Origin of the sequence: Streptomyces sp. NBC_01381 (genome assembly GCF_026340305.1) — a bacterium.
In the GTDB taxonomy this organism is placed as follows: Bacteria; Actinomycetota; Actinomycetes; order Streptomycetales; family Streptomycetaceae; genus Streptomyces.
Window position 1 is genome coordinate 3,076,949 of record NZ_JAPEPI010000001.1, and the last position, 114,006, is coordinate 3,190,954.

At 70.5% G+C, this 114,006-nt stretch carries 101 protein-coding genes, 1 tRNA gene and 3 pseudogenes (2 of these 105 only partly in view); 66 read left to right on the forward strand and 39 right to left on the reverse strand.

Annotation, left to right across the window (positions count from 1 at the left end; all coding sequences use genetic code 11):
- The 6 genes from hisH to OG453_RS14490 form a co-directional block, all read left to right on the forward strand.
- Positions 1 to 492 carry the 3' portion of an imidazole glycerol phosphate synthase subunit HisH gene (gene hisH, locus OG453_RS14465; RefSeq protein ID WP_266868033.1) on the forward strand. Its footprint begins 162 nt before the window's first position, so 492 of the gene's 654 nt are visible here — the last part of the coding sequence; the start codon falls outside the window, past its left edge; it ends in the stop codon at positions 490 to 492.
- 17 nt (positions 493 to 509) lie between these two features.
- On the forward strand, positions 510 to 1,235 hold the full coding sequence (priA, locus tag OG453_RS14470; protein ID WP_266869859.1) for a bifunctional 1-(5-phosphoribosyl)-5-((5-phosphoribosylamino)methylideneamino)imidazole-4-carboxamide isomerase/phosphoribosylanthranilate isomerase PriA: 726 nt from the start codon (positions 510 to 512) through the stop codon (positions 1,233 to 1,235).
- On the forward strand, positions 1,232 to 1,633 hold the full coding sequence (locus OG453_RS14475; RefSeq protein WP_266868035.1) for a RidA family protein: 402 nt from the start codon (positions 1,232 to 1,234) through the stop codon (positions 1,631 to 1,633). Before priA ends, OG453_RS14475 begins: the two co-directional genes overlap by 4 nt.
- A complete protein-coding gene (hisF, locus tag OG453_RS14480; RefSeq protein ID WP_266868037.1) occupies positions 1,630 to 2,385 on the forward strand; it encodes an imidazole glycerol phosphate synthase subunit HisF in 756 nt (251 codons plus the stop codon). The genes OG453_RS14475 and hisF overlap by 4 nt, the downstream gene beginning before the upstream one ends.
- Positions 2,386 to 2,503: 118 nt before the next feature.
- A complete protein-coding gene (locus tag OG453_RS14485) occupies positions 2,504 to 3,106 on the forward strand; it encodes a transcriptional regulator (protein WP_266868039.1) in 603 nt (200 codons plus the stop codon).
- A 13-nt stretch (positions 3,107 to 3,119) separates the two neighbouring features.
- Positions 3,120 to 4,364 carry an MFS transporter gene (locus tag OG453_RS14490; protein ID WP_266868041.1) on the forward strand — a complete coding sequence of 415 codons (1,245 nt, stop codon included), beginning with the start codon at positions 3,120 to 3,122 and terminating at the stop codon, positions 4,362 to 4,364.
- 25 nt (positions 4,365 to 4,389) lie between these two features.
- On the opposite strand, the gene OG453_RS14495 is transcribed toward OG453_RS14490, so the two are convergent.
- On the reverse strand, positions 4,390 to 5,025 hold the full coding sequence (locus OG453_RS14495) for a TIGR03085 family metal-binding protein (RefSeq protein ID WP_266868043.1): 636 nt from the start codon (positions 5,023 to 5,025) through the stop codon (positions 4,390 to 4,392).
- Positions 5,026 to 5,106: 81 nt separating this feature from the next.
- Here OG453_RS14495 and hisI point away from each other — a divergent pair, with 81 nt between their 5' ends.
- On the forward strand, positions 5,107 to 5,487 hold the full coding sequence (gene hisI, locus OG453_RS14500; protein ID WP_266868045.1) for a phosphoribosyl-AMP cyclohydrolase: 381 nt from the start codon (positions 5,107 to 5,109) through the stop codon (positions 5,485 to 5,487).
- A gap of 12 nt (positions 5,488 to 5,499) precedes the next feature.
- Here the strand turns inward: hisI and OG453_RS14505 are convergent, their stop codons facing one another.
- Positions 5,500 to 5,988, reverse strand: a complete 489-nt coding sequence (locus tag OG453_RS14505; RefSeq protein ID WP_266868047.1) for a hypothetical protein — start codon at positions 5,986 to 5,988, stop codon at positions 5,500 to 5,502.
- A gap of 78 nt (positions 5,989 to 6,066) precedes the next feature.
- Between OG453_RS14505 and OG453_RS14510 the strand changes: the two genes are divergently transcribed.
- The 10 genes from OG453_RS14510 (at position 6,067) to lgt (ending at position 14,383) form a co-directional block, all read left to right on the forward strand.
- Positions 6,067 to 7,569, forward strand: coding sequence for an anthranilate synthase component I (locus OG453_RS14510; protein WP_266868049.1), 1,503 nt, complete (start codon positions 6,067 to 6,069; stop codon positions 7,567 to 7,569).
- Positions 7,570 to 7,576: 7 nt separating this feature from the next.
- Positions 7,577 to 8,239 (forward strand): TIGR02234 family membrane protein, encoded by a 663-nt coding sequence (locus OG453_RS14515; RefSeq protein ID WP_266868051.1) that lies wholly within the window; start codon positions 7,577 to 7,579, stop codon positions 8,237 to 8,239.
- Positions 8,240 to 8,330: 91 nt separating this feature from the next.
- On the forward strand, positions 8,331 to 8,567 hold the full coding sequence (locus tag OG453_RS14520) for an HGxxPAAW family protein (protein ID WP_266868053.1): 237 nt from the start codon (positions 8,331 to 8,333) through the stop codon (positions 8,565 to 8,567).
- Between the two features lie 125 nt (positions 8,568 to 8,692).
- Complete coding sequence (locus OG453_RS14525) at positions 8,693 to 9,136, forward strand: DUF2752 domain-containing protein (RefSeq protein WP_266868055.1); 444 nt, start codon at positions 8,693 to 8,695, stop codon at positions 9,134 to 9,136.
- Positions 9,137 to 9,283: 147 nt separating this feature from the next.
- Entirely contained in the window at positions 9,284 to 10,093 is an 810-nt protein-coding gene (gene trpC, locus OG453_RS14530) for an indole-3-glycerol phosphate synthase TrpC (RefSeq protein WP_266868057.1), read from the forward strand.
- 8 nt (positions 10,094 to 10,101) lie between these two features.
- Positions 10,102 to 10,263: a tryptophan biosynthesis modulator TrpM gene (trpM, locus tag OG453_RS45480; RefSeq protein WP_368082027.1), complete on the forward strand. Its 162-nt coding sequence runs from the start codon at positions 10,102 to 10,104 to the stop codon at positions 10,261 to 10,263.
- A gap of 155 nt (positions 10,264 to 10,418) precedes the next feature.
- Positions 10,419 to 11,705, forward strand: coding sequence for a tryptophan synthase subunit beta (gene trpB / locus OG453_RS14535; RefSeq protein WP_266868059.1), 1,287 nt, complete (start codon positions 10,419 to 10,421; stop codon positions 11,703 to 11,705).
- A complete protein-coding gene (gene trpA / locus OG453_RS14540; RefSeq protein WP_266868061.1) occupies positions 11,702 to 12,517 on the forward strand; it encodes a tryptophan synthase subunit alpha in 816 nt (271 codons plus the stop codon). The genes trpB and trpA overlap by 4 nt, the downstream gene beginning before the upstream one ends.
- Before the next feature lie 63 nt (positions 12,518 to 12,580).
- Entirely contained in the window at positions 12,581 to 13,357 is a 777-nt protein-coding gene (locus tag OG453_RS14545) for a thioredoxin domain-containing protein (protein WP_266868063.1), read from the forward strand.
- Between the two features lie 78 nt (positions 13,358 to 13,435).
- Complete coding sequence (gene lgt / locus OG453_RS14550; RefSeq protein WP_266868065.1) at positions 13,436 to 14,383, forward strand: prolipoprotein diacylglyceryl transferase; 948 nt, start codon at positions 13,436 to 13,438, stop codon at positions 14,381 to 14,383.
- A 393-nt stretch (positions 14,384 to 14,776) separates the two neighbouring features.
- Here lgt and OG453_RS14555 read toward each other — a convergent pair whose 3' ends face one another.
- From OG453_RS14555 to OG453_RS14585, 7 genes are all read right to left on the reverse strand, one after another.
- On the reverse strand, positions 14,777 to 15,610 hold the full coding sequence (locus OG453_RS14555; RefSeq protein ID WP_266868067.1) for a CoA ester lyase: 834 nt from the start codon (positions 15,608 to 15,610) through the stop codon (positions 14,777 to 14,779).
- Positions 15,607 to 16,800, reverse strand: a complete 1,194-nt coding sequence (locus OG453_RS14560) for a CaiB/BaiF CoA-transferase family protein (RefSeq protein ID WP_266868069.1) — start codon at positions 16,798 to 16,800, stop codon at positions 15,607 to 15,609. Before OG453_RS14560 ends, OG453_RS14555 begins: the two co-directional genes overlap by 4 nt.
- On the reverse strand, positions 16,797 to 17,705 hold the full coding sequence (gene rbsK, locus OG453_RS14565) for a ribokinase (protein WP_266868071.1): 909 nt from the start codon (positions 17,703 to 17,705) through the stop codon (positions 16,797 to 16,799). Before rbsK ends, OG453_RS14560 begins: the two co-directional genes overlap by 4 nt.
- Positions 17,702 to 19,126 carry an ADP-ribosylglycohydrolase family protein gene (locus tag OG453_RS14570; RefSeq protein ID WP_266868073.1) on the reverse strand — a complete coding sequence of 475 codons (1,425 nt, stop codon included), beginning with the start codon at positions 19,124 to 19,126 and terminating at the stop codon, positions 17,702 to 17,704. The genes rbsK and OG453_RS14570 overlap by 4 nt, the downstream gene beginning before the upstream one ends.
- Positions 19,123 to 20,286, reverse strand: a complete 1,164-nt coding sequence (locus OG453_RS14575) for an ADP-ribosylglycohydrolase family protein (protein WP_266868075.1) — start codon at positions 20,284 to 20,286, stop codon at positions 19,123 to 19,125. The genes OG453_RS14570 and OG453_RS14575 overlap by 4 nt, the downstream gene beginning before the upstream one ends.
- Positions 20,246 to 21,454: an ADP-ribosylglycohydrolase family protein gene (locus OG453_RS14580; RefSeq protein WP_266869860.1), complete on the reverse strand. Its 1,209-nt coding sequence runs from the start codon at positions 21,452 to 21,454 to the stop codon at positions 20,246 to 20,248. The genes OG453_RS14575 and OG453_RS14580 overlap by 41 nt, the downstream gene beginning before the upstream one ends.
- A gap of 74 nt (positions 21,455 to 21,528) precedes the next feature.
- Complete coding sequence (locus OG453_RS14585) at positions 21,529 to 22,536, reverse strand: ADP-ribosylglycohydrolase family protein (RefSeq protein WP_266868077.1); 1,008 nt, start codon at positions 22,534 to 22,536, stop codon at positions 21,529 to 21,531.
- Between the two features lie 247 nt (positions 22,537 to 22,783).
- Here OG453_RS14585 and OG453_RS14590 point away from each other — a divergent pair, with 247 nt between their 5' ends.
- The 6 genes from OG453_RS14590 to OG453_RS14615 all read left to right on the forward strand — a co-directional run bounded on the left by OG453_RS14590 (position 22,784) and on the right by OG453_RS14615 (position 33,249).
- On the forward strand, positions 22,784 to 23,515 hold the full coding sequence (locus OG453_RS14590; protein ID WP_266868079.1) for a VIT1/CCC1 transporter family protein: 732 nt from the start codon (positions 22,784 to 22,786) through the stop codon (positions 23,513 to 23,515).
- Between the two features lie 306 nt (positions 23,516 to 23,821).
- Positions 23,822 to 28,390 carry a glutamate synthase large subunit gene (gltB, locus tag OG453_RS14595; RefSeq protein ID WP_266868081.1) on the forward strand — a complete coding sequence of 1,523 codons (4,569 nt, stop codon included), beginning with the start codon at positions 23,822 to 23,824 and terminating at the stop codon, positions 28,388 to 28,390.
- Positions 28,383 to 29,843: a glutamate synthase subunit beta gene (locus OG453_RS14600; protein ID WP_266868082.1), complete on the forward strand. Its 1,461-nt coding sequence runs from the start codon at positions 28,383 to 28,385 to the stop codon at positions 29,841 to 29,843. Before gltB ends, OG453_RS14600 begins: the two co-directional genes overlap by 8 nt.
- Positions 29,844 to 30,102: 259 nt before the next feature.
- Positions 30,103 to 31,404, forward strand: a complete 1,302-nt coding sequence (locus OG453_RS14605) for a sugar ABC transporter substrate-binding protein (protein ID WP_266868083.1) — start codon at positions 30,103 to 30,105, stop codon at positions 31,402 to 31,404.
- 19 nt (positions 31,405 to 31,423) lie between these two features.
- Positions 31,424 to 32,419 carry a carbohydrate ABC transporter permease gene (locus OG453_RS14610; protein WP_266868084.1) on the forward strand — a complete coding sequence of 332 codons (996 nt, stop codon included), beginning with the start codon at positions 31,424 to 31,426 and terminating at the stop codon, positions 32,417 to 32,419.
- The gene (locus OG453_RS14615; protein ID WP_266868085.1) at positions 32,416 to 33,249 is read left to right on the forward strand and encodes a carbohydrate ABC transporter permease; all 834 of its coding nucleotides are present in this window, start codon (positions 32,416 to 32,418) and stop codon (positions 33,247 to 33,249) included. Before OG453_RS14610 ends, OG453_RS14615 begins: the two co-directional genes overlap by 4 nt.
- A gap of 25 nt (positions 33,250 to 33,274) precedes the next feature.
- Here OG453_RS14615 and OG453_RS14620 read toward each other — a convergent pair whose 3' ends face one another.
- A complete protein-coding gene (locus tag OG453_RS14620; protein ID WP_266868086.1) occupies positions 33,275 to 34,174 on the reverse strand; it encodes a chitosanase in 900 nt (299 codons plus the stop codon).
- 113 nt (positions 34,175 to 34,287) lie between these two features.
- Here OG453_RS14620 and OG453_RS14625 point away from each other — a divergent pair, with 113 nt between their 5' ends.
- Both OG453_RS14625 and OG453_RS14630 read left to right on the forward strand, forming a co-directional pair.
- Positions 34,288 to 34,506, forward strand: coding sequence for a hypothetical protein (locus OG453_RS14625; RefSeq protein WP_266868087.1), 219 nt, complete (start codon positions 34,288 to 34,290; stop codon positions 34,504 to 34,506).
- Positions 34,507 to 34,529: 23 nt separating this feature from the next.
- Positions 34,530 to 35,630, forward strand: a complete 1,101-nt coding sequence (locus tag OG453_RS14630) for a hypothetical protein (protein ID WP_266868088.1) — start codon at positions 34,530 to 34,532, stop codon at positions 35,628 to 35,630.
- Between the two features lie 285 nt (positions 35,631 to 35,915).
- Here the strand turns inward: OG453_RS14630 and OG453_RS14635 are convergent.
- The 3 genes and pseudogenes from OG453_RS14635 to OG453_RS14645 form a co-directional block, all read right to left on the reverse strand.
- Positions 35,916 to 36,344: pseudogene (locus OG453_RS14635) on the reverse strand (alpha/beta hydrolase); the annotation flags it as partial.
- Between the two features lie 361 nt (positions 36,345 to 36,705).
- Positions 36,706 to 37,428, reverse strand: a complete 723-nt coding sequence (locus tag OG453_RS14640) for an SDR family NAD(P)-dependent oxidoreductase (RefSeq protein WP_266869861.1) — start codon at positions 37,426 to 37,428, stop codon at positions 36,706 to 36,708.
- A gap of 23 nt (positions 37,429 to 37,451) precedes the next feature.
- A pseudogene (locus tag OG453_RS14645) lies at positions 37,452 to 37,894 on the reverse strand (LLM class flavin-dependent oxidoreductase); the annotation flags it as partial.
- Between the two features lie 150 nt (positions 37,895 to 38,044).
- Between OG453_RS14645 and OG453_RS14650 the strand changes: the two are divergent.
- From OG453_RS14650 to OG453_RS14660, 3 genes are all read left to right on the forward strand, one after another.
- A complete protein-coding gene (locus OG453_RS14650) occupies positions 38,045 to 38,608 on the forward strand; it encodes a helix-turn-helix transcriptional regulator (protein WP_266869862.1) in 564 nt (187 codons plus the stop codon).
- 55 nt (positions 38,609 to 38,663) lie between these two features.
- Positions 38,664 to 38,840 (forward strand): FAD-binding protein, encoded by a 177-nt coding sequence (locus OG453_RS14655; protein ID WP_266868089.1) that lies wholly within the window; start codon positions 38,664 to 38,666, stop codon positions 38,838 to 38,840.
- A 92-nt stretch (positions 38,841 to 38,932) separates the two neighbouring features.
- Positions 38,933 to 39,658, forward strand: coding sequence for a VWA domain-containing protein (locus OG453_RS14660; protein ID WP_266868090.1), 726 nt, complete (start codon positions 38,933 to 38,935; stop codon positions 39,656 to 39,658).
- Positions 39,659 to 39,685: 27 nt separating this feature from the next.
- On the opposite strand, the gene OG453_RS14665 is transcribed toward OG453_RS14660, so the two are convergent.
- Entirely contained in the window at positions 39,686 to 40,633 is a 948-nt protein-coding gene (locus tag OG453_RS14665) for a tyrosine-protein phosphatase (RefSeq protein WP_266868091.1), read from the reverse strand.
- A 201-nt stretch (positions 40,634 to 40,834) separates the two neighbouring features.
- The gene (locus OG453_RS14670; RefSeq protein ID WP_266868092.1) at positions 40,835 to 41,353 is read right to left on the reverse strand and encodes a MarR family winged helix-turn-helix transcriptional regulator; all 519 of its coding nucleotides are present in this window, start codon (positions 41,351 to 41,353) and stop codon (positions 40,835 to 40,837) included.
- A 270-nt stretch (positions 41,354 to 41,623) separates the two neighbouring features.
- On the opposite strand from OG453_RS14670, the pseudogene OG453_RS14675 reads away from it, so the two are divergent.
- The 5 genes and pseudogenes from OG453_RS14675 to OG453_RS14695 form a co-directional block, all read left to right on the forward strand.
- Positions 41,624 to 42,331 (forward strand): annotated as a pseudogene (locus OG453_RS14675) (MFS transporter); the annotation flags it as partial.
- Between the two features lie 100 nt (positions 42,332 to 42,431).
- The gene (locus OG453_RS14680) at positions 42,432 to 42,923 is read left to right on the forward strand and encodes an MFS transporter (protein WP_266869863.1); all 492 of its coding nucleotides are present in this window, start codon (positions 42,432 to 42,434) and stop codon (positions 42,921 to 42,923) included.
- Positions 42,924 to 43,153: 230 nt separating this feature from the next.
- A complete protein-coding gene (locus tag OG453_RS14685; protein WP_055556530.1) occupies positions 43,154 to 43,357 on the forward strand; it encodes a cold-shock protein in 204 nt (67 codons plus the stop codon).
- 94 nt (positions 43,358 to 43,451) lie between these two features.
- On the forward strand, positions 43,452 to 45,035 hold the full coding sequence (locus OG453_RS14690; protein ID WP_266868093.1) for a DEAD/DEAH box helicase: 1,584 nt from the start codon (positions 43,452 to 43,454) through the stop codon (positions 45,033 to 45,035).
- Positions 45,036 to 45,477: 442 nt separating this feature from the next.
- Positions 45,478 to 46,350: a pentapeptide repeat-containing protein gene (locus OG453_RS14695; RefSeq protein WP_266868094.1), complete on the forward strand. Its 873-nt coding sequence runs from the start codon at positions 45,478 to 45,480 to the stop codon at positions 46,348 to 46,350.
- 12 nt (positions 46,351 to 46,362) lie between these two features.
- On the opposite strand, the gene OG453_RS14700 is transcribed toward OG453_RS14695, so the two are convergent.
- A complete protein-coding gene (locus tag OG453_RS14700; RefSeq protein ID WP_266868095.1) occupies positions 46,363 to 47,274 on the reverse strand; it encodes a hypothetical protein in 912 nt (303 codons plus the stop codon).
- A 283-nt stretch (positions 47,275 to 47,557) separates the two neighbouring features.
- Between OG453_RS14700 and OG453_RS14705 the strand changes: the two genes are divergently transcribed.
- Complete coding sequence (locus OG453_RS14705; protein WP_266868096.1) at positions 47,558 to 48,352, forward strand: trypsin-like serine protease; 795 nt, start codon at positions 47,558 to 47,560, stop codon at positions 48,350 to 48,352.
- A 201-nt stretch (positions 48,353 to 48,553) separates the two neighbouring features.
- Positions 48,554 to 51,637, forward strand: coding sequence for an endo-alpha-N-acetylgalactosaminidase family protein (locus OG453_RS14710; RefSeq protein ID WP_266868097.1), 3,084 nt, complete (start codon positions 48,554 to 48,556; stop codon positions 51,635 to 51,637).
- Between the two features lie 71 nt (positions 51,638 to 51,708).
- On the opposite strand, the gene OG453_RS14715 is transcribed toward OG453_RS14710, so the two are convergent.
- Positions 51,709 to 53,457, reverse strand: coding sequence for a beta-galactosidase family protein (locus tag OG453_RS14715; protein WP_266869864.1), 1,749 nt, complete (start codon positions 53,455 to 53,457; stop codon positions 51,709 to 51,711).
- Positions 53,458 to 53,603: 146 nt separating this feature from the next.
- Here OG453_RS14715 and OG453_RS14720 point away from each other — a divergent pair, with 146 nt between their 5' ends.
- The 6 genes from OG453_RS14720 (at position 53,604) to OG453_RS14745 (ending at position 61,485) form a co-directional block, all read left to right on the forward strand.
- A complete protein-coding gene (locus OG453_RS14720) occupies positions 53,604 to 54,512 on the forward strand; it encodes an AraC family transcriptional regulator (protein ID WP_266868098.1) in 909 nt (302 codons plus the stop codon).
- Between the two features lie 11 nt (positions 54,513 to 54,523).
- Positions 54,524 to 54,862, forward strand: coding sequence for a chorismate mutase (locus OG453_RS14725; protein WP_266868099.1), 339 nt, complete (start codon positions 54,524 to 54,526; stop codon positions 54,860 to 54,862).
- A 70-nt stretch (positions 54,863 to 54,932) separates the two neighbouring features.
- Positions 54,933 to 57,446, forward strand: a complete 2,514-nt coding sequence (gene pepN / locus OG453_RS14730; protein WP_266868100.1) for an aminopeptidase N — start codon at positions 54,933 to 54,935, stop codon at positions 57,444 to 57,446.
- Between the two features lie 116 nt (positions 57,447 to 57,562).
- Entirely contained in the window at positions 57,563 to 58,405 is an 843-nt protein-coding gene (locus tag OG453_RS14735) for an SDR family oxidoreductase (RefSeq protein ID WP_266868101.1), read from the forward strand.
- Between the two features lie 258 nt (positions 58,406 to 58,663).
- Positions 58,664 to 60,058 (forward strand): aminotransferase class V-fold PLP-dependent enzyme, encoded by a 1,395-nt coding sequence (locus OG453_RS14740; protein ID WP_266868102.1) that lies wholly within the window; start codon positions 58,664 to 58,666, stop codon positions 60,056 to 60,058.
- On the forward strand, positions 60,055 to 61,485 hold the full coding sequence (locus OG453_RS14745; RefSeq protein ID WP_266868103.1) for a lysine N(6)-hydroxylase/L-ornithine N(5)-oxygenase family protein: 1,431 nt from the start codon (positions 60,055 to 60,057) through the stop codon (positions 61,483 to 61,485). Before OG453_RS14740 ends, OG453_RS14745 begins: the two co-directional genes overlap by 4 nt.
- Here OG453_RS14745 and OG453_RS14750 read toward each other — a convergent pair.
- Complete coding sequence (locus OG453_RS14750) at positions 61,475 to 61,885, reverse strand: hypothetical protein (RefSeq protein ID WP_266868104.1); 411 nt, start codon at positions 61,883 to 61,885, stop codon at positions 61,475 to 61,477. The genes OG453_RS14745 and OG453_RS14750 overlap by 11 nt on opposite strands.
- Positions 61,886 to 61,989: 104 nt before the next feature.
- Between OG453_RS14750 and OG453_RS14755 the strand changes: the two genes are divergently transcribed.
- Entirely contained in the window at positions 61,990 to 63,171 is a 1,182-nt protein-coding gene (locus OG453_RS14755; RefSeq protein ID WP_266868105.1) for a GDSL-type esterase/lipase family protein, read from the forward strand.
- A gap of 12 nt (positions 63,172 to 63,183) precedes the next feature.
- Here OG453_RS14755 and OG453_RS14760 read toward each other — a convergent pair whose 3' ends face one another.
- Complete coding sequence (locus OG453_RS14760; protein WP_266868106.1) at positions 63,184 to 64,986, reverse strand: bifunctional UDP-sugar hydrolase/5'-nucleotidase; 1,803 nt, start codon at positions 64,984 to 64,986, stop codon at positions 63,184 to 63,186.
- Positions 64,987 to 65,115: 129 nt separating this feature from the next.
- Here OG453_RS14760 and OG453_RS14765 point away from each other — a divergent pair, with 129 nt between their 5' ends.
- Together OG453_RS14765 and pyk are read left to right on the forward strand one after the other, a co-directional pair.
- Positions 65,116 to 65,823, forward strand: coding sequence for an SIMPL domain-containing protein (locus OG453_RS14765; RefSeq protein ID WP_266868107.1), 708 nt, complete (start codon positions 65,116 to 65,118; stop codon positions 65,821 to 65,823).
- A gap of 157 nt (positions 65,824 to 65,980) precedes the next feature.
- Positions 65,981 to 67,417, forward strand: coding sequence for a pyruvate kinase (gene pyk / locus OG453_RS14770; RefSeq protein ID WP_266868108.1), 1,437 nt, complete (start codon positions 65,981 to 65,983; stop codon positions 67,415 to 67,417).
- A gap of 17 nt (positions 67,418 to 67,434) precedes the next feature.
- Here the strand turns inward: pyk and OG453_RS14775 are convergent, their stop codons facing one another.
- From OG453_RS14775 to OG453_RS14785, 3 genes are all read right to left on the reverse strand, one after another.
- Positions 67,435 to 69,348 (reverse strand): alkyl/aryl-sulfatase, encoded by a 1,914-nt coding sequence (locus OG453_RS14775; RefSeq protein ID WP_266868109.1) that lies wholly within the window; start codon positions 69,346 to 69,348, stop codon positions 67,435 to 67,437.
- Positions 69,349 to 69,465: 117 nt separating this feature from the next.
- Positions 69,466 to 70,230 carry a transcriptional regulator gene (locus OG453_RS14780; RefSeq protein WP_266868110.1) on the reverse strand — a complete coding sequence of 255 codons (765 nt, stop codon included), beginning with the start codon at positions 70,228 to 70,230 and terminating at the stop codon, positions 69,466 to 69,468.
- Between the two features lie 110 nt (positions 70,231 to 70,340).
- Positions 70,341 to 70,413, reverse strand: a tRNA-Leu gene (locus tag OG453_RS14785).
- 103 nt (positions 70,414 to 70,516) lie between these two features.
- On the opposite strand from OG453_RS14785, the gene OG453_RS14790 reads away from it, so the two are divergent.
- Complete coding sequence (locus OG453_RS14790; RefSeq protein ID WP_266868111.1) at positions 70,517 to 71,173, forward strand: ANTAR domain-containing response regulator; 657 nt, start codon at positions 70,517 to 70,519, stop codon at positions 71,171 to 71,173.
- An 85-nt stretch (positions 71,174 to 71,258) separates the two neighbouring features.
- On the opposite strand, the gene OG453_RS14795 is transcribed toward OG453_RS14790, so the two are convergent.
- The 8 genes from OG453_RS14795 to OG453_RS14830 form a co-directional block, all read right to left on the reverse strand.
- Entirely contained in the window at positions 71,259 to 71,975 is a 717-nt protein-coding gene (locus OG453_RS14795; protein WP_266868112.1) for an ABC transporter ATP-binding protein, read from the reverse strand.
- A complete protein-coding gene (locus OG453_RS14800) occupies positions 71,975 to 72,841 on the reverse strand; it encodes an ABC transporter ATP-binding protein (RefSeq protein WP_266868113.1) in 867 nt (288 codons plus the stop codon). Before OG453_RS14800 ends, OG453_RS14795 begins: the two co-directional genes overlap by 1 nt.
- Positions 72,842 to 72,845: 4 nt before the next feature.
- Complete coding sequence (locus OG453_RS14805) at positions 72,846 to 74,690, reverse strand: branched-chain amino acid ABC transporter permease (protein WP_266868114.1); 1,845 nt, start codon at positions 74,688 to 74,690, stop codon at positions 72,846 to 72,848.
- A 5-nt stretch (positions 74,691 to 74,695) separates the two neighbouring features.
- Positions 74,696 to 75,625 (reverse strand): branched-chain amino acid ABC transporter permease, encoded by a 930-nt coding sequence (locus tag OG453_RS14810; RefSeq protein ID WP_266868115.1) that lies wholly within the window; start codon positions 75,623 to 75,625, stop codon positions 74,696 to 74,698.
- A gap of 154 nt (positions 75,626 to 75,779) precedes the next feature.
- The gene (locus OG453_RS14815; RefSeq protein ID WP_266868116.1) at positions 75,780 to 77,027 is read right to left on the reverse strand and encodes a branched-chain amino acid ABC transporter substrate-binding protein; all 1,248 of its coding nucleotides are present in this window, start codon (positions 77,025 to 77,027) and stop codon (positions 75,780 to 75,782) included.
- An 866-nt stretch (positions 77,028 to 77,893) separates the two neighbouring features.
- Positions 77,894 to 78,298 (reverse strand): hypothetical protein, encoded by a 405-nt coding sequence (locus tag OG453_RS14820; protein ID WP_266868117.1) that lies wholly within the window; start codon positions 78,296 to 78,298, stop codon positions 77,894 to 77,896.
- A gap of 85 nt (positions 78,299 to 78,383) precedes the next feature.
- Entirely contained in the window at positions 78,384 to 78,857 is a 474-nt protein-coding gene (locus OG453_RS14825) for a PaaI family thioesterase (protein WP_266868118.1), read from the reverse strand.
- Positions 78,858 to 78,915: 58 nt separating this feature from the next.
- Positions 78,916 to 81,195: an FdhF/YdeP family oxidoreductase gene (locus OG453_RS14830; RefSeq protein WP_266868119.1), complete on the reverse strand. Its 2,280-nt coding sequence runs from the start codon at positions 81,193 to 81,195 to the stop codon at positions 78,916 to 78,918.
- A 122-nt stretch (positions 81,196 to 81,317) separates the two neighbouring features.
- On the opposite strand from OG453_RS14830, the gene polA reads away from it, so the two are divergent.
- From polA to OG453_RS14855, 5 genes are all read left to right on the forward strand, one after another.
- Positions 81,318 to 84,059, forward strand: coding sequence for a DNA polymerase I (gene polA / locus OG453_RS14835; protein WP_266868120.1), 2,742 nt, complete (start codon positions 81,318 to 81,320; stop codon positions 84,057 to 84,059).
- A gap of 202 nt (positions 84,060 to 84,261) precedes the next feature.
- Positions 84,262 to 85,281, forward strand: coding sequence for a serine hydrolase (locus OG453_RS14840; protein ID WP_266868121.1), 1,020 nt, complete (start codon positions 84,262 to 84,264; stop codon positions 85,279 to 85,281).
- A gap of 137 nt (positions 85,282 to 85,418) precedes the next feature.
- Positions 85,419 to 87,143: a lytic transglycosylase domain-containing protein gene (locus OG453_RS14845; RefSeq protein ID WP_266868122.1), complete on the forward strand. Its 1,725-nt coding sequence runs from the start codon at positions 85,419 to 85,421 to the stop codon at positions 87,141 to 87,143.
- Positions 87,144 to 87,328: 185 nt separating this feature from the next.
- Positions 87,329 to 87,463 carry an SPW_0924 family protein gene (locus OG453_RS14850; RefSeq protein ID WP_107099098.1) on the forward strand — a complete coding sequence of 45 codons (135 nt, stop codon included), beginning with the start codon at positions 87,329 to 87,331 and terminating at the stop codon, positions 87,461 to 87,463.
- Between the two features lie 19 nt (positions 87,464 to 87,482).
- Positions 87,483 to 88,475 carry a DUF3068 domain-containing protein gene (locus OG453_RS14855; protein WP_266868123.1) on the forward strand — a complete coding sequence of 331 codons (993 nt, stop codon included), beginning with the start codon at positions 87,483 to 87,485 and terminating at the stop codon, positions 88,473 to 88,475.
- Here OG453_RS14855 and OG453_RS14860 read toward each other — a convergent pair.
- Entirely contained in the window at positions 88,465 to 91,188 is a 2,724-nt protein-coding gene (locus OG453_RS14860) for an ATP-dependent RNA helicase (RefSeq protein ID WP_266868124.1), read from the reverse strand. The two genes, OG453_RS14855 and OG453_RS14860, sit on opposite strands and share 11 nt — an antisense overlap.
- A gap of 37 nt (positions 91,189 to 91,225) precedes the next feature.
- Between OG453_RS14860 and OG453_RS14865 the strand changes: the two genes are divergently transcribed.
- Complete coding sequence (locus tag OG453_RS14865) at positions 91,226 to 91,741, forward strand: GNAT family N-acetyltransferase (protein WP_266868125.1); 516 nt, start codon at positions 91,226 to 91,228, stop codon at positions 91,739 to 91,741.
- Positions 91,742 to 91,790: 49 nt separating this feature from the next.
- On the opposite strand, the gene OG453_RS14870 is transcribed toward OG453_RS14865, so the two are convergent.
- Positions 91,791 to 92,621, reverse strand: a complete 831-nt coding sequence (locus tag OG453_RS14870; RefSeq protein WP_266868126.1) for a class I SAM-dependent methyltransferase — start codon at positions 92,619 to 92,621, stop codon at positions 91,791 to 91,793.
- A gap of 388 nt (positions 92,622 to 93,009) precedes the next feature.
- Here OG453_RS14870 and rpsA point away from each other — a divergent pair, with 388 nt between their 5' ends.
- Positions 93,010 to 94,524, forward strand: a complete 1,515-nt coding sequence (gene rpsA / locus OG453_RS14875) for a 30S ribosomal protein S1 (protein WP_135336207.1) — start codon at positions 93,010 to 93,012, stop codon at positions 94,522 to 94,524.
- A 181-nt stretch (positions 94,525 to 94,705) separates the two neighbouring features.
- Here the strand turns inward: rpsA and OG453_RS14880 are convergent, their stop codons facing one another.
- Positions 94,706 to 95,677 carry a right-handed parallel beta-helix repeat-containing protein gene (locus OG453_RS14880; RefSeq protein ID WP_266868127.1) on the reverse strand — a complete coding sequence of 324 codons (972 nt, stop codon included), beginning with the start codon at positions 95,675 to 95,677 and terminating at the stop codon, positions 94,706 to 94,708.
- Positions 95,678 to 95,927: 250 nt separating this feature from the next.
- Between OG453_RS14880 and OG453_RS14885 the strand changes: the two genes are divergently transcribed.
- From OG453_RS14885 to OG453_RS14905, 5 genes are all read left to right on the forward strand, one after another.
- Positions 95,928 to 97,535 (forward strand): FAD-dependent oxidoreductase, encoded by a 1,608-nt coding sequence (locus OG453_RS14885; RefSeq protein WP_266868128.1) that lies wholly within the window; start codon positions 95,928 to 95,930, stop codon positions 97,533 to 97,535.
- A 132-nt stretch (positions 97,536 to 97,667) separates the two neighbouring features.
- Positions 97,668 to 98,606, forward strand: a complete 939-nt coding sequence (locus OG453_RS14890) for a PAC2 family protein (RefSeq protein ID WP_266868129.1) — start codon at positions 97,668 to 97,670, stop codon at positions 98,604 to 98,606.
- Positions 98,607 to 98,629: 23 nt separating this feature from the next.
- A complete protein-coding gene (coaE, locus tag OG453_RS14895) occupies positions 98,630 to 99,232 on the forward strand; it encodes a dephospho-CoA kinase (protein ID WP_266868130.1) in 603 nt (200 codons plus the stop codon).
- A 13-nt stretch (positions 99,233 to 99,245) separates the two neighbouring features.
- On the forward strand, positions 99,246 to 99,629 hold the full coding sequence (locus OG453_RS14900) for a DUF3592 domain-containing protein (protein ID WP_266868131.1): 384 nt from the start codon (positions 99,246 to 99,248) through the stop codon (positions 99,627 to 99,629).
- Positions 99,630 to 99,739: 110 nt separating this feature from the next.
- On the forward strand, positions 99,740 to 100,144 hold the full coding sequence (locus OG453_RS14905; protein ID WP_266868132.1) for a tetratricopeptide repeat protein: 405 nt from the start codon (positions 99,740 to 99,742) through the stop codon (positions 100,142 to 100,144).
- On the opposite strand, the gene OG453_RS14910 is transcribed toward OG453_RS14905, so the two are convergent.
- The gene (locus tag OG453_RS14910) at positions 100,141 to 100,413 is read right to left on the reverse strand and encodes a DUF6343 family protein (protein ID WP_266869865.1); all 273 of its coding nucleotides are present in this window, start codon (positions 100,411 to 100,413) and stop codon (positions 100,141 to 100,143) included. The two genes, OG453_RS14905 and OG453_RS14910, sit on opposite strands and share 4 nt — an antisense overlap.
- Before the next feature lie 261 nt (positions 100,414 to 100,674).
- Between OG453_RS14910 and OG453_RS14915 the strand changes: the two genes are divergently transcribed.
- Together OG453_RS14915 and OG453_RS14920 are read left to right on the forward strand one after the other, a co-directional pair.
- Positions 100,675 to 101,577 carry an acyltransferase domain-containing protein gene (locus OG453_RS14915; RefSeq protein ID WP_266869866.1) on the forward strand — a complete coding sequence of 301 codons (903 nt, stop codon included), beginning with the start codon at positions 100,675 to 100,677 and terminating at the stop codon, positions 101,575 to 101,577.
- A gap of 70 nt (positions 101,578 to 101,647) precedes the next feature.
- The gene (locus OG453_RS14920) at positions 101,648 to 102,355 is read left to right on the forward strand and encodes a bifunctional 2-polyprenyl-6-hydroxyphenol methylase/3-demethylubiquinol 3-O-methyltransferase UbiG (RefSeq protein WP_266869867.1); all 708 of its coding nucleotides are present in this window, start codon (positions 101,648 to 101,650) and stop codon (positions 102,353 to 102,355) included.
- 111 nt (positions 102,356 to 102,466) lie between these two features.
- Here the strand turns inward: OG453_RS14920 and OG453_RS14925 are convergent, their stop codons facing one another.
- A complete protein-coding gene (locus OG453_RS14925; protein ID WP_266868133.1) occupies positions 102,467 to 102,895 on the reverse strand; it encodes an RNA-binding S4 domain-containing protein in 429 nt (142 codons plus the stop codon).
- A gap of 190 nt (positions 102,896 to 103,085) precedes the next feature.
- Between OG453_RS14925 and OG453_RS14930 the strand changes: the two genes are divergently transcribed.
- On the forward strand, positions 103,086 to 104,450 hold the full coding sequence (locus OG453_RS14930; RefSeq protein WP_266868134.1) for a M20/M25/M40 family metallo-hydrolase: 1,365 nt from the start codon (positions 103,086 to 103,088) through the stop codon (positions 104,448 to 104,450).
- Positions 104,447 to 105,985 carry a YfcC family protein gene (locus tag OG453_RS14935; RefSeq protein ID WP_266868135.1) on the forward strand — a complete coding sequence of 513 codons (1,539 nt, stop codon included), beginning with the start codon at positions 104,447 to 104,449 and terminating at the stop codon, positions 105,983 to 105,985. The genes OG453_RS14930 and OG453_RS14935 overlap by 4 nt, the downstream gene beginning before the upstream one ends.
- 63 nt (positions 105,986 to 106,048) lie before the next feature.
- On the opposite strand, the gene OG453_RS14940 is transcribed toward OG453_RS14935, so the two are convergent.
- Complete coding sequence (locus OG453_RS14940; protein WP_266869868.1) at positions 106,049 to 106,720, reverse strand: GntR family transcriptional regulator; 672 nt, start codon at positions 106,718 to 106,720, stop codon at positions 106,049 to 106,051.
- A 148-nt stretch (positions 106,721 to 106,868) separates the two neighbouring features.
- Here OG453_RS14940 and OG453_RS14945 point away from each other — a divergent pair, with 148 nt between their 5' ends.
- From OG453_RS14945 to OG453_RS14960, 4 genes are all read left to right on the forward strand, one after another.
- Positions 106,869 to 108,365 (forward strand): NCS1 family nucleobase:cation symporter-1, encoded by a 1,497-nt coding sequence (locus OG453_RS14945; protein ID WP_266868136.1) that lies wholly within the window; start codon positions 106,869 to 106,871, stop codon positions 108,363 to 108,365.
- The gene (locus OG453_RS14950) at positions 108,366 to 109,085 is read left to right on the forward strand and encodes an aspartate/glutamate racemase family protein (protein ID WP_266868137.1); all 720 of its coding nucleotides are present in this window, start codon (positions 108,366 to 108,368) and stop codon (positions 109,083 to 109,085) included. It begins immediately after the preceding gene.
- Between the two features lie 118 nt (positions 109,086 to 109,203).
- Positions 109,204 to 110,256, forward strand: coding sequence for a glycoside hydrolase family 6 protein (locus tag OG453_RS14955; protein WP_266868138.1), 1,053 nt, complete (start codon positions 109,204 to 109,206; stop codon positions 110,254 to 110,256).
- Between the two features lie 34 nt (positions 110,257 to 110,290).
- Entirely contained in the window at positions 110,291 to 111,361 is a 1,071-nt protein-coding gene (locus tag OG453_RS14960) for a methyltransferase (protein ID WP_266868139.1), read from the forward strand.
- A 106-nt stretch (positions 111,362 to 111,467) separates the two neighbouring features.
- On the opposite strand, the gene OG453_RS14965 is transcribed toward OG453_RS14960, so the two are convergent.
- A complete protein-coding gene (locus OG453_RS14965) occupies positions 111,468 to 111,890 on the reverse strand; it encodes a RidA family protein (RefSeq protein ID WP_266868140.1) in 423 nt (140 codons plus the stop codon).
- Between the two features lie 135 nt (positions 111,891 to 112,025).
- On the opposite strand from OG453_RS14965, the gene OG453_RS14970 reads away from it, so the two are divergent.
- Complete coding sequence (locus tag OG453_RS14970) at positions 112,026 to 112,868, forward strand: alpha/beta fold hydrolase (RefSeq protein WP_266868141.1); 843 nt, start codon at positions 112,026 to 112,028, stop codon at positions 112,866 to 112,868.
- A 20-nt stretch (positions 112,869 to 112,888) separates the two neighbouring features.
- Here the strand turns inward: OG453_RS14970 and OG453_RS14975 are convergent, their stop codons facing one another.
- Entirely contained in the window at positions 112,889 to 113,887 is a 999-nt protein-coding gene (locus OG453_RS14975) for a hypothetical protein (RefSeq protein ID WP_266868142.1), read from the reverse strand.
- On the reverse strand, positions 113,884 to 114,006 hold the final stretch of the coding sequence (locus OG453_RS14980) for an MFS transporter (RefSeq protein WP_266868143.1). 1,215 nt of this gene lie beyond the right edge of the window; the window shows 123 of its 1,338 coding nt (coding positions 1,216–1,338); its start codon lies beyond the right edge, outside the window — the gene reads right to left on this strand; the stop codon is at positions 113,884 to 113,886. The genes OG453_RS14975 and OG453_RS14980 overlap by 4 nt, the downstream gene beginning before the upstream one ends.

Below are 114,006 nucleotides of genomic sequence, written 5' to 3' on the forward strand. Positions count from 1 at the left end.
GTCGGCGCCTTCGCCGCCTGCATGCAGGGGCTCAAGGAGGCGCGCGGCGACTGGATCGTGGGCCGTAGGCTCGCCGGCGGCCGCCCGGTGATGGGCATCTGCGTCGGCATGCAGATCCTCTTCGCGCGCGGCATCGAGCACGGCGTCGAGACCGAGGGTCTCGACGAGTGGCCCGGCACCGTCGAGCCGCTCAAGGCCGACATCGTGCCGCACATGGGCTGGAACACGGTCAAGGCGCCCGAGGACTCCCAGCTGTTCGCGGGCCTCGACGCCGACGCCCGCTACTACTTCGTGCACTCGTACGCCGTGCACGCCTGGGACTTCGAGGTCGGCAACCCCGCCTTCCGCGCCCCCAAGGTCGCCTGGACCACGCACGGCGAGCCGTTCGTGGCCGCCGTCGAGAACGGCGCGCTGTGGGCCACCCAGTTCCACCCCGAGAAGTCCGGCGACGCCGGCGCCCAGCTCCTCACCAACTGGATCGGAACCCTCTAGGGATGTCAGGGATTTCTGTGAGCAAGCTCGAACTCCTCCCCGCCGTCGACGTCCGCGACGGCCAGGCCGTACGCCTCGTGCACGGCGAGTCCGGATCGGAGACCTCCTACGGCTCCCCGCTGGAGGCCGCACTCTCCTGGCAGCGGTCGGGCGCCGAGTGGCTGCACCTGGTCGACCTGGACGCCGCGTTCGGCACCGGCGACAACCGCGCGCTGATCGCCGAGGTCGCGGGCGCCATGGACATCAAGGTCGAGCTGTCCGGCGGCATCCGCGACGACGACACGCTCGCCGCGGCCCTCGCCACCGGCTGCACCCGCGTGAACCTGGGCACCGCCGCCCTGGAGACCCCGGACTGGGTCGCCAAGGTCATCGCCGAGCACGGCGACAAGATCGCGGTCGGCCTCGACGTACGCGGCACGACCCTGCGCGGCCGCGGCTGGACCCGCGACGGCGGCGACCTGTACGAGACCCTGGAGCGCCTCAACTCCGAGGGCTGCGCCCGCTATGTCGTCACCGACATCGCCAAGGACGGCACGCTGCAGGGCCCGAACCTGGAGCTCCTGCGCAACGTCTGCGCGGCGACGGACCGTCCGGTGGTCGCGTCGGGCGGCGTCTCGTCCCTGGACGACCTGCGCGCGATCGCCGAGCTCGTCCCGCTGGGCGTCGAGGGCTCGATCGTCGGCAAGGCGCTGTACGCGAAGGCCTTCACCCTGGAAGAGGCCCTCGCAGCGGTGGCGTCATGAGCGACATCGTCCGCAGGGTGAGCTCGGGCGGACCGTGGGAGGAAGCCATCGGCTACTCCCGCGCCGTCGAGCTGCCCAACGGCCTTGTCCTGGTGTCGGGTTGTACGTCGGTGGTGAACGGCGTCATAGACGCCGGGACGCCGTACGAGCAGGCTGCCAACGCGTTCCACGTAGCCGTCGAGGCCCTCAAGAAGCTGGGCCTGGGCCGCGAACACGTCGTACGCACCCGCATGTATCTGACCCACGCGCGGGACGTGGACGAGGTCGGCCGGGCCCACAAGGAGCTCTTCGACGACGTCCGCCCCGCCGCATCCATGATCATCGTCTCCGGCTTCATCGACCCGAGCCTGGTCGTCGAGGTCGAGGTCGAGGCGTACCGGGGAGCTGAGAGCTCATGACCCTGGCCGTACGAGTGATCCCCTGCCTGGACGTGGACAACGGCCGGGTCGTCAAGGGCGTCAACTTCCAGAACCTGCGCGACGCGGGCGACCCCGTCGAGATGGCCAAGGTGTACGACGCCGAGGGCGCCGACGAGCTGACCTTCCTGGACATCACGGCGTCCTCGGGCAACCGCGAGACGACGTACGACGTGGTGCGCCGCACCGCCGAGCAGGTCTTCATCCCGCTGACGGTGGGCGGGGGTGTGCGCACGGCGGAGGACGTCGACAAGCTGCTGCGGGCGGGTGCGGACAAGGTCGGGGTCAACACGGCCGCCATCGCGCGCCCCGAGCTGATCCGCGAGATCGCGGAGCGGTTCGGCCGCCAGGTGCTCGTCCTTTCGGTGGACGCGAGGCGGACTCCGTCCGGGGGCTTCGAGGTGACGACCCACGGCGGCCGCAAGTCCGCCGGGATCGACGCCGTCGAATGGGCCCACCGGGCCGCCGAGTTGGGCGCGGGGGAGATCCTGCTGAACTCGATGGACGCGGACGGCACGAAGGACGGCTACGACATCGAGATGATCACGGCGGTGCGCCGCCACGTCACGGTGCCGGTGATCGCCTCCGGCGGCGCGGGCCGCCTCGACCACTTCCCGCCGGCCATCGCCGCGGGCGCGGACGCGGTCCTTGCCGCGTCGGTCTTCCACTTCGGGGATCTGCGGATCGGTGAGGTGAAGGAGACGTTGCGGGAGGCGGGGCACCCGGTTCGCTGAGGTGCTTTTCGCGTAAGCCCTGGTCACTGGGTGGCCAGGGCTTTGCTCTTGGCCGATAGGAAGGGAAACTTGCGCAATTTATATTGCGCAAGTTTTCTTTCGTATCTACGGTGAAGGCATGAACGACAAGCAGTTCAAGCCCTCAGAGCCCCGCCAGATCACCGATGTCGGCACGCTCAAGGCCTTCGGGCATCCGCTGCGTCTGAAGATCTACAGCACATTGCGGGTGGCGGGTCCGGCGACCGCGTCCCAGCTCGCCGACCAGGTCGACGAGGCCGTCTCGCTGGTCAGTTACCACCTCCGCAAGCTCGCCGAGCACGGCCTCATCGAGGAGGCCGAGGTCCAGAGCGAAGACGCGCGGGAGCGGTGGTGGCAGGCCGCGCAGGAGACCCTGAGCCTGAGCCACGAGGACTTCAAGGACACCCCTGAGGGGGTCGCGGCGCACGCGGTCACCGTCCGCCGGCTGATCGCGCACCGGCACGAGCTGGAACAGACCTACCTGGACCAGCAGGAGGCCTGGGGCGCCGAGTGGCGCAGGGCGGCGGACCAGTCGGACTTTCTCGCCCGCCTGAACCCCGCCGAACTCACGCGCCTCAACGCCGAGATCCACGCCCTGATCAAGACGTACGAGGAGCGGGGCAAGGCCGCCGAGGCGGCGGGCGACACCGAGGGGCGCGAGAACGTCGCCGTGCATCTGGCCAGCTTCCCGTTCCGTCTCTGAGAGGGCCGCTCCCGTGACCGCTGCAATATCCGCGCCTCCCGCGATCGAGCGTCCCGCTCACCGCGACGGCAACGTCCTGCGCTGGCTGAGCGCCTACACCGCCTCGATGATCGGCGACAGCGTCTACTTCGTGGCGCTCTCCTGGGCAGCCACCCGCAGCGGCAGCCCCGCACAGGCCGGCCTTGTGCTCGCCGTCGGCTCCTTGCCGCGCGCCGTGCTCATGCTCGGGGGCGGCGTGATCGCCGACCGCTTCGGGCCCCGCCGGGTGGTCATCGGGAGCGACGCGGTGCGCTGCGCGGTGATCCTGGCCGTGGCCGTGCTGCTCCTGGTGACAGCTCCGGGCATCTGGCTCCTGGTCCTCGTCGCCCTGGTGTTCGGTGCCGTCGACGCGCTGTTCCTGCCGAGCGTCGGTGCCCTGCCGGCACGCATCACGGCGCCGGGGCAGCTCGGCAGGGTGCAGGGCATGCGGGGTTTCGCGCAGCGTGTCGCGACGGTCACCGCCGCCCCGGTGGGCGGCCTCGCGGTGGCGATGGGCGGGCCCGCGGCCGGGTTTGGTGTGGCAGGGGTGCTCTTCGCGGTCTCACTGGCACTGCTGATGGCGGTACGTGTCCGGGAGCTTGTCCCGGACGAGGAGCCGGGGACGGACGACAGCGCCTGGCGTCAGCTCGTGGACGGGCTGCGGTACATCCGAGGGCACCGGGTGCTCGCCCCGCTGCTCCTGGTGGCCGCGGTCATGGAACTGGGCTTCGCCGGACCCGCCAACATCGGCGTCGTGCTGCTCGCCGACCAGCGGGGCTGGGGAGCCGCCGGGATGGCGTGGATCATAGGGGGCTTCGGGGTGGGCGCCGGCGCGGCGGCGCTGCTGCTCGCCGTTCGGGGGTGGCTCCCCAGGGCCGGAGCCGTGCAGTCCTGGGGAGTGGTGGCAGGCTCGATCGCTCTGGGGGCGATCGCCTTCGTCCCCTCGGTCGGCGCCGCAGCGGTGGCCGGCCTCTGCGTCGGTTTGTGCACGGGCCTTGGCGGGGCGCTGATCGGCGCCATGCTGCAGACCGTCACCGAGCCCGCCTACCTGGGCCGCGTCACCTCGGTGGCCACGCTCTTCACGGTCGGGATCGCGCCGCTCAGCTTCCCCGTGGTCGGAGCGGCGATCGGCGCCTGGGGCGTCGAGCCCGTCTTCGCGGCGAGCGCGGCAGTGAGCGCGGCGGGCGGAGTACTGGGCCTCTGCTCCGGCCCCCTGCGCCGAGCCGAACTCCCACGCTGAATTTCCCGGCAGGGAAAGCCCCGGCTCAGATCCCCAGCTGCTTCGTCTCGTGCAGCTTCGCCACCGCGTCCTTGTCGCCGTCCAGTTCCACGTTCGCCGCGTCCTGGCGGCCGTACGCGAACATCAGGAGCTCGGCCGGTTCGCCGGTCACCGTCACCACCGGGGTGCCCCGGTGCGCCACCGCCGTCTGGCCGTCCGGGCGGCGCAGGACCAGGCCGACGGGGGCCTTGCGGCCCACCAGGCGGGCCATTCGCTCCAGGCGGGACCAGAGCGCGTCGGAGAAGACGGGGTCAAGTTCGCGCGGCGTCCAGTCGGGCTGGGCGCGGCGCACGTCCTCGGTGTGGACGTAGAACTCTATGGCGTTCGACGCCTCGTCGATCTGCTTGAGGGAGAAGGGCGAGAAGCGCGGCGGCCCCGTCCTGATCAGCTGGATCAGTTCCTCGTACGGCTTCGCGGCGAACTCGGCCTGCACCCGTTCGAGCCGCGCCGCGAGCTGCTTGATCAGGAGCCCGCCCGCGGCGTCGGCGCGGCGCTCGCGCACCACCACATGGGCCGCGAGATCGCGGGCGTTCCAGCCCTCGCAGAGGGTGGGCGCGTCGGGGCCCGCCGCCTCCAACAGATCGGCGAGGAGGAGTCGTTCACGCTTTGCATGGGTCGACATACCCCCAGCCTACGACCGAGTAGCCCGTCCGCGCAGTGGACGCGGGCCGACCGGACCACACCGGCGCGGCACAATGGCCGTATGACCGTCATGCCCCCGCCCAGCAGCCTCGCCCCCGAGATCGCCGCCCGCCTCAAGCGCGGCGCCGACGGGCTCGTCCCCGCCATCGCCCAGCAGTACGACACCGGCGAAGTGCTGATGCTGGGCTGGATGGACGACGAGGCGCTGCACCGCACGCTCACCACGGGGCGCTGCACCTACTGGTCGCGCAGCCGGCAGGAGTACTGGGTCAAGGGGGACACGTCCGGCCACTTCCAGTACGTGAAGTCCGTGGCCCTGGACTGCGACGCGGACACCGTCCTGGTCCAGGTCGACCAGATCGGCGCCGCCTGTCACACGGGCACCCGCACCTGCTTCGACACCGACACCCTCACGGTCACCTTCACCGGCACCGAGGAGTGACCGAAGCCCTCGTCACCGGCACCGCAGCGTGATCGTCTCGCCGTCCTTGAGCACGATGCGGGACGGGTCGCCGGGCAGCCGGTGCCCCGCGACGTCGGCGTGGCAGTTGTCCTCCCGTACCCGATCGCGTACGCCCCACTCGGTCAGCAGCTGACCCAGCGTGAAGTCCTGCCACCGCTCCGACTCGACGTGCAGCGTGCCGCTCGTGTCGTGCGTGTGCAGCGGGCTGTAACGCGGCTTCGGGCCCGAGCGGTCGATGCCCAGGTCCGCGGGGACCGTGACGGGGTGGCCGCCGGAGTACACCTTCAGGGTCGTGTGGATGTGCATGTCCATCGCCTCGGCGTCGAGCATCTCCAGGCCCGCCGCCCGGACCCGCTCCGGTACGTCCTTGGGGGCGGGCCACACCACCTGGTCGGGCGCCGCGGCCGCGAACGCGGTCGTGGCCAGCAGCAGGGCGAGGGCAAGAGGGGAGAGGGCGCGGCGCCCGGTCGTCGTCTTCATCGTCCCCTTCTAGTGGCTCGCCTTGAACGGGAGCGGCACCAACACGGGCCCCCACCCACACGGCCGTAAGCTCCTCCCATGGATCTCGAGACCTTCCGCAAGTTCGCGAGCGACCGCCGAGTGATCCCCGTCAGCCGCAGACTTCTCGCGGACGGCGACACTCCGGTCGCGCTCTATCGCAAGCTCGCCGCCGAGCGGCCCGGCACCTTCCTCCTGGAGTCCGCGGAGAACGGCCGCTCATGGTCTCGCTACTCCTTCGTCGGCGTCCGCAGCGCCGCAACGCTCACCACGCGCGACGGCGATGCCCACTGGCTCGGCACCCCGCCCATCGGCGTCCCCACCTCCGGCGACCCGCTCGACGCCCTGCGCGCCACGGTCCAGACCCTGCACACCCCACACGACCTGGGGTCGGGGATGCCGCCGTTCACCGGCGGGATGGTCGGCTATCTCGGGTACGACATCGTGCGCCGCCTGGAGAAGATCGGCCCCGGCGAGCGGGACGACCTCCAGCTGCCGGAACTGACCATGCTGCTCACCAGCGATCTCGCCGTCCTCGACCACTGGGACGGGTCCGTGCTCCTGATCGCCAACGCGATCAACCACAACGACCTGGAGACCGGCGTCGACGAGGCGTACGCCGACGCCGTCGCCCGGCTCGACGCGATGGAGGCCGATCTGTCCCGGCCCGTCGCCCAGCCCCCGGCCGCGCTGCCGCCGTCCGAGCTCCCGGAGTACACGGCGCTGTGGGGCGGCGAGCAGTACCAGGCCGTCGTCGAGGACATCAAGGAGCGCATCCGCGCGGGCGAGGCCTTCCAGGTCGTCCCCTCGCAGCGCTTCGAAACCCCTTGTTCGGCAAGCGCGTTGGACGTCTACCGGGTGCTGCGGGCGACCAATCCGTCGCCGTACATGTATCTCTTCCGCTTCGACGGATTCGATGTCGTCGGCTCATCGCCCGAAGCCCTCGTCAAGGTGGAGGACGGGCGCGCCATGGTGCACCCCATCGCCGGGACCCGGCCGCGCGGCACCACCCCGCAGGAGGACCAGGCGCTCGCCGACGAACTGCTCGCCGACCCCAAGGAGCGCGCCGAGCATCTGATGCTCGTCGACCTGGGGCGCAACGACCTGGGGCGCGTCTGCGAACCCGGTTCGGTCGAGGTCGTCGACTTCATGTCCATCGAGAAGTACTCCCACGTCATGCACATCGTGTCGACGGTCACCGGACAGGTCGCCGAAGGCCGCACCGCCTTCGACGTCCTCACCGCCTGCTTCCCGGCGGGCACCCTCTCCGGAGCGCCCAAGCCGCGCGCGATGCAGATCATCGACGAGGTCGAACCGTCCCGGCGCGGCCTGTACGGCGGCTGTGTCGGATATCTCGACTTCGCGGGCGACTCCGACACCGCCATCGCCATCCGCACCGCGCTCCTGCGCGACGGCACGGCGTATGTGCAGGCGGGCGCGGGAGTCGTCGCCGACTCCGACCCGGTCGCCGAGGACACCGAGTGCCGCAACAAGGCGGCCGCGGTCCTGCGGGCCGTCCACACCGCGAACCGGCTGCGGCGCACGGATGGACGTGAGGGATAGTGGAGGGGTGACTTCTGCCGTACCAACGCCACGATCCGATGCCGCCCGCGCCGACGCCGAACCCGAGACCCGGGCCCGGCGCGGCGGGCGGCGCAGCATCGCCGTGGCCCTGCTGCTCGGCGCCGTCGGCGCGGCTCTCGCGCTGCTCGCGTCCCGCCGGGCCTGGGCCCACGGCACCACGTCGGTGGCGGGCGGCGACCTGCCACTGACCGCCACGGGCAGCGATGTCACGGGCGTGCCCGCGGCCCTGGCGATAGTGGGCCTGGCCGCCCTCGTCGCCGTCTTCGCGGTCCGCAAGGCGGGCCGGATGCTGGTCTCGCTGCTGCTCGCGCTGAGCGGCGCGGGCACGGTCGCCGCCGCCCTGCTCGCCGCCAACGACAGCGGCGCGCTCGACGAGAAGGCCGCCGAGGCCTCCGGCGACACGGCCGCGCGGATCGGTGATCTCAGCCACACCGGCTGGCCGTACGCGGCGGCCGCCGCGGGCGCGCTGATCCTGATCGCCGGGCTGCTCGCCCTGACGTACGGCAAGTCCTGGCCCGCGATGTCGGGGCGCTACGAACGCGACGGCGCCCCCCGCCCCCGCAAGGCGGCCCCCACGGTGGACCCCGACCGGCCCGAGGACCTGTGGAAGGCACTCGACCGCGGCGAGGACCCGACGCGCGAGGCATGACCCCCGCGCTCACGGCTTTCCCGCGAGTACGGGACAATGGAGCAGTGAGCGTTCGACTCACCACCACGCAGACAGCAACAAGGAGCAAGTAATGGCGGGCACGAGCCACGGACACACCCCGGCCGCCTGGACCGGTGCCATCATCGTCTTCATCGGTTTCTGTGTTTCGGGTGCCTTCATGGTGATGGCCAACCCGCTCGGCTTCTGGGCCGGCATGGTCATCTGCGGCGTCGGCGGCCTCGTCGGCCTCGCCATGCGCGCCGCGGGCCTGGGCCAGGCCCCCAAGCGCCAGCCGCAGGCCGCCCGGCTCGCGCCGTCCGAGGGCTGATTTTTTCTCGTACGGGTTTCTCGTACGCAGCTTTCTCCTACGCAGACGAATGAGGCGGTCCGGCAGATGCCGGGCCGCCTCATTCGTGTCTCCCCGCAGGGCGGCGGGCGCCGCCGGAGGGCAGAATGCGTCGGGTGAACGCTGAACCCGGGAGCACGGCACCGGCCGCCGGCCTCGCGCTGCGGCGCCTCGCCGTGCCCGTCGGCGTGCTCGGCTCGGTCGTGGCCGCCTTCGCCTACGTGGGGACTGTCGACCCGAACGAGCCGGGCCACTACCCGCCCTGTCCGCTGCTCCGGCTCACCGGCATCTTCTGCCCCGGCTGCGGCGGACTGCGCAGCGCCCACGCCTTCATCCACGGCGACCTCGGCGCGGCGCTCGGCGCCAACGCGCTCGCCGTCGCCGGGTACGTCGTGTTCGCCGTGGTGTGGACCCTGTGGGCGGTGCGGGCGGTGCGTGGGCGGCCGCTGCGGATCGCGTTGGGGACCGCACAGCTGTACGGCGTCGGCGCGCTGATCGCCGTTTTCACCCTCGTGCGCAATCTGCCGTTCGGGGCATGGCTGCACCCTTGATTGAACGGTGAACGCGCAGGCCCGAGGGGGTGCGGAGTGTCCAGGACGTGGGACTGGTGTCAACCGGATGCGGGGCCTTCGCTCTCCTGCGGATACCATCGCAGTGACCAACGGAATGCCTGATGAGCAGGGAAGGGGGCCGCTCGCGTGAGTGTGCTCGACGAGATCATCGACGGAGTCCGTGCCGACCTCGCGGAACGGCAGGCGCGCGTCAGCCTCGACGAGCTCAAGGAGCGCGCGGCGAAGGCTCCGGCGGCCAAGGACGGCGCCGCCGCACTGCGCGGCGACGGGGTCAAGGTCATCTGTGAGGTCAAGCGCTCCAGCCCGTCCAAGGGCGCGCTCGCCGCGATCGCCGACCCGGCGGGTCTCGCCGCCGACTATGAGGCGGGCGGCGCGGCCGTCATCTCCGTGCTGACCGAGGAGCGCCGCTTCGGCGGTTCGCTCGCCGACCTGGAGGCCGTCCGGGCCAGGGTCGACATCCCGGTGCTCCGCAAGGACTTCATCGTCACCTCGTACCAGCTGTGGGAGGCACGGGCGTACGGCGCCGACCTCGTTCTGCTGATCGTTGCCGCACTTGAACAGCCCGCCCTGGAGTCGCTCATCGAGCGCGCCGAGTCGATCGGCCTCACGCCGATCGTCGAGGTGCACGACGAGGACGAGGCCGAGCGGGCCGTCGACGCGGGGGCGCGGGTCATCGGCGTCAACAACCGCGACCTCAAGACCCTCAAGGTCGACCGCTCCACCTTCGAGCGCGTCGCCCCCGAGCTGCCGGACAGCGTCGTCAAGATCGCCGAGTCCGGTGTGCGCGGGCCGCACGACCTGATCGCCTTCGCCAACGCGGGCGCCGACGCGGTGCTCGTCGGCGAGTCCCTGGTGACCGGCCGCGACCCGAAGTCCGCCGTCTCCGACCTGGTCGCCGCGGGCGCCCACCCGGCCCTCCGCCACGGACGGAGCTGACCCCGCCGATGTCCATCGCCGCCCGCCTCGCACCTGGCTGCCGCCCCCGCGGCTGCCGGGCGCCTGCGCGACGCGTGCGCGGCAGGCGGGTCCGCTACCACATCGGATCTGAGCCCGGCCAGATCCCTGGGATGCGATGGCGACGGCGCCTTGAGCGCCGCCCGAGCTGAAACGCCCCTTCAGGGGCGCGGGGAACTGCGCGACCAGCCCAGGACGGGCCGCAGTCGCGCTCCGAACCCCAACCTGCAACGGCGTCAAGGCGTACCCACGACACCGTCAATCCCAGGACCCGGGGCGCCGGCAAGCGCCCCAGCGAGGTAACGCCATGCCCAGCAACTTCTTCATCCCCGACCCGGAGGGTCAAGTCCCCACCGCCGAGGGCTACTTCGGCGCGTTCGGCGGCAAATTCATCCCGGAGGCCCTCGTCGCCGCCGTGGACGAGGTCGCCGTCGAGTACGACAAGGCCAAGAACGACCCCGCCTTCGCCGCCGAGCTCGACGACCTCCTCGTCAACTACACGGGAAGGCCCAGCAGCCTCACGGAGGTGTCCCGCTTCGCGGAGCACGCCGGCGGCGCGCGCATCTTCCTCAAGCGCGAGGACCTGAACCACACCGGCTCGCACAAGATCAACAACGTGCTCGGCCAGGCCCTGCTCACCAAGCGCATGGGCAAGACCCGCGTCATCGCCGAGACCGGCGCGGGCCAGCACGGCGTCGCCACGGCCACCGCCTGCGCGCTCTTCGGCCTCGACTGCACCATCTACATGGGCGAGATCGACACCCAGCGCCAGGCCCTGAACGTGGCCCGCATGCGCATGCTCGGCGCCGAGGTCGTGGCCGTGAAGTCCGGCAGCCGCACCCTCAAGGACGCCATCAACGAGGCGTTCCGCGACTGGGTCGCCAACGTGGACCGCACGCACTACCTCTTCGGGACTGTCGCGGGCCCGCACCCCTTCCCCGCCATGGTCCGCGACTTCCACCGGGTCATCGGGGTGGAGGCCCGGCGGCAGATCCTGGAGCGCGCCGGACGCCTGCCCGACGCCGCCGTCGCCTGTGTGGGCGGCGGATCCAACGCCATCGGCCTCTTCCACGCCTTCATCCCGGACGCCGGCGTACGCCTCATCGGCTGCGAGCCCGCAGGGCACGGCGTCGAGACCGGCGAGCACGCGGCCACGCTGACCGCGGGCGAGCCGGGCATCCTGCACGGCTCACGGTCGTACGTCCTCCAGGACGAGGAGGGTCAGATCACCGAGCCCTACTCGATCTCCGCAGGACTCGACTACCCGGGCATCGGCCCCGAGCACGCCTTCCTCAAGGACAGCGGCCGCGGCGAGTACCGCGCGGTCACCGACGACGCGGCCATGCAGGCGCTGCGGCTCCTGTCGCGGACCGAGGGCATCATCCCGGCCATCGAGAGCGCCCACGCGCTGGCCGGGGCGATCGAGGTCGGCAAGGAGCTCGGCAAGGACGGGCTGATGATCGTCAACCTGTCCGGCCGCGGCGACAAGGACATGGACACGGCCGCGCGGTACTTCGGCCTGTACGAAACGGACGCCACCGTAGAGGCGGACGCGTCCGCCAACGGCGCTGAGATCAAGGGGGACGCCAAGTGAGCGGCAACATCCAGCTGTTGAGCGACACCCTCGCGGCAGCGAAGTCCGAGGGGCGTTCCGCCCTCATCGCCTACCTCCCGGCCGGGTTCCCGACCGTGGACGGCGGCATCGCGGCGATCAAGGCCGTCTTCGACGGCGGCGCGGACGTCGTGGAGGTCGGTCTCCCGCACAGCGACCCCGTGCTCGACGGCCCCGTCATCCAGACCGCCGACGACATCGCGCTCAAGGCGGGCCTGAAGATCGCCGACGTGATGCGCACGGTCCGCGAGGCCCACGAGGCGACCGGCAAGCCGGTGCTCGTCATGACGTACTGGAATCCGATCGACCGCTACGGCATCGAGCGCTTCACCGCCGAGCTCGCCGAAGCCGGCGGCGCGGGCTGCATCCTGCCCGACCTGCCCGTCCAGGAGTCCGCGCTCTGGAGGGAGCACGCCGAGAAGCACGGCCTGGCGACGGTCTTCGTCGTCGCGCCGAGCAGCAAGGACGAGCGCCTCGCCACCATCACGGCGGCCGGCTCGGGCTTTGTGTACGCGGCGTCCCTGATGGGTGTCACCGGCACCCGGGAGTCCGTCGGCGAGCAGGCACAGGAGCTGGTGCGGCGCACCAAGGCCACCACCGACCTGCCGGTCTGTGTCGGCCTCGGCGTCTCCAACGCCCGCCAGGCCGCCGAGGTCGCCGGCTTCGCCGACGGCGTGATCGTCGGCTCCGCGTTCGTCCAGCGCATGCTGGACGCCCCGGACGAGGCCGCCGGTCTCGCCGCGGTCCGCGCGCTCGCGGGTGATCTTGCCAAGGGTGTGCGCGGGAACGCGTAACTCGTACGGGTGGACCTGGGACCGGGGGGGCATGCTCGTGCCTCCCCGGTTCGTTGGCGGGGTGTGAGCGAGAAGAACCGTGAGGGAAAGCGCGCGGCCCGCGACCGGCTGGCGGAAGAGCGAGAGCGGCAGAAGTCGCGGGAGAAGCAGCGCAGGGTGTTGATCGTGAGCGCCGCCGTCGTCGGCGTCCTCGCGCTGGCCACCGTGGCGGGCCTGCTCGCCTCCAACGCGGGAGACGACAAGGAAAAGTCGGGTCCCGTCGCGATCCCGCAGGGGGCGAACGGCAAGGATCAGCTCGCGCTCCCCGTGGGCAAGGACAGCGCCAAGTCGGCCCTCACCATCTGGGAGGACTTCCGCTGCCCCGCCTGCAAGTCCTTCGAGGACGCGTACCGCACGACGATCCATGAGCTCACCGACAAGGGCCAGCTCAAGGTCGACTATCACCTGGCCACGCTCATCGACGGGAACATGGGCGGCAGCGGCTCGCTGCGCGCGGCCAACGCGGCGGCCTGCGCCCAGGACGCCGGGAAGTTCACCCCGTACCACGACGTGCTGTTCAAGAATCAGCCCGCGGAGACGGACGACGCCTTCGCCAAGAACAGCCGGCTGCTCGAGCTCGCGGGCCAGGTCGACGGGCTCGACACCGCCTCTTTCAAGAAGTGCGTCGAGGACGGCGAGCACGACAGCTGGGTCGACAAGTCGAACAAGGCCTTCCAGGACGCGGGCCTGCAGGGCACGCCCACCGTGCTGCTCGACGGGAAGAACATCTTCGCGGACCAGAAGAATCCGCTGACCCCGGCGAAGCTGAAGGCGATGGTGGAGAAGGCGAACGCGGCGTAGCCGGCGAGGCGTAGTTATGGAGCCGTAGCCGGGCTGGTTGCCTTGGGCACCACCCGGCACGGTAGCGTCGGACCTGCCATGGACCTTGCCTTCATTCCCAGCCCGTCGCGCGGTGTGGTCGAACTCGGACCCATTCCGCTGCGCGGCTACGCGTTCTGCATCATCATCGGCGTCTTCGTCGCCGTCTGGCTCGGCAACAAGCGGTGGATCGCTCGCGGGGGCCGCCCAGGCACCGTGGCCGACATCTCCGTCTGGGCCGTGCCGTTCGGCCTCGTCGGCGGGCGTCTCTACCACGTGATCACGGACTACCAGCTGTACTTCAGCGAGGGCCGTGACTGGGTGGACGCCTTCAAGATCTGGGAGGGCGGCCTCGGTATCTGGGGCGCGATCGCGTTCGGCGCGGTCGGCGCCTGGATCGGCTGTCGCCGGCGCGGCATCCCGCTGCCCGCCTGGGCCGACGCGCTCGCCCCCGGCATCGCCTTCGCCCAGGCGATCGGCCGCTGGGGCAACTGGTTCAACCAGGAGCTGTACGGCAAGGCCACGGATCTGCCGTGGGCGCTGAAGATCACTTCGGCGGAGGACGGGCGGGTGCCGGGCACGTACCACCCCACCTTCCTCTACGAATCCCTCTGGTGCATCGGCGTCGGCTTCCTGGTCATCTGGGCCGACCGGCGCTTCAAGCTCGGGCACGGGCGGGCGTTCGCGCTGTACGTGGCGTCGTACTGCGCCGGGCGCGGCTGGATCGAGTACATGCGCGTCGATGACGCCCACCATGTCCTGGGCCTCCGCCTGAACGTCTGGACCGCCATCGCGGTGTTCATCCTCGCGGTCGTCTACTTCGTCCTGTCGGCGAAGCTGCGGCCTGGCCGGGAGGAAGTGGTGGAGCCGGCCGCCTCCGGCGAGGGAGAGCCGTCTGAGGGCGAGGGCGAGCTGTCGCTGGAGAAGAAGGACGAGGCCGAGGCCGAGGCCGAGAGTGAAGCCGAAGCCGAGGCGGAGTCCGGGTCCGGGTCCGCCAAGAAGGGTTAGCCGCCCTTTTCGTACGTAGACGGGGCCGCCGGATCGTTTGATCCGGCGGCCCCTTCGCGTGGGCGGAGGGGCGGGGGTCCGGGATCACCGCTGCGGGCCGTCTGGGCTTCTCACTGTTACGACAGACTTTCCCGCCCACCCGCCCGATTGCCTTGCGGCGGACGTTTCGCCCCCCGCCCGATTGCCCTGCGACAGACTTTCCGCCCCCCAGCCGATTGCTCTGCGGCGGACGCTTCGCCGCCCGCCCGATTGCCCTGCGGCGGACATGACCGCCCACCCATCCCGGGCAATCGGGTGGGTGGGTGGGTGGGAAGGCTTGTTCGGTGGGGGTGTGGTGCGGGGTGATCGGGTGGGTGGGTGGGAAAGCTTGTTCGGTGGGGGTGTGCTGCGGGGTCAGAGTTGGCGGTGCGTGAGGGAGAGGGTGCGGCGGGCGCCCTCCACCACCGCCGCGTCGACGAACGTGCCGTCCGGGAGGGCCAGTGCTCCCGACTCCGTTGCCGCCGCCTTGAGGATCTGTTCGGCGTGGTCCACCTCCTCCGGGGTGGGGAGGTAGGCCCGCTCGATCACCGGGAGCTGCCGGGGATGAATCGCCGCGCGGCCCAGGAAGCCGAGCCCGCGGCCGTGGGCGCAGGACGCGGCGAGCCCCGGCAGGTCGAGGATGTCCGGGTACACCGACTGCGCCGGCGGCGCTAGCCCCGCCGCCCGCGCGGCCACCACCACGCGGGCCCGCGCCCAGTCGAGGCCCGCGTCGTCCCGTACTCCCAGATCCGCGCGGAGATCCGCCTCGCCGATGGACAGGCCGTGCAGGGCCGGGTGCGCGGTGGCGATGGCGTACGCGTGCTCAAGACCGACGGCCGATTCGAGCAGGGCGTGCAGGGCCGGGGCGCCGCCGTCCGCGGGGGCCGCCTGCTCGGCGACGCGGACGACGTCGGCGGCGCACGTCACCTTCGGCAGGCGAAGCCCGGAGACCCCGGGAAGGTGCGCGATCGCCCGGAGATCGGCCCCGGCGAGCGGGCCGTCCAGGGCGTTCACGCGGACGTGCACCGGGACGGGCGGAGGATCGGAGAGAAGGTCGGCCGTCGCCGATCTCGCGTACTCCTTGCGGTCGGGGCCGACCGCGTCCTCCAGGTCGACGATGACGGCATCGGCGCCCGCGAGCAGCGCCTTCGCCACCACGGCCGGACGGTCGCCGGGGGCGTACAGCCAGGTCAGCGGGGTGTCTCTCACAGGGCGCCCGCCTTGCGCAGCTCGGTGATCTCCCCTTCGGACAGGCCGAGTTCGGTCAGGACCGCATCCGTGTCCGCGCCGTGCGGGCGGCCCGCCCAGCCGATGCCGCCCGGTGTCTCGGAGAGCCGGAAGAGGACGTTCTGCATGCGCAGGGGCCCCAGCTCCGGGTCGGGCACGGTGGTGACGGTGTTCAGGGCCTCGTACTGCGGGTCCGTCATGACGTCGCGTACGTCCTGGATCGGGGCGACGGCGGCCTCCGCCTTCTCGAACGCCTCGATCACCTCCGCGCGGGTGTGGCGGGCGATCCAGCCGCCGACCGCCTCGTCGAGCACGTCCGCGTGGCCGGCCCGGTCCGCGCCGCTCGCGAACCAGGGCTCGGCGATCAGGTCGGGGCGGCCCACAAGCCGCAGCACGCGTTCCGCGATGGACTGCGCGGAGGTGGAGACGGCGACCCAACTCCCGTCCGCCGTGCGGTAGGTGTTGCGGGGCGCGTTGTTCGTCGAGCGGTTGCCGGTGCGGGGCTGTACGTGGCCCAGCTGGTCGTACCAGAGCGGATGCGGGCCGAGGACCGTGAGGATCGGCTCGATGATCGCCATGTCCACCACCTGGCCACGGCCCGTGCGGTCGCGTGCCGCGAGCGCCGTCATCACCGCGTACGCCGTCGCAAGACCCGCGATCGAATCGGCGAGGCCGAAGGGCGGAAGGGTCGGCGGCCCGTCCGGTTCGCCGGTGATCGCGGCGAAACCGCTCATCGCCTCGGCGAGCGTGCCGAAACCGGGGCGGCGGGCGTACGGGCCGAACTGGCCGAAGCCCGTGACGCGGGCCAGGACCAGGCGGGGATTGGTCTCGCTCAGCTCCTCCCAGCCCAGGTCCCATTTCTCCAGGGTGCCGGGACGGAAGTTCTCGATGATCACGTCGGCGGTCGCGGCGAGCCGCAGGAGCGTGGTGCGGCCGCCGGGCGTCGAGAGGTCGAGGGTCATGGTGCGCTTGTTGCGGCCGAGCAGCTTCCACCACAGGCCGACGCCGTCCTTCGACGGGCCGTGGCCGCGGGACGGGTCGGGGCGCGTGGGGTGCTCGACCTTGACGACCTCCGCGCCGAAGTCGCCGAGCATCGTCGCGGCGAGCGGTCCTGCGAAGAGGGTCGCGACATCGAGTACGCGCAGACCCGTGAGGGGTGCCTGTGCTGTCATGACGCTGCGCCGTTCGCTTCGTTGTCGATCTCCGAGCGGTACGGCATGGACGCCGAGGCCCCGGGCCGCTGGACGGAGAGCGCCGCCGCCGTCGACGCCCACGCGAGTGCCTCCGGCACCGAGCTGCCCTCGGCGAGCGCCACCGCGAGGGTGCCGACGAAGGTGTCGCCCGCGCCGGTCGTGTCGACGGCGGTGACGTGCGGGGCCTCCACGAGGACCGGCTCGGAGTCGCGGGCCGCGTACAGGCTGCCGCGCGCGCCCAGGGTGACGACGACCTCGGGGACCTGGTCGAGCAGCGCCTTGGCCGCCGCGTGCGGGTCGGTGATGCCGGTGAGGGTGGCCGCCTCGTGTTCGTTGGGCACCAACAGGTCGGTGGCTGCGAGGAGTTCGGGCGGCAGCGCCTGCGCGGGTGCGGGGGTCAGGATGGTGCGTACGCCGTGCCTGCGGGCGGCCTGCGCCGCGGCGAGCACCCCTTCCACGGGGATCTCCAGTTGGAGCAGCAGGGTGTCGGCCGATGCGATCAGGCCCTCGTCACCGGGGGCGAGCGCGGTGAGCGTGCCGTTGGCGCCGGGGATGACGACGATCGCATTGCCGCCCTCGTCGTCGACCACGATGTGGGCCGTGCCGGTGGCCGCGGTGTCGACGGTGCGCAGCAGGTCGGTGTCGACGCCGGAGTGCTCCAGTGTGCTGCGGAGCCGGGTGCCGAAGGCGTCGGCGCCGACCGCGCCGATCATCGAGACGTTGTCGGCGCCGGCGCGGGCCGCGGCGACGGCCTGGTTGGCGCCCTTGCCGCCGGGGAGCGTGCGGAACTCCCGCCCGGTGACGGTCTCGCCGCGTTGCGGCGCCTTGGCCACGTACGCGATGAGGTCCATGTTCGTGCTGCCGAGCACGGCGATGTGGGTCATGGGTGGGGGATCTCCTGGGGCGCGTGGGTCGGGTCGGCCGCGTGGGTCGTGTTGGCCGTGTTGGCCGTGTTGGTCTCGTGGGCGAGTTCGGTGGTGAGGTCCGCGAGGGTGTCGAAACCGATGCCGTCGAAGCCGGTGACGGAGGTGGCGAGACGGTTCTCGAGCGGGGACGTCCAGCGGTCCGGGAGCGCGTCCGGGTGGCCGGCGAGCAGGCCCGCGATCGAGCCCGCGGTGGCGCCGTTCGAGTCGGTGTCCCAGCCGCCGGAGACGGCGCGGGTGATGGAGCCGGTGAAGTCGCCTTCGGCGTGGGTGAGAGCCGCGGCGAGCAGGGCGGCGTTGGGGACGACGTGGACCCAGTGGTAGTGGCCGTAGGTGGCGTGGAGCTCGTCCACGACGTGGTCGAAGTGTCGCTGTTCCCGGGCCAGTTGGATGCCGTGGCGGACGGCTCGGGCGAGACGGGAGTCCTCGGGTACGACGGTGAGGCCGGTGCGCAGACAGTGGTGGACGTCGTCAGTGCCTGCCGCCGCCTCGGCGATGGTGGCCGCCGCGAACATCGCGCCGTACACGCCGTTGGCGGTGTGGGTGAGGGCCGCGTCGCGGTGGGCCTGTTCGGCGGCTTTCGCGGGGGCGCCGGGGTTGGTCCAGCCGTGGACGTCGGCGCGGATCAGGGCGCCGATCCACTCGCGGAAGGGGTTGTGGTGGGTGGCGGTGTGCGGGGGTTCGATGCCGTTGAGGAGGTTGCGGTAGGCGATGCGTTCGGCGGTGAAGGTGCGGGCCGCGGGGAGTTCGTCCAGCCAGAGCCTGGCCACGTCCGTGGTGGTGAAGGTTTTGCCGTGGCGTTGGAGGAGGCGGAGGTTGAGGAGGGGGTAGTTGAGGTCGTCGTCCTCGGGCATGCCGGTGATGTTTTCGGCGAGGGAGGTCTTTGCGGAGCGCTTGTTCCAGGGGTAGGCCTGTTTGAGGTCCTGGGGGACGCCTTCTGCCGTGAACCAGGTGTTCAGGGGCCAGTTGCCTGTTGCTTTGGCGAGGCTTCGGATGCCGGCGAGGGGGAGTTTCTCCACTGGTTTGCCCAGGAGGCAGCCTGCGGCTCTGCCGAGCCAGGCGGCGTGTAGGCGGTTTCTGGTTACGCCCTGGGCCTGTTCTGTCGGTGCTCGAAGGTTGGCGTTGTGCCCACCCGTTCCGCCCTGCGGAACGCCTGCCCACAACTGAGGCGGGGCGGTCAGTTCGGTCAACAGGTGTTCCGCCAGGGCTCGTAGGTGTGGGGAAGCCGGGGTTGGGGACGCGCCGGCTTGGGGTGGGGGGAGGGTGCCTCCTGCTGCCAACCAGCGGGTCTGGATGGTGGTGGTGTCTCGGCCCTCCTCCTCTGACTGGCGGAGTTCGTGGGCGATGAGGTCCTCCGGCTGGACCCAGGTGAGGCGGATCATGTTGTTGCCGTCAGGGCCGTGTACGCCGACTCGTGGGCGCGGCGGCGGTGTACGTCCCGGGTGAAGATCTCCTGGGTGACCTCCGTCAGGGTGGTCGCGGGGGCCTGCAGGTCCAGGCGGCTGGCCTCCGCCACCGTCTTGGCCCACTCGGGCGGCGCGCCGGAGCCCAGTGCGCCCGCGATCGCGCCGCTCATCGTCGCGATGGAGTCGCAGTCCCGGCCGTAGTTGACCGAGCCGAGGACGGTGTGGCGGTAGTCGCCGTCGCCGATCAGGAGCATGGCGAGGGCGATGGGGAGTTCCTCGATGGAGTGGAGGCGGGACGGACGGCGGGCGCCGAGGGACGGGTTGCGGTAGTCGGGGCCGACCGTGTCGAAGGGGGTGACCGCAGTGCGGAGGGGGACCAGCGCCGACTCGAACTCCCGGTGATGGGAGGCCACTTCGGCCGCCTCCTCGATCGCGGACCGGGTGCCGTCCTTCGCGAGGGAGAGGGCGGTGTCGATCACCGAGGTGGGCGTGGCGCCGGGTACGCACGCCGCCGCGACCGCCGCCGCGAAGACTCCGGCGGCCTCCCGTCCGTACGACGACTGGTGCGCGCCCGCGACGTCGAGCGCCTCGGCGTACGCGCCCGCCGGGTTGGCCGCGTTGATGAGGCCGACCGGCGCCATGTACATCGCGGCGCCGCAGTTCACGATGTTCCCGGTGCCTGCTTCGCGCGGGTCGACGTGGCCGTAGTGGATGCGGGCGACGAGCCACTTCTCGGCGAGGAAGATCCGCTGGAGGGGGAGGGCTTCGGCCTCGAGTTCCGGGATCCAGCGGGGGTTCGTCATGAGGTCGGGGACCAGGTGGTCGGCGACGGCGTAGGCGTCCAAGTGGTCGCGGACGGCGGCGTACACGCGGATCAGTGCGTGGGTCATCAAGGTGTCGTCGGTGATGTGTCCGTCGCCCTTGTGGTACGGCGCGATGGGGCGCGCGGTGCGCCAGCGCTCGGCGTTCCAGGGGCCGACGATGCCGTGTACGCGGCCGCCGTGCCGTTCGAGGATCTGCTCGGGGGAGTAGCCCTCGACGGGGCCGCCCAGGGCGTCGCCGACGGCGGCGCCGACGAGGCAGGCGGTGACGCGTTCAGGGAGCGATACCGCTGGTGGTTCCATTGCTTGCGTCATGTCGGGATTGTCCTCCTGGGGTGGTCGGTTCCGTGGCTGCCAGGTGCCCGGCGAGTTCCACCAGGTCGGTGCCGGCGAGGCGGGGGAGCGCGCAGCCGGAGAGGGTGCGGCAGGCGTCGCGCCAGGCTTCGGGGATGGCGGTCGCCGTGCCGAGCGCGCCGGTCAGCGCGCCGGCGAGGGCGGGTGCGGAGTCCGCGACGCGCGAGAGGCACGCGGCGGCGGGCACCGCGTCGCGGATCCGGCCGCGGGCGGCGGTGGTCAGGGCGAGGGCGACCGGGACGGTTTCGGCGGCGGCGATGCCGTAGCTGTAGACGTGGTCGACGATCTGGTGCTCCAGGAGGGGGACGATGCCGAACGCGCCGTCCTCCTCTGCCTGGGTGCGGGCGAGTTTGACGGCGTGCCAGGCGTTGCGGCCGATCTCGGTGTGCTCGGGGAGCAGGGCGAGGGCGGCGTCCACGGACGCGTCGACGTCGGCGCCGCCGAGCGCGGCTGCGATCGCCGCGGCCATGGCGCGGGCGCCGTGCACGCCGTCGCCGTCCTGGGTGTAGCGGGCGTCGAACTCGGCGAGGGCGGCGGCCTGTTCGGGATCGCCCGGGTGGACCAGGGCGAGGACGCAGGCGCGTACGCAGGCGGCGTCGTCGAAGAAGTGGGGGTTGTCGTGGCCGGTGGCGGGTGGGCGCAGGCCTGTGGCGAGGTTGCCGAGGCCGGCGCGGACGGAGATGCGGGCGCGGAGGGGGAGTACGGCGGACTCGACCTCGGGGGCGCGGGCCGCTGCGGCGGCGATTTCGCTGGCGAGGGCGGACCAGGCGAGGTCCAGGGCCGCGCGGACCCGGCGGTCCAGGGGTAGTTGGGGGTCGAGCGTTCCGTCCGCTGCGCGGAGCAGTGATTCGGCGGTGAAGGCGGCCCATTCGGCGTCGTCGGAGGGGCCGAGGCGGAGGGGTTCCGGGGGCTGGTTGAGGGCGATGGGGACGGGGAGGGTGGTGGTTGCGTTCTGCTCGGCGAAGGTGTCGAGTTCGCGGGTGAGTCTTCGTGTCCACTCGGGCATGCGGGCGGCGCGGTGCTTGGCCGCGGGCCAACCGGCGGCGTCGCCCGCCGCGAGGCCGAGGAGCAGCCCCTCGGTGCGACTTGCCCCACTTTCCTGGACGCCCCGTTCATCGGCACCCGGCATCGAAGGCTGTGCCCACCCGTTCCGCCGTGCGGAACGCCTGCCCACAGCGGGGGCGGCCGGTGCTTCTTCCGTTGTCACCACGCCTCCCCGTCAGGGACCAGCAGCTCCGCCACGTCCAGTACGTGATGCCCCCGCATCGAAGGCAGACAGCTGCCCCGCGCGGGAGCGATGGCCGCCCCCCACGGCAGGGGAATCGCCGAAACACCGCAGCTCGCGCCGGCCAACGCGCCGGCCACCGCGGCAGTCGTATCCGCGTCCCGCCCCATGTTCACCGCGGTCAGCACCGCCCCCCGGAAACGGCCCGCCGCCGAGGCGTACGCGCCGAAGGCGAGGCCCACCGCCTCCGGGGCGAGGTCGGTCCAGGGGTAGCCCCCGATCACCACCGCGGAGCGCACCGCCCGTTCCCCCCGGTGCGCCACCGCCACCGCCCGCCGCAGCGAGCGCGACGTCCAGCAGTCCTCCGGGATGACGGACAGCGCGGCGGCCACCACGGAGTCCACCGGTGCGCCGCCCATCGCCGCCGCGACCCCCGCCGCCACGGCCTGCCCGCCGTAGATGCCCTCGCCGTCATGGCTGACCGAGCCGTCGATCGCGACGAGGCGCGCCGCTTCGGCGGGCCGGCCCGCGGCGAAGACCCCGAAGGGCGCGGCCCGCATCGCCAGGCCGTCGCTCCAGGCGTGCCGGTGCTGGGCGGAGATGGGGGCGGCCAGACCCCGCCGCAGATTCTCCAGCGTGCCCCGCTCGCTGAACCCGGCCCCCCGAAAAGGCCCCTCGTCGAGATCCGCGATCCACTCGTGCCAGGCGGCCTCGACGTGCCCGACGGTCAGCGCCGAGCCGTGCCGGGCGAGCAGAAGCCCGGAGAAGATCGCGTACTCGGTGTCGTCCGTGCCCGCCGGCTGTTCGGCGACGTAACCGGTGATGCGGCCCCAACGGGCTCGGATCTCGGACGGTTTCATGTTCTCCGCGGGTGCGCCGAGCGCGTCGCCGACCGCCAGGCCGAGCAGCGCGCCGCGCGCCCGTTCACGGAGGTCGCCGGCGTCGCCGGGCGTCGGGACCGAGGGAACGCATGCGATGGATGCCATGCCGAGCCTCCCTGTAGCGCAGGTGGAGCGAGTACCGCTGGATGCGGTGCTTGGTTCATCCCTGCCACATGGGGTGCTCACACGAGCATCCCAGAGCTCAGATCACTCCTTCGCTCGTCTCTCCGGGGCCGTCGCCACCCCCTCCGCCGACCCGCGTTTTCGCAGGTAAGTACGGCCTTCCTTGCTGGCGGGAGTCATTTTTCGCGCGTACTTTCGAACTCGTCCAAGTATTGAGGGGGTCCACACCATGGCGATCATCGAGACCGAAGCGACGCTGCACGAGGCGCACCGCGACAACCACACCCACCGTGACGTGAACGGTGGCTGGCTGCGCCCGGCCGTGTTCGGCGCGATGGACGGCCTGGTGTCCAACCTGGCGCTGATGACCGGTGTCGCGGGCGGCTCGGTCGCACAGCAGACGATCGTCATCACCGGCCTCGCGGGGCTCGCCGCGGGTGCCTTCTCCATGGCCGCGGGCGAGTACACCTCCGTCGCCTCGCAGCGCGAGCTGGTGCAGGCCGAACTGGATGTGGAGCGCAGGGAGTTGCGCAAGCACCCGGCGGACGAGGAGAAGGAGCTCGCCGAGCTGTACGCGTCGCGCGGCGTCGAGCCGGGCCTGGCCCGCGAGGTCGCCCGGCAGCTGTCCAGGGATCCCGAGCAGGCCCTGGAGATCCACGCCCGCGAGGAGCTCGGCATCGACCCGGGCGATCTGCCCTCGCCGGCCGTCGCCGCGGTGTCGTCCTTCGGCGCCTTCGCGCTCGGCGCCCTGCTCCCCGTACTGCCGTATCTGCTCGGCGCGACCTCGCTCCTGCCTGCCGTGCTGCTCGCGCTCGTCGGGCTCTTCGCCTGCGGTGCCGTCGTTGCGAAGGTGACCGCGCGGTCCTGGTGGTTCAGCGGTCTGCGGCAGCTCGCGCTCGGCGGGGCGGCGGCGGGTGTGACGTACGCCCTGGGCAGCTTCTTCGGTACCACCGTAGGATGAGCCGATGCAGTCCTATGCGAGGTCCTGCATAAGTAGCCGTTACTCGGCGGTTTCGATTCCTTAACCACCGGGCATGAGCCGTAAGCGCTGCGGGCAATGAGGCCTGTGTCGCTCTGGGCCCACGGTCATGGATCTGTCCGCATAGGCCCCTTCCCTGCCGCTCCCCACCTTTCCGAGCGGTGTCCACATGGTGGAATGAGCTATCCGCTTTTCGAGAAGCGTTCCATCATGTAACCTGCACGAAATTTTGCCTGGGCCAACGTCGTCCCTCGCTCTGCATATGCCACGACGACGACGGGAGAGCCCATGCGTACGCACGCCTGGTCGCCCATGGACGGTCGCCCCGCCCCTCAGGGCATGTACGACCCCCGTAACGAACGCGATGCCTGTGGTGTCGGGTTCGTGGCCACCCTCACCGGTGTAGCCAGCCATGAGCTGGTCGAACAGGCGCTGACCGTACTGCGCAATCTCGAACACCGTGGCGCCACCGGCTCCGAGCCGGACTCCGGTGACGGCGCGGGCATCCTGCTGCAGGTGCCGGACGCCTTCCTGCGGGAGGCCGCCGACTTCGCGCTCCCCGAGGCCGGTGCGTACGCCGTCGGTATCGCCTTCCTGCCCGTCTCCGAAGCGGACGAGGCCGTCTCACAGATCGAGACGATCGCCTCCGAGGAGGGCCTGACCGTCCTCGGCTGGCGCGATGTCCCCGTCGCCCCCGAACTGCTCGGTGCCACCGCCCGCTCGACGATGCCGGTCTTCCGGCAGATCTTCGTGGCCGACGGCGAGAGCACCGGCCTTGAGCTCGACCGCAAGGCGTTCGTGCTGCGCAAGCGCGCCGAGCGGGAGGCCGGGACGTACTTCCCCTCGCTCTCCGCCCGCACGATCGTCTACAAGGGCATGCTGACCACGGGCCAGCTGGAGCCCTTCTTCCCGGACCTGTCCGACCGCCGTTTCGCCTCGGCCGTCGCGCTCGTCCACTCCCGCTTCTCGACGAACACGTTCCCGAGCTGGCCGCTCGCCCACCCGTACCGCTTCGTCGCGCACAACGGCGAGATCAACACGGTCAAGGGCAACCGGAACTGGATGCGGGCCCGTGAGTCGCAGCTCGCCTCGGACCTCTTCGGCGCCGAGAAGCTCGATCGCGTCTTCCCGATCTGTACGCCGGACGCCTCCGACTCCGCGTCCTTCGACGAGGTGCTCGAGCTGATCCACCTCGGTGGGCGCTCGCTGCCGCACTCCGTCCTGATGATGATCCCCGAGGCGTGGGAGAACCACGGCTCGATGGACCCGGCACGCCGAGCCTTCTACCAGTACCACTCCACGATGATGGAGCCCTGGGACGGCCCGGCCTGTGTCACCTTCACCGACGGCATCCAGGTCGGCGCCGTGCTCGACCGCAACGGTCTGCGCCCGGGCCGCTACTGGGTCACCGACGACGGTCTCGTCGTCCTCGGCTCCGAGGTCGGCGTCCTGGACATCGACCCGGCGAAGGTCGTCCGCAAGGGCCGTCTGCAGCCCGGCAAGATGTTCCTCGTCGACACGGCCGAGCACCGCATCGTCGAGGACGACGAGATCAAGGCCGCCCTCGCCGCAGAGGCCCCGTACCAGGAGTGGCTGGAAGCCGGCGAGATCGAGCTCTCCGACCTGCCCGAGCGCGAGCACATCGTGCACACGCACGCCTCCGTCACGCGCCGCCAGCAGACCTTCGGCTACACCGAGGAAGAGCTGCGCATCATCCTCGCGCCGATGGCCAAGACCGGCGGCGAGCCGCTCGGCTCCATGGGCACGGACACCCCGATCGCGGCGCTCTCCGAGCGCCCGCGGCTGATCTTCGACTACTTCACGCAGCTGTTCGCGCAGGTCACGAACCCGCCGCTTGACGCCATCCGTGAAGAGCTCGTCACCTCGCTGCACTCCTCGCTCGGCCCGCAGGGCAACATCCTGGAGCCGACCGCCGCGACCTGCCGCAGCGTCACGCTGCCCTTCCCGGTGATCGACAACGACGAGCTGGCCAAGCTCATCCACATCAACGCCGACGGCGACATGCCCGGCATGAAGGCCGCGACGCTCTCCGGCCTCTACCGCGTCGGCGGTGGCGGCGACGCGCTCGCCGCCCGCATCGACGAGATCTGCTCCGAGGCCGACGCCGCCATCGAGGCCGGCGCCCGCCTGATCGTGCTCTCCGACCGGCACTCCGACGCCGAGCACGCGCCGATCCCCTCGCTGCTGCTCACCGCGGCCGTCCACCACCACCTCATCCGTACGAAGCAGCGCACCCAGGTGGGCCTGCTCGTCGAGGCGGGCGATGTGCGCGAGGTCCACCACGTGGCCCTCCTCATCGGCTACGGCGCCGCGGCGGTCAACCCGTACCTGGCGATGGAGTCCGTCGAGGACCTCGTCCGCGCGGGTACGTTCCTGCATGCCGACGAAAATGGTGGGGCCGAGCAGGCCATCCGCAACCTGATCTACGCGCTCGGCAAGGGCGTCCTGAAGGTCATGTCCAAGATGGGCATCTCCACTGTCGCCTCCTACCGCGGCGCCCAGGTCTTCGAGGCCGTCGGTCTCGAAGCGGCCTTCGTGGAGCGGTACTTCAGCGGTACGACGACGAAGATCGGCGGCGCCGGTCTCGACGTCGTCGCCAAGGAGGTCGCCGCCCGGCACGCCAAGGCGTACCCGGCGTCCGGCGTCCCCTCGGCGCACCGCGCGCTCGACATAGGCGGCGAGTACCAGTGGCGCCGCGAGGGCGAGCCGCACCTCTTCGACCCGGAGACGGTCTTCCGCCTGCAGCACTCCACGCGCAACCGCCGCTACGACATCTTCAAGAAGTACACGGACCGCGTGAACGAGCAGTCCGAGCGCCTGATGACGCTGCGCGGCCTGTTCAACCTGAAGTCGGACCGCCCCTCGATCTCCATCGACGAGGTCGAGTCGGCCTCCGAGATCGTCAAGCGGTTCTCGACCGGCGCCATGTCGTACGGCTCGATCTCCCGCGAGGCGCACGAGACCCTCGCCATCGCCATGAACCAGCTGGGCGGCAAGTCCAACACCGGTGAGGGCGGCGAGGACCCGGACCGTCTGTACGACCCCGCGCGGCGCTCCTCGATCAAGCAGGTCGCCTCCGGCCGCTTCGGTGTGACCTCCGAGTACCTGGTCAACGCCGACGACATCCAGATCAAGATGGCCCAGGGCGCCAAGCCCGGCGAGGGCGGCCAGCTGCCCGGCCACAAGGTCTACCCGTGGGTCGCCAAGACGCGTCACTCGACGCCCGGCGTGGGCCTGATCTCGCCGCCGCCGCACCACGACATCTACTCCATCGAGGACCTGGCCCAGCTGATCCACGACCTGAAGAACGCGAACCCGCAGGCGCGGATTCACGTGAAGCTGGTCTCCGAGGTCGGCGTCGGCACGGTCGCCGCGGGTGTGTCCAAGGCCCACGCGGACGTCGTCCTGATCTCCGGCCACGACGGTGGCACGGGCGCTTCGCCGCTGACTTCTTTGAAGCACGCGGGCGGCCCCTGGGAGCTCGGCCTCGCCGAGACCCAGCAGACCCTGCTGCTCAACGGCCTGCGCGACCGCATCGTCGTACAGACCGACGGCCAGCTGAAGACCGGCCGTGACGTCGTCATCGCCGCGCTGCTCGGCGCCGAGGAGTTCGGTTTCGCGACCGCGCCGCTCGTCGTCTCCGGCTGCGTCATGATGCGCGTCTGCCACCTGGACACCTGCCCGGTCGGCATCGCCACGCAGAACCCGGCGCTGCGCGAGCGGTTCTCCGGCAAGGCCGAGTACATCGTCAACTTCTTCGAGTTCATCGCCGAAGAGGTCCGCGAGATCCTCGCCGAGCTCGGCTTCCGCACCATCGAGGAGGCCGTCGGCCACGCCGAACTCCTCGACACCGAGCGCGCCGTGAACCACTGGAAGGCGCAGGGCCTCGACCTGGAGCCGCTCTTCCACGTGCCCGCGCTGCCCGACGGCGCGGTCCGCCACCAGATCACGGCCCAGGACCACGCCCTGGAGAAGGCACTCGACAACGAGCTCATCAAGCTCGCCGCCGACGCCCTTTCCGCATCGAGCGCGACGGACGCACAGCCGGTCCGCGCTCAGGTCGCGATCCGCAACATCAACCGCACGGTCGGCACCATGCTCGGCCACGAGGTGACGAAGAAGTTCGGTGGCGCGGGCCTGCCCGACGACACCATCGACATCACCTTCACCGGCTCGGCGGGCCAGTCGTTCGGCGCGTTCGTGCCGCGCGGTGTGACCCTGCGCCTGGAGGGCGACGCCAACGACTACGTCGGCAAGGGCCTGTCCGGCGGCCGCATCGTGGTCCGCCCGGACCGCGGCGCCGACCACCTCGCCGAGTACTCGACGATCGCCGGCAACACCATCGCGTACGGCGCGACGGGCGGCGAGCTGTTCCTCCGCGGCCGCACCGGCGAGCGCTTCTGCGTCCGCAACTCCGGTGCGACGGTCGTGTCCGAGGGCGTGGGCGACCACGGCTGCGAGTACATGACCGGTGGCCACGCGGTGGTCCTCGGCGAGACGGGCCGCAACTTCGCGGCCGGCATGTCGGGTGGCGTCGCGTACGTCATCGACCTCGACCGGGACAACGTCAACTCCGGCAACGTGGGCGCCGTAGAGGCCCTGGACGACTCCGACAAGCAGTGGCTGCACGACGTCGTGCGCCGCCACGCGGAGGAGACCGGATCGACGGTCGCCGAGAAGCTCCTCGCCGAGTGGTCCGTTTCGGTGGAGCGCTTCAGCAAGATCATCCCCAGCACGTACAAGGCAGTGCTCGCCGCCAAGGACGCCGCCGAGCGAGCCGGTCTCTCCGAGACCGAGATCACCGAGAAGATGATGGAGGCGGCGACCAATGGCTGATCCCAAGGGCTTTCTGAACCATGGCCGCGAGGTCGCGCAGACCCGCCCGGTCGGCGAGCGCGTCCAGGACTGGAACGAGGTCTACGTTCCGGGCTCCCTCCTCCCGATCATCTCCAAGCAGGCGTCGCGCTGCATGGACTGCGGCATCCCGTTCTGCCACAACGGCTGTCCGCTGGGGAACCTGATCCCGGAGTGGAACGACTACGCGTACCGCGAGGACTGGCAGGCCGCGCAGGAGCGGCTGCACGCCACGAACAACTTCCCGGAGTTCACGGGCCGTCTGTGCCCGGCCCCGTGTGAGTCGGCGTGTGTCCTCGGCATCAACCAGCCCGCCGTCACCATCAAGAACGTCGAAGTCTCGATCATCGACAAGGCGTGGGACACGGGCGATGTCGTCCCGCAGGCGCCGGAGCGGCTGAGCGGGAAGACCGTCGCGGTCATCGGGTCGGGCCCCGCCGGTCTCGCGGCCGCGCAGCAGCTGACCCGGGCCGGCCACACGGTCGCCGTCTACGAGCGCGCCGACCGCATCGGCGGACTGCTCCGGTACGGCATCCCCGAGTTCAAGATGGAGAAGCGGCACATCAACCGCCGCATCGAGCAGATGCGGGCCGAGGGCACCAAGTTCCGTACGGGCGTGGAGATCGGCCGCGACCTCGACGCGGCGAAGCTGCGCAAGCGGTACGACGCCGTGGTCATCGCCGCGGGTGCCACGACCGCCCGCGACCTGCCCGTCCCCGGGCGTGAGCTCAAGGGCGTCTACCAGGCGATGGAGTACCTGCCCCTGGCCAACAAGGTCCAGGAGGGCGACTACGTCACCACGCCGGTCTCCGCCGAGGGCAAGCACGTCGTCGTCATCGGCGGCGGCGACACCGGTGCGGACTGCGTGGGTACGGCCCACCGCCAGGGCGCGGCTTCGGTCACGCAGCTGGAGATCATGCCCCGTCCGGGCGAGGACCGTCCGGCGAGCATGCCGTGGCCGACGTTCCCCATGCTCTACAAGGTCACCTCGGCGCACGAGGAGGGCGGCGAGCGGGTCTACTCCGTCTCGACCACGCACTTCGAGGGCGACGAGGACGGCAACGTCCAGTTCCTGCACCTCATCGAGGTGGAGTTCATCGACGGCAAGCTGACGCAGAAGCCGGGTACGGAGCGCAAGATCCCGGCCCAGCTGGTCACCCTTGCCATGGGCTTCACGGGCACGGACCGCGAGAACGGCCTGGTGGACCAGTTCGCCCTGGACCTCGACGAGCGGGGCAACGTCGCCCGCGACGCCGAATTCCAGACGAACGTGCCGGGTGTCTTCGTCGCCGGTGACGCCGGCCGCGGCCAGTCGCTCATCGTCTGGGCGATCGCCGAGGGCCGTTCGGCGGCTCGTGGCGTGGACCGCTTCCTCACCGGGGCGAGCGACCTGCCGGCCCCGATCCGCCCGACGGACCGTTCGCTGACGGTCTGACCCGTACGGCTTGTTCGTACGACCCCTCATACGTCCCGTACAACGGCGTACGGAACTGAGCGACGCCCGCCTTGTCCCCGACCGGACTTGGGCGGGCGTCGTGGCGTTTCAACATGTGCAACGCGCATTGCCTGCAACGCAAATCACGTTTCGGCCCCGCTAGCCGAATGGGTCTAGACCGCGTCGCGAGCCTGCGGCCACAATCGCTCCCACAAACGGATCGGCGCAGGACCAAGCACGAACCCATGAGGGGGCCGGCATGAAGCGACGGGTCATCGCGGCAGGTATCGCCATGACGCTCGGACTGACCGCGACGGCATGCGGCGGCGATGACGGGAGCGACAGCGGCGACAAGGCGACCGACGGCAAGGGCAAGACCCTCACCGTATGGATCATGGAGGGGACCAACCCCGACGCCAGGCCCTTCTTCGAGGAGGCCGAGAAGGCCTTCCAGAAGAAGACCGGCGCCAAGATCCACGTCGAGTACCAGCAGTGGGCCACCGCGCAGAAGAAGTTCACCACCGCGATCGAAGGTGGCGAGGACCAGGTCCCGGATGTCGCCGAGGTCGGTACGACCTGGGTGCCGCAGTTCGCCGAGACCGGCGCGCTCGTCGACGTGACCGATGACGTGAAGGAGTCCGGGCTCAACGACGACCTCGTCGAAGGGCTCAAGGACGCCGGCACGCTCGACGGCAAGCAGTACGGCATGCCCTGGTACGCCGGTGTGCGCTCCATCGTCTACCGCAAGGACATCTTCGAGAAGCACAAGCTGAAGGCCCCGACCACCTGGAAGGACCTTCAGGCGGCCGCCAAGACGCTGAAGGAGAAGGAGCCGGGGATGATTCCCTTCCCGGTCGCGGGTGGCGCCGAGATGTTCGCCGCTCCGTTCATCTGGGGCGCCGGCGGTGAACTCGCCACCGAGTCGGGCGGCAAGTGGAAGTCCGGGATCAACTCGCCGGAGGCCGTGAAGGGGATCGAGTTCTATACCGGGCTCGCCACCAAGGACAAGGTCTCTCCCGCCAAGGTCAACACCTGGACGGAGAAGGAGGTCGGCGACGCCTGGAACAAGGGGCAGATCTCCATGGCCGTCGGCGGCAACTGGACCCCCAAGGCGATCGTCGACGCGAACCCGGACCTCAAGGGCAAGCTCGCCGCCGTGCCGATCCCCGGCCAGACCGGCGGCATGAGCAAGTCCTTCCTCGGCGGCTCCTACCTGTCCACGTTCAACACGGACAAGAAGGACCTCGCCTGGGAGTTCGTGAAGATGCTGACCACGGGTGAGTTCGCCGCCAAGTGGGCCGCGGAGACCAACTACTTCCCGGGCCAGAACTCCGAGCTGGAGAAGATCGAGGCGAAGAAGGACCCGCTCGTCGAGCCGTTCGCCAAGCAGATGCTGGAGGCCGGCGCGACCGTCCCCAAGACCAAGGCGTACGGCGAGATCCAGGCCTCGAAGGTCATCCCCGGCATGGTGCAGTCCATCCTCACCGGCAAGTCCTCCGTCCAGGAAGCGGCGGACAAGGCGGCCAAGGACATGGACGCGATCTTCGCCAAGGACAAGTAGGCGAGGGCGAGTCGGCACCGTGAAAGACACGTTCGTCGGCGACGGGCCGAAGGAAGGCAGCACCAAGGCCCGTCGCCCCGCCCCCCGTCCCGAACACGAAGCGGCCCTCCGGAAGAAGAAGCTGGTCGGCCTCACCCGGCCGTGGCTGCTCCTGGCGCCGTCCCTTCTCGTCCTCGCCGGTCTGCTGCTCTGGCCGCTGATCCAGGTCGGCAAGCTCTCGCTGCAGGACTACGCCGTCAAGTTCGGCGGCGGAGTGGGCACGTACGTCGGCTTCGAGCACTACTCCGACCTGCTCGGCAGTGAACTCCTGTGGCAGACGGTCCTGCCCAACACGGCGTTCTTCGCGATCGCCTGCGTCGGCCTCACCGTCGCCATCGGCACCCTCGTCGCACTGCTGCTCAACCGCCTGGGTCCGGTGTGGCGGCTGATCTGCTCCATCGCGATCCTCGCCGCCTGGGCCATGCCCGCCGTCACGGGGACGTACGTCTGGATCTGGCTGTTCCAGCCGCAGGACGGCATGGTCAGCCAGATCGCAGGATCGATGGGGCTCATCGATCCCGAGACCACCAACTGGTTCACCGAGCGCGGCCCGTTCTACGCCATCGCGACCCTCAACGTCGTCCACCACGGCTTCCCGTTCGTCGCCATCACCGTCCTCGCCGGACTGATGACGATCCCCAAGGAGCTCTACGAAGCGGGGGAGTTGGACGGCGCCAACGCCTGGCAGCGGTTCTGGAAGATCACCGTGCCGACGATCAAGCCGGTCTTCCTGGTGGTGACCATCCTCTCCACCATCTGGGACTTCAAGGTCTTCACCCAGATCTATCTGATGCCGGGCGGCGACGGCTCCAACGAGGAGGTCTACAACCTGGGCGTCTTCTCGTACATCGAGGCCTTCGCCAAGAACGACTACGGGACGGGCGCGGCAGCGGCCGTGTTGCTGACGCTTCTGCTCCTCGTCATCACGATCGTCTATATCCGTACGTTGTTCCGGCAGGGGGATGAGGATCTGTGAGCGCCCGTCGCACCACTCTCGCGGGGCGCATCGGGCTTCCGGTCGCGGTCGCCGCGCTCCTCGGCTTCACGCTCTTCCCCGTGTACTGGATGGTCTCCACGTCACTCGACCCGAAGGCGATCACCCGCGGCTCGGACGTCCTGCCGAGCGGCCTCAGCTTCGAGCACTTCACCTTCGTGTTCGAGAAGGGCAACTTCGGTACGTATCTGCTGAACTCGGCGATCGTCGGGTTCGGCACGATCCTGGCGGCCGGAGTGCTCTCGCTGTTCGCCGCCATCGCCGTGGCCCGCTTCAAGTTCCGCTTCCGCACCTCCGTACTGATCATGGTGTTGATCGTGCAGATGGTGCCGCTCGAGGCGCTCGTGATCCCGCTCTTCATCCAGATGCGGGATTACGAGATGCTCAACTCGCTGCTCGGTCTGACCATCGTGTACGTCGCGCTCTCGCTGCCCTTCGCGATCTGGACCCTGCGCGGGTTCGTCCAGACCGTGCCGAAGGAGGTCGAGGAGGCGGCGTACATCGACGGGGCGTCCTGGTGGCGGATGTTCCGGTCCGTGCTGCTTCCGCTGGTCGCGCCGGGTCTTGTCGCCACCTCGATCTTCGCCTTCATCACGGCGTGGAACGAGTTCGTCTTCGCGTACACCTTCATGAAGGGCAGCGACAAGTACACCGCCGCCGTGGGGATCTACCAGTTCTTCGGTGAGAACTCCACGGCCTGGGGTCCCGTCATGGCCAGCTCCACGCTGGTCACGCTGCCGGTGATGATCTTCTTCGTGATCGTGCACCGGAAGCTGGGGTCGGGCCTCGCGGCGGGAGCCGTCAAGGGCTGAGTCCGGTGGGGGGCGGCGTTCAGGGTTACGGGACCTTGAACGTCTCCCCGTACACCTTCCACTCCAGCGGAGTCTTCAGGCTCAGGTTCCCGTCGTAGAGGAACTGCCGCTGGGCCGTCTCGACGCGGGTCGTGTCGCGGTGGGCCTTCTTCTCCTTCATCGCCTTGGTGCGGATGTCGAGGAAGATGTCCAGGTACGCCTTCTCCTTGCCGCCCTGGGCCGGCGTGTTCGCCTCCTTCAGCGCCGCCTCGCGCAGGCCGTAGAAGCCGCGGGGGCCGGTGCCGGGGCCGTGCAGCACCATCGCGTCGTAGTAGATGAACTGGCCAAGCGTGCCGAGCCCGTCGAGCTTGGCCAGGCGCACCGCGGGGTCGAAGTAGACGCGGTCGCGCGTCCTGTCCTGGGCCTTGCGGAACGCGGGCTCGGCGGCCTCCGCCTTCCAGGCCTTGGCGAAGCCGGGGTCCAGACCCTCGTGCGAGTCGCTGCCGTCGACCTTGCGCAGAGCGGGCAGATAGCGGGCCAGGCCGTTGTCCGGGTGGTCCTTCGTGTACCGCTCGACGAGCGTGAGCAGGTCGTGCGTACCGGTGCAGAAGCCGATGATCCCGGCGGTGTAGCCGTTCCCGTCGCCTATGTCCTCGACGTAGCCGTACTGGCCGCGCCAGTTCAGCGTCGAGTTCTCCGCGCTCGCCACGAGCTGCTGCGCCAGCTCCTTCTTGGCGGGCGCGGCCAGGCCGGGCGGCAGGCTCGCGATCAGCTTGGCGTCGGCCTTGCGCTCGGCCGCGGTCTTGTCCTCGTCGTACGGCTGCTGGGTGCCGGGCGCCTTTCCGCCGGCTCCGGCATCGGCGCTGTCCGAGTCGCCGCCCAGGAAGTAGACGGCGACCGTGGCGACCGGGGCGACGGCGAGAAGGAGGAGACCAGCACGTTTCATTCGGCCAAGATTACGTGCGCTTTCGCGGTAGCGCGTCTTCCGGATCCCGGTCTATTGACTAATAGTCAATGGCGCATCAGTCTCAGGAGCCGTACCCGGTCCTGGGAGGCCTGATGAGCGCCGAAGCGCTGGAGCAGCTGGGCAAGGAGCTGCGGGACGAACCACCGGAATCCTTCGGGCAGTTGGCGCCCGAGCAGCTCGCTCTGCTGGCCGACGCGCTGAAGCGGGAACGGGAGAGCCGGGCGGCCGGCCTGAACGAGGCCGCCGAGGAGGCGCTGAAACTGGTGCCGGCGCTGGCGCGGGGTCCCGTACGCCGGATTCTGTTCCGATAGTTCCGACAGGAGGGGAGCAGGCCATGGACAAGCTGCGGAGCAGGGCGGAGACCCTGAAGATCGCGCGTCTGCTGGATGCGGAGCCGGACGGGCTCGCCTTCCTGCGGACGCTGCCCGTCGAGGACGTACGCCGCTTCCGCGAGCAGTGCCTCGCGGCGCTCTTCGACCGTACGCCCGACATGCTGGACCGGATCGCGTCCGCGACGAAGCTGGTGCCGGCCGGGGTCGCGGCCGCGATCTCGCAGAAGGCGCTGGGCCCGCGGCTCGCCGCCGGGGTCGCCGGGCGGCTGGAACCGACGCGGGCCGCCGACATCATCGAGAAGCTGCCGGTGGCGTTCACCGCGGAGTCGTGCGGGCATCTCGACCCGCGCAGGATCAAGGGCATCGTCGACCGGCTCGACGAGGGCCTGGTGGTGCGGATCGCGGTGGCGCTCGCCGAGCGGGGCGACCACCTGACGATGGGGCGGTTCGTCGGCCATCTGCGGGACTCCGCGCTGCGGCGGATTCTGCCGCAGGTGGACGACGCGGCGGTGCTGCGGACGGGCTTCCTGATCGATGTGCCGGAGCGGCTCGGCGGGATCATCGAGCTGATGGGCGCGGAACGGCTCGCGTCGGTCATCGCCTCGGCGTCGGGGGAGGGGCTGTGGCCGGAGGCGCTTGCCGTGGCCGGGATGGTGACGGGGGAGCAGCGGGGCCGTATCGCCTCGCTCGCCGCGGGGCGGCCGCAGCCGGAGCTCGACTCCCTGGTCGCGACGGTGGCCGAGCAGGACCTGTGGGAGTCACTCCTTCCGCTGGTGGCGCTGCTGGGGGAGGAGGAGCGGCGGGCGGTCGCGGTGCTGCCGTCGCTGCGGGATGCGGGGGTCCTTGCCGACGTCGTCCGGGCGGTGGTGGCCACCGGTCTGTGGGCGGAATTCCTGCCGCTGGTCGGTCTGCTGCCGGACGAGTCCCGGAAGCTGGTCGCGGACGCCGCCGGGGCGTTGCCCGCGACCGACCTGGACGCGCTTGCCCTGGAGGTCGACAAGCAGGATCTGTGGGAACTGGTCATGCCTCTGGTCGAGTTGATGGACGACGAGGCCAAGACACGAATCTTTGAGCTGCCGGCGTTTCAGGAGCAGGGCGGCTGACGGGGGGGGCTCGGGCGGTTCTTTCCCCAACCCCGCCCCTTCCCGAAACTTTCCGGCTGCGCCGGCCGCGAGGTGGCCGTAGATCACCGGCTCCGCCGAGTTCGTCCTCAAACTCCCCCAAGCTCTTAAAGAGCAGGGGGGACCCCCTCGACGGGCTGAAAGAGCTGCGCACCCACCGCACCGAGAAACCCGTGGAACACCCCCGGATACAGCCGGACTTCGGCGCGGACGCCCGCCGCCCGCGAGGCGCCGCGCGTACGCGATCCCCTCGTCCCGCAGCGGATCGCAGTCCGCGAGGACGAAGAGCGCAGGGGGCAGCCCGGCGAGATCGGTCGCCAGACCGGGCGAGGCCGCTACCCGGTCGCCGCCCGGTCCGACGTACTGCTCCCAGTGCCACCGCATGTGCGCGGTGGTGTGGAAGAAGCCCGCCGCGTACGCGGACGCGGACACCGAATCGCTCTCGAAGCGATGGTCGAGGACGGGGTGGAGGAGAATCTGCGCGGCGACGGCGGGCCCCGCCCCGTCGCGGGCCCGCAGCGCGCAGGACGCCGCCAGGTTGCCCCCGCTGGAATCCCCGGCGACGACGATCCGCGCCGGATCGCAGCCCAGCTCACCGGTGTGGACGGCGGCCCACCCCAGTACCGCGTACGCGTCGTCGGCGGCGGCCGGGAAGCGGTGCTCGGGCGCCCGCCGGTAGTCGGCGGAGACCACCACCGCCCCGGTCCTGACGGCGAGTTGACGGCACAGCCCGTCATGGGGTCCAGATTGCAGAGCACCCAGCCGCCGCCGTGGAAGAAGACGATGAGTGGCCGGTCCCGGCCGCCGTCCCCATCCCCGTCGTCGTAGATCCGCACAGAAACGGGAGTGGCCCGCTCTGTCACCGAGCGGACCGGCGGCACGGGCCGCAGGCCGAGCCCCGCCCGTGCGGCCGCCCGCAGGGCAGCCGCGTCCAGCGGTCCGTCGGCCGGTTCGGGGAACCCGGACGACATCGCGTCGCAGAGCCCGCGGGCGATCGGGGTCAGCGGGTCCGGTGCCCCCGGTGCCGCCGGGCCGTCCGGCGGAAGCGCAGCTGAACTCATCCCGCCGTCGACCCCCCGTCCACGGTGAACTCCGCCCCGGTGACGTACGACGACGCGTCCGATGCGAGAAAGAGCACCAGCTCCCCGACCTCCTGCGGCCGCCCCATCCGCCCCAGCGGCAGATGCGACCAGTCCTTTCCTGCACCGGAGACGGAAGAGATCATCGGGGTGTCGATCGCCCCGGGGTGCACGGAGTTGACCCGGACCCGGTACTTCGCCAGGTCGAGCGCGGAGGACCGGGTCAGACCCCGCAGCCCGAACTTCGTCGACCCGTACGCGGCGTGCCCCGGTATCCCGACAAGGCCCGCCGTCGATGAGACGTTCACGATCGAGCCGCCGCCCGCCTCCTTCAGCGCGGGCAGCACCGCCTGGATACCCAGGAAGGGGCCGAGCAGATTGACCCGGATCAGCGTCTCGAAGTTGTCGTACGTCTCGTTCTCCACGGACGCCGTGCGCCACAGCGCGGCGTTGTTGACCAGGGCGTCAAGCCGGCCGAACGCGTCGAGGGAGCACGCCACGGCCGCCGCCCAGCTCTCCGCGTCGGTGACGTCATGACGTACGAAAAGACCTTGTTCCCCAAGGGACTTGGCGACCTCCCTGCCCTCCTCCTCGCGTACGTCCGTGACCACGACCCGCGCCCCGGCCTCGGCGAAGAGCCGGGCCTCCGCGGCGCCCTGGCCGCGTCCCGCGCCGGTGATCAGTACCGTCTTGCCGTCCATCGGGATCACGTCACGCCTCCTGCGGGACGGGCCGGGATGTTCGCCTCGTGCAGCTTGGCGACCAGCTCTTCGCGGTCCTTGGCAAGGGCCGCCACGTGGTCAGCCGCCTCCTCGGTCTCGGCGTACGAGGTCGGGGCGGGGCCGTTGCCGTACCAGTGCGCGATCGACTCCGCGAAGAAGCGCCGGCCGCGGGTGCCCAGGCGCAGGGCCAGGTCGGGGTCGTCCAGGACGATCGTCGGGCAGAGCGCGGAGAGGTGGTTGTTGACCTCGCCACCCAGGTCAGAAAGATCTCGGAGGCGCTCATGTGCACGTACTGGGTGAGGGAGTGATGCTCGACCGCCCAGACGCGGTCGAAGCCCATCTCCTCGGCGTAGACGGCCTGTTCGACGCAGTCGCGCAGCACCTGACGCTCGCGCTCGGGGGTCGGGTCGGCCAGCTGGGCCTCGAAGATCATGGAGAACTTCATGGGTCTCCTCCGTGGTCGGTCACTTCAGCTATTTCTAATAGAAATACTTCCAGCAGGCATACATGGGCTCGGGAAGAGGATCCGTAGACTGCGGGCGTGGCGGAGGAGAAGAGCAAGGCGAAAGAGGGCACGCCGGACGGCGGGGCGGAGTTGCCCGCGCTGCCCGCGACCAGCTGGGCGGTGCTCGGACTGCTCTCCTTCGGCGAGGAGTTGTCCGGCTACGACCTCAAGAAGTGGTCGGACTGGTCGCTGCGCTTCTTCTACTGGAGTCCGTCCTTCAGCCAGATCTACAGCGAGCTGAAGCGTCTTGAGAAGGCCGGGTTCGCGACGTCGCGCATGATCGCGCAGGAGACCGGGAGCCGCGACAAGCGGGTCTACCGGATCACCGGCGAGGGGATGGACGCCGTACGCAGGTGGGCACGCGAGGCTCCCGTCGATCCACCCGTGCTCAAGCACGGGCCGATGCTGCGGATCTGGCTCGGGCATCTCCTCGAGCCGGAGCAGATGCGCGAAGTCCTCGCCCGGCACCGGGAGTTCGCCGAGACGATGCGGCAGCGCGCCGAGGTGGACATCGAGGGTGCGCGGACCGAAGCGGCGTGGGCGTATCCCACGCTCACCCTCAAGTGGGCCGAGCGTTACTACCGCTCCGAGCGCGACCTCGTCGACGGCATGCTCGCGGACATCGAGGAGCTGGAGAACGGTACGCGTCCGTAGGCGCGCCGGAAGTACACCAGCGGAGTCCAGGACGTCCGCCAGGTCGCACTCGTTCGTGGACGCCATGTACGCCGCCGACAAGGACGGCACCCCCATCGCGGGCCTGTACGCATCGGGCAACTGCTCGGCCGCCGTCATGGGCGAGACGTATCCCGGACCGGGCGCGACGATCGGCCCGGCCATGACGTTCAGCTGGGCGGCGGTCAACGACATCGCGGGCACCGCGGGCTGACCGGACCCCCGCCGCCGCACTCCCGTACCCTCGGCCCCCAGAACGGGCCTGCCCACTCCTGGGGGCCGACGGACGGGTGAGCGGAGCGGCACATGGGACCTGCGATCAGTCTGCGCAAGGTGGAAGAGGCGGCACCCGCCCTGGTCAGCCTCTACAAGAGCGCCGGAATCAGCCTCCACAAGCACGGACTTGAGGGCGAGCGTGCGGCCGTCTACCTCGTCATCGACTACTCCGGCTCCATGAAGCCGTACTACAAGGACGGCACCGTCCAGGCACTCGCCGACCGCGTCCTCGGCCTGTCCGCGCACCTCGACGACGACGGCGTCGTGCCCACGGTCTTCTTCTCCACGGACGTCGACGCCGTCACGGAGATCGCCCTCGAACGCCACCACGGCCGGGTCGAAGAGATCGTCGCCGGGCTCGGTCACATGGGCAAGACCAGCTACCACCTGGCGATGGACGCCGTGATCGACCACTACGTGGACAGCGGCTCCACGGCGCCCGCCCTGGTCGTCTTCCAGACCGACGGCGGCCCCATCAACAAGCTCGCCGCCGAGCGGTACCTGTGCAAGGCGTCGAAGCTGCCGCTGTTCTGGCAGTTCATCGGCTTCGGTGACGCGAAGAGCAAGCAGTTCGACTACCTCCGCAAGCTCGACGAACTCGCCGTCCCCGCCAAGCGCACCGTCGACAACGCGGGCTTCTTCCACGCGGGCCACGATCCCCGCGCCGTCCCGGACGACCGCCTCTACGACCAGCTGGTGGGGGAGTTCCCGGCGTGGCTCGCGGCGGCGCGGACGCAGGGGATCGTGACCGCCTGACCCCTGCTCCGCGCGCGCCCGGAGCGCCTAGTCGACCATCCGCTCCCGCAGCGCGAGTATCGTCCGCGCGTCGAGCCCAAGTCCCTTGCGCAGATAGCCGTCGAGGCTCCCGTACTGCTTCTTCACCTCGTCGAGCGAGGCCTCCAGATATCCGGTGCGGACCTCCTGGAGCGGGATCAGCAGATCGGGATTCTGCATCATCCCGCTCTGCTTGAGGCTCTCGCGCACCTTCGCGTCGTACGCGGCCCGATAGGTGTTGGACGCCAGATAGTCGCCCACGGCGGTGCGCTCGGGGACGCCGATGGCGCGAAGGAGCAGATAACTCGTCCAGCCGGTACGGTCCTTGCCCGACGTGCAGTGGTAGAGCAGCGGCGCCGCGTCGCCGCCCCGCGCGATGTCGCGCAGTGTCGCCGCGAACTGCGCGCGGTTGGTGCCGTCGGTGACGAAGGTGCGGTAGACGTCGCGCATGAAGGCGTCCGCCTTGCCGTTGCCGAGCATCTCCTCCTGTTTGACGGGGTCCTTGGAGCCGATCACGGTCATCAGCATGGTGAAGAGACCGTTGTCGTTCACCGCACGGGAGGTCGCGCTGAGCCCGGCGGGCAGCCGGTCGGCGCCGTCGTATTTGACCTCGGCCGGCACCCGGAAGTCGACGACCTTCTTCAGGCCGAGCTTGGCGAGGGTGCCGACGTCGGCGTCGGTCAGCTTGGCCAGGGCGTCGGCACGGAAGACCCGGCCATAGCGCACCCGGTCCCCGTCGTAGGTCCGGTAGCCGCCCAAGTCTCTTGCGTTGACGGCTCCTTGGAGCGGGATCTGGCGTACGCCGTCGGATGCGGGGCGGGGGTGGTGCGGGGCGTGCCGGGCGGTGTCGCGCCCGGGGGCCGTGGGCTCGGCGTGAGCCGTCCAGGCGGGCAGGGTGCCCAGGGCGATCGCGGAGATCGCGACGCCGACTGCTGTGCGCGTGCGGGCGATGTGCATGTGGGGCCGCCTTCCATTCGGTAGCGGTCGCTCATGGCCACTCGTCGTTCAACCAACCAAGCGATTGTTTGGCCGAAGGTAACGGGGCGTCCGTGCAGGGGGAAGGCGTGTGCGGCGACTATCTGACGGGTCGTTGCTCTCGCGGGTGACAGGTGTCACCGCGATGTAAAGAGTGCCCCCGTATGGGCCCTTCGGTGTCCGCTACTCGGCGAGCCGTGCGGTCGCCCGGCGCTGGCGCTCGGTCGCCCCTTGGAGGAAGCGGATCACGGTCTCCAGTTCATCGACCGTGAACTCCTCGCAGAGTTCGTCCACTTCGCGCTTCCAGTCCTCGAAGATGCCGGCCAGGTCGGCGAGCTTCTCGCGGCGGATCTCGATGAGCACCCGCCGCTTGTCGGTGGGGTGCTTGACCCTGCGGACGAAGCCCTTGCCTTCCAGGCGGTCCACGAGGCCGGTCACCGAGGCCGGGGCGAGCGTGGTCCGCTCGGCAAGCTCCTTCGCGGTGAGCGGGCCGCCGCGCTCAAGCAGGTCGAGGGTCTTGTTCTCGGTGGCGCTGAGGCCCTGCCGGGCGGCGACGGCGGAGTGGAACATCACCGTCACCGCGCTGTTCTCGCGCCCGGCGGCGGTCAGACGCTCCAGGACGTGGGCGCGCCCGTCCCGACGCCTGGTCTTCGCGTCCTCGCTGCTGCTGCCGGTGTCGTCGATGCCGTCGATGCCGCTCATGGGGTGACCGTAGCAAATATTTAGTTCGGGCGAACGAAAGACTTGCGATCGCCTTCCGGCCCGTGCAAGTCTTTCGTTAGGCCGAACGAAATAAATCCGCGGCCCACCTCTGGAGCCCCTGGAGCCGACATGACAGCGACCCTCACCACCGATGCGCCCGCCCTGGGCGCGACACCCCACCCCCGACGCTGGGCGGCCGCCGCCGTGATGATGGTCGCCGCGCTGATGGACCTGCTCGACGTGACGATCGTCAACGTCGCGATCCCGTCCATGGGCCGCGACCTCGGCGCCTCCGAGAGCGCCCTGCAGTGGATCGTCTCCGCGTACCTCCTCGGTTTCGCCGCGACGCTGATCGTCGCCGGACACCTGGGCGACCGCTACGGCCGCAAGGTCCTCTTCCTGGCCGGCACGGCGGGCTTCGGCCTCGCGAGCCTGGGCTGCGGGATCGCCCAGTCGCCCGGCCAGCTGGTCGCCGCGCGTGCCGTGCAGGGCGTCATGGCCGCCCTGCTCATGCCGCAGGTGCTCGGCTCGCTGCGGACGCTCTTCCAGGGCAAGGAGCGGGGCGCCGCCTTCGGGATGTACGGCGCCGTGGCGGGGTTCGCCTCCGCCATCGGCCTGCTCCTCGGCGGCGTACTGACCGACGCCGATCTCTTCGGCCTCGGCTGGCGCTCGGTGTTCCTGGTGAACCTGCCCGTGGCGGCCGCGACGTTCGTGGCCGGGTTCTTCCTCGTGCCGGCCACGCGCGAGCGGTCCGCGGGACGCCCCGACGTCATCGGCAGCCTCGTCCTCGCCGCGGCGCTCGTCGCCGTCGTGCTGCCGCTGGTGCAGGGCCGGGCCAACGGCTGGCCGCTGTGGGGCTGGATCTGCATCGCGGCGGGCGTGCTCACCCTCATCGGCCTCGCGGTGGTCGAAGGCAGGCGCCGCTCGCACACGACCGTCCCGCTGCTGCCCTCCCGCGCCTTCCGGCTGCCCGCCTTCTCCGTCGGCGTCGTCGTACAACTGCTCTTCGCCCTCGGCATGCAGGGCTTCTTCCTGGTCTTCGCGATCTGGCTGCAGGGCAGCGAGGGCTACACCCCCGATGCAGGCGGGCGTCGTGACCGTCGCCTTCTCCGTCGGCGGCTTCCTGACCGCGCCGGTCGCGGACCGGCTCGCGGCACGGTTCGGGCGGCTGGTCCTGGTCGCGGGGTCGCTCCTGATGGCGGGCGGCTTCGCCTGGGTCTGGTCGGCGGTCGCCGCGTCGAGCGAGCGGCACACCGGGGCGTGGCCGCTGGTGCCGGGTCTTGTGGTGGCCGGTGCCGGGCTCGGATTCCTCGTCGTACCGCTGGTGAACGTGGTCCTTTCCGCGGTGCCCGCCGACATCGCGGGCGGGGCGTCCGGGATCTTCTCCACGGCCCAGCAGTTCGGCGGCGCCCTGGGTGCGGCACTGATCGGCACGGTGTTCTTCGACCACGCCTCGTCGGGCCTGACCGAAGCACTCGGTACGGCGATGCCCTGGGTGGCCGCGGGCTTCGCGCTCTGCGCGGTGCTGTGCCTGGCCCTGCCCAAGCGAGCGGTGGCACCGGCGGAGTGAGGTGAGTGGCGCAGGTCACGCGGGCGGCCCGGAACAGGGGCCGCCCGCGGACGTGTTACCGTTATGTGTTGCAGTTTTGGTACCCATGAACAGGATGTGCGCCTGACGGGAATGCTCCGAAGGCGCATTGTTTGTTTTACCGGTCTTTCCGGGATGGGGGTCATTGCAGCGCTGGGATATCCGCAAAACCGCGGGGATCCGTACTCTGCCCCTGTCTTTAGGAGATTGACATGGCAACTGGCACCGTGAAGTGGTTCAACTCGGAAAAGGGCTTCGGCTTCATCGAGCAGGACGGCGGCGGCCCCGACGTCTTCGCCCACTACTCGAACATCGCGTCCTCGGGCTTCCGTGAGCTCGTCGAGGGTCAGAAGGTTTCCTTCGAGGTCACGCAGGGCCAGAAGGGCCTGCAGGCGGAGAACATCGTTCCCGCCTGATCTTCGTAGCACGCGAACCTCTTAGCCGGGGCCCGCACCCGAAAGGTGCGGGCCCCGGCTTGTGCTGTCACCAGGTCCAGGAAGGCATTTCCGTATGAATCGCTCCGACCGCCCGGCGCGTCCTGCCCGCAGGCGCTCCACGAACGCACGCGGAAAGGCCCCGGTGGCCGGCGGCGGCCAGACAAAGGGCGCCGCGAAGAAGTCAGGCCGCCCCAAGGCGAGGCCCGTACAGGGCGAATTCGCGCTGCCCGAGAGCATCACCCCCGCGCTGCCCGCGGTCGAGCAGTTCGCCGACCTGGACATGCCGGAGGCGCTGCTCAAGACGCTGGCCGCGCAGGGCGTGACCGAGCCGTTCCCGATCCAGGCCGCCACGCTCCCCAACTCCCTCGCGGGACGCGACATCCTCGGCCGCGGCCGCACCGGCTCGGGCAAGACCCTCGCCTTCGGCCTCGCGCTGCTCGCCCGCACCGCCGGCCGGCGCGCCGAGCCGCGCTCGCCGCTCGCCCTGGTCCTGGTGCCGACGCGTGAGCTCGCCCAGCAGGTGACGGACGCGCTGACGCCGTACGCGACATCGGTGAACCTGCGCATGTCGACGGTGGTCGGCGGCCTCTCCATCACCAAGCAGGCGGGCACGCTCCGCCGCGGCGCCGAGATCATGGTGGCGACCCCCGGCCGTCTCAAGGACCTCATCGAGCGCGGCGACGCCGACCTCTCGCAGGTCCGTACGACCGTCCTCGACGAGGCCGACCAGATGGCCGACATGGGCTTCATGCCGCAGGTCACCGCGCTCCTGAAGCAGGTCGAGCAGGGCGGCCAGACGATGCTGTTCTCCGCGACGCTCGACAAGAACATCGACCGTCTGGTCCGGATGTTCCTGACGGACCCGGTCGTGCACTCGGTCGACCCGTCCGCGGGCGCGGTGACGACGATGGAGCACCACGTTCTGTACGTCGCCGACGAGACCGACAAGAAGGCGGTCGCGCTCCGTATCGCCGCCCGCGAAGGCCGCGTCATCCTCTTCCTGGACACCAAGCGTGCCGTCGACCGCTTCACCAAGCGGCTGCTCGCCAACGGGGTGCGAGCCTCCGGGCTGCACGGCGGCCGCTCGCAGCCGCAGCGCAACCGGACGCTCGACCAGTTCAAGACCGGACAGGTCACCGCGCTGGTCGCGACGAACGTGGCGGCGCGCGGCATTCACGTCGACGACCTCGACCTGGTCGTGAACGTGGACCCGCCCACCGACCACAAGGACTACCTCCACCGGGGTGGGCGTACCGCCCGCGCGGGTGAGTCCGGCAGTGTCGTCACGCTCGTACTCCCCGACGAGAAGCGGGACATGACGCGGCTCATGTCCGACGCGGACATCCGCCCGAACATGACGCGGGTGTCGTCGTCGGACGAGGAGCTCGCGCGGATCACGGGTGCGAGGGAGCCCTCCGGGGTGCCGGTGGTCATCGAGGTCCCGCAGCAGCAGGCTGCTCCGCAGCGGGGGCGGCGTCGGCCTGCCGGCGGCGGCCAGGGTGGCGGCCAGCGCCGCGCTCGCTCGGGCGGCTCCCAGTCGCCCCGGGGCGAGGGCGGCCAGGGCCAGCCCCGGTCCACCGGCGGTGGTTCCGCCGCGGGGGGCGGCGGCCGACGCGGCGGCGGCCGGGGCGGCCCCTCGCGCCGCAGCGCGGCGTAGGGCTCCGCCCGGGGTTGCGAAGCTTCTGCACCCGCAGCCCCGGGCCACCGAACAAGCCTCTCCCGCCCACCCGCCCGATTACCCCGCAGCGACGGGGCGTCTGGCTGCCGTAGGGGTGGGTGGGGGAGGTGGCGGAACCACACCACTCACCCGCACTGCGCGACGTACGCAAGGGACCGGACCACGGCCCCACCCACCGTTGGCGCGCAACGCTCGCGAGGGGACGTGGCGGTATGTCCGCACGGAGCACGGTAAGCATGTCTCGCGAGCCGAAGCAGCAAGACGCTCGGACCGAGATGGCGAGTACGGACATACCGGCGCGGCCCCGCCCCACGACCGAAGCGAGACGCCGGCCGCCGCGCCGGCAAGACGGACGGCACCGCACCAACCGCCGCGCCCCCAGGACGAACAGCACCGAGACCGAGGCCCGAAGGAGTGCGTGATGGGTCGCAGCCAGCGTGAGCACGGGACCGAGCCGAACCTCCAGACCCGGCCTCAGCTCCCCGTGGTCGACGACCTCCGTGCCGACTGCGGCAGCTGTTTCGGGCTCTGCTGTGTGGCCCTCACCTTTGCCAAGTCCTCGGACTTTCCCGTCAACAAGGCCGCCGGTACCCCCTGCACCAACCTCCAGCAGGACTTCCGCTGCGGCATCCATCAGGATCTCCGTCAGCGGGGCTACTCCGGCTGCACCGTCTACGACTGCTTCGGTGCGGGCCAGAAGGTCTCCCAGGGCACGTTCGACGGCGTCGACTGGCAGCAGGGCGGCAAGGGTGCCGCCCGCGAGATGTTCGACGTGTTCCCCGTGATGCGCCAACTCCACGAACTGCTCTGGTACTTGACCGAGGCGGCCCAGCTACCCCAGGCCCGTCCCATCAGGACGGACATCGAGCGCGCGCTCGCGGAGACCGAGCGCCTCACCCAGGGCACCCCCGCCGAAGTCGCCGCGACGGACGTCGCCGCGCACCGCGAGGGCGTCGGCGCCCTTCTCCTGCGCGTCAGTGAACTCGCGCGCGCGGACATCCGCCGGAAGAAGAAGGACCGCAGGGGAGCCGACCTGTTCGGCGCCAAGCTGAAGGGCGCCGACCTGCGCGGTGTCAGCCTCCGCGGCGCCTACCTCATCGCGGCGGACCTCCGCGGCGCGGACCTCAGGCAAGCCGACCTCATCGGCGCGGACTTCAGGGACGCCGACCTGCGCGGAGCGGACCTCACCGGCAGCATCTTCCTGACCCAGTCGCAGGTGAACGCGGCGAAGGGCGACGCGGCCACCAAGCTGCCGCCGGCGTTGAACCGGCCCTCGCACTGGGACGGGAAGTAGCGGGCGCGGTCCCTACGCGTCGCACTCCACCACCGTCCGGCACAACCCGCACCGCGCCCGGATCCGCCTCCCCGCAGGCACCCGGATCCGCTGCCGGCACGTGGGACACGGGAACGAGACCCGCAGCACGCCGCCGCCGCTCCCGCCCCCGTCACGGGAGAACGCGTACGAGCCGCCGCGGGGCGCACCGCCCGCCGAGCCATGATCCTGCGCGTACCGCCGGTCCTTCGCGTACCGCCGCCGCCCCGCCCACCCCGCGGCCGTCAGCGGCGGCTCCTGCTCGTCGCGCCGCGCCTGGGCAAGGCCCTTCGTGTACGCCGTGTACGCCTGCGCGCTGGTGAACCACGTCTCCGGCGCCTCACCGAAGGCGATGGCCCGCTTGGCGAGGACGTACCCGAACTCCTCAGGAGTGAGATAGCCGAGCTTCTGCGACGAGGCCCCGTCCTCGCGGTAGGCGTCGAGGAGCAGCCAGCCCGCGCCCAGGTAGGTCGTGGCGGTGTCGGTGAGGATCTCGTTGTCGCGGGTGCCGGGGAACTCCAGGTCGAGCCGGTGCAGATAGACGTGCATGACCTCGTGGGCGAGTGCCGCGCCGATGTCCCGGCGGTGGGTACGGAACCGGTCGTTGAGCTCGATGAAGTACTCGGGTCCCGCGGCGAGTTCGACGTACGCCGCGTGCTCCATCTCGCGGAAGCTGACGATCATGCGGGCGTCGGGGAGGCGCAGATGCCGCACCATTTCGCGGGCGACCCGCTGCACGCCCAGATACAGATCGTCGTCGTCGCAGAAGGCGACATCGGCGGGGGAGACGCTGGTCTCGAAGGTGTGGACGGTGTCGTACGAAAGGCGCTTGTACAGCGCGGTGATCGCGGAACGCACCGTCTCCAGGTGGGGATAGCCGTGCTGCACCGGCCCGCCGTCCGCCACGTGCGCACCCCCTGAAGACGGTTTGACCGACTGGTCCTGTCGCGTATCAGTTCGCCTCGACTTCGCCTCAACTCGACTCCACTGTAAGGCGGATCCCCTCCCCCGGAACCAGCCCACGCGGAGCCCTGTGGCTGAAAACCGCCCCTTGCTCTATGCGGACACCGATCTCCATAATCCGCAACAACGCTTTGGCGGGCTCATGCCATCCACGCGCACCCTGTGGGGACGGCAAGGGCCCGTCATGCGTGCAACCCCCCACGAACCCCCCACGAAGGGAAGCCCGTTGAACACCAAGCTGCGTGGAGTGACAAGAGCCGCCACCCTCGGTGCCATCGCCCTTGCGACCGCCGTAAGCCTCCAGCCCGCCGCCCAGGCGGCCCCGCACCCCGGCCCCAACCCGGGTGAGCGTGTAGTCGGCGGAACCCCCGCCGAGCAGGGTGAATTCCCGTTCATGGTCCGTCTGTCGATGGGCTGTGGCGGCGCGCTGTACGCCCAGGACATCGTGCTGACCGCCGCCCACTGTGTGGACGGCTCCGGCGACAACACCAGCATCACCGCCACCGGTGGCGTCGTGGACCTCGAGAGCCCCGACGCGATCAACGTGAAGTCCACCAAGGTCCTGCAGGCGCCCGGCTACAACGGCAAGGGCAAGGACTGGGCGCTCATCAAGCTCGAGAAGCCGATCGACCAGCCCACCCTGAAGATCGCCAAGGACGACAAGCTCAACAACGGCGACTTCGACATCGCCGGCTGGGGCGCCGACAAGGAGGGCGGCGAGCAGCAGCGTTACCTGCTCAAGGCCAAGGTGCCGTTCGTCAGCGACGACGACTGCAAGGCCGCGTACGGCGACCAGCTCACGCCCGGCGAGGAGCTCTGCGCCGGCCTCCCCGAGGGCGGCACGGACACCTGCCAGGGTGACTCGGGCGGCCCCATGTTCCGCAAGGACGAGGCGGGCGAGTACATCCAGGTGGGCATCGTCAGCTGGGGCGAAGGCTGCGCGCGGCCCAAGTTCCCCGGTGTCTACACCGAGGTGTCGACCTTCGCCGCGGACATAGAGAAGGCGGCGTCGGAGCTCTGAGGCGCTAGCAGGGCGCAACGCACAACGCACCACACCATGCGCGGGGCCGGACCAGTCGGTGGTCCGGCCCCGCGTCGTGTGTCCCCCCGGCACGCCCCCGCGCACCGTTAGTCCAACACCTGTCCCCCCTTTGTCCATGGGCGCACAAGTCCCGTCCGGCGCAAGGTGATCGACACCGAGAACCGTCCCAGGAGGGGTGCCATGGTGTCGTCAGAAACGTCCGGGCCGAGCCGCAGAACCGTCGTCGCCACGGGAGCGCTGGCCGGTGTCGGCGTCGCCGTGGGCCTCGGCGGCACCGCGTTCGCCGGGCCCGCGGCGGGCGAGACCGTCATCCGCTCCAGCACGCTGGAGGTGCGCGTCGCCACCGACTTCCCGCGCATCGTGTCGTACAGGGACCGGGCCACGAACGCGGTCCTGTACGCCCAGTCGGACACCGTCACTACGCTCCTGATCGACGAGAAGGAGCACACTCCGAAGGTCACCCACACCGCCGGTGACGACCGTGTCGCGTACGTCCTCACGCTCACCGGCGGCACCACCGTCGCCGTCGAGATCGCCGTCGAGGGCCGGCAGGTGCACTGGCGGGTGACGGAGATCGCCGACACCGACGGGCTGCGCGTGGGCACCCTCCGCGTCCCCGGCCTCGCCCTGCTCTCCGTACGCAGCGACCAGGCGGGCGCCACGCTGCTCGCCGCCAAGGTCCAGCTGGACAAGGCCAAGAGCGGCGACACCGAGGTCAGGCCGGCGCCGGACGGCGCCGCGGAGGCGGCCACCGGATGCGCGTACGCGGTGGTCGCGCACGACAGGCTCGGCGGCGCGGTCGAGACCAACACCGTCTGGGACAAGCCCACCACCGAGGCCGGCACGACCTGGGAGAACGGCCGCCTCTGGCGGGAGACCGTCAAGCGGGACGGGTATGTGGAGGCCCGGCTCACGCCCGGCCAGTGGACGCACCGCGCGGCGACCGCGCCCGCCGGGGACACCGAGCCCCTTCCGTACGCCACCGTCGTCGTCACCGGCGACCGCAACGGCGACGGCAAGGTCGACTGGCAGGACGCCGCCATCGCCTTCCGCGACATCATGGTGAACCCGCTGGGCGCCGACGAGCAGCACCTGAGGGTCGTCCCGCACATCCCCTTCAACTTCGCATCGCAGGCGACGAACCCGTTCCTGATGACCCTGGACAACGTCAAACGGATCAGTCTCGCCACGGACGGCCTGCGGCAGTACACGCTGCTCAAGGGCTACCAGTCCGAGGGCCACGACTCGGCGCACCCCGACTACGCGGACAACTACAACACCCGCGCGGGCGGCCTGGACGACCTCAACACCCTGGTCCGCGAGGGCAAGAAGTGGAACAGCGACTTCAGCGTGCACGTCAACGCCACCGAGTCGTACCCCGTGGCGAACGCCTTCTCGGACACGCTCGTCGACAAGGCCAACGAGCAGTGGGACTGGCTCGACCAGAGCTACCGCATCGACCAGCGCCGCGACCTGGTCTCCGGCGACATCATCAAGCGCTTCGCCGATCTGCGCGCCCAGACCGACAAGGCCCTCAACACCCTCTACATCGACGTGTTCCGGGAGTCCGGCTGGACCTCCGACCGGCTCCAGCGGGCCTTCCGCGAGCAGGGCTGGATCGTCACGTCGGAGTGGGGCCACGGCTTCGAGCGCTCGTCGGTCTGGTCGCACTGGGCCACCGAGCCCGACTACGGCGGCGACACGTCGCGCGGCATCAACTCCCGCCTGATCCGCTTCATCCGCAACCACCAGAAGGACGTCTTCGCCGACAAGTGGCCCACGCTGCTCGGCATCGCCCGCATGGGCAACTTCGAGGGCTGGGTCGGCAAGACGGACTGGACGTACTTCTACGACCTGATCTGGACCGAATCACTGCCCGCCAAGTACCTCCAGGCGCACCCCATCAAGTCCTGGGGCGAGCACGAGATCACCTTCTTCGGAGAGGCCGGGACGACCGTCTCCGACACCGGCGGCACCCGGCGCATCACGACCGACGGCCGTGTCGTCTACGACGGGGGCAGCTATCTGCTCCCCTGGGAGCCGCGCAAGGCGACGGATCCCGCCAAGTTGTACCACTACAACCCCAAGGGCGGCAGCGGCAGTTGGCGGCTGCCGAAGGGCTGGGCGGGTCTGTCCAAGGTCGCCCTGTACCGGCTCACCGACCAGGGGCGGGTCTTCGTCGCGGACGTCCCGGTGCGCGGGGGCGGTGAGGTGACGCTCGACGCCGAGGCAAAGCAGCCCTACGTCCTCTACCGCTCGCGCGCCGAGGCCGTGCCCGACCCGGAGTGGGGGCAGGGGACGCCACTGCACGACCCGGGCTTCAACTCCGGTTCCCTGGACGGCTGGAAGGTGTCCGGACCCGCGTCCGTCGAGCTCAGCGACCTTGGCGACCACGAGCTGGTGATCGCATCGGGCGGCGCGGCGGCCGTCGCCCGGCGGCTGAGCCGGCTGAAGGCGGGGACGTACGTCGCGTCCGTGCAGGTGGAGGTGGGCGCGAAGGCGGGTGAGGAACGCAGGGCGAGCCTGGAGGTGCGCACGGCGGACGGGGTCTCGGCGGCGAACTGGACGCGGACGTCCACGGCGGGGAACTTCGTGGCCGCCGATCGCAAGCACGGGACGCGCTTCCAGCGCATGTTCACTTACTTCACCGTGCCCGATGGCGGTGGGGCGGCGGAGTTGACGCTGCGGGCCGAGGCGGGGAAGGCGCGCGTGCGGTTCGACAACGTACGGGTCGTCGCGAGCGGCCGTCCGGCGAAGCTGCCCCGCGGTGTCCTCGCCCACGAGGACTTCGAGCATGTCCCGCAGGGGTGGGGGCCGTTCGTGAAGGGCGACGCGGGCGATGTCACCGATCCGCGTACGCATATCGCGCAGCGGCACGCGCCGTACACGCAGCGGGGCTGGAACGGGAAGGCGATCGACGACGTCGTCGACGGCGCGAACTCCCTGAAGTCGCGGGGGGAGAACGCGGGTCTTGTGTACCGGACGGTGCCGCATACCGTCCGCTTCGCGGCGGGGCGGCGCTACCGGGTCTCTTTCCGGTACGAGAACGAGAAGGCGGGGCAGTACGTGTGGGTGACGGGGGTGGACGCGCCGGGCCCGCGTGAGACGGACCGGAAGGAACTTCCGGTGGCCACGGAGCCGACGACCCTCACGTACGAGTTCACGGCTCCCGCCAAGGGGGAGGCGTGGGTGGGCCTTCGCAAGACGGGGGACGACAGCAAGGCGGAGTTCGTCCTGGACGGCTTCGAGGTGCGGGAGGTGTAGGGCAGGGGGGGGAGGGTCCGGGGTGCTGCCCCGGACCCCGCTCAAGACCGCCGCTTCGCGGCGGATCTGCCTCAGCCCAGCTCCACCTCGCCCCCCGCCCTCTCCAGCTCCAGCACCCACACCTCATTGGCCCCCTCCCGCAGCACCGGCCCGGGGACGTACAGCGAGGCCTGTGGGCCCACTGTCCAGTACCGGCCCAAGTTGAAGCCGTTCAGCCATACGAACCCCCTTGTCCAGCCCGGGAGTTCGAGGGAGGCGTCCCCGGGGGAGCGGAGGTCAAGGGTGCCCCGGTACAGGCCGGGGCGCCCGGCCCCCGCTGCCCCCGTTGCCGGAACGCCCCGCACGGCCGACGCCACCTCGAACGCGTCAAGCCGCAACCCCTGCGCCCGCACCCCGTGCAGATACTGCCGCTCGTGCAGAATCCCCCCGGTGATCCCCTTCGTCTCGCCCGTCCGCGGCCCGTAGTTGACCCTCCCCAGAGACTCCACCCACAGCTCCACGCGCGCGTGCCCCGCAACAGGCTCGGGGAGCGTCGGGGCGTCCTCCGTGAGGACACCGGTCCGCGTCCCGTCCACGTACACGACGGCCAGGTCCCGAAGGCCCCGCACGCTCAGCGGCAGCGGCCGCCGGGGACCCGGCACGGTCAGCGCGTAGCCGACAAGGCCGCGGTCGATGTCGAGTTCTTCGAAGGTGGGCGGCACGGCGCGCTCCACGACGGGGCCGCCCAGTGACTCCATGACGGCGGACAGCGGGGACCACTCGCCGAGCTCCGTCGCGACCGGCGCAGCCAGCGCCGGCGGCTGGGGAGGGAGATCCGGCAGCGGGCCGTCCGCGTACGGCGCGAGGACCTCCCGGAAGGCCCAGAACTTGGCCGTGGGGCGGCCGAACTCGTCGATGGGCGCGTCGTAGTCGTAGGACGTGACGTCCGGTTCGAGGACGCCGTCGTGCAGCGCGCCCCCGCCCCGGTTCGCCCCCGCCCAGCCCGCGAAGTTCGTACCCCCGTGCGCCATGTAGAGGTTCACCGAGGCTCCGCACTCCAGGATTTCGCGCAGGGCGCGAGCCGCGTCCGCCGCGTCCCGTACGACGTGCTCCGCGCCCCAGTGGTCGAACCAGCCGCACCAGAACTCCATGCACATCAGCGGCCCCTTGGGGCGGTGCCTGCGCAGGGTCTCGAAGGCGGCCCGCGCCCCCGAGCCGAAGTTGGCCGTCGCCAGGACACCGGGGACCGAGCCGCCGGTGAGCATGTGGTCCTCGGGGCCGTCGGAGGTGAACAGGGGGACGGTCACGCCCGCCGCGTGGAGCAGGTCGGTGAGGTGGCGCAAGTAGAGGGCGTCCGAGCCGTAGCTGCCGTACTCGTTCTCCACCTGCACCATGATCACGGGGCCGCCCCGGTCGTGCTGGCGGGGCACGACCTCCTCCAGAAGGCGGTCGAACCAGCGGTCCACGTACTCCAGGTACTCCTCGTCGCGGGTACGCGCGCGTGCCCCCACGGCCCCGGTCACCCAGTGCGGAAGGCCGCCGTTCTCCCACTCGGCGCAGATGTACGGGCCCGGCCGGACGATCGCCCACAGGCCCGCCTCCGCGGCGGCGTCCAGGAAGCGGCCGAGTGCCTGGACGTCGTGGTACTCGCCGGGGTGCGGCTCGTGCAGGTTCCACGGGACGTACGTCTCCACGCAGTTGAGCCCCATCGCGCGCAGCATCGCGAGCCGATGCCCCCACTGTGCCTCGTGCACCCGGAAGTAGTGCAGCGCCCCGGAGAGCAGCCGTACGGGCCGCCCGTCCAGCTCGAAATCGTCCTCGCCCACCCTGAACTCGGCCATCACTTCCCTCTCGCTCACTTACTGCTCGCCACGATCACCTCTGGCGGGCGGCAGGGTCCATGGACAAAGATCTAGGCGGGTTGGACGCAGCGGACGCGGCAGACGCGGCGAGTGCGCCAGAGCGTGGACGAAAGGGGCATACGCGCATGTATCACACATGGATGCGGTATTTCACGCCGAGCCCGGCCCACCACAAACTCGGCCTGGCCTGCCTGGGCGTCGGCCTGCAGCACGGCCTGCTGCCGACCGTGGGCCCGCGCACCCTCGACCACCATGTCGCCGTCGTCGTGAGCGCGGGCGGCGGCTGGTTCCAGGGCGTCGACGGCCGGCGTACGACGGTGACGGCGCCGGCGCTGATCTGGCTCACCCCGGGGGTGCGCCACCACTACGGGCCCGACCCGGACAGCGGCTGGGACGAGTGCTTCGTCGATTTCACGGGCCCCGCGACGGCGACGTACACCGAACTCGGCTACATCGAGCCGACCCGCCCCGTGGTGCCGCTGTCCGACGCCGCCGGAGCGCGCGCCGCCGTCGGGCGCATCGCGCGCGCGGCACGGCGCGGCAATCCGCTCCTGGAGGTCGAGACGGGCGCCGCCGTCCATGAACTGCTCGTCGCCCTGCGCCGGGCCCGCGCCGACATCGCCCCCGACGGTGATCCGGTGCTTCAGGCGCTGGCCCGCGACGCCTTCCAGCCACTTTCCGTCGCCGAGCACGCGGCACGGCACGGCATGACCCCCGCGGAGCTGCGCACGGCCGTCCGCCGCGGGGCCGGCTGCAGCCCCAAGGACTACCTCCTCGGCATCCGCCTCGGCCGCGCCAAGGAGCTGCTCGCCGCCACGGAGCTGCCGGTCGCGGCCGTCGCACGCCGTGTCGGCTACGACGACCCGGCGTACTTCTCGCGGCTCTTCACGCGCCGTGTGGGCATGGCTCCGGTCCGCTTCCGTGAGCAGCAGGGACGCGCCGTCCCCGGCGGCTGGTCGCAGCAGATACCGGACCCTGACGACCCACCCATTTTGCGCTCTTCCGGCGTCGGCGGCGCAGGAGCGGCAACGTAGGCTCGTGAACCATGACCACCAGCCACAACACGACCGACGGATACGGATCCGGGGCGACGGACGAGGCCGTGCGCGCCGAACTGTCCCGTCTGCGCGACAGCATCGACAACATCGACGCGGCCGTCGTCCACATGCTCGCCGAGCGTTTCAAATGCACCCAGCAGGTCGGCCATCTCAAGGCCAACCACCAGCTTCCGCCCGCCGACCCGGCCCGTGAGGCCCGGCAGATCGAGCGCCTGCGCGAACTCGCGGAGAACGCGAAGCTGGATCCGGCGTTCGCCGAGAAGCTGCTGAATTTTATTATCGCCGAGGTCATTCGCCACCACGAGACCATCGCCAAGTCCTCGTAACGGCGGGGCGGCCGGCACCGATCTTCGGGTGGCCCGCACCGTTGTCGGCGGCATCGGGCAGCATGGACCCATGTCCGTACTGACGCGCGACGAAGCGCAGACCCGAGCCCAGCTCATCGACGTCCACCGGTACACGGTCGAGCTCGATCTGACCGTGGGGGACGAGACCTTCGACTCCCGCACGGTCATCCGCTTCAGCGCGCTCGCGGACGACGGGGCCACCGTGGACACCTTCGTCGAGCTCAAGCCCGCCGAGCTGCGCTCCGTCACCCTCGACGGGCGGCCCCTCGACCCGGCGGGCCTGGACGAGAACCGTCTGGCGCTGACCGGGCTCACCCGGGGCGAGCACGAACTGCGCGTCGACGCGGCCATGCGCTACTCCCGCACCGGCGAGGGCATGCACCGCTTCACCGACCCCACGGACGGCGAGACATACACGTACACACAGCTGTTCATGGAGGACGTGCAGCGCGTCTTCGCCGCCTTCGACCAGCCCGACCTGAAGTCCGTGTTCGAGCTGACCGTCACCGCCCCCGAGGGCTGGACGGTCCTCGCCAACGGCGTCACCGAGCATGTGGGCGGCGGCACCTGGCGGGCCGCGGCCACCCCGCTGATCTCCACGTATCTCGTCGCCGTCGCGGCAGGACCCTGGCACTCGGTGCGCACCGAGCACCGCGGGCTGCCCTTCGGCATCCACTGCCGCCGCTCGCTCGCGCCCTTCATGGACGCCGACGCCGACGAGCTCTTCGACATCACGCGCGCGTGCTACGACCGTTACCACGAGAAGTTCGAGGAGCCCTACCCCTTCGACTCCTACGACCAGGCGTTCGTCCCCGAGTTCAACGCGGGCGCGATGGAGAACCCCGGACTCGTCACCTTCCGCGACGAGTTCATCTACCGCTCCGCCGTCACCGACACCGAGCGGCAGACCCGCGCCATGGTCATCGCCCACGAGATGGCCCACATGTGGTTCGGCGACCTCGTCACCCTGCGCTGGTGGGACGACATCTGGCTCAACGAGTCCTTCGCCGAGTACATGGGCTTCCAGACCACCGCCGAGGCGACCCGCTTCACGGACACCTGGACCGACTTCGGGGTCACCCGCAAGGCCTGGGGGTACGACGCCGACCAGCGCCCCTCCACGCACCCCGTCGCGCCCGACCCGGACGCCGTCCCCGACACCGCGTCCGCGATGCTCAACTTCGACGGCATCTCGTACGCCAAGGGCGCATCCGCCCTGCGCCAGCTCGTCGCCTGGCTCGGCGAGAAGGACTTCCTGGCCGGCATCAACACCCACATCGCACGGCACAAGTTCGGCAACGCGACGCTCAAGGACTTCATCGACTCCCTGGCCCACAACACCGACCGTGACGTGCACGGCTGGGCCGACGCCTGGCTGCGCACCACCGGCGTCGACACGCTCACCTCGACGGTCGGGCACGACGCCCGCGAGTGGACCCTCACCGTCGACCGCGACGGCAGCCGCCCGCACCGCATCGCCGTCGGGGTGTACGACCGTGACCTCACCGACGGACGCGGCCTCGTGCTGCGCGAGCGGTACGAGACGGACGTCCCGCACTCCGGGTCCCAGCAGCCGCGCGACGGCGGGCGCCCCGTCCTGATCGTCCCCAACGACCAGGACCTCAGCTACGCCAAGATCCGCCTCGACGAGGTCTCCCAGGAGACGGCGCTGCGCGGCCTGTCCAGTGTTCCCGACGCCCTCACCCGCGCCGTCCTGTGGAACAGCCTGCGCGACCTGGTCCGCGACGGTGAACTCGCGGGCGCCGCCTATGTGCGGGCCGCCCGCGAGCATCTGCCCGAGGAGACCGACCTCGCCGTCGTCCAGGGCGTCCTCACCTTCGCCACCGCCCAGATCGCGGGCCGTTACCTCCCGGCGGAGGAGCGGTCCAGCGCGCTCACCACCCTCACCGAGCTCTGCCGCGACCTGATCCGGCGCACCGAGGACGGCTCGCACGCGGGGCTGCGGCTCACCGCCGTACGCGGCTTCATCGACGTGGCGACGCGGCCCGACCCGCTCCAGGAGTGGCTCGCCGAGGGCACCGTGCCCGGCGGCCCCGAACTCGACCCCGAGCTGCGCTGGCGCGCCCTGACCCGCCTCGCCGTCCTCGGCGCCGTCGACGAGTCCGCGATCGCCGCCGAGCTGGAGCGCGACCCCAGCGCCGCCGGGCAGGAAGGCGCGGCCCGGGCTCGCGCGGCGCTGCCGGACCCGGAGGCCAAGCGGCGGGCGTGGGAGGCGATGTTCACCACCGACGACCTCTCCAACTACCTCCTGACCGCCACCGCCCAGGGCTTCTGGCACCCCGAACAGGCCGATCTCGTACGGGAGTACGTCCCGCGCTACTTCGAGGACGCGGTCGCCGTCGCCGCCCGCCGCGGCCCCGCCATCGCCGACGTCGCGGGACGCTGGGCCTTCCCCGCCTCCGCGGTGGACCCCGAGACCCTCCGCCTGGGCGAGGCATGCCTGCGCGACGCCGCCCCGATCCCGGCCCTTCGCCGCAAGCTGGCCGACCAACTGGACGATCTGGCACGGGCGTTGAAGGTCCGGCAGGTCACGACGTCCTGAACGGGCCGCGGGGACTAGGTCCGCGGACCTACGCGGACTGGTCCCCGCCGCCGATCCGGCGTCCCGGTGCGTCCCCCTAGGGTCGAAATCCCAGTACAAGATCCCTAGGAGCCTCCGTGATCGTCGTCACCGGTGCCACCGGAAACGTGGGCCGCGCCCTCGTCACCCAGCTCACCGCCGGCGGGACCCCGGTCCGCGCCCTCACCCGTGACCCGGCGCGGGCCGGGCTCCCGCCGTCCGCCGACGTGGCGCGCTTCGACCCCGCCGCCGACCCCGCCGTGCTCGCCCCGCTGTTCGAGGGCGCGTCCTCGCTGTTCCTGCACCTGTCGGCCGTCGGCGAGCACGCCGAAGAGGTGCTCGCGGCGGCCCGCAAGGGCGGCGTAGAACACGTCGTCATGCTGTCGTCGGGCATCATCGAGGACGGCGCCGACACGTCCCACCCCATCTACGTCGCCCACGCGGACCTGGAGGATCAGGTCCGCGCGAGCGGCCTCGCCGGGACCTTCCTGCGGCCCAACGCCTTCGCCACCAACAGCTTCCAGTGGGCGCCGCAGATCCGCTCCGGCGACACCGTCCGCGGCCCCTTCGCCGGAGCCGTGACCGCGCCGATCCACGAGGCCGACATCGCCGCCGTCGCCGCCCGTGCCTTCGCCGACAACAGCCACCGGGGCGCCGTCCACCGCCTCACGGGACCCGCGGCGGTGACGACCGAGGAACAGATCGACAGCATCGGCCGTGCCGTCGGCCGCGACCTGCGCTTCGTCGAGGTACCGCCGGAGGAGGTGGGCCAGGACCTGTTCCCACACGTCCCACCGGAGATACTCCCGGCCCTCCTGACATCCTTCGCCGCGTCAGTCGGAGCCGAGGCGGAGGTGACCACGACGGTCGAGACGGTGACGGGTAGGGCGGCGCGAACGTTCGACGAGTGGGCACAGGACCACAAGTACGACTTCAGCTAGGCCGCCCGGGGGGGGGCGCCCCGAAGGGGCGCGGGGCTGTGACATTTGCGGCTCCGCCGCGTGGGCGCGAGCAACCACGAAGCACCCGCAGACGAATACCGCACACCCCGCGGAGCACCTAGCACCCCGTCCAGCCCCAACACCCTTTCTCCGCACGGCAGTACCACTTTCGGGTTCGTCTCGTCCGCTCTCCGGGCGTGCCGCGCCCACGGCGTACAGGCTGGTTGCCCCGCCCGCGCGCACCCGAAGGACGTCCCCATGAGCACTCCGCCGCCCCTCGCCGGAGGCGTCCAGGGTCCCGCCGCGCTGCGGCCGCTGCTCGCCGTCACCCTGGACGCCCTGCGCGACGGGGCGCTCGCACGCGGCGGTCCGATGCCGGCCGGCGGACCCACCGCCGTCGCCCTGCGGGTGCGCGAGGCCACCGGCGACGTGCTGCCCGCGCGCGGCGAAGGCGCCGAAGCGGCCCTGCGGGCCCTGGTGCAGGCCGTCGCCGCGGGGGCCGCCGACCCCGCCGACGCACTGTGCGCCGCCCATCTGCACTGCCCGCCGCTCGCGCTCGCCGTCGCCGCCGACCTCGCCGCGTCCGCGCTCAACCCGTCCATGGACTCCTGGGACCAGGCCCCCGCGGCCTCCGCGATCGAGGTCCAGGTCACCCGCGCCCTCGCGGCAGAGGTGTACGGCACAGATCCCGCGGGCGACGCCCTGGTCACCACCGGCGGCACCGAGTCCAACCAGCTCGCGCTGCTCCTCGCCCGCGAACACACCATCGCCCACGGCCCCGTGCACCTCCTCGTCGGCGAGAACGCCCACCACTCGCTGCCCCGCGCCGCCTGGCTCCTCGGCATGCCCGAACCGTCCGTCGTCCCGGCGCCATCGGGCACCCTCGACCCCGTCGCGCTCGACGAGGCGCTCAGCCAGCTCACCGGCCCGCCGGGATCGGTCCTCGTCGCCGCCACCGCGGGCACCACCGACGCCGGGCTCATCGACCCCATCGACCAGATCGCCGACCTCTGTGCCGCCCACGGCGCCCGGCTGCACATCGACGCCGCGTACGGCGGCGGGCTCCTCTTCAGCGACGTACGAAAAGAACTCCTGCGCGGCATCGAGCGGGCCGACAGTGTCACCCTCGACCTGCACAAGCTCGGCTGGCAGCCCGTCGCCGCCGGGCTGCTCCTGGTCCGCGACCCGCGCGACCTCGGCATCCTCGGCCACCATGCCGACTACCTGAACGCCGACGACGACACCGAAGCCGGCCTCCCCGACCTCCTCGGCCGCTCCCTGCGCACCACCCGCAGGCCCGACGTGCTCAAGATCGCCGTCACCCTGAAGGCCCTCGGGCGGGACGGCATCGGCGCTCTCGTCGACCAAGTGTGCGCGCGGGCCGATGAGTTCGCGGATCTTGTCGCCGCGCACCCCGGCTTCGAGCTCTACGACCGGCCCGCCATCAGCACCGTCCTCTTCCGGCCCGCCGGCGCCGACGACCAGCAGATCGCGCACGCCCGGCGGCATCTGCTCGGCGAAGGCAGCGCCGTGCTCGGCCGGGCCCGGCTCGAAGGACGCCGCTGGCTCAAGGCCACCCTGCTCAACCCGTACACCCGGCCCGGCGAACTCGCCGAGATCCTGAAGCTCGTGGAAGGAACCACCCCCCGATGACCGGCCAGAACGCGCAGCCCACCCCACCGCTCACCACACCCGACGAACCCCGGGACCTGGTCGGCATCGGCATCGGCCCCTTCAACCTCTCCCTCGCCGCCCTCGCCCAGCCGCTGGCAGGTTTCGACGCCGCCTTCTACGAACAGCGGCCCGGCTTCCACTGGCACCCGGGGCTCCTCATCGACGGCGCAAGCCTCCAAGTCCCCTTCCTGGCCGACCTGGTGACCCTCGCCGACCCGGCGAACCCCTGGTCCTTCCTCAGCTACCTCAAGACCCGTGAGCGGCTCTTCCCGTTCTACTTCGCCGAGCGGTTCCACATCCAGCGCGCCGAGTACGACGCCTACTGCCGCTGGGTCAGCGAGAACCTGCCGGGGCTGCACTTCGGCCACCAGGTCGACGCGGTGCGCTGGAACGCCGAACGGGCCGTCTTCGAGGTCGACTTCACCCAGCTGGACGCGGAGGGAGAGGCCGAGGCGCTCGGCCGGACGTACACGAGGAACGTCGTCGTCGGCGTCGGCACCGCGCCGCACGTCCCCGAGCCCCTCAAGCCCCTCGCGGACGCCCCCGCCGTGCCGGTGATCCACTCCTCGGACTATCTCCTGCACCGCGACCGGCTGCTCGACGCCGAGCACATCACCGTCATCGGCTCGGGCCAGTCCGGCGCCGAGGTCTTCCTCGACCTGCTCAAGCACCGCCCCGTGGGCGCCGAGAAGCTCCACTGGCTGGCCCGCACCGAGGCTTTCGCGCCCATGGAGTACTCCAAGCTCGGCCTGGAACACTTCACGCCCGACTACACCCGCTACTTCCACGCGCTGCCCGAATCCGTCCGCGACGGCCTCGTCCCGCACCAGTGGCAGCTGCACAAGGGCATCGACGCCGACACCATCGCCGCCATCCACGACGAGCTCTACCAGCGCACCCTGCACGGCGGCTGGCCCGACGCCGTCCTCACCCCCGGGGTCAGCGTGCGCACCGCGGGCCGCGTCGCCACCACCCGCGTCGAGCTCCATCTGGAGCATCTCCAGCAGGGCACCCGCTCCCGCCTCACCACCGACGCCGTCGTCCTGGCCACCGGCTACCGCGAGCGGCCCCTCGACCAACTCCTGGGCGGGCTCAACGCGTTCATGCGCAGGGACGCATCCCAACGCCCCCGCATCGACGAGCGGTACCGCCTCGTCCTCGACCCGTCCGTCACCGGCCACGTCTACGTCCAGAACGCCGAGCGCCACACCCACGGCGTCGGCGCCCCCGACCTCGGTCTCGCCGCCTGGCGCAGCGCCACCATCCTCAACTCCGTCACGGGCAAGGACCCTTACCCGCTGCCCGGGCGCACGGCGTTCACCAGCTTCGGGCTCCAGGAGCCGCAGGGCCGCGACGGGGTCGCGATCGGGGAGCAGCGGGGCAATCTCGTACGCCTCAAGAACTGAGCTCTCCCACCGGCGCCACGGCCTTGCGCGTCCTCGGGCAGGACCACACCGCCACGCCCTTCACCACACCGGCCTCCAGCGGATGGGAGTCGGGGTGAGTGGGGCACTCGGGCCAGGTCGCGGGCCTCAGGGCCGCGCACAGCTCCTCGACGGCCCATCCCTGGACCTGGTCCGCGAGATCCGCCACCTGCTCGGCGGGGCTCTGCCACTCGGCGACGGAGACGCCCTGGCCCGAGCCACCGGGCGCGTAGAGCATGATCACGTCCTCGCCGAGCCTCATGAAGTCCCGCTCCTCATGGACGACCGGCCGCACGGCGCACGTGGCCCTCACGTCCCGGAGCACGACGTCGAGCGCCGCCGCGAGTGCCCTGTCCTTGAGATGTACGAGCTGGTCATCCATGCACGCGATTGTGCGCCGCCGGCCGCCGTCACGTCGCGTAAATATTCCCCGAAATCGGGCCGTTGTCGCGAAATACCCGGCTCCACCCGGAGGTTGTGGCGATCATGATCACAAACTCCACCGCATCCTGGACCGCCGCCTTCCGCTCCGCCGTCGTCAGCCCCCACGAGAGCATCGACCTCTTCGAACTCCGCGGCTTCGCCGGCCAGACCGTACGCCAGATACTCCGCCTCGACGGCGGAGGCGGCGCCGTACGCGTCCGGCTGACCAACCGCTACGGCAAGGAGCCCCTCCACATCGGCGGCGCACGCCTCGCCATCCGGACCGAAGGCAGCGGCATCGATGCCGGCAGCGATACGCCACTACGCGTCGGCGGGGCCGAGGACTTCACCGTCCCCGTGGGCGAAGAAGTCATCAGTGACCCGGTCGAGCGTGCCGTGGCCGCCGGTGACGAACTGGCCCTCAGCCTCTGGCTGCCGGACGACACCGGGCTCTCCACCTACTCGGCGGTGCCCCTCAGGACCGGCTACGCGGTCCCCGGCAACGCCCTCTCGGCGACGAGCTTCGCCGGCATCGACGGCCTCGAAGAGCTGGCGACCCGTCACTTCATCACGGGCGCCGACGTCCTCGCTCCCGCCGGTACCGCCATAGCCGTCGCCTTCGGCGACTCCTGGTTCGAGGGCGCAGGCAGCACCCCGGACACCGACCGCCGCTTCCCCGACCTGCTCAACCAGCGCCTGCGCGACAGCGGAAGCACCGGCTGGGTGGTGAACCAGGGGCTCTCGGGGAACCGGCTGCTGACCGACGAGATCGGGGAGCGCGCCCTGGCCCGCCTCGAATGCGACGCCCTGGACGTGCCGGGCGTCACCCACGTCCTGGTCCACTTCGGGCTGAACGACCTCGGCATACCCGGCCAGGAGGCCTACCCCGCCACCGCACCCGTGCCCACGGCCGAGGAGCTCATCGCGGGCTTCACCGCCCTCGCCGAGCGGCTGCACGCGGCGGGTCTGACCGCCATTGCGACCACCGTGGGCCCCTACAAGGACACGATCTTCGAGGGTTTCTCCACCCCCGAGGGCGTGGCCGTCGCCCGCGAGGTCAACGACTGGATCCGCGGCGCCGACAGCCCCTTCGACGCCTATGCCGACTTCGCCGCCGCCGTCGCGGACCCGGCCGACCCCGACCGGATCCACGACGACTACGACAGCGGCGACGGCCTGCACGTCAACGACGCCGGGGCGCGGGCGCTCGCCGACGCCGTCGACCTGGCGCACCTGAGGCTGTAACGGCTCAGAGCATCAGAACACCGGGGTCCCGTCCCGGGTCAGCTTCCAGTCCACCGACGCGAACCGGCCCGGGTCGACCGTCCCCTTCGCCCGCACCCACTGGATGATCGTGTTGCGGATCTCGTCCGAGTTCGCCCACAGCTGCTTGGCGCCCGCGATGTGCGGGAAGTTCCCGCCGCCGCTCGCACGGTAGTTGTTCACCGCGAGCACGAACTCAGCCTTGGGGTCGAGCTCCTTGCCGTCGAAGCTCAGCTTCACGATGCGGGAGCCCGCCGCCTTGGCGATGTCGATCTCGTACGTCACGCCGTACAGCGCGTCGTAGTTGTAGTCCGGGATGTTGTCCGCGTTGGTGAGCTTCGCCGGGTCGACCGGGGCGCCGGCCGCCGTCTGGACGTAATAACGGGCGGAGAACTCCAGGTACTCCTTCAGCTGCGCGCCCGTGACGAGCCGCGCCTCCAGGGTGTTCTCGAACGGGTAGAGGCCCGCCGCGTCCTTGATGGTGATCTCGCCCTGCGGGATCTTCGCCGTACGCGAGAAGCACGAGGCCTGGGAGAGCACGGGCAGCGCCGCGTACTGGCCGCCCTTGAGCGCCTCCCCGACCGTCTCCGCCTGGACGTGGTTGATCAGGTCGATGATCGCGACATCCTTGTACGGGCCTTCGGCCGTGCTCATCGCCTGCGTCGACGTGCCGATGACCTGGTTGACGTACGCGACGACCTTCTTGTGCTCGTCCGCGAGCAGCTTGGTGACCTTTGAATCCTCCGCCGCCGTATTGGAGTTGAGGACCTGCGCGCCCACCTTCTCGACCGTCCAGCGGCCCTTCGACCACACCAGGTCGAAGTCGAAGAGGGTGAGCCGCTGGCCCCACTTCAGGGGCTCGGAGAGGACGACCTTCTTGCCGGTCTCCTTGTTCTCCACGAAGTACTCGGGGATCTCCGTGTGCGCGTGCCCGACCAGGATCGCGTCGATCCCGGGCACCTGCTCGGCGACCAGACCGGCCGAGTTCTCGATGTACGGCAGCTGGTCACCGTACGAAGAGGTGCCGCTGGAGCCGGAGTGCGCCGAGACGATGACGACGTCCGCGCCCATCGAGCGCAGCTTCGGCACCCACTTCGCCGCCTGCTCCTCCAGGCCCGGGAACGTCATCTTGCCCTGGACGTTCGCCTTGTCCCAGATCGCGATGCCGGGGTTGGTCAGACCGAGGACGGCGACTTTCACGTCCCGGCCGTGCGGGGTGCGCAGGCGCTTCATGAAGTACGGCGGGAAAGCGGGCTTCTGCGTCTTCGCGTCGAGCGCGTTCGCGCCCAGCAGGGGGAAGTCGCACTGCTCCTCGAACTTCCGGAGGACGGGAATGCCGTAATTGAATTCGTGATTGCCGAGCGCCGCCGCGTCGTAGCCGATGCTGTTCATCGCCTGCGCCATCGGATGGACCGGGCCGCGCTCGGCGGTGATCGGGTCGATCTTGGCGTAGTAGTACGAGAGCTGGGTGCCCTGAATGGTGTCGCCCGCGTCGATCAGAAGCGTGTTGCGGCGGCCTCTCTCCTCGCGGATCTCGTTCACGAGGGTGGAGATCTTCGCCAGGCCCACGTCGTTGTGGTCCTTGTCGTCGAACTCCTTGTCCGTGAAGTAGTCCCAGTTGAAGACGTTGCCGTGCAGGTCCGTGGTGCCCATGACGGTGAACGAGTACCGCTTCGTCCGCTTGGCGGGCTTCCCGGGTGCCTGGGCCGTCGCGGACGGCGCTGCGGCCACGCCTCCGGCGAGCGCCACCCCCGTGGCTGCGGACTTCCCCAGGAACTTCCGGCGGTTCAGCGGCATTTCGTGCTCCCCTTGGTCGACCGATGTAACGCGCGTAGATTCTGTCCCCGACCACACCACCGGCAACAGACCCCGCAGGTTTCGATCCGGTGACTGTCCGGTGCCGTGCCCCAGTGCGAGAGTGGCCGCATGGATGACACGACCACCCCCACTCCGTATGGCACCCCCGACGCCCCGCGCCTTGCCGTCAAGGGCGAGGCGCACCTGGAAGTCGACCCCGAGATCGCTCGCATCGGCATCACCGTGAGCGCGCGCGGCAGCGACCGGCGTGACGCCCTGAACGACCTGACGCGGCGCAACGCCGCCGTCCTCGACCTCATCAAGTCGTACGGCGACGCGGTGGAGAAGCTGGAGACCGGGGCCTTCTCCATCACCCCCGAACTCACCAAGCGGGGCAAGGGCGAACGCGTCCGCACCTACCACGGGCGGGTCACCGTCACCGCCGAGCTCACCGACTTCACCGCGCTCGGTGAACTCACCACGCGCATCGCCGACTTGGAGCTGACCCGCGTTGACGGGCCGTGGTGGTCGCTGCGGCCCGGCTCGCCCGCCCACCGCGAGGCCCGCCAGCAGGCGGTCAGGGAGGCGGTGCAGCGGGGCCGGGAGTACGCCCAGGCGCTGGGGGCGGGGCTCGCCGCCCTGGTGGAGCTCGCCGACATCGGCGCGGAGAACGCGGCGCCGTACGGCTACGGGGGTGCGCCGGCCATGCGCTCGGTCGCGTACGGCGGCGCCGCCGACATGGCCCAGGAGGCGGCACCCCTGGACCTCGAACCCCAGCGGCAGCGCGTCTACGCACAGGTCAACGCGCGCTTCACCATGACGCCTCCGCAGCTGTAGCCACAGGCGTGCTTGACAGTGCGGGGCGCTCGGTAAATCGCTCATCAGAGCAGCGCCCCGCACAATTCAACACTTGTCAATAACCCTTCACGCAAAGGTTGTTGAGTAGTCATGCCCAGCCAATTCTCTACCCGTCGGTAAGGCCTAGGGTCGAACCATGCGCCGAGCAAAAATCGTTTGTACCCTGGGCCCCGCCACGGACTCGTACGACCAGATCAAGGCACTGGTCGAAGCCGGAATGGACGTGGCCCGCTTCAACCTCAGCCACGGCTCGTACGCCGATCACGAGGAGCGCTACCAGCGCGTACGCAAGGCCTCCGACGAGAGCGGCCGCAGCGTCGGCGTCCTCGCCGACCTTCAAGGCCCGAAGATCCGCCTCGGCCGCTTCAGCGAAGGTCCCGTACTTCTCGAACGGGGCGACGAGTTCACCATCACCGTCGAAGAGGGCGTCCAGGGCGACCGCCAGACCTGTGGGACGACCTACGGCGGCCTCGCCGAGGACGTCACCCCGGGCGAGCGCATCCTTGTGGACGACGGCAAAGTGACCCTGGAGGTCACCGCGGTCGACGGGCCCCGCGTCACGACCACGGTCGTCGAGGGCGGCATGGTCTCCGACAACAAGGGCCTCAACCTCCCCGGCGTCGCGGTCTCCGTGCCCGCCCTCTCCGAGAAGGACGAGGCGGACCTGCGCTGGGCCCTGCGTTCAGGATTCGACGTCATCGCCCTGTCCTTCGTACGCAGCGGACGCGACATCGAGGACGTCCACCGGATCATGGACGAGGAGGGCCGCAGGCTCCCCGTGATCGCCAAGGTGGAGAAGCCGCAGGCGGTCGAGAACATCGAGGACATCGTCGCCGCCTTCGACGGCATCATGGTCGCCCGCGGCGACCTGGGCGTCGAAATGCCCCTGGAGCAGGTGCCGATCGTCCAGAAGCGCGCCATCAAACTCGCCAAGCGCAACGCCAAGCCGGTCATCGTCGCCACCCAGATGCTCGACTCGATGATCGACAACTCCCGCCCGACGCGCGCCGAGGCGTCCGACGTCGCCAACGCCGTGATCGACGGCACGGACGCGGTGATGCTCTCCGGCGAGACCAGCGTCGGCAAGTACCCCATCGAGACGGTCCGCACGATGGGCCGCATCGTCGAGGCCGCCGAAGAGGACATCCTCGCCAAGGGTCTGCCGCCGCTGACCGAGCGGAGCAAGCCGCGCACGCAGGGCGGTGCGGTGGCCCGCGCGGCCGCCGAGATGGGCGACTTCCTCGGCGCCAAGTTCCTCGTCGCCTTCACCCAGTCCGGCGACACGGTCCGCCGCCTCTCGCGCTACCGCTCGCCGATCCCGCTCCTCGCCTTCACCCCGGACCGGGCGACGCGCTCGCAACTGAACCTCACCTGGGGCGTGGAGACCTTCCTCGGCCCGCACGTCGAGTCCACCGACGCGATGGTCGACCAGGTCGACGAACTGCTCCTCAAGATCGGCCGCTGCGAGCGCGGCGACATCGTGGTCATCACGGCGGGCTCCCCGCCCGGCGTCCCCGGCTCGACGAACCTCGTCCGCATCCACCGCATCGGCGAGGACGACAACCCCAAGTAGCCGCGTTCGCCATCGCCCTACGGCGTGACGATGGCGAAGGCCGGATCCGGCTTGTCCACCACGCCGAGCAGATCGGACAGCAGCGAGGCGTCACCCTCCACCTCGATGTCCCCGAGCCCCTTGCCGCCCAGCATGGCGAGCAGCTGGGGCTTGGTCATGGTGAGGGTGACGCCCGCGTCCGGGTTCTTCTCCGCGTCGCTGCGATACGTCAACACACCGTTCCGCAGCGTCAGATGCCAGACCTTCCCGAGCGCCGGAAGACTCCAGTCCATCCGCAGCTTCAGCTCCCACGCCCTGGGGCCGTTGATCCGGACCGCCACGGAGTCGATCAACTGGTCCACCGACAGAGCCATCAGCATGTCCGCGCTCGTCACGGACGTCGGGGAGTCCCGCACACCCTCACGCAGCTCCTGGGCGCCCACCAGATAGAAGTTCCGCCACACGGCGTTCTCCGAAGCCTGCCCCAACTTCGTGTACAGCTTGGCGAGTTCACTCTTGGCCGCCTTGTGGCCCGGGTCGGCGAACACCACATGATTGAGCAGCGTCACCGCGAACCGCAGATCGCCGCTCCCCGCGAACGCCTTCGCCTTGGCGACCGTCGCCGTGCGGCCCCCCATCGCCTTGACGTACCGCTTGGCCTCCTCGACCGGCGGATGCTCCCACAGGTGCGCGGGATTCCCGTCGAACCACCCCATGTACCGCTGATAGATGCCCTTCACGTTATGACTGAGCGAGCCGTAGTACCCCCGGTTCGCCCACACCCCGGCGAGCGCGGGCGGCAACTCGATCTCCTCGGCGATCTCGCGCCCCGTCATCCCCGCGTTGATCATCCGCAGCGTCTGGTCATGCATGTACGCGTACAGATCCCGCTGCTGCTCGAGCAGCTCGACGATCGTGTCGCCACCCCACGTCGGCCAGTGATGCGAGGCGAAGGCGACATCGACCCGACCGCCGAACAGCACCACCGACTCGTCGAGGTAACGCGCCCACTGCCGGGCATCCCGCACCTGCGCGCCACGCAACGTGATGATGTTGTGCATCGTGTGCGTCGCGTTCTCCGCCATGCAGACGGCACGCAGCTCCGGGAGCACGAAGTTCATCTCCGCGGGCGCCTCGGTCCCCGGCGTCATCTGGAACTCGAACCGCACCCCGTCGACGGTCTCGACCTGCCCGGTCTCCGTGATGTCCTTGGTCGGCGGTATCAGCCCGATCGACCCGACGGAAACGGTCTGCCCGAGCCCACAACCGATCTGCCCCACAGGGGACTTGGCCAGCAGGGCGCCGTACATGTACCCGGAACGCCGCTGCATCGCCGTACCCGCGTACACGTTCTCGGAGACCGCGTGTTCCATGAACCCGTCGGGCGCCAGGATCGGAACGCCGTCCTCGGATCCTGCCGGCAGCACACCGCGACAGCCGCCGAAGTGGTCGACGTGGGGGTGGGTGTAGATGACCCCGGTGACCTTCTTCTCGCCCCGGTGCCCGCGGTACAGCTTGAGCGCGGCGGCCGCGGTCTCCGCCGAGATCAGCGGGTCGACGACGATGATGCCGGTGTCGCCCTCGATGATCGTCATGTTCGACAGATCGAGGCCGCGCACCTGGTAGATGCGGTCGGTGACCTTGTAGAGGCCCTGCTTCGACACGAGCTGGGACTGCCGCCACAGGCTCTTGTTCGCGGTCTTGGGGGCGTCCTTCTTCAGGAAGGCGTACGCGTCGTTGTCCCAGACGACATCGCCCTTGGCGTTCTTGACGACACCGGGTACGAGGGCGGCGATGAACCCCCTGTCGGCGTCGGCGAAGTCGTCTCCGCCCTTGTCCGTGCCTTCGCGGTCGATCGCGGAAGCGGTGTGAGGGTTCAGGGCCATGGCTGCCGCGGCGGCACCCGCGGCGGCTACGACGAAGCTGCGCCGGTTCAGGGGAGGGGGAGTCATGGGGGCGAAGATCGCAGTGGGGTGCGGGGCTGGGCAAGGGTTTGGCGGGGAATTGGGACAGGTCCCAGGCTGGGTGGAGGAGAGGGGTGACGGGTCCTATTGCGGAGGGTGCGGGGGTCAGTATTTGGGGCCGATGTGGGTGTCCATGAGGGCTACAGAATCCTTGCGGGCGACGGAAATGTTGCGGGGGTTGGCCGGTCTCCAACTGACGCCAAGTCTGTCGAGAGTGTCGGTGTAGAGCCGGATGATGTCGCCCGACAGGTTGGTGAAGAAGTACCGGGGGTACTCGTAGCGCTTGCGCTCGCCGTCGACGAGGCGGGTCGTCCAGTTGGTGATGCGGCAGCCGTCGGAGTGGATGAGGCCGCGGATGAACTCCCAGGGGTGGGAGTCGACGATCTCCTGTTGCCAGGGTTCGAGGGCGATGGTGCGGTTGTGTTTCTTTCCGGGGCCGTGCTGGGGAAAGAGGCACGGCCAGTGCTTGCTGGAGCAGGTGACCGCGACGCAGCCCTGTTTCTTGACACGGCATACGCGGTTGTCCGGGCGCGCGGCGCGGATGGCCGCTTCACACGCCTCGATCAAGCCGGGCCAGGCGTCGGCGCACACGATGCGCATGAAGTAGACACCTCGTCGGCCCGCGCTGATGCAGCCGTCGCCAAGGTAGAGGCCGAGCAAGTAGGAGTACGCGGCGGGGTCTTGAGGCTTCGAGGGGGCGTCACCGCAACGTGGACATGGGGCCGCCCGATTCCAGGGGAGCGGCTCGATACGGGTTTGCCAGGAGCGGATCGCGGCCCGCGATATGCCGGTTTCCTTGCTGACGGAGTTCAGGCTGCGACCTTGGCTGACGAGCGTGAGGGCCCGCTTGCGTGTGCCGATGTCGTACATGTGGCCGAGCCTGGCCGGATCTTGTGGGCTGCACAGGGATCTGAGGGTGCATTCACCATGGCGAGTGAAGATCGCCAATTCGATCCGTGACCTTCGAAATGAAGGTTAAGTGCCCCGGGTGGGATTCGAACCCACGCTGGATGGTGTTTGAGACCACTGCCTCTACCGCTGGGCTACCGGGGCATCCTTCAGAACGAAGGTTAGCGGAGACCCGCCGTGCCTCAAAGATACAGGAGCTAGGTAGGCTCAGGGCAAGCAGTAACGTGCCCCGCCCCTAGGAGCCCCCGTGACTTCCCCCGAGTCGCCCCAGCCCGTAGCCGATGACGACGACAAGTCGCACGTGCCTCCGCTGACGACCCGTGTCGTCATCGCCGAGGACGAGGCTCTTATCCGGCTCGACCTCAAGGAAATGCTCGAGGAGGAGGGCTACAGCGTCGTCGGCGAGGCCGGAGACGGCCAGAAAGCCGTCGAGCTGGCCCGGGAGCACAAGCCCGACCTGGTGATCCTGGACGTGAAGATGCCCGTCCTCGACGGCATCTCGGCGGCCGAGAAGATCGCCGAGGAGAGCATCGCCCCGGTCCTCATGCTCACCGCCTTCTCGCAGCGTGACCTCGTCGAGCGGGCCAGGGACGCGGGCGCGATGGCGTACCTGGTGAAGCCGTTCAGCAAGAGCGACGTCGTCCCGGCCATCGAGATGGCCGTCTCGCGCTTCACGGAGCTGAAGACGCTGGAGAAGGAGGTCGCCGACCTCACCCAGCGCCTGGAGACCCGCAAGCTGGTGGACCGCGCCAAGTCGATCCTGCAGACCGAGTACGGCCTCACCGAGCCCGCCGCGTTCCGCTGGATCCAGAAGACGTCGATGGACCGCCGGCTTTCCATGCAGCAGGTCGCGGAGGCCGTCATCGAGGACGCCGACGAGAAGAAGGCGTCCAAGGGGCAGTAGCCCCCGGCCCGCCCTTCCTACGCGTACGGAGAAGGCCCGCACCCCGAAGCCGGGGTGCGGGCCTTCGTCGTACGCGAAGTGCTGCTCAGTCCTCGCCGAGGTACGCCTTGCGCACCGACTCGTCGTGCAGCAGATCGTTCCCCGAGCCCGACAGGACGATCTTGCCGACCTCCATGACATGGCCGTGGTCGGCGAGGGAGAGCGCCGCCTGGGCGTTCTGCTCGACGAGCAGGATGGTCGTGCCCTGGGATTTGAGCTCGGCGATCGTCGCCATGATCCGCTGCATCATGATCGGCGAAAGGCCCATGGAGGGCTCGTCGAGCATGAGCAGTTTCGGCTGGGACATCAGGGCGCGCCCCATGGCGAGCATTTGCTGCTCACCGCCGGAGAGAGTGCCCGCGGCCTGCTTGCTGCGCTCCCCGAGAATGGGGAAGAGCTCGTAGGCGCGCTTGATGTCCTTTTCGATGCCCGCTTTGTCGCCGCGGAGATACGCGCCGAGCCGGAGATTGTTCTCGATCGTCATGCGCGGAAAAATGTGCCGCCCCTCGGGGGAGTGGGCGAGACCGAGCGCGACGATCTGGTCGGCGCGGTATTTCCGCAGCGGTTTCCCGTTGAATTTGATGGAGCCGCCGACCGGCTTGAGAAGGCCGGAGAGCGTGCGCAGGGTGGTGGTCTTTCCCGCGCCGTTGGTGCCGATCAGAGTGACGACCTCGCCGGCTTCGACCTTGAAAGAGATGCCTTTGACGGCTTCGATCTTGCCGTAGGCGACTTTGAGGTCTTCGACTTCGAGCAGTGTGGTCATCAGTGGTTCTCCTCGTCGCCCGAGCCGCCGGTCTCCGTGCTGCCGGGGTCTCCTTCGAAGGGCTCGCCCAGATACGCGGCGATGACGCGGTCGTCCTGCTGGACGGTCTCGCTGTCACCCTCGACGAGCTTCTCGCCCTGGACGAGCACGGCGACGCGGTCGCACAGGTTGAAGATGAAGCGCATGTCGTGCTCGATGACGAGGACGGCGATGCCCATGTCCCGGATGGCGAAGACGAGTTCCTCGGTGGCCCGGGTCTCCTGCGGGTTCATGCCCGCGGTCGGCTCGTCCAGGAGGAGCAGGCCCGGCTCGCTGGCCAGCGCGCGGGCGATCTCCAGCTTGCGCTGCTCGCCGTAGGGCAGGTTGCGCGAGAGGTGCTCCGCCTTGTCGGCGAGGCCGACGAACTCCAGGAGCTCCATGGCGCGGGCCTTGGACGTGGCCTCCGCCTTGTGGAAGCCGGGGCCGCGCAGGAGGGCCGACCAGAGGCCTTCCTTCGTCCGCGTGTGGCGGCCGACCAGGACGTTCTCCAGGACCGACATGTTGGCGAAGAGACGGATGTTCTGGAAGGTGCGGGCCACGCCGGCCGCGGTGACCTTGAAGGACTTGCTGGGCAGGACGTTGCCCTTGTACCGGACCTCGCCCTCGGAGGGGATGTAGAGGCCGGTGAGGCAGTTGAAGAAGGTCGTCTTGCCCGCGCCGTTCGGGCCGATCAGGCCGACGATCTCGCCGCTGTTGACCTGGAGGTCGACCGAGCGCACGGCGGTCAGGCCGCCGAAGCGCATGGTGACGCCCCGGGCGTCCAGGACGGTCTCGCCGGCCGGCGCCGCGGCGGCGCTGCCCTTGCTGGTGGTGGTGTCGGTGGTCATTGGCTCAGGCCCCTGTCTTGCTGAGGACTGTGGGAGGCGGCGTCTCGCCGGGGGCCAGTTCGGCCTCGTGGAACTCGAGCTGGCGGCGGCGGTTGGGGATCAGGCCCTCGGGGCGGAAGCGCATGAGGAGCACGAGCGCGAGGCCGAAGGCGAACAGCTGGTAGTCGCCGAGGAACGACAGCTTGCTCGGGATCAGGTAGAGCAGTGCCGCACCGACCAGCGGTCCGCTGATGGTGCCCATGCCGCCGAGGACGACGGCGGCGAGCAGGAACGCCGAGTTCGGCGGGACCGTGTTGGCGAACTGGTACTGCTCGGGCGTGACGGTGTAGGTGACGTGCGCCTGCACCGTTCCCGCGAGCCCGGCGAGCGAGGCGCCGAGCGCGAAGGCGATGAGCTTCACGCGGAAGCCGTTGATGCCCATGGCGAGCGCCGCGGTCTCGTCCTCGCGGATGGCGACCCAGGCGCGCCCGATGCGGGAGTTCTCGCTGCGCCGGAAGACCAGGACGACAACGAAGGTGATGAGCAGCATCAGGAAGAAGTAGTTCGCGAAGCGGCCGATGGTGAAGCCGCCGATGCTGTGCTCGATGCCGAGGTCGAACCCGAGGATGTTGAGGTTCGGGATCGAGGAGATGCCGTTCGAGCCGTTGGTGATGTCCGGGCCCGACGTGCCGTCGGAGTTCATGGCGACGAGCCGGAAGATCTCACCGAAGCCGAGCGTCACGATGGCCAGGTAGTCGCCGCGAAGCCGCAGCGTAGGCGCGCCGATCAGCACACCGAAGACCAGCGATGCGCCCGCGCCGACGAGGATGGCTCCCCAGAACGGCAGGTGCACGTCGAAGGGCGACGAGGGCGATCCGGACACCATGGACGCTGCGTACGCGCCGACGCCGAGGAAGGCGACGTATCCGAGGTCGAGGAGCCCAGCGAGGCCGACGACGATGTTCAGGCCGAGGGCCACGGTCGCAAAGATCAGGATGTACACGCCGATGGTGGCGTACTGGTCGTCGCTCTGGGTGAACGGGAAGGCCGCCGCGGCGGCGAACGCACCGGCGAGCGTGACGTTGCGGTGCCGCCCGGTGTACGTGGAGACCTGGGCGACGAGCCCCGCCTTGGAGAGCGCGGCGAAGCCGAACCCGACGGTGACCAGGAAGCCGATGAAGAGCTCGTCGTACTCGGTCCCGATGCCGTAGGTGAAGACCAGCAGGCCCACGGCGAGCGCCGCGATGATGATCAGGATCTCGATGTACGAGGAGAGCTTGCGCGGCGTGGGCGGCGCCTCGGCGGCGAACGCGCCCTTGAAGACGGTCATCGCGTTGCGCATGCGGTGCTTGAACTGCTCGCTGCCGCTGTCCTCGGGGTCGACCGGGTAGATGTGCGGCCGCTTGAAGGGCAGGCCGAGGGCGCCGAGCAGGGCGGTGAGCGTGGCGACGCCGGCCACCCAGCCGCCGACCTCGAGGTTGGCGAGCCCGCCGAGCTGGTAGCTGATCGCGATGAGCGTGTACCAGGTGGTGGCGAAGGCGGCGAGCGCCGCGTACTTGAGCGCCGCGTCGGCTCCGCCGGGAGCGATGGCGCGTACGCCCTTGACTCCGTACGAGGCGAGGCCGAGGAGCGCGGTCAGGGCGCCGACGATGAGGACGAGCACCTGGAGGCCACCGGGGTAGCCGTAGACGGTGAGGTCGCCGGGGAACGCCGAGGTCCAGGTCCAGGCGAGGAACGTGGAGATGACGGTGAGGATGCCGCCGCCGGTCGCCATCGCGCGGGCGGTGCCCGCGGGGATGGCTATGAGGCCGGTGGGGGTGTCGTCCTGCTTCGGGCTTGGCGCGTCGGCCGCAGTGGTCTGTGTGGTCATGGATCTCACGCCCTGTCCGCGACGCGCTCGCCAAGGAGACCTTGTGGCCTGACGAGGAGTACGACGATGAGGAGTACGAAGGCCCAGACGTCGGCCCAGGACTGCCCGCCGAGCTGGCTCATGCCGGGGATGTCGTTCATGTAGGCGGTGGCCATGGCTTCGGCGACGCCGAGGACGAGGCCGCCGAGCATGGCGCCGTAGATGTTGCCGATGCCGCCGAGGACGGCCGCGGTGAACGCCTTGAGGCCCCAGAGGAAGCCCATGCGGAACTGGACCTCGCCGTACCGGAAGCCGTACGCGACGGCGGCGATGCCGGCGAAGGCGGCGCCGATCGCGAAGGCGACGACGATGACGCGGTCGGTGTTGACACCCATCAGCTTGGCGGTGTCGGGGTCCTGCGCGGTGGCCTGCATACCGCGGCCGACGCGGGTCTTCATCACGAACCAGCCGAGGGCGAACATGCAGATCGGTGCGGTGATCAGCAGGAAGATGTCGCCGGGCTGGATGGTGATGGAGCCCATGTGGATGGAGTCGCCGGGTATCTCGGGGAACGTGCGGGACGACTTCGCGTTGGGGTACCAGGCCCAGACGGCCTGCTGCAGAGCCAGCGAGAGGCCGATGGCGGTGATGAGGGGTGCGAGGCGGGGTGCGCCGCGCAGTGGGCGGTAGGCGAAGCGTTCGGCTCCGACCGCTATGAGGGTGGAGACGATGACGGCGCCTATGAGCATGAGCGGCAGGGCGAGCCACATGCTGGTGCCGCCCGGCAGCCAGAGCCACACGGTGAGGGCGCCGAAGCCGCCGACCATGAAGATCTCGCCGTGGGCAAAGTTGATGAGCTGGACGATGCCATAGACCATTGTGTAGCCGATGGCGATCAGGCCGTACATGGATCCCAGTAGCAGGCCATTGACCAGCTGTTGCGGCAGTTCGTGCACCGCAGGTCCTCCGAGTCTTTCGGTGCCGTGCGGCCTGCTTGCGGCGGCGGGGGGCCTCGCGATGGCCGGACGGCTCAGGTGACGGATGCGACGCCGCGCGGGGCGCTGCAGAGGGCAGCGCCCCGCGCGGTGGTGTCGTGGGCTGCGGGGAGGGTCAGCCGGTGTAGGTACCGGACTCGACGGGCTTCCAGCCCTTGGCCGGGTCCTCGGTGGACTTGACCTCGTACACGGTGAGCTGCTTGTTGGTGGCGTCGCCGTACTGGTCGAAGGAGACCTTGCCGGTCACACCGTCGAAGGAGACGTCCTGCATGGCTTCGACGATCTTCTCGCGGGCGTCGTCGGGCAGCTTGCCGTCGTTGTCCTCGACGACCTTCTTGACCGCTTCGATGATCGCCCAGGCCGAGTCGTAGGAGTAACCGCCGTAGGCCTCGTACGCCTCCTTGTAGCCGGCCTTCTTGTAGTTCGCGATGAACTCCTTGGCGGACGGCAGTTCCTCGACGGGCTGGCCGACGGAGGTGGCGAGGTCGCCCTTGCCCTCCTTGCCGGCGAGCTTGACGAAGTCGGCGCTGTAGATGCCGTCACCGCCGGCCAGCGGGATGTTGGCACCGGCCTTCTTCATCTGCTTGCTGAGCGGACCGGCCGCGGGGTACTCGCCGCCGTAGTAGACGACGTCCGCGTCGGAGTTCTTGATCTTGGTGGCGACGGCGCCGAAGTCCTTGGTGTCCGGGTTCACGTGCTCGGTGCCGGCGACCTTGCCGCCGAGCTTGGTGAACTCGTCCTTGAAGGTGGCGGCGAGGCCCGCGCCGTAGGTCTTCTTGTCGTCGACGACGAAGACCTTCTTCTTCTTCGCCTGGTTGTACAGGTACTGCGCGGCGAACGGACCCTGGATCGCGTCGGTGGTCGCCGTACGGAAGTAGGCCTTGTACGGGCGGACCTTCTTGCCGCCGTTCCAGTCCTGGCCCTGGGTCATGGCCGGGTTGGTGTTGGCGGGGGAGACCTGGACGAGCTTCGCGTCGTCGAAGACCTTCTGCATCGACTCGCCGACGGAGGAGTTCAGGGGGCCGACGGCGCCGAGGATTTCCTTGTTGGCGACGAACTTCGTGGCGTTGGTCTGGCCCGAGGCGGGCTGCCCCTGGTCGTCGGCGGACTCCACCTTGAAGGTGATGCCGTCGACGTACTTCTTCTCGTTGGCCTGCTTGGCGGCGAGATCCACGGAATTGCGGATGCCGAGGCCCAGCGCGGACAGGTCACCGGTCAGCGGCGCGTCGACACCGATGACGACGGTGGTGCCGCCGCCCGCGGAGTCTCCCTTGTCCTTGTCGTCGCGCGAGCCACAGGCGGTGAGGGTGAGTGCCCCCGCGGTGAGTGCTGCGGTGATGGCTATGAGCGAACGTTGACGCACGATCAGTCCTTTCCCCTGGCACGGCCCTCCCCTGTTGGGTGGCCGAGTCGAGCGCGGAACCGAACTGACAGGAATCCGGTGGGCGCGGTGACTGGCCGTGACTCTAAGGGCCGAATTGTTCCTGGTGGAGTGGTCAGGCCAAAGGTGTGACGCTCTTGTTATGCCAGGGAGTATTCGGGGCCGGAACTCAGGGGGCGGATGGGGCGGAATACGCCACCTTCGGCGCATCCCGCATGCTGAGACCTTGCAGGACTGTCAGGGTGTTTTACTCATGACATCAGTGTTCTGGGTGCATGCAGCTGTCAGGGCCCGGGAAAGATCTTTTGCGTACGCCGAGCCGAGGATGAAGCTCTGCGTCTGCTTTGCGCGCGCATTACGCAGTGTTACGGCGAGGAAAGGGAGACCCGCATTCCGTGGCACATTTCGACATTCGTGAATGTGCATGGTGATTCGTGCCGTACGAGGGCTTCCCGTTTTCACTGTGAATGGGGTATGGGGGGCGGCGGTGACCGAAAGGGCCGCTGACGGCTGGGCGATCCGTCTGACGGACACCGGGGGGCCCGCGTCCTGACTGACGCCGATGGTGAAGCTGAAGGTGCGTTCGCCGGCCTGAGGGTGCGTCATATGGCCCTCGTACTTCACGGACACGGTCTGCGACGGATGGAGCGGTGGCGGCGGCGCCGGAGGCCGAGGGCGGGTCAGGTAGAGGCCGAGGGAGGCGGCCCCTACGGCCGCGGCCGTGGCGAGGGCCAGCGCGGTGCGGTGGCGACGGGTGAGGCGCGGGCGGGGGCGTACGGGGTGTGCGGGGCCCTGGACCTCGTGGGCGTCATAGGTGTCTTCGCCGGGCTCGATGGGGCCGATGGCGTTCACACCCACGGCCCGCCGCTCGGCTCCCCGTCGCGGTAGCGCCGCTCGCACTGCTCGCGGGCCTCCCGGGTGATCAACTTCCGCCCCGCGTCGGCGCCTTGGCGTTTGCGCTCGGCGCGGGCCAGGTCGAGGGTCTCCCGCAGGATCGTGTACTGGCCGTTGGAGAGGCCCATCGACTGATAGTCGCCGTACGTCTCCTTGCCCGAGTCGTAGATCTGCCGGCCCCACTTGGTGATCAGGAGGGTGCAGAGGTCTTCGGGCGGTGTGGTGCTCGGGGAGGGTGCGGGGGTCCTGCCGGTGTTCGCGGTGTCGGTGGGAGAGGAGCCTCCGCATCCGGTGACACCGGGCGTGGCGGCCAGGAGGGTGGTGAGGGCGAGCGCACAGACCTGCTTCCGGTGCCTCATGCACCGACGCTAGACCGGAGCCGTGCGCCCCGACAATGCGTGGGGCGCGCCTGATCCAGTGAGGGTGCGCCCGCCCTCAACCTGCTTACCCGGCGGAGCCGTTCGGCTCCACGTCGCGCAGCAGACACGTCAGCCGCGCGGTGCACACCCGCTTGTCCTGCTCATCGGTGATCACGATCTCGTACGTCGCCGTGGAGCGGCCCCGGTGCACCGGCGTCGCCACGCCGGTGACCAGGCCCGAGCGCGCGCCCCGGTGGTGCGTGCAGTTCAGGTCGACGCCGACGGCGAGCTTCGTGCTGCCGCCGTGCAGCATCGAACCGATCGAGCCGAGGGTCTCGGCGAGCACGGCGGACGCGCCGCCGTGCAGCAGGCCGTACGGCTGGGTGTTGCCCTCGACCGGCATGGTGCCGACGACGCGGTCCGCGGAGGCCTCAAGGATCTGGACGCCCATCCGGGTGCCCAGGTCGCCCGCGGAGAACAGGGCGGGCAGGTCGACGCCGAGCGCGGCGTACTCGTCGATGACCTCTTGCGGGAACTTCACGCTGTGCTGCTCGCCCATGGGGCCCTGCTCCGTTCGTCGTCCACGGTTGTCGCTGGTGCTGTCGCTGAGCGAACGCTCAGTCGGTCCCTGATTGTTCCAGGCGTACGACGACGGACTTGCTGGCAGGGGTGTTGCTGGTGTCGGCGGTCGCGTCCAGCGGGATCAGCACGTTCGTCTCCGGGTAGTACGCCGCCGCGCAGCCCCGGGCCGTCGGATAGTGCACGATCCGGAAGCCGGGCGCGCGCCGCTCGACGCCGTCCTTCCACTCGCTGACGAGGTCCGCGTACGACCCGTCGGCGAGGTTCAGCTCACGGGCGTCCTCCGGATTGACCAGGACGACCCTGCGGCCGTTCTTGATGCCCCGATAGCGGTCGTCCAGGCCGTAGATCGTGGTGTTGTACTGGTCGTGCGAGCGCAGCGTCTGCAGCAGCAGCCGGCCCTCGGGGAGAGCAGGGAACTCGACCGGGGCCGCGGTGAAGTTGGCCTTGCCGGTCGCCGTGGGGAAGCGGCGCTCGTCGCGCGGGGCGTGCGGCAGGGTGAAGCCCGCGGGGTCCGCCACGCGCGCGTTGAAGTCCTCGAAGCCGGGGATCACGCGCGCGATGCGGTCGCGCACCGTCGCGTAGTCCTTCTCGAACTCCTCCCAGGGGGTGGCCGATTCGGCGCCGAGGACGCGGCGGGCGAGGCGGCACACGATGGCCGGCTCGGACAGCAGATGCGGGCTCGCGGGCTCGAGGCGGCCGCGCGATGCGTGCACCATGCCCATGGAGTCCTCGACGGTCACGAACTGCTCGCCACTGCCCTGGAGATCTCGCTCGGTGCGGCCGAGAGTGGGCAGGATCAGCGCGCGCGCACCCGTGACGGCGTGCGAGCGGTTCAGCTTCGTCGACACATGGACGGTCAGGCGGGCCTTGCGCATCGCCGCCTCCGTCACCTCCGTGTCGGGTGACGCCGCCACGAAGTTGCCGCCCATCGCGAAGAACACCTTCGCCTCGCCGTCCCGCAGGGCCTTGATGGCGCGGACGACATCCAGGCCGTGCTCGCGCGGCGGCGCGAAGCCGAACTCCTTCTCCAGGGCGTCGAGGAAGGCGGGCGCGGGCCGCTCGAAGATGCCCATCGTGCGGTCGCCCTGCACGTTCGAGTGCCCGCGCACCGGGCAGACGCCCGCACCGGGGCGGCCGATGTTGCCGCGCAGCAGAAGGAAGTTGACGACCTCGCGGATCGTCGGGACGGCGTGCTTGTGCTGGGTCAGGCCCATCGCCCAGCACACGACGGTGCGCTTCGAGGCGAGGACCATGGCGAGGGCTTCCTCGATCCTCGCGCGCTCCAGGCCGGTCGCGGCGAGCGTCTCGTCCCAGTCGGCGTCCCGAGCGGCCTCGGTGAACTCCTCGTACCCATGGGTGTGTTCGCGGACGAACTCCTCGTCGACCGCACCGTCCGTGTCGAGGATGAGCTTGTTGAGGAGGCGGAAGAGAGCCTGGTCGCCGCCGAGGCGGATCTGCAGGAAGAGATCGGTCAGGGCGGTGCCCTTGAGCATGCCCTGTGCGGTCTGCGGGTTCTTGAAGCGCTCCAGGCCCGCCTCGGGCAGCGGATTGACCGTGATGATCTTCGCGCCGTTGTTCTTCGCCTTCTCCAGGGCGGAGAGCATGCGCGGATGGTTCGTCCCCGGGTTCTGCCCGGCGACGATGATCAGGTCCGACTGGTAGAGGTCCTCCAGGAGGACGCTGCCCTTGCCGATGCCGATGGTCTCCGTGAGCGCCGAGCCCGACGACTCATGGCACATGTTCGAACAGTCGGGCAGATTGTTCGTGCCCAGCTCGCGGGCGAACAGCTGGTACAGGAACGCCGCTTCATTGCTGGTGCGGCCCGATGTGTAGTAGACGGACTCGTCCGGGCTCTCCAGCGCCGCGAGTTCATCGGCGACGATGTCGAAGGCCCGCTCCCAGGAGACCGGTTCGTAGCGCTCGGCGCCCTCCGCCAGATACATGGGGTGGGTGAGGCGGCCCTGCTGCCCCAGCCAGTACCCACTGCGCGTCGCGAGGTCCGCGACCGGGTGCGCGGCGAAGAAGTCGGGGGTGACGCGGCGCAGCGTCGCCTCCTCGGCGACCGCCTTCGCGCCGTTCTCGCAGAACTCCGCCTTGTGCCGGTGCTCCGGCTCGGGCCAGGCACAGCCGGGGCAGTCGAAGCCGTCCTTCTGGTTGACCCGCAGCAAGGTCAGGGCCGTGCGGCGCACACCCATCTGCTGCTGCGCCATCCGCAGCGTATGACCGATGGCGGGCAGCCCCGCGGCGGCGTGCTGCACCTGTGCGACCTGCGGCGCGTCCTGGACCGGATCACCCTTGGGCGGCTTGCTTGCCATGGTCGGCTCCCCTTCGAGCACGTGCGTGAGCTACGTCTTCGATCCTCCCACGCGGCAGTGACAGGGCGGCGGCGGGTGAGGGTTGGGCCTGACTGTCAGTGGGGCGTGGCAGGATCGGGGACGTGGCAGAAAAAGCAGCGAAGAAGAAGTCCGAGACCGCGACGAAGCCGAGTGGCGAGCAGCGCCCGCGCCTGCTCCTCATGGACGGGCACTCCCTGGCGTACCGGGCGTTCTTCGCGCTGCCCGCGGAGAACTTCACGACGGCGACGGGCCAGCCGACGAACGCGATCTACGGCTTCGCGTCGATGCTGGCGAACACGCTGCGCGACGAGGCGCCCACGCACTTCGCGGTGGCCTTCGACGTCTCGCGCAAGACGTGGCGCTCCTCGGAGTTCCCCGAGTACAAGGCGAACCGCTCCAAGACCCCGGACGAGTTCAAGGGCCAGGTCGAGCTGATCGGCGAGATGCTCGACGCGATGCACGCGGTGCGGTTCGCGGTGGACGGCTTCGAGGCCGACGACGTGATCGCCACGCTCGCCACCCAGGCCGAGGAGGCCGGCTTCGAGGTCCTGATCGTCACCGGCGACCGCGACTCCTTCCAGCTGATCACCGACCACGTGACGGTGCTGTACCCCACGAAGGGCGTCTCCGAGCTGACCCGCTTCACCCCGGAGAAGGTCCAGGAGAAGTACGGCCTCACGCCCAGCCAGTACCCCGACTTCGCGGCCCTGCGCGGCGACCCGTCGGACAACCTCCCCGGCATCCCCGGTGTCGGCGAGAAGACCGCCGCGAAGTGGATCAACCAGTTCGGCTCCTTCGCCGACCTGGTCGAGCGCGCCGAGGAGGTCAAGGGCAAGGCCGGGCAGAACTTCCGTGACCACCTGGACGCGGTGAAGCTGAACCGCCGGCTCACGGAGATGGTGCGCGACGTCGAGCTGCCCAAGACGGTCACCGATCTTGAGCGCGCTCCGTACGACCGCACGGCCCTGGCCATGGTGCTCGACACCCTGGAGATCCGTAACCCCTCGCTGCGCGAACGGCTGCTCGCCGTCGACCCCGGCGCGGAGGAGGCCGAGGAGACCCCGGCGGAGCCCGGCGTCGAGCTGGACGGCACAGTGCTCGGCGCGGGCGAGCTCGCCCCGTGGCTCGCCGAGCACGGCACGGCGGTCCTGGGCGTGGCCTCGGTCGACACCTGGCAGCTCGGCACGGGCTCGGTGACCGAGGTGGCCCTCGCGGCGGCCGGGGGAGCGGCCGCCTGGTTCGACCCGTCCCGCCTGGACGAGGCCGACGAGAACGCGTTCGCGGCCTGGATCTCCGACCCGGACAAGCCCAAGGTCCTGCACAACGCCAAGGGCGCGATGCGGGTCTTCCCCGAACACGGCTGGACCGTGGACGGCGTCACCATGGACACGGCACTCGCCGCGTACCTGGTGAAGCCGGGCCGCCGCTCCTTCGCCCTGGACGCCCTGTCCCTGGAGTACCTGGGCCGTGAGCTCGCGCCCGCATCGGCGGCCGACGGCCAGCTCGCCTTCGGTACGGAGGAGGACGACCAGGCCGAGGCCGAGTCGCTGATGGCGCAGGCCCGCACGATCCTCGACCTGGGCACGGCCTTCGGCGAGAAGCTCCAGGAGGTCGGCGCGGCCGACCTCCTCAAGGACGTCGAACTGCCCACCTCCATCCTCCTGGCCCGCCTGGAGCGGCACGGCATCGCGGCGGACCGCGCCCATCTGGAGGCGATGGAGCAGCAGTTCGCGGGCGCGGTGCAGCAGGCGGTGAAGGAGGCGCACGAGGCGGCCGGGCACGAGTTCAACCTGGGCTCGCCCAAGCAGCTCCAGGAAGTCCTCTTCGGCGAGCTGAACCTCCCCAAGACGAAGAAGACCAAGACCGGCTACACCACGGACGCGGACGCCCTGGCCTGGCTCGCGGCCCAGACCGAGAACGAACTGCCGGTCATCATGCTGCGCCACCGCGAGCAGGCGAAGCTCCGCGTCACGGTCGAGGGCCTGATCAAGACGATCGCCGCGGACACCCGTATCCACACGACCTTCAACCAGACGGTCGCGGCGACGGGCCGCCTGTCCTCCACGGACCCGAACCTGCAGAACATCCCGGTCCGCACGGACGAGGGCAGGGCGATCCGCCGCGGCTTCGTGGTCGGCGAGGGCTTCGAGTCCCTGATGACCGCGGACTACAGCCAGATCGAACTGCGCGTGATGGCCCACCTCTCCGAGGACGAGGGCCTCCTGGAGGCGTTCACGTCCGGCGAGGACCTGCACACCACGGTCGCCTCGCAGGTGTTCGGCGTGGAGCGCCCGGACGTCGACGCCGAGATGCGCCGCAAGATCAAGGCCATGTCGTACGGCCTGGCGTACGGCCTCTCCGCGTTCGGCCTCTCCCAGCAGCTCAACATCGAGGCGGGCGAGGCCCGTTCACTGATGGACACGTACTTCGAGCGCTTCGGCGGCGTACGCGACTATCTGCGCCGAGCCGTCGACGAGGCCCGTGCGACGGGCTACACGGAGACGATGCTGGGCCGCCGTCGCTACCTCCCGGACCTCAACAGCGACAACCGCCAGCGCCGTGAGATGGCCGAGCGGATGGCCCTGAACGCCCCGATCCAGGGCACGGCGGCCGACATCGTCAAGATCGCCATGCTGAACGTGGACGCGGCCCTGACCAAGGCGAAGCTGAGCTCGCGGATGCTGCTCCAGGTCCACGACGAAATCGTCCTGGAGATCGCCCCGGGCGAGCGCGCCAAGGTGGAGGAGATCGTCCGCCGTGAGATGGCGGGAGCGGTGTCGCTGCGGGCGCCGCTGGATGTCTCGGTGGGGGACGGCGCGGACTGGGAGTCCGCGGCGCACTAGGGGCTGCGCCGGGCTGGAACCACTCCCGGGGCACCGTCTTGTCACCGGCTCCGCCGAGTTCGTCCTCACACTCCCCCAAGCTCTTAAAGAGCAGGGGGGACCCCCTCGACGGGCTGGACATCCAGCCCGTCCGGCGTTTGCCCCTCACCCACGTGGCCCCCGTCCCCGAGCCCGCAGAACCTGTCCCCGCCACGATGACCGCATGGCCCTTCACCTGCGAAAGTGCCGAATAGCGATAGCCACGGCACTGGTCACCCCCCTCCTCACCCCCCTCCCCGCGACCGCCGCCAGGGCAAGCACGGCGCAACGCGCCGCCTCCTGCACAGCCCGCAGCGACCCCGCCCTCGCCGCCCAGCTCTCCCGCGACATCCGCGCCGTCCTGGCCGCCCGGCGGGGCACCGTCTCCGTAGCCGTCCACGACCCCGGCACGGGCCTCAATTGCGCCCTGGCCGACCGCCAGCGCTACGACACCGCGAGTATCGCCAAGGTCATGATCATGGAGGCGGCGCTGCGCCGGGCCCAGGACTGGCGGCGCGGACTGACCGCCTGGGAGCGCGGCAGGATCCGCCCCATGATCATCCGCTCGGACAACACCGCGGCCCGGCGCCTCTGGGACGACCTCGGCATGTCCTACATCGCCCGCTACCTGCGCCGCGCCGGCACCACGGACACCACGCTCAACCCGTACGGCTTCTGGGGCCTGACCCGCACCACCGCGGCCGACCAGCTCCGCCTCCTCGGCGTTCTCACGACGGCCAGGGCCACATCCCTGCTGAGCCCCGCCTCACGCGCGTACGGCCTGAAGCAGCTGAACGAGGTGCGCCGCGACCAGCGCTGGGGCGTGCCCGCCGGAATGCCCCGCGGCACCAAGGCCCACCTCAAGAACGGCTGGCTGCCCCGCTCCACGCACGGCTGGCGGGTGCACAGCGTCGGCGCGTTCACCGCCGCCGAGTCCGCGGGCCGCACGTACCGCATCGTCGTCCTCTCGCACGACAACCCCACGATGAAGTACGGGGTCCGTACCATCGAACGCGTCGCACAGGCCGTGCACCGCGCGCTCAACAAGGGCCGCGCCGCGGGGCAGTGGCTGACCCCGGAGGGCGAGATCAGCGAAGTCCCCGACGGCTCGGCCCCGCCCGAGAGCCAGTTCGAGGTCCCGCCGGAAGCCACACCCGAGGCACCACCCGAGGCCCCACCCGAACAGGACTCGGCCAACCGGTGAAAATCGGGCGCGAACGGGTGCCTGGGCGCCGGAAGTTGTCGTAGTGTCGCCTGGGTCGGCCCGCAGGGGAACATGAGCGCGAGAGTGCGGGTGGCGGCAGGCAGACGCAGAGTCGTCCAGGGGAGGGGTCCACAGTCATGGCGGCGGTATTCGGCAGGCGGTTGCGCAGGGGAGCGGTGACCACCGCGGTGGCCGCGGCGGCGGTGGCGGCACTCGCCGCGTCCCAGGCCCCGGGCGTGACGGACGTCCCGCGCGACGAGCGGGCGGGAGCATCCGGCGCCACGCCGCCACCCGAGGACTCCGCGACCGGCAACTCGCCCTACTACACGGACCTGCCGCCTCTGAACACCCCGGTCCCGCCGACCGGGGCGCCCACCGGCGGCGACTCGGACGCCGCGGTGGCGGGCGGCATCCCGGCCACGGTCCTGGACGCGTACAAGAAGGCCGAGTCCTCGCTCGCCGCCTCCAAGCCGGGCTGCAACCTCCCCTGGCAGCTGCTCGCGGCGATAGGCAAGGTCGAGTCGGGCCAGGCCCGCGGCGGCCGCGTCGACGCCAACGGCACGACGCTCAAACCGATCCTCGGCCCGGTCCTCAACGGCAACGGCTTCGCGAAGATCACCGACACCGACAACGGCGCGTACGACAGCGACTCCACGCACGACCGTGCGGTCGGCCCCATGCAGTTCATCCCGTCGACGTGGGACACCTGGGCGCAGGACGGCAACGGCGACGGCAAGAAGAACCCGAACAACATCTATGACGCCGCGCTCGCCGCGGGCCACTACCTCTGCGCGAGCGACCGCGATCTGTCCGACGAGTCCGGCGGCGGCGCCCTGCACAAGGCGATCCTGAGCTACAACCACTCGACGGAGTACCTGACCACCGTCCTGACGTGGCTGGAGTACTACCGCAAGGGCACCCACGAGATCCCCGACGGCACGGGCGTCCTGCCGGACGACCGCAGCGACGGCGGCAGGCCGAGCATCACCCCGAGCCCGGCGCCCGGCGGCTCCGGTTCGCCCTCGCCGAAGCCGAGCAAGCCCAGCAAGCCGGGTACGGACAAGCCCGGTTCGGGCAACCCGTCCGAGCCCGGCAGCGGCGGAAGCACCGGCCCGACCACGCCGCCGACCGGCGGCGGCTCCGAGAGCCCGGACCCCACCCCCTCGCCCACCGACCGGGTCTCGCGCCTGGAGGACGCCGGCACCGGCAAGCTCTCCGCGACGGCGGGCGACGCCTTCGCCGGACGCGTCGTGGTGCGTACGGAGTCCGCTTCGGGATCCGCCGTGGCCAAGGCCAAGGTGAAGTTCGCGATCGTCGGCGACACGGACGCCCGCTTCGACGGCGGCACGACGAGCGCCACGGTCACCACGAGCGCCACCGGAAAGGCCACCGCCCCGGTGATGAAGGCCGGGGAGAAGAGCGGCGAGTTCATCGTGCGGGCCACGGTCGTCGGCCGCTCGCTGCCCGGCCTCGACTACACGGCGACGGTCACCGCGCGCCAGGCCGACGCCCTGGTCAGGACCGACGACAAGGCGCTGACCTGCGCGCCGGGCGCGGAGTTCGCCGACCAGGTGGAGGTCAAGGCGACGTACAAGGGGGCGGCCGCAGACCGCGTCGCGGCCACCGCGACCATGGTCAAGTCGGCGACCGACGCCACGGCCAACGACAAGGGCCCCTACTTCAAGGACGCGGACGGCAAGCCGGTCCGCACGCTCAAGGCCCTGAAGACGGACGCCGACGGTGTGCTCAAGCTTCCGAAGATGTACGCGGACGACACGGCGGGCACCTACCTCCTGCGCATCACCACCGCGGGCGGCGCGACGCTCACGGTCGAACTGAAGGTGGCGGCCCCGGCGGCCTAGCCGCACCGCACGTCTCCCGAGCAACGCCCCTGCGCCCGCACGGCGCAGGGGCGTTCCTGTGTGTGCAACGTGTTCTCATCTCGCCGCCGCGTTGCTACGGTGCCCCAGCCCTGACGCCCTGTCAGTTCATGGTCGGTGCGTCCGGGTGTCGGTGTCATCAGCGTCCCCGCCTCGGGAGGATCCGCATGCGCGCTCTCATCGCCGCCGCGACCGGTCTTGCCGTCGCCTTCGCCCTGGTCCTGACGATCACGGCGATCGGAGCCCCGCCCGGCGAGACCTCACCGGAGCCGCTCCTCACCACCGTCCCCAAGCACCCATAACGTAGGGAGGGCCGCCGCGATGCGCCGCAAGGCCAGCCTGATCCTGCTCGCCTTCGCCGTCTTCTTCACGGCGATGTCCCCGCTCATGCGCTGGTACGCCTTCCCGCGCCTCGCCAAGATCCCGCCGAACCAGTACCAGGAGGCCGTCCTCGAGGCGCAGAACCCGACCCTCATCGACTACGGCTCCATGACGGCCAAGAAGATCGACAAGGTCACCATCGTGCAGACCCTCAAGGGCAACGTGGAGGCCTCGGAGAACGTCGAGAAGAGCGCCGACCGCGACGTGGTCGTCTGGGACGCCCTCTCCTACGTCCAGGACGCCGACGGCAAGATGGTCTCCAAGATCCCCGAGCGCTACATCTTCGACGCGCACAGCCAGGAACCGGTCAACGCCAAGGGCGAGATGGTCGACGGCGACCCGGTCAAGCGACAGGGCATCGAGTTCAAGTGGCCCTTCCTGACCGAGAAGCGGGACTACGAGTACTTCGACGCGCAGGCCCGCATCACCAGGCCCATCCACTACAAGGGCACCCAGAAGTTCCGCGGCGTCGACGTCTACTACTTCGAGCAGACCATCCCCTGGACCAAGGTCCCCTTCCCCAAGACGATGCCGGTCAAGGGCGTCACCGCGGAGTCGCTCGCCAAGACCGGCACCACCCGCTGGTACACCACGGTCCGCAAGTTCTGGGTCGAGCCGACCACCGGGGCGCCCGTCTACGGCGAGGAGATCCAGCGCAACGAACTGCGCGGCGGCACGCTCCTTGGCGACCGCGACAAGCTCACCGTGTTCTCGGGTCACGTGAAGATGCGCGAGGACTACATCCAGAACACCGTCGACCTGGTCAAGTCCCAGCGCGTCCTGGTCCTCCTCATGACGTCCTATCTCCCCTGGGGCTTCCTGGGCCTCGGCCTGCTCCTGCTTGCGCTCTCCCTCTGGCTGGAGGCCCGCAGCCGAAGGCCGGGCGAGCCCGAGCCCGCGGCGGCCCCCGAACCGGAACCCGTCAACGCCTGAGCCGCGCCTTGGTGAACCGCGTGGCCTCGGCCCCCACCGGATCCTCCGGCCACGGATGCTTCGGATACCGCCCGCGCAGCTCCGCCCGCACCGCCCGGTAGCCGTCCCGCCAGAAGGACGCGAGATCGGCGGTGACGGCCGCGGGGCGACCGGCGGGGGACAGCAGATGGACGACGACGGGTACGGAGCCGTCCGCGATGCGCGGCGTCTCGGCGAGGCCGAACATCTCCTGCAACTTCACGGCGAGGACGGGCTGTTCGGGGTCGGCGTAGTCGATCCGGATCCTGGACCCGCTCGGCACCTTCACCCGCTCCGGGGCGAGCGCGTCCAGGCGGGTCGCCTCACCGGTCGCCCACGGCAGGAGCCGGCCCAGGGCCTGCCCCGCGTCGATGCGGCCCAGATCGGAGCGGCGCCGCGCCTTGGAGAGCTCGGGCTCCAGCCACTCGTCCACGCGCGCGTGGAGGGCGTTTTCCGATACGTCGGGCCAGGGCGCCCCGAGGTGCCGATGCAGAAAGTCGAGCCGCTGCCGCAGCTCCCGCGCACCCCGCGACCAGTTCAGGAGCCCGGTCCCTTCCTCCCGCAGCCCGGCCAGGATCCCTTCCCGTACGAGACGGGGGTCGGGGCTCTTCATCGGCCGCACCGCCAACTCGACCGCCCCGAGGCGCTCCACGTGCCGGGTGACGAGGTCGCCGCCGGCCCAGGCGACTTCGTCCGCGTCGGAGTACAGGGGGGCGGCCGCCTCGCGCGCGACGTCCTCGTCGACATGTCCGCCGAGCAGCACGCGCGCGTGCCCGGCACCTACGGGCCGATCGGCCACGGCCACGGAGATCCACTCGGCCCCGCTCAACGCGGACCCGGCCCGGAGCTCACCCCGGGTCCCGCCGACCATGAGATACGTCCCGTCCCCCACCCGGCGGGCCACCCGCTCGGGAAACGCGAGCGCGGCAACGAGCCCGGCGGCCCGCTCATCGCCTCCGGCACCACCCTTCTCCCACCCGCCCGCCCGTCTCCCGGCATCTGAGCTTGATCCCCCCTGCGCCTCCCGCGCCGCCGGCCTGCCACTGCCCCCGGCGTCCCCGGCGCCGCGCTTCTCCCGCCCACCCGCCCGTTGCTCGGTGCTGGGAGGGCTCGATGCAGGGTTATGGGTGGGTGGGCGGGAAAGATCCCGCGCCGGAGGCGCGGGTGCTGAGGCGTCGCCCGAGGATGGCCCCGCCGCCGCGGTGAGCCGCCGGGTTTCGGTGCGCCAGCGGGCGGCGTACCCGTCCCCGCCCCGGCGGGCCCCGCGCCACGCCGCCGCGAGGTCGTCCCCGTACTCACGGGGCGGCTCCTCGCTCAGGAGGGCCACCACCTCCGCCGCCCGCCGAGTGCCGACGACCGGCGCGGCGTCGAGCAGGGCGCGGGCCAGCCGGGGGTGCAGGCCCACCCGGGCCAGCCGAGTCCCCCGCTCCGTCACACGCCCCGTGCCCGCGTCCACCGCCCCGATCGCCGTCAGAACACCCCGCGCCGCCGCCATCGCACCGCCCGGCGGAGCGTCGAGCAGGGCGAGCCCGGAGGCGTCCGGATCGCCCCAGCAGGCCGCCTGCAGGGCGAACGCCGTCAGGTCGGCCACCTTGATCTCGGGCGAGGGAAAGCGCGGCAGACGCCCGTCTTCCGCCTCCGCCCAGCACCGGTAGACGGCCCCAGGAGCCTCACGCCCCGCGCGCCCCGCCCGCTGCCGGCCCGCCGCCTGCGAAGCCCGTACCGTCGCCAGCGCGCTCAGCCCCCGCGCGTGGTCCACCCGCGGCTCACGCGCGAGCCCCGAGTCGACGACGACCCGCACCCCCGGCACCGTCAGGGACGACTCGGCCACCGACGTCGCGAGGACGACCCTGCGCGCACCGCCCGCCGAGCCCGCGAGCACCGCGTCCTGCACGGCCGCCGGCGCCCGCCCGTGCACCTGAAGAACCTCGGCGGGCGCGTCCCCCAGCTGCCCCGCCACCCGCGCGATCTCACCGACCCCGGGCAGGAAACACAGCACGTCCCCGTCCCGCTCGGCCAGCGCACGCCGTACCGTCGCCGCCACATGCGTAAGGAGCGCAGGGTCCACCCGCATCCCGTGCGGCGGCCGCACCGGCCGCGCGGGCGGCGCCCAGACGACATCCACCGGATGGGAGACCCCTTCGGCCTCGACCACCGGCGCGTCCCCGAGCAGCCGCGCCCACCCCTGCGCGTCCGTCGTCGCCGACGCCGCCACCAGACGCAGCTCGGGCCGCAGCGCAGCCCGCACGTCGACCAGGAACGCCGCCACGGTGTCCGCGTCCAGATGCCGCTCATGGCACTCGTCGATGACGACCAGGTCGACACCGGCCAGCTCCTGGTCCCGCTGCAGCCGCTGCAACAGCACACCGGTCGTGACGACCTCCACGCGCGTGTGCCGCCCCACGACGCGCTCACCGCGCACCGTGTAGCCGACGCTCCCGCCGACCTTCTCGCCGAGCAGCCACGCCATCCGCCGCGCGGCCGCCCGCGCCGCGATGCGCCGGGGCTCGGCGACCACCACACGACGTACCGGCGCGTCCCCGACGAGCCCCGCGAGCACCAGCGGCACCAGCGTCGTCTTGCCGGTGCCGGGCGGCGCACACAGCACGGCGACACCCCGGTCGTCGAGGGCGCCGCGCAGAGCGGGCAGGGCATCACGTACGGGAAGGCGCTGAAGTTCGTCGGTACGGATCACGCCCCCAGTCTCCCAAGTACGCGGATACGGTGATCCCATGCCCGAACCCCTGCGGATCACCGGCGACGGACTCGTGCTGCGCGAGTGGACGAGCGACGACCTGCCGATCATGGCCGAACTCTTCGACGACCCGGCCGTCGCCCACCGCACCCCGCTCGTCTCGCCCTTCGACGAGGCCGCGGCCCGCGACTACCTCCAGGCGATCCGCGAGAGCGAGGGCAAGCGCATCAACCTCGCCATCACCACCGACGGCCTGCGGCCCCTGGGCGAGATCCTGCTCAGCCTCACGCGCTGCACCATCGGTTACGCGGTCGGGGCCGCCCACCGTGGACAGGGCCTGGCCCCGCGCGCCACCCGGCTCCTCACGGAGTACGCCCACACGACGCTCGGCCTGCCGCGCGTCCTGCTGCAGATAGAACCGGACAACGGCCCGAGCGTCGCCGTCGCCGACCGCCTCGGCTTCCGCCTCACCGACGAGGAGCCGGAGCATGTGACGGGCAAGGGCGGCCGCGTCTACACCCTGCTGACCTGGGCCCACGAGACCGACGGCTAGGCGGTATCTACGTAGACACTGCCTACATGGGCAGTGTCTACGTAGGCAGTCAGTCCCGTACGCAGACGAAGATCGCCGTCCCCGGGATGAGATTCCCGCGCAGCGGGGACCAGCCGCCCCACTCCTGGGTGTTCCACGCGGGCCACTCCGGCTCCACCAGGTCGACCAGGCGGAAGCCGCCGGCCACCACGTCCCGCACCCGGTCGCCGACCGTCCGGTGGTGCTCCACGTAGACGGCGCTTCCCTTCTCGTCCTGCTCTACATAAGGAGTGCGGTCGAAATAGGAGGCCGCCACGGAGAGACCCTCCGGGCCCGGCTCGTCGGGGAAGGCCCAGCGCATCGGGTGCGTCACCGAGAACACGAACCGGCCGCCGGGCCGCAGCACCCGGTGCACGTCCTTGAGGACCCGCACCGGATCGGCGACGAAGGGCAGCGCTCCGTAGGCGGAGCACGCCAGGTCGAAGCTGCCGTCGGCGAACGGCAGCGCCCCCGCGTCCGCCTCCACCAGCGGCACCCCGCCGCCGATCCGCAGCGCGTGCTGCAGCTGGCGGTGCGAGAGGTCGAGGGCGACCGGGCGGGCGCCCTGCGCGGCGAGCCAGCGCGAGCACTGCGCCGCGCCCGCGCCGATCTCCAGGACGTCCTTGCCCTTCAGATCTTCCGGCGGGCCGAGCAGCTCGGCCTCCACCTCGTCGAGCCCCTCGGGACCCCACACGAAACGGTCGTCCCCCAGGAAGGTGCCGTGCTCGATCTGGTACTCGTCCGCGTTCCTGTCCCACCAGCCGCGATTGGCGCGACTGCTCTCCGTGACGTCGGCGTCACGCCGGGTGGCTTCCGGTTCGGGCGTCTCGGGCAGCTCGGACTCTTGGATGATCGGCTCCATCGTCGTACTCTTCCGTCTGACTTGTCGCGGCTCGGTGCAGCGGGACGTGCCCCCCTATGCGTCGCGGCAGGGCGCGCTGCGGCCCGTGTGGCCTCATGCGACAGCATTTGTGCCGGGATTGCGGCGATCCGCCCCGGGTGTGCGCCTTCGCGCATTGACCCTGTCCGGCTGCCCCCGTATGCTACAAGTTGCGCTGCGAGCCTGCGCTCCTCAGACATAGCAGGCTGCGCTCGCGTCTGTTGTAAACCCCTCGGTTGTCGAGGCGCCTTCCGTTTCTCCGGAAACCTGGATTGGGCGCTTCCAAGGCTGTCCGGCTTCTTCAGAGCGAAATCGGCTCCGGCGCTAGCAGTACCTACGACTCTCTGTCCGTACCGGAGCCCTTACCCACATGACGAGCAGCACCGAGACCACCGCCACCACCCCGCAGGTAGCGGTCAACGACATCGGTAACGAGGAAGCCTTCCTCGCCGCGATCGACGAGACGATCAAGTACTTCAACGACGGCGACATCGTCGACGGCGTCATCGTGAAGGTCGACCGGGACGAGGTCCTGCTCGACATCGGTTACAAGACCGAAGGCGTCATCCCGAGCCGCGAGCTCTCCATCAAGCACGACGTCGACCCGAACGAGGTCGTCGCGGTTGGTGACGAGATCGAGGCCCTGGTTCTCCAGAAGGAGGACAAGGAAGGCCGTCTGATCCTGTCCAAGAAGCGCGCTCAGTACGAGCGTGCCTGGGGCACGATCGAGAAGATCAAGGAAGAAGACGGCATCGTCACCGGTACCGTCATCGAGGTCGTCAAGGGTGGTCTCATCCTCGACATCGGCCTCCGTGGCTTCCTTCCGGCCTCCCTCGTCGAGATGCGCCGCGTCCGCGACCTCCAGCCCTACGTGGGCAAGGAGCTCGAGGCCAAGATCATCGAGCTGGACAAGAACCGCAACAACGTGGTCCTGTCCCGCCGTGCCTGGCTCGAGCAGACCCAGAGCGAGGTCCGTCAGACCTTCCTCACGACCCTGCAGAAGGGTCAGGTCCGCTCCGGCGTCGTTTCCTCGATCGTCAACTTCGGTGCGTTCGTGGACCTCGGCGGCGTCGACGGTCTCGTGCACGTCTCCGAGCTCTCCTGGAAGCACATCGACCACCCCTCCGAGGTTGTCGAGGTCGGCCAGGAAGTCACCGTCGAGGTTCTCGACGTGGACATGGACCGCGAGCGCGTGTCCCTGTCGCTCAAGGCGACGCAGGAAGACCCGTGGCAGCAGTTCGCCCGCACGCACCAGATCGGGCAGGTCGTTCCCGGTAAGGTCACCAAGCTCGTTCCGTTCGGTGCGTTCGTGCGCGTCGACGAGGGCATCGAGGGTCTGGTCCACATCTCCGAGCTGGCCGAGCGCCACGTGGAGATCCCGGAGCAGGTCGTCCAGGTCAACGACGAGATCTTCGTCAAGGTCATCGACATCGACCTCGAGCGTCGCCGGATCTCGCTGAGCCTCAAGCAGGCCAACGAGTCCTTCGGTGCCGACCCGTCGGCCGTCGAGTTCGACCCGACCCTGTACGGCATGGCCGCGTCCTACGACGACCAGGGCAACTACATCTACCCCGAGGGCTTCGACCCCGAGACCAACGACTGGCTCGAGGGCTTCGAGACCCAGCGCGAGGCTTGGGAGGGCCAGTACGCCGAGGCGCAGCAGCGCTTCGAGCAGCACCAGGCCCAGGTCATCAAGTCCCGCGAGGCGGACGCCCAGGCCGAGGCCGAGGGCGCTGCCGCTCCGGCTTCCGCCGGTGCGCCGGCTGCCGGTGGCAGCAGCAGCGGTGGTTCGTACTCCTCGGAGTCGGACGACACCTCTGGTGCGCTGGCCTCGGACGAGGCGCTTGCCGCGCTTCGCGAGAAGCTTGCCGGTGGTCAGAGCTGAGGCTCGCCCCTAGGCGGTAGTAGCTGAACACCGCGGGCCCGCACCTCTTCGGAGGTGCGGGCCCGCGGTGCGTTCGCGCTTCGGGCCCCCGGTCGTGTGTCGTCTGCGGGTCGTGGGGGCTTGTCGCGCAGTTCCCCGCGCCCCTTCGGGGCGCACCTGAGGGCGTCGGTCAGGGATCTGCTTACGGCGTCACCTTGATGTTCGTCAGGCCCTTGCCGCCCGTCACCGTGTTGCTCGCGTACACCGTCGTCTTGCAGTTGTCGCTGTAGTTCGTCACGTTGATCGCCATTTGTTTGTCGCCCGTCGAGCCGGTCAGGTCCGACTTGTTGGCGCGGAAGACCGTGCCGCAGCCCCAGCCGGACTGCTGTGCGTGGGTCTCGTAGCCGTTGTTCGTGGTGTTCTTGCCGGTGTTGTTCTCGATGACGTAGTCGTTGCCCTTCACGTCGATCCACGAGTCGTCGTAGTTGTTGCCGGTCAGGCCCTTGCCGTCGAACGTGTTGCCGGAGACCTTGCCGCCCGTCGTGCCTTCCTTGAGGTCGATCGCCTCGCCGCCGACGTCCGGGCCGATCGTGTTGCCGAGGATCTGTACGTTGTCGCTCTTGTCGGAGAGCGTGTTGGCGCTGCCTACGTAGACGCCCTCGCCCATGCCTCTGTCGTCGTTCCCGGTGTCGTAGATCCGCGAGTTCTTGATGACGCCGTCGCTGCTCGACTTCCGGAAGTGGACGCCCTCCATGTCGAGGCCGTGGACCGTGACCGTGTCGACCACGACGCCCTGGGCGGAGTCGATCATGATGCCCTTCTGGCCGCCGGTGACGGTGATGCCCCGCACCGTCCAGTGCGAGGCGCCGTCCAGGTGCAGGCCGTAGCCGCCGCCCGCGGTGAGCACCGCCTTGGAGGAGCCGGTCAGCGTGATGCGGGAGCCCGAGCTCGCGGCCGTGCTCGTCTTGAAGTTTCCGGAGTACGTTCCGTCGGCGAGGTGGATCGTGTCGCCCGGGGACGCTTCGGTGAGCGCGGACTTGAGCTCGGCGGCCGTGGTGACCTCGATGACCTCGGCGGCTCCCTGGGCGGGCGACGCCGTGGCCACGACGGCCAGGCCTCCGGTGGCGGCCGTCGCGGCGAGCGCGGAGAGGAGCAGGGTGCGTCGGGTGCGCATGTGGGGGTGACCTCTCTGTTCGTGTGGCTTCTGTTCGTGTGGCTGTTCTTCTACATGAACTTTGGACGTGATTCTGAACGTACGGGTGGGGCATGTCCGCGTCAAGGTCTGGACTGAGGCGGGCGGGCGAGGGGGTGGGTGCGAAGTGCGCGAGGAGAGAAATGTGGTGGATACACGAGTAACTCCCGTGCTGTAACAGGCCGTTGCCAGGATCCCTGCGTCCAGCGAGATCGACAGGGGAGCCGAAGCCATGGCACAGACCCAGCCGGGGACCGGTACGAGCCGTCGCGCCTTCCTGCGCGATGTCGGCATCACGGGCGGCGCGGGCGCGATGCTCGCCACCATGGGCGCGCTCGGGATGGCGCCCACCGCGCAGGCGGCACAGCGCGAAAAGCCCTTCCGGGCGCCGAGCGCGGGCGACTTCACGCTGCAGGGACGCGCGGCCGCGAAAGTCGTCGTCGTGGGTGGCGGCATCGCCGGTCTCGCCAGCGCCTATGAACTCGGCAAGGCGGGCTACCGCTGCACGGTCCTGGAGGCCAGAGACCGCGCCGGCGGCCGCAACTACACGGTGCGCGGCGGCGATTCGACCGTCGATCTGTACGGCAACCGGCAGACCGCGAGGTTCGGCGAGGGCCAGTACATGAACGCGGGACCCGGGCGGATCCCGCAGTGGATGGTCACGCTCGACTACTGCCGTGAACTCGGCGTACCCCTGGAGGTGTTCACGAATACGAACGCCGACGCCTATATCTTCAACGAGTCGGCAGGCATGTCCGCGCCGATGCGCTACCGCACCGCCAAGGCCGATGTGTACGGCTACGTCTCCGAGTTGCTCGCCAAGGCCACCGACAAGAGCGCGCTCGACAAGGAGCTCACCACCGCCGATCAGGACCGACTCACCGAGTTCCTCAAGGACTTCGGTGAACTCGGCGCCAAGATGACGTACGAGGGCGGCGACCGGCGCGGCTACCGGACGGTCCCGGCCGCCACCGGCACCCCGGGAGTGCCGCTCGGTGATGTCCCCTCCGCCTCCGAGGTGTTCGCGAGCGGAGTGGGGCGCTACTTCTCCTTCGAGTTCGGCTTCGACCAGGCGATGCTGATGTTCCAGCCGGTCGGCGGCATGGACCGGATACCCGAAGCGCTGACTCGGGCGATCGGCGCGCACAAGGTGCGTATGGGCGCGGCCGTCACCCGCATCACCGACAAGGGGCACGGGGTCACCGTCACGTACACCCAGGGCGGCAGGACCAGGTCCATCGATGCCGACTTCTGCATCGGCGCGCTGCCGCCCAACATCCTCGCCAAGGTCCCGCACAACCTCGGCTCCGGCGTCCAGCGGGCCCTGGAGGCGATCACCCCGCAGTCCGCGGGGAAGATCGGCCTGGAGTACCGCTCGCGCTGGTGGGAGCTCGACCACAAGATCTATGGCGGCATCACCGAGACCGACCTGGACGTGAGCCACATCTGGCATCCATCGCACGGCTTCCATGGAGAGCGGGGTCTGCTGGCCGGCTACTACAACTACGACAAGGACGCCGACACGTACGCCGCACTCACCCCCAAGGAACGCGAGAAGCGGGCCGTCGCGGCGGGAGTGAAGATCTACGGAGAGAAGTACCGCACCGAACTCGACTCGTCCTTCTCGCACCACTGGCGCCAGACGCCGTACCTGGAGGCGGCCTGGCACGACACCCCCGGCGGGCCCGACGACCCGCGCTACAAGCCGCTCAACGAGCCGACGGGGCGCGTCTACTTCGCCGGTGACTGGCTGAGCCGCACCGACGCCTGGCAGCACGGCGCGTTCACCTCGGCACGCCGGGCGATCGGCAAGCTCCACGCGCGCGTGCTGGCCGCCTAGGTGCGCGCGTGCCGGCCGGCCAGATGTACGTGACGTAAGAAGCCGCTGTGAAGGGGCGCGGGAGGGAATGCCCGTGCCCCGGCGGGCGTTCTGCTGTACGAGTCACGATGCAGAGGGCGAGGAGCGGTCACAGTGCTTGATCCGCAGGGTTTGTACGCATGGGAGCCGAAGGGCCTCGACGTGGTCGACATGGCGCTCGCCCAGGAATCGGCCGGACTTGTCATGCTCTACCACTTCGACGGATACATCGACGCGGGCGAGACCGGCGACCAGATCGTCGAGCGTCTCGTGGACAGCCTGCCGGGCCAGGTGGTGGCGCGCTTCGACCACGACCGGCTCGTCGACTACCGCGCGCGGCGCCCGCTGCTCACCTTCAAGCGTGAGCGCTGGACCGACTACGAGGTGCCCACGCTCGACGTGCGGCTTCTCCAGGACGCCACCGGCGCGCCCTTCCTGCTGCTCTCCGGGCCCGAACCGGACGTCGAGTGGGAGCGCTTCGCGGCGGCCGTCGGGCAGATCGTCGAGCGCCTCGGCGTACGCCTCTCGGTGGACTTCCACGGCATCCCCATGGGCGTGCCGCACACCCGGCCCGTGGGCCTGACCCCGCACGGCAACCGCACCGACCTGGTGCCGGGGCACCGCAGCCCCTTCGACGAGGCGCAGGTGCCGGGCAGCGCGGCGGCGCTCGTCGAGTACCGACTCCTGGAGGCGGGGCACGACGTGCTCGGTGTCGCCGCGCACGTTCCGCACTACATCGCGCGCTCCGCGTACCCGGACGCGGCCCTCACGGTCCTGGAGGCGATCACCGCGGCGACCGGCCTGGTGCTTCCCGGCATCGCGCACGGCCTGCGCACCGAGGCGCACCGCACCCAGACCGAGATCGACCGGCAGATCCAGGAGGGCGACGAGGAACTGGTCGCCCTGGTCCAGGGGCTTGAGCACCAGTACGACGCGGCGGCGGGCGCCCAGGACCGGGGCAACATGCTCGCGGAGCCCGTGGACATCCCGTCGGCCGACGAGATCGGCCAGGAATTCGAACGCTTTCTCGCCGAGCGGGAGGGCGACGTCTGACGCCACCGCTTAAGCTGCCGGTCATGCTGAAGGTGGGCCTGACCGGCGGTATCGGCGCCGGCAAGAGTGAAGTCTCGCGGTTGCTCGTCGCGTCCGGAGCGGTGCTGATCGACGCCGACAAGATCGCCCGCGAGGTGGTGGAACCGGGAACTCCGGGTCTGGCGGCGGTCGTTGAAGCCTTCGGCCGGGAGATTCTCGCGCCGGACGGCACCCTCGACCGCCCGAAGCTGGGCGGGATCGTCTTCGCCGACGCCCAGAAGCTGGCCGTACTGAACTCGATCGTGCACCCCCTGGTCGGCGCCCGCTCCGCCGACCTCGAGGCGTCCGCCGCCGAGGACGCGGTGGTCGTCCACGACGTGCCGCTGCTCGCGGAGAACGGCCTGGCGCCGCTGTACGACCTCGTGGTCGTCGTCGACGCGAGCCCCGAGACGCAGCTTGACCGTCTGGTGCGGCTGCGCGGCATGCGCGAGGAGGACGCCCGCGCGCGGATGGCCGCCCAGGCGACGCGCGAGAAGCGACGGGAGATCGCCGACGTCGTCATCGACAACGACGGCCCCCTGGAGGGCCTCGCAGAGCGCGTCGCCGCCGTATGGGCGGACCTCGCGCGGCGGGCCCAGGCAGCCTAGAAGGGGCGGGTCAGTGGTCGTACTGGCGGTGGTCACCGCTCTGGGCGGCCTGGTCGCGCTGCTTGCCGGCGCCTACGGCCTGTGGCGCACCCGGCACATCACCGCTTCGGGCGAGGTGACGCAGGCCCTGGTCAAGGCGGTGCAGCCGGGAGCCGAGCGGCCGCTGCTGCAGTTCGAGACGGGGGACGGGCGGGTCGTCGAGATGGTGTCGCCGGTGCCGCGCAGCCGGAAGCGGCCGCTGGTCGCGGGTGACCGGGTGCGGATCGCGTACGACAGCGACGATCCCCGCGAGGCCGTGCTGCTCGGGCATGAGCGCAGGGGCATCGACCGGGGCTTTGTGGCGGCGGGTTCGGCGATCTTGGTTCTGGGGCTGGTGCTGGTGGCCGTGGCGCTGTGAAGCTCTGCCTTGAAAGGGCGGAGCTCTGCGGTTCGGGACCCGTGTGAATCGGCGGAATAGGCGTCGGCGTGGCGGGCGTTGACACAGTGGAGCGAGGGAAGGAGTCACGCGTGCCCGAAATCACCCCGGAGACCCATGTCATCGACTTCCGTGCGGCGGAGCAGCTCCTTGCCGCGCGCGATCCCCGAGGCGCGGTGAAGCTGCTCGACACGGTCATCGCGGCCCACCCCGAGAACACGGCGGCCCGGCTGCTGAGGGCCCGCGCCTTCTTCGCCGCCGCCCAACTGCGCGCCGCCGAGCTGGAGTTCAGCATCGTCCTGGAGCGTGAGCCGGACAACGCGTTCGCCCACTTCGCGCTCGCCCGCACCTATGAGCGCGCCGCGAGGCCGGACCAGGCCCGGCGGCACTTCCGCCTCGCCGCGGCGCTCGACCCGCAGCCGGAGTATCTGGCGGCGGCCCGCTTCGACGGCGGCGAGAGCAGCGGTGAGAACAGCGCCGGGAGCAGTGGCGGCTAGCCGGTTCTCGGCGGCTCGTACGGCGGGATGTCGCGGCCCGGCTGGTAGTGCGGCCCCTGGTGGATGCGGTGCACCACCACCGCCATGTCGACGGTGACGACCAGCAACAGCACGCCGCACGCCGCCGCCCACTGCGGGCGTCCCACGAGCGCGAAGACGACGGTGCCGAAGACCGCCCAGACCAGGCCCCATACGCTGAACCAGAAACGCATCCGCAGCGGACTGCGCGCGGTCAACGGCTCACTGCCTGTACGCATCATGAGGGTCATCTCCACCCTCTCTCCACCTGCTTCTCCACCCTCCAGGATCCACCCGTGGGTGGTGGTCCGGAAGGGCCGGAGGCGGCAAGATCGTAGATGTGCCGCCGACGCCGTCGCGTCGCCGGCGTCGCCGAGCGGGGGTAAGGCTGTGCCGGCTGTAACGGGGGTAAGGCTGTGCTGGACGTACTGAGGGACCGGGCGAGGACGGACGAGAGCCTCGCGTCGTGGCTGAAGGATCTCGATGGCGCGGGCGCGCCGCGGGCGGGCGCGGTGCTCCCGGACGCCGACGACCTGCCGGAGGTCCTGCTCGACCTGGCCGTCGGGCACGAGGACATCAACGGCCTGGTCGCGCTGCGCGGGCGGCTCATCGAGGATCCCGACGCGCGATGGCTGCTCGACCGCTGTGTCGAGGCACTCGTACGGGACATGGGAAAGCCCGGATCGGGGCCACGGATCCCGGCGCTGCCCCAGGAGTTGGGGGAGCTCGGACGCTGCTTCTTCGTGTTCGTGTTTGTGGCGGCGCTGCCCCGGGTCCGCGCCTATCACCGCGACCGCGGCATCCCCGACGACATCTCGCGCCGCACCCTCGCCGACCTCGGCCGGCATCTGGCGGTGCACCGCAGGGCGCACGGCGGGCGCGGCCTCAAGGCGCCGGGATGGCTCGGCCTGCATTTCCGGGGCGAGCTCTACCAGTTGGGCCGCCTGCAGTTCGAGCGTGCCGTTCTCGGTACGCGCATGGGAGAGGCGGCCGCCGCCGCGGGGCACTCGGCGGGCCCGGGCGATCCCTGTCTGGACGTCCATATAGCCGACTTCCGGGGGCCGTTGACGCCGGAGGCATGCGACCGGTCGCTGGCGCTTGCGCGGGAGTTCTTCGCGCGCCACTTCCCGGAGGAACGGTATGAGACAGCTGTCTGCCACTCCTGGCTGCTCGACCCACAGCTGAAGAGATATCTGCCCGCGGAGTCGAACATCGTCCGCTTCCAGGAGCGATTCCATGCGGCGCGGGGTCATGAGGAGGAGCCGGACGACGACGGCCCCATAGCCTTCGTCTTCGGCGACCGGGGCCTGCCCGTGGCCGAACTGCCGCGCCGGACCAGCGTGGAGAGGGCCGTGGGTGACCATCTGCGGGCGGGAGGTCATTGGTACGGCGGGCATGGCTGGTTCCCGCTGTAGCCGGTGCGACAGGAGCATGAGGGGGGAACGGGCCTGCGGGACGCTTCGTTGACGGGTCATGACTGCTGAGATGCGTGAGGGACACGAGGGAACGGGACCCGGAGCGATCACGCCGGACGGCTGCGCAGTGGACCTGTACACCCGCCTGGCCGTCGGGGACGAGCCGGACGTCATCGAGGCCGCGGTGCCGGCCGGGGCGCACATTCTGGAACTGGGCAGCGGGGCGGGGCGGGTGACCCGGCCGCTGATCGAGCGGGGCTTCCGGGTGACGGCGGTGGACGAGTCGGCCGAGATGCTGGAGAAGGTCGAGGCGCTCGCCCGGACCGAAGGGCCCGGCGGTGTGGTCCGCACGGTGCGCAGCGCGATCGAGTCGCTCGACCTGGACGAGAAGTTCGACGTGGTGATGCTCGGCTCGTTCCTCGTGCACGAAGGCGACCTGGCGGTGCGGGACGGCATGCTGGAGACGTGCCGGAAGCATGTGGCGGACGACGGCTGCGTCCTGATCCAGCGGGAGGGCATGGACTACCACACGAACCTGCCGCGGGAGCGGGTCGACCCGGGCGGCTACACCGTACGGATCGTGTCGGCGGACCCGGTGGGCGACGGAGTGAACAGGGTGCGCGCGGAGTACATCTTCCCGGACGCCCAGTGGACCCAGACGTTCCTCGCCCGCCCCATGACGAAGGAACAGTTCGAGGAGGCGCTGGCGGAGGCGGGCCTGAAGGTGGACAAGTACCTGACGGAGGACGGGATCTGGGTGCGGGCGGTTGCGGGGTAGTCGGGTGTGCCCCGTAAGGGGCGCGGGGCTGTGACATATGCGGCTCCGCCGCGTGGGCGCGACCAGCCCCCACCGGCCCGCGGGTTCATCACCGCACTACCCGCGGAGCGCTCAGCCCTCCAGGCCCCGCAGCCGCTCCATGTCGCGGCGGTCGCGCTTCGTGGGGCGGCCCGTGCCCCGGTCGCGTACGCCGGCGGGGGCGACCGCCTCGCGGGGCGGCGGGGGAGGGCTGTTGTCGACGTAGCACTCGACGGCGACCGGCGGGCCGACGCGTTTGCGGATGACGCGCTTGACCACGACGACGTGCTCCCGGCCGCCCGCATGGCGCAGCCGCACCTCGTCGCCCACGCGTACGCCGTAAGCGGGCTTCACGCGCTCGCCGTTGACCCGTACATGGCCGCCCTTGCAGGCCGCCGCGCCCATCGAGCGGGTCTTGACCAGGCGTACGGACCAGATCCAGGCGTCGACGCGCACGGAACCCTCGCCCGCGCCCGCCGCGCCGCCGTTGCCCTTGCCGCCGCTCGAAGTCTCCGAAGCCATGCCCCGACTTTAGACCCTGTCCGGCGGACGGGACCGGGACAACGGCCGGGCAACGGGCGGGCAAGGGCCAGGGCGGCAGCAGGGCCGCATCGCCGTGCGCACGGCGAGCCGTCCGGGAAGCACCCGTCCCCTGGTCCGATAATTCGGGCTGATCGCCGCAAAGCGGGACGAAGAACGAGGGGTGCCGCCCATGAAGCCCGAAGACACCGTCGCCACCGTCGACGACCTGATGGACACGCTCCGTGCCGACCTCGAGCGGCTCGCCGCGATCCCGTCGATCGCCTTCCCCGGTTTCCCGGCCGAGGCGGTGTTCGCGGCGCACGATCTGGTCGTCGAGCTGTTGCGGGGTGCGGGGGTGCCCACTGTCGAGCGGCTCGATCTGCCGAACACCGCGCCCGTGATCTACGGCGAGATCCCGCCGCCGAGCCCCGACGCACCCACGGTCCTGCTCTACGGCCACTACGACGTCCAGCCGCCCGGCGACCAGAGCCTGTGGAAGTCGCCGCCCTTCGAGCCGACGCCCATCGAGGGCGGGCTACGGGCCCGGGGCATCGCGGACGACAAGTCCAATGTGATCGCGCACCTGGGGATGCTGCGCGCGTACGAGGGGCGGCCGCCCGTCGGGATCAAGATCGTCATCGAGGGGCAGGAGGAGTACGGCAGCACCTTCGACGACTATCCGCCCACCGACCCGGAGCGGTTCGCCTGTGACGCCATGGTCATCGCCGACCTCGGCAATCTCCGGCCCGGCACCCCCACCCTCACCACCGCGCTGCGCGGCGCCTCCGAGGTGATCGTCGAGGTGCGCACCCTCGAAGAGCCGCGCCACAGCGGGGAGTTCGGCGGGGCGGCGCCCGACGCCCTGGTCGTACTCCTCAAGGCGCTCGCCACGCTCCACGACGTACACGGGGATGTGGCCGTGGAGGGGCTGCGGCGTGCGGAGTGGAGCGGCACCAGTTACACCGAGGAGGAGTTCCGTGAGCTCGCCGGGGTGCTTGACGGGGTGCCGCTCGTCGGCAGCGGCGGCCTGGGGGAGCGGCTCTGGAGCGGCCCCGCGATCACCGTCATCGGCCTGGACGCGCCCGGCGTGGAGGATGCCGCTTCGGCCGTCGTGCCGTACGCGAGGGCCAAGCTGAACCTGCGCTTCCACCCGCGTCAGGACCCGAAGGAGGCGCAGGCCAAGCTGGTCGACCACCTGCGCTCGCTCAAGCCGTTCGGGGTCCCGCTCACCGTCACGCCCGGCGACACCGGCCCCGGCTATGAGGCGGCCACCGGCGGCCCCGCCTACCGTGCCGCGCGTGCCGCGCTCAAGGAGGCCTGGGGCGAGGACGCCTCGTCCGTCGCGACCGGCGGCTCCATCCCGCTGGTCAACGGCCTGGCGAAGGCGGCACCCGGCGCGGAGGTGCTGCTCTTCGGCGCCCAGGACAGCATGTGCAATCTGCACGCCCCGAACGAGCGCGTCCTCTTCTCCGAGCTGCGCAACACGGTCGTCGCGATGTGCGCCTTCGTCCGCGAGTACGCCGCCGACTTCCCGGCCGGGGGCGGCGCCGCGTGAGCACGACCGATACGGATCCCGAACCGGGTACCGAAGAGCCCGCGCGGAAAGGGAAGTTCACCTTCCCCAGCGCGCTGACGGTCCTCGCGATCGTCACCGTGGCCGTCTGGCTGCTCGCCTTCCTCATCCCGTCCGGCCAGTACGACCGCGACGACTCGGGCGCTCCCGTCCAGGGCACCTACCACCGGGTCGACTCCGGCCAGTCGTTCGTCGACCGGCTGGGCGACCTCTTCCTCGCCCCGGTCAACGGCCTCTACGGCATCCAGGACGAGAAGACCTCGCTGGTCGCGCCGGACAACGTCGGCGCGCTGTACGGCAGCGCGGGGGTCTTCCTCTTCGTACTCGCCATCGGTGCCTTCATCACCGTCGTCTTCGCCACCGGCGCGCTCGACCGTGGCATCGGTCGGCTCGCGCACCGGCTGCGCGATCGCGGGGCGCTGCTCATCGCCGGTGTCATGGTCGTCTTCTCCGTCCTCGGCACGGTCGAGGGGTTCGCGGAGGAGACGCTGGGTTTCTACGGCCTGATCGTGCCGCTGATGCTCGCGCTCGGATACGACCGCATGACCGCCGTCGGCGCGATCATCCTCGGCGCGGGTGTCGGCGTCCTGTGCTCGACGGTGAACCCCTTCGCGACGGGCGTCGCCTCGTCCGCCGCCGACATCTCGCTCGGCGACGGCATCGTGCTGCGCTTCGCCATGTGGATCGTCCTGACGGCCGTGACGGTCGCCTACGTCATCCGCTACGCCAGGCGCGTCCAGCGCAGCCCGGAGCGCTCGCTCTCCGGGTTCCTGCCCGGCGACCGGGACCAGGAGCAGGCCTCGGCGGGGGCGGCGGAGGTGCCCGAGCTCACCGGTCTGCACAAGGCGGTGCTCATCGTGACCGCGCTCGTCTTCGCCTTCATGATCTTCTCGGTGGTGCCGTGGCGGAGCGCGCTCACCGGCGACGCGGACGCCGAGCCGTACGGCTTCGAACTGGGCTGGTCCTTCCCGGAGTTGGCCGCCCTGTTCCTGTGCGCGGCGGTCCTTGTCGGGCTCGTCGCGCGGATGGGGGAGCAGAAGCTCAGCTCGACGATCATCCAGGGCGCGGCCGACTTCGTCTCGCCGGCGCTTGTCATCCTGCTGGCCCGCGGCGTCACGACGATCATGAACAATTCGAAGATCACGGACACCGTGCTCCACTCGATCGAGGGGGTGGTCAAGGGCACGTCGTCGAGCCTGTTCGCGATCATCGTCTTCATCGTGAACCTGCCCCTCGCCTTCCTGATCCCCTCCACCTCCGGGCATGCCACCCTCGCCATGCCGATCCTCGCCCCGCTCGCCGACTTCGCCGGGGTCTCGCGCGCGGTCGTCGTCACGGCCTGGCAGTCGGCCAGCGGCTGGATGAACCTGTGGGTTCCGACCACGGCGGTGACCATCGGCGGCGTCGCGCTCGCGAAGGTCGGCTACGACAAGTACCTGCGGTTCGTGTGGCCGCTGCTGGCGGTGCTGTCCGTGCTCATCTGCGGGTTTGTGGCGCTGGGGGCGGCGGTGACCTGAGGTTGGCCGGCGTCAGTCCGCTTCCTCGGTCAGTCCGCTTCCTCGGTCAGTCCGCTTTCTCGGTCAGTCCGCTTCCTCTTCCTCGCCGAAGAGATGCCACACCGTGGAGCGGTAGTTGGTCCGCACATGGACCAGCGCATGCGCCCGTGCGCGCTCCGCATCCCCCGACGCCACCGCCTCGTACAGCTCACGGTGTTCCTCAAGCAGGTGTGCCCACTCCTCGTTTCGCCGCGTCATCCACCGAAGCCGCCCGTCGACCGGTTCCATGACGGACGTCAGCAGGCTGTTGCCCGCCATCGCCAGGATGCGGTCGTGGAAGCGGGTGTTGATGTCCGTGATCGCCTCGGCGTCCGCCGTGCGGGTCGCCTCCGCCGCGCTGTCGAGGAGGGCCGAAAGCTCCGCGAGGCCCTCCTCGGTGGCCCGCTGTGCCGCGCGCCCCGCGGCGAAGACCTCCAACGCCTCGCGCAGTTCGAAGAGTTCGGTGACGTCGGTGCGGGTCAGCCGGCGCACCACGGTCCTGCGCGGCGTCTCGAAGGTGATGAAGCCCTCGGCGACCAGCGCCCGGATCGCCTCGCGCACCGGGACCCTGGACACCCCCAGGCGGTCGGCGAGTTCGCGTTCGACCAGGCGGTCGCCCGGGCCGAGGCGTCCGGCGATGATCTCCTGCCGCAGCTCGGCGAGCACGCGTTCGCGTACGGCGCCCAGCGGCTGCTCCACGGTCGTCATGGTGTCCATCATTGCCGAACCCGGCATCGATTTACCGATTCGTAACCGTACGGACATTGCCGGGCGCCGCCGGGGGCGGGACTATGGCGGCACTTTGGTATACCAAACTTTGGTATACCAAAGATGCCGCACCTCCGTCCCCAGCTCAGGAGGCCCCGTGTCCCTCGCCCAGCGCGCCGACTCCCCCGGCGCGACGCACGACTTCGTCCCCGATCCCCGGCTCACCAACGAAGACCTCGCCCCCACCGCCGAACGCAAGTGGAAGGTCTTCGACCTCTTCGCCCTTTGGATGTCCGACGTCCACAACCTCGGCAACTACACCTTCGCCGCAGGCCTGTTGGTGCTCGGGCTCAACGTCTGGCAGATCTTCACCTCGCTGCTCGTCGGCTTCGTACTGATCTACGCCGGAATGAACATGATGGGGCGCATCGGCCAGCGCCACGGCGTGCCGTTCCCCGTGGTCAGCCGCATCAGCTTTGGTGTCTGGGGCGCCAACATCCCCGCCCTTATCCGGGCCGTGATCGCCATCATGTGGTACGGAATCCAGACCTATCTGGCCTCCATCGCGGTCAACGTGATGCTCATCGCCGCCTTCCCGGGCCTGGAGTCGTGGACCGAGGGCTCCTTCCTCGGGCTGCACGCGCTCGGCTGGTGTTCCTTCGTCGCCCTCTGGCTGGTGCAGGGGCTGATCATGACCCAGGGCATGGAGTCCGTACGGAAGTTCCAGGACTTCTGCGGGCCCGCCATCTGGGTCGTGATGATCGCCCTCGCCGTGTGGATCCTCTGGAAGGCCGGCTGGACCATCTCGCTCACCAGCACCCCGAACCCCGTCTCCACGGGCGAGCAGGTGCGGCAGTGGTTCGGCGCCATCGGGCTCATCCTCGCCACCTACGGCACGCTGATGCTCAACTTCTGCGACTTCTCGCGCTTCGCCTCCGACTACCGCACCGTCAAGCGCGGCAACTTCTGGGGACTGCCCATCAATTCGACCGCCTTCGTGATCCTGTCGGTCGTGGTCACGGCCGGGAGCCTGGAAGTCTTCGGGAAGGCCATCACCGATCCCGCCGAACTCGTCGCCGAGATCGGCAACACCTGGGTGCTGATCTTCGGGGCGCTCACCTTCGCCGTCGCCACGATGGGCGTGAACATCGTCGCCAACTTCGTCTCGCCCGCGTACGACCTGGCCAATGTCTGGCCGCAGAAGATCACCTTCAAGATCGGCGGACTCATCTCCACGGTCGCCGCGCTCCTTGTCACGCCGTGGAACCTGTACTCCAACCCGACCGTCGTGAACTACTTCCTCGGGGGGCTCGGCGCCTTCCTCGGGCCGCTGTTCGGCATCATCGCCGTCGACTACTTCTGGGTGAAGCGCGGCCGCATCGACACCGAGGCGCTCTTCAAGGCCGAGCCGGGATCGCCGTACTACTACAAGAAGGGCGTCAACCCCAAGGCGCTCGCGGCCTTCCTGCCGACGGCGGGCTTCGCGGCGGTGTGCGCGCTGGTTCCGTTCTTCGACTACGTGGCCCCGTACTCGTGGTTCATCGGGACCGCGACGGCCGCGCTGTTGTACGGCGCGCTGTGCCGCTCGGAGCGGACCGCTTCGGCCGTCGAGTCCGTCGAGTCCGCCGAGGCCCCGGCCGAGGTGGAGGGCTAAGTGCGCATCGTCGTCACCAACTGCAACACCACGCGGTCGATGACCGAGGAGATCGTGCGCGGCGCCCGGGACGCGGCCGCCCCGGGCACCACGATCACCGGGCTCACCCCCGCCTGGGGCCCCGAGTCCGCCGAGGGGTGGCTCGACAGCTATCTCTCGGCGGCCGCCGTCCTCGACACCTTGCGTGGTTACGAGGGTTCGTACGACGCCGTGGTCATGGCCGGTTTCGGTGAGCACGGACGCGAGGGCGCCCGGGAGCTGCTCGACGTGCCCGTCGTCGACATCACCGAGGCGGCCGCCCATCTGGCCTGTCTGCTCGGGCGGCGGTACGGCGTCGTCACCACCCTCGACCGGGCCCGCGGCCAGATCGAGGACAGCCTGCACGCGGCGGGCGTCGCCCGGAACTGCGCGGCCGTCGTCGGCACCGGGCGCGGCGTCCTCGACCTAAAGGACGAGGAGGCCACCCTGCGCGCCTTCCTCGCCGCCGCCGGGCGGGCGCGGGACGCGGGGGCCGAGGTTCTGGTGCTCGGCTGCGCCGGGATGACCGGGCTGCAGGAGAAGGTCGGCGCCGCGCTCGACATGCCGGTGGTCGACGGTGTGGCCGCCGCCGTGAAGCTGGCCGAGTCGCTCGTCGGGCTCGGCCTGACCACCAGCCGGATCGGCGGATATGCCAAACCCCTGCCGAAGAGCCGAACTTGGGCGCCGCCGCCGTCGGAGTGATGTTCGGGAACGATCTGTGGCGCGAACGGCGGGGGACAGTGCGCTGCGCGGGCCGGGCCACCGCAGACTCCGTGCAAGGCGCCGGGCAGGTCCGGCGCCGAGCAACTGGAGGTGCCCGGTGTCGCAGCCGACCGTCCGGTCCGGCGGGGCCCGACCCCGTCCCCGCGCCGCCCTTCGCCGTACCGTCCGCTCCGGGCTCCTGGCCGCCGCGCTGCTGCTCGGCGCGGCGGCTAGCGGGTGCGCTGGCGCGCCCGGGACTCCCGGAGCTCTGGGGGCGTCCGAGTCCGTGCCGCAGGACACCGCCTTCTGGGTCGAACCGGACAGCTCCGCCGCCCTCCAGGCGGCCGAGTGGCGACGCCAGGGTCACACCTCCGAAGCGCTGCTCATGGACCGCATCGGCGGCCGCGCCCAGGCCGTGTGGCTGCACGACGAGGGGCCGGGACCAAGAGTCCGTGCGGTCACGGGGGCGGCGGCCGGCGCGGGGCGCGTCCCCGTACTCGTCGCGTACTACATTCCGCACCGCGACTGCGGCGACCACTCCCGGGGCGGCGCGGCGAGCGCGGCGGAGTACCGGCTGTGGATCGAGGAGTTCGCGGCGGCGATCGGCGACCGTGCCGCGTACGTGATCGTCGAACCGGACGCCGTCGCGCGGGAGGTGGCGGGCTGTGACATGGCCGACGCCGGGGAGCGGTACGCGCTGCTCGCGCACGCCGTCGACCGCCTCAAGGCCCGCCCGAACACCAAGGTGTACCTCGACGCGGGCAACGCCGACTGGATCCCCGATGAGGAGCGCCTGGTCACCCCGCTGCGGCAGTCCGGGATCGCCAAGGCCGACGGCTTCGCGCTCAACGTGTCCAACTACCAGACCGACGCGGTTAGTTCGGCGTACGGGCATCGCCTCGCGGCCAGCATCGGCGGCGCCAAGCACTTCGTCGTCGACAGCAGCCGCAACGGCAACGGCCCCTACACCGGCGACGGATCGACCTGGTGCAACCCGCCGGGCCGCGCCCTCGGCACCCCGCCCACCACCCTCACCGGCGACCTCGCGCTCGACGCCTACCTGTGGATCAAGCGCCCCGGTGAGTCCGACGGCACCTGCCGGGGCGGGCCGGAGGCGGGAGAATGGTGGCCGCAGTATGCGCTGGGCCTTGCGAGCCGGGCCAAGAGCTGAGCGCTCCGAGGCGCGTGGACGAAGGGAGACGACCATGACAGGGACGGCCCCGCAGGACCCGCAGGACCCGCAGGACCCGGCGAGCGAGGGCGACAGTGCACTGCGGGCCTGGCGGACCATCGGGCCGCTGATGGACCTGATCACCCCCATGGCCCTGCGGACGGCCGCCACGCTGGGCATCGCCGACCTGATCGCCGACGGCTCCGGGCCGATCGACGACCTCGCCCGGCGCTCGGGGACCGATCGGGACGCGCTCGGCCGGATGCTGCGGCACCTGGTGTGCCACGGCGTCTTCACCGAGCCGGAGCCCGGGCGCTTCGGGCTCAACGGCACCGCGGAGCTGCTGCGTTCCGGTCACCCGGCACAGCTGCGGAGCTGGCTCGACCTCGACGGTTTCGGCGGCACGATGGACCTGGCGTTCACCGGCCTGATGCACACCGTCCGCACCGGGGAGCCCGCCTGGCAGAAGGTCTTCGGCGCCCCGTTCTGGCCCTATCTGGCGGCGCATCCGGACATGGCGGCCTCCTTCGACGCCACCATGTCGTCCGGCGCGGCCTTCGTGGCGGACGCGGCCGGAGGCTACGACTGGTCCTCGGCCCGGCACGTGACCGATGTCGGCGGCGGCGCCGGCGCGCTGCTCGCCGAGGTGCTCGCGACCCACCTGGACCTGCGGGCCACCCTGCTCGACCTCCCCGAGACCGCCGAGCGGGGCCGGGAGTTCCTCGCCGCGCGCGGCCTCGCGGACCGGTGCGAGATCGTCGGGCAGAGCTTCTTCGACCCCCTGCCCGCAGGTTCGGACGTGTACATCCTCAGCGGAGTGGTGCACGACTGGGGCGACACGCAGGCCCGTGCCGTCCTGCGCCGGTGTGCGGAGGCGGCCGGGGAGCACGGCCGGGTCGTCGTCATCGAGACGTCCGCCGACGACCCGGCGTCCTTCGCGGAGATGGACCTGCGCATGCTGGTCCTCGCGGGCGGCCGGGAACGCGGCGTCGACGAGTACGCGGCGCTGACCTCCGACAGCGGGCTGCGTGTCGCAGGCGTGCACACGACACCGCTGGGCCAGGTGATCCTCGACTGCGTCACGCCGCCGGCGGCGGCCCCGTAAGGGGCGCGGGGCTGTGACATATGCGGCTCCGCCGCGTGGGCGCGACCAGCCCCCACCGGCCCGCGGGTTCAATACCGCACTCCCCGCGGAGCGCTCAGCGAGCCGCCTAGGGACCGGCGGCGGGCTCCGGCACGACGGCCGTGGCAGTGATCTCCACCAGCTGGCCGCGGTACCCGAGGCACGTGGTGCCGAGAAGCGTCGACGTGTGCGGGCCCGCGTGCAGGGCGGAGGCGCTCACGACCTCCCACGCCTCGCTCAGGACGCCGGGTTCGTCGCCGACGACGTACACCGTGCTGGCCACCACCAGGGAGAGATCGCTGCCGATCGCGCGCAGCGCCTCGTCGAGGTTGGCGATGACCTGCGCGGTCTGCCGGGGCACGTCGCCGTCCCCCACGAGGTTCCCCTCGGGGTCGAGCGGCACGGAGCCCGCCATGAAGGCGAGGCGGGCGCCTGCCTCGACGACGGCGGCGTGGGCGTATCCGGGTGGCGGGAAGAGGGTGGGGACCGTGGTGCGGTGAATGAGGGTCATGCCCCTGATCGTGCGGGAGCAGGACGGCCGTACGCATCCGAATTCGGTGGCGCCGAGGGGGCGGAGAGGGGGCGGAGAGGGGCGGGCGGGCTATTCGCTTGCCCTGGCCCGAGCAGCGCTGTAAGGATCGCCGCCATGCCCCTCTTCCCCGCCCATGACGGCACGGACCTCTCCCATCACGTGTACGGCGACGACGCCGGCGCCCCGCTCATCTGCCTGCCCGGCGGTCCGCAGGACTCCGTGTACCTCGGTGAGCTCGGCGGTCTGTCCGCCCACCGGCAATTGATCATGCTGGACATCCGGGGCACGGGGGAGTCCGCGCTGCCGCAGGATCTCGCGTCCTGCCGGTGCGACCGGCTCGTCGACGACGTCGAGGCCCTGCGCGAGCACCTCGGGCTCGACCGCATCGATCTGCTCGGGCACAGCGCGGGTGCGAACATCGCCGTCCAGTACGCGGCCCGCCACCCCGAGCGGGTCGGCAGGCTCGTCCTGGTCACGCCGAGCACCAGGGCCGTCGGCGTCGCCATCGACGGTGCGACCCGGCGCGAGACCGCGCTGCTCCGCAAGGACGAGCCCTGGTTCCCGGAGGCCTTCGCGGCCCTCGAAGCCATCGTGTCCGGCAACGCCACGGCGGACAGCTGGCAGGCCATCGCGCCTTTCTCGTACGGCAATTGGGACGCGGCGGCGCAGGCGCACCAGGCGGCGGAGGCCGGCCAGCAGAACCCGGCCGTCACCGAGGCTTTCGGCGCCGAGGGCGCGTTTGAGCCCGAGGCCACGCGCGCGGCGCTCGCCGAGTTCGGGGCGCCGGTCCTCGTGGTCGCCGGGGAGTTCGACCTGGGCGCGCCGCCGGCCGCCGTGGCGGAGGTCGCCGCGCTGTTCCCGGACGCGACGCTCGTCGTGCGGCCGGGCGCGGGGCACTTTCCGTGGCTCGACGACGCGGAGGGATTCGTCGCGCCCGTCGCGGAGTTCCTCGCGTGAGGGACCGCCCGCGTATGAGGTCAGCGCACCGCGGACGGTGAAGTCCCGCCCTCTACAAGGAGGTTCGGCTTACCTTCGCCGTCCGCCCGTGTCGTCCAGATGTCCTGCTTGCGGCCCTCCTTGCCGGGAAGCGCGTACGCGAGGGTGTCGTCGTCGAGCCAGGCCGCCTGGTCGTCGACGTTGCGGGACTCGGCGAGCGGGCGCTCGCGCATCGTCCGCAGGTCGAGCACGTACAGGCGCCACGGGTCCGAAGTGCCCTTCCGTACACGCTTCTTGAAGGTGATGCGGGTGTTGTCGGGGGAGAGGGACGGGCACTCGACGTTGGTGCGCAGGGTGCGCGCCGCCCACTTCTTCATGTCGCCCTGGACGAGGTACGTCTTCCCCTTCGTCGACACGGTCGCGTAGAAGCGGTTGTCGTCCTTGGCGAAGGTGACGCCCCAGTAGTTGACGTCGGGGGAGTGGTAGCGGCGGCCGTCGAGGGTGAGGGGGATCTCCTCCATGTTCTTGATGAGATAGCCGGTTCGGGTGTCCAGGATCGACGTACGGGTCGAGAAGGACGAGCCCGCGTAGGAGTCGCCGGTCGCGAACATCGTCCACGACAGCATCCGGCCCGATGCCGAGACCCGGGCCCGGTTGGGGATGCCGGTGAGTGCGATACGGCGCTTCTCCTTGAGCCTGTCGTCCAGGACCACGGCGTACGACTTGGGCGGGATCCCCGAGCGGCGCTGCAGGCACACGGCGGTGCCACCGGCGGCGTAGAACCGCTCGCAGGAGGGGCCGCCCGTGGTGCGCGGCCCCTTGCCGGACGGCAGGGCGGTGCGGGCGACGCGGCCCGCACCGGCCTCCGAGCTGCGGAAGTACAGCTGCCCGGTGTCGAGGGCGAACTCCGATGCGGCGGCGGCCGGTTGGGCGCGCCCGGCGGCGTGCAGCGTGTAGGCGACGGCGACCGTGGCGAGGACGGCCGCCGCCGCGGACACGGCGATGATCCGGGCGCGCAGGGAGGGTGGTTGCGCGGTCATGCCTGCCTTTCGGGGTTCTGGAGGCTTCCGGTGCGGGGAAGCAGCAGCGCCGCCCCCGCCAGCGCCACCGTGAGGGCGAGCACCGCGCAGGTCAGCGCGGGGCCGATGCCCCACAGCGT

Excerpts from the sequence above, each read along its gene's own strand:
- OG453_RS14820 (WP_266868117.1), bottom strand. The coding sequence starts at position 78,298 with ATGAGGCACCGGAAGCAGGTCTGTGCGCTCGCCCTCACCACCCTCCTG.
- trpB (WP_266868059.1), top strand. The coding sequence starts at position 10,419 with ATGCCCAGCAACTTCTTCATCCCCGACCCGGAGGGTCAAGTCCCCACC.
- coaE (WP_266868130.1), top strand. The coding sequence starts at position 98,630 with ATGCTGAAGGTGGGCCTGACCGGCGGTATCGGCGCCGGCAAGAGTGAA.
- OG453_RS14800 (WP_266868113.1), bottom strand. The coding sequence starts at position 72,841 with ATGACCACCGACACCACCACCAGCAAGGGCAGCGCCGCCGCGGCGCCG.
- OG453_RS14970 (WP_266868141.1), top strand. The coding sequence starts at position 112,026 with ATGCCCCTCTTCCCCGCCCATGACGGCACGGACCTCTCCCATCACGTG.
- pyk (WP_266868108.1), top strand. The coding sequence starts at position 65,981 with ATGCGCCGAGCAAAAATCGTTTGTACCCTGGGCCCCGCCACGGACTCG.
- OG453_RS14825 (WP_266868118.1), bottom strand. The coding sequence starts at position 78,857 with ATGGGCGAGCAGCACAGCGTGAAGTTCCCGCAAGAGGTCATCGACGAG.
- OG453_RS14865 (WP_266868125.1), top strand. The coding sequence starts at position 91,226 with ATGCCCGAACCCCTGCGGATCACCGGCGACGGACTCGTGCTGCGCGAG.
- OG453_RS14840 (WP_266868121.1), top strand. The coding sequence starts at position 84,262 with ATGGCCCTTCACCTGCGAAAGTGCCGAATAGCGATAGCCACGGCACTG.
- OG453_RS14485 (WP_266868039.1), top strand. The coding sequence starts at position 2,504 with ATGAACGACAAGCAGTTCAAGCCCTCAGAGCCCCGCCAGATCACCGAT.
- OG453_RS14920 (WP_266869867.1), top strand. The coding sequence starts at position 101,648 with ATGCGTGAGGGACACGAGGGAACGGGACCCGGAGCGATCACGCCGGAC.
- OG453_RS14850 (WP_107099098.1), top strand. The coding sequence starts at position 87,329 with ATGCGCGCTCTCATCGCCGCCGCGACCGGTCTTGCCGTCGCCTTCGCC.
- OG453_RS14625 (WP_266868087.1), top strand. The coding sequence starts at position 34,288 with ATGAGCGCCGAAGCGCTGGAGCAGCTGGGCAAGGAGCTGCGGGACGAA.
- OG453_RS14755 (WP_266868105.1), top strand. The coding sequence starts at position 61,990 with ATGATCACAAACTCCACCGCATCCTGGACCGCCGCCTTCCGCTCCGCC.
- hisF (WP_266868037.1), top strand. The coding sequence starts at position 1,630 with ATGACCCTGGCCGTACGAGTGATCCCCTGCCTGGACGTGGACAACGGC.
- gltB (WP_266868081.1), top strand. The coding sequence starts at position 23,822 with ATGCGTACGCACGCCTGGTCGCCCATGGACGGTCGCCCCGCCCCTCAG.
- OG453_RS14880 (WP_266868127.1), bottom strand. The coding sequence starts at position 95,677 with ATGCGCACCCGACGCACCCTGCTCCTCTCCGCGCTCGCCGCGACGGCC.
- OG453_RS14885 (WP_266868128.1), top strand. The coding sequence starts at position 95,928 with ATGGCACAGACCCAGCCGGGGACCGGTACGAGCCGTCGCGCCTTCCTG.
- OG453_RS14505 (WP_266868047.1), bottom strand. The coding sequence starts at position 5,988 with ATGAAGACGACGACCGGGCGCCGCGCCCTCTCCCCTCTTGCCCTCGCC.
- OG453_RS14475 (WP_266868035.1), top strand. The coding sequence starts at position 1,232 with ATGAGCGACATCGTCCGCAGGGTGAGCTCGGGCGGACCGTGGGAGGAA.
- OG453_RS14670 (WP_266868092.1), bottom strand. The coding sequence starts at position 41,353 with ATGAGCGGCATCGACGGCATCGACGACACCGGCAGCAGCAGCGAGGAC.
- OG453_RS14630 (WP_266868088.1), top strand. The coding sequence starts at position 34,530 with ATGGACAAGCTGCGGAGCAGGGCGGAGACCCTGAAGATCGCGCGTCTG.
- trpM (WP_368082027.1), top strand. The coding sequence starts at position 10,102 with ATGTCCATCGCCGCCCGCCTCGCACCTGGCTGCCGCCCCCGCGGCTGC.
- OG453_RS14960 (WP_266868139.1), top strand. The coding sequence starts at position 110,291 with ATGACAGGGACGGCCCCGCAGGACCCGCAGGACCCGCAGGACCCGGCG.
- OG453_RS14745 (WP_266868103.1), top strand. The coding sequence starts at position 60,055 with ATGACCGGCCAGAACGCGCAGCCCACCCCACCGCTCACCACACCCGAC.
- OG453_RS14930 (WP_266868134.1), top strand. The coding sequence starts at position 103,086 with ATGAAGCCCGAAGACACCGTCGCCACCGTCGACGACCTGATGGACACG.
- OG453_RS14495 (WP_266868043.1), bottom strand. The coding sequence starts at position 5,025 with ATGTCGACCCATGCAAAGCGTGAACGACTCCTCCTCGCCGATCTGTTG.
- pepN (WP_266868100.1), top strand. The coding sequence starts at position 54,933 with ATGTCCGTACTGACGCGCGACGAAGCGCAGACCCGAGCCCAGCTCATC.
- OG453_RS14845 (WP_266868122.1), top strand. The coding sequence starts at position 85,419 with ATGGCGGCGGTATTCGGCAGGCGGTTGCGCAGGGGAGCGGTGACCACC.
- OG453_RS14680 (WP_266869863.1), top strand. The coding sequence starts at position 42,432 with ATGCAGGCGGGCGTCGTGACCGTCGCCTTCTCCGTCGGCGGCTTCCTG.
- OG453_RS14750 (WP_266868104.1), bottom strand. The coding sequence starts at position 61,885 with ATGGATGACCAGCTCGTACATCTCAAGGACAGGGCACTCGCGGCGGCG.
- OG453_RS14740 (WP_266868102.1), top strand. The coding sequence starts at position 58,664 with ATGAGCACTCCGCCGCCCCTCGCCGGAGGCGTCCAGGGTCCCGCCGCG.
- OG453_RS14525 (WP_266868055.1), top strand. The coding sequence starts at position 8,693 with ATGCGTCGGGTGAACGCTGAACCCGGGAGCACGGCACCGGCCGCCGGC.
- OG453_RS14965 (WP_266868140.1), bottom strand. The coding sequence starts at position 111,890 with ATGACCCTCATTCACCGCACCACGGTCCCCACCCTCTTCCCGCCACCC.
- OG453_RS14975 (WP_266868142.1), bottom strand. The coding sequence starts at position 113,887 with ATGACCGCGCAACCACCCTCCCTGCGCGCCCGGATCATCGCCGTGTCC.
- OG453_RS14760 (WP_266868106.1), bottom strand. The coding sequence starts at position 64,986 with ATGCCGCTGAACCGCCGGAAGTTCCTGGGGAAGTCCGCAGCCACGGGG.
- OG453_RS14690 (WP_266868093.1), top strand. The coding sequence starts at position 43,452 with ATGAATCGCTCCGACCGCCCGGCGCGTCCTGCCCGCAGGCGCTCCACG.
- OG453_RS14695 (WP_266868094.1), top strand. The coding sequence starts at position 45,478 with ATGGGTCGCAGCCAGCGTGAGCACGGGACCGAGCCGAACCTCCAGACC.
- OG453_RS14590 (WP_266868079.1), top strand. The coding sequence starts at position 22,784 with ATGGCGATCATCGAGACCGAAGCGACGCTGCACGAGGCGCACCGCGAC.
- OG453_RS14940 (WP_266869868.1), bottom strand. The coding sequence starts at position 106,720 with ATGGACACCATGACGACCGTGGAGCAGCCGCTGGGCGCCGTACGCGAA.
- OG453_RS14715 (WP_266869864.1), bottom strand. The coding sequence starts at position 53,457 with ATGGCCGAGTTCAGGGTGGGCGAGGACGATTTCGAGCTGGACGGGCGG.
- OG453_RS14520 (WP_266868053.1), top strand. The coding sequence starts at position 8,331 with ATGGCGGGCACGAGCCACGGACACACCCCGGCCGCCTGGACCGGTGCC.
- rpsA (WP_135336207.1), top strand. The coding sequence starts at position 93,010 with ATGACGAGCAGCACCGAGACCACCGCCACCACCCCGCAGGTAGCGGTC.
- OG453_RS14795 (WP_266868112.1), bottom strand. The coding sequence starts at position 71,975 with ATGACCACACTGCTCGAAGTCGAAGACCTCAAAGTCGCCTACGGCAAG.
- OG453_RS14665 (WP_266868091.1), bottom strand. The coding sequence starts at position 40,633 with ATGCACATCGCCCGCACGCGCACAGCAGTCGGCGTCGCGATCTCCGCG.
- OG453_RS14710 (WP_266868097.1), top strand. The coding sequence starts at position 48,554 with ATGGTGTCGTCAGAAACGTCCGGGCCGAGCCGCAGAACCGTCGTCGCC.
- OG453_RS14830 (WP_266868119.1), bottom strand. The coding sequence starts at position 81,195 with ATGGCAAGCAAGCCGCCCAAGGGTGATCCGGTCCAGGACGCGCCGCAG.
- OG453_RS14855 (WP_266868123.1), top strand. The coding sequence starts at position 87,483 with ATGCGCCGCAAGGCCAGCCTGATCCTGCTCGCCTTCGCCGTCTTCTTC.
- OG453_RS14910 (WP_266869865.1), bottom strand. The coding sequence starts at position 100,413 with ATGACCCTCATGATGCGTACAGGCAGTGAGCCGTTGACCGCGCGCAGT.
- OG453_RS14720 (WP_266868098.1), top strand. The coding sequence starts at position 53,604 with ATGTATCACACATGGATGCGGTATTTCACGCCGAGCCCGGCCCACCAC.
- OG453_RS14600 (WP_266868082.1), top strand. The coding sequence starts at position 28,383 with ATGGCTGATCCCAAGGGCTTTCTGAACCATGGCCGCGAGGTCGCGCAG.
- OG453_RS14580 (WP_266869860.1), bottom strand. The coding sequence starts at position 21,454 with ATGCCGGGTGCCGATGAACGGGGCGTCCAGGAAAGTGGGGCAAGTCGC.
- OG453_RS14570 (WP_266868073.1), bottom strand. The coding sequence starts at position 19,126 with ATGATCCGCCTCACCTGGGTCCAGCCGGAGGACCTCATCGCCCACGAA.
- hisI (WP_266868045.1), top strand. The coding sequence starts at position 5,107 with ATGACCGTCATGCCCCCGCCCAGCAGCCTCGCCCCCGAGATCGCCGCC.
- OG453_RS14605 (WP_266868083.1), top strand. The coding sequence starts at position 30,103 with ATGAAGCGACGGGTCATCGCGGCAGGTATCGCCATGACGCTCGGACTG.
- OG453_RS14870 (WP_266868126.1), bottom strand. The coding sequence starts at position 92,621 with ATGGAGCCGATCATCCAAGAGTCCGAGCTGCCCGAGACGCCCGAACCG.
- OG453_RS14685 (WP_055556530.1), top strand. The coding sequence starts at position 43,154 with ATGGCAACTGGCACCGTGAAGTGGTTCAACTCGGAAAAGGGCTTCGGC.
- OG453_RS14510 (WP_266868049.1), top strand. The coding sequence starts at position 6,067 with ATGGATCTCGAGACCTTCCGCAAGTTCGCGAGCGACCGCCGAGTGATC.
- OG453_RS14780 (WP_266868110.1), bottom strand. The coding sequence starts at position 70,230 with ATGTACGACATCGGCACACGCAAGCGGGCCCTCACGCTCGTCAGCCAA.
- OG453_RS14585 (WP_266868077.1), bottom strand. The coding sequence starts at position 22,536 with ATGGCATCCATCGCATGCGTTCCCTCGGTCCCGACGCCCGGCGACGCC.
- rbsK (WP_266868071.1), bottom strand. The coding sequence starts at position 17,705 with ATGACCCACATCGCCGTGCTCGGCAGCACGAACATGGACCTCATCGCG.
- OG453_RS14725 (WP_266868099.1), top strand. The coding sequence starts at position 54,524 with ATGACCACCAGCCACAACACGACCGACGGATACGGATCCGGGGCGACG.
- lgt (WP_266868065.1), top strand. The coding sequence starts at position 13,436 with ATGGACCTTGCCTTCATTCCCAGCCCGTCGCGCGGTGTGGTCGAACTC.
- OG453_RS14620 (WP_266868086.1), bottom strand. The coding sequence starts at position 34,174 with ATGAAACGTGCTGGTCTCCTCCTTCTCGCCGTCGCCCCGGTCGCCACG.
- OG453_RS14925 (WP_266868133.1), bottom strand. The coding sequence starts at position 102,895 with ATGGCTTCGGAGACTTCGAGCGGCGGCAAGGGCAACGGCGGCGCGGCG.
- OG453_RS14660 (WP_266868090.1), top strand. The coding sequence starts at position 38,933 with ATGGGACCTGCGATCAGTCTGCGCAAGGTGGAAGAGGCGGCACCCGCC.
- OG453_RS14775 (WP_266868109.1), bottom strand. The coding sequence starts at position 69,348 with ATGACTCCCCCTCCCCTGAACCGGCGCAGCTTCGTCGTAGCCGCCGCG.
- OG453_RS14560 (WP_266868069.1), bottom strand. The coding sequence starts at position 16,800 with ATGACAGCACAGGCACCCCTCACGGGTCTGCGCGTACTCGATGTCGCG.
- OG453_RS14640 (WP_266869861.1), bottom strand. The coding sequence starts at position 37,428 with ATGGACGGCAAGACGGTACTGATCACCGGCGCGGGACGCGGCCAGGGC.
- OG453_RS14805 (WP_266868114.1), bottom strand. The coding sequence starts at position 74,690 with ATGACCACACAGACCACTGCGGCCGACGCGCCAAGCCCGAAGCAGGAC.
- OG453_RS14765 (WP_266868107.1), top strand. The coding sequence starts at position 65,116 with ATGGATGACACGACCACCCCCACTCCGTATGGCACCCCCGACGCCCCG.
- OG453_RS14575 (WP_266868075.1), bottom strand. The coding sequence starts at position 20,286 with ATGACGCAAGCAATGGAACCACCAGCGGTATCGCTCCCTGAACGCGTC.